100 protein-coding genes, 2 tRNA genes and 3 pseudogenes (2 of these 105 running past the window's edge) are annotated in these 115343 nt (G+C 62.4%); 44 read left to right on the top strand and 61 right to left on the bottom strand.

Annotation, left to right across the window (positions count from 1 at the left end; translation table 11 throughout):
* Positions 1-458, bottom strand: partial view of an ATP-binding protein gene (locus tag BW995_RS06855; protein ID WP_076399416.1) — the start only. Its footprint begins 1288 nt before the window's first position; the window shows 458 of its 1746 coding nt (coding positions 1-458); the start codon lies at positions 456-458; its stop codon lies off the left edge, out of view.
* A 355-nt stretch (positions 459-813) separates the two neighbouring features.
* The gene (locus tag BW995_RS06850) at positions 814-1851 is read right to left on the bottom strand and encodes an AraC family transcriptional regulator (protein WP_217696051.1); all 1038 of its coding nucleotides are present in this window, start codon (positions 1849-1851) and stop codon (positions 814-816) included.
* 211 nt (positions 1852-2062) lie between these two features.
* On the opposite strand from BW995_RS06850, the gene BW995_RS06845 reads away from it, so the two are divergent.
* From BW995_RS06845 to BW995_RS06835, 3 genes are read left to right on the top strand one after another with little or no spacing between them, the layout of a single operon-like run.
* Positions 2063-3730, top strand: a complete 1668-nt coding sequence (locus tag BW995_RS06845) for an AMP-binding protein (protein WP_076399415.1) — start codon at positions 2063-2065, stop codon at positions 3728-3730.
* Positions 3731-3774: 44 nt separating this feature from the next.
* Entirely contained in the window at positions 3775-4557 is a 783-nt protein-coding gene (locus BW995_RS06840) for a 3-hydroxyacyl-CoA dehydrogenase (RefSeq protein WP_076399414.1), read from the top strand.
* Positions 4558-4571: 14 nt separating this feature from the next.
* On the top strand, positions 4572-5699 hold the full coding sequence (locus BW995_RS06835) for an acyl-CoA dehydrogenase family protein (RefSeq protein WP_076399413.1): 1128 nt from the start codon (positions 4572-4574) through the stop codon (positions 5697-5699).
* 197 nt (positions 5700-5896) lie between these two features.
* On the opposite strand, the gene BW995_RS06830 is transcribed toward BW995_RS06835, so the two are convergent.
* From BW995_RS06830 to BW995_RS06780, 11 genes are all read right to left on the bottom strand, one after another.
* Positions 5897-6439, bottom strand: coding sequence for a hypothetical protein (locus BW995_RS06830; RefSeq protein WP_076399412.1), 543 nt, complete (start codon positions 6437-6439; stop codon positions 5897-5899).
* 123 nt (positions 6440-6562) lie between these two features.
* Positions 6563-8554: an ATP-binding protein gene (locus BW995_RS06825; protein WP_076399411.1), complete on the bottom strand. Its 1992-nt coding sequence runs from the start codon at positions 8552-8554 to the stop codon at positions 6563-6565.
* 238 nt (positions 8555-8792) lie between these two features.
* Positions 8793-9254, bottom strand: a complete 462-nt coding sequence (gene ptsN, locus BW995_RS06820) for a PTS IIA-like nitrogen regulatory protein PtsN (protein WP_076399410.1) — start codon at positions 9252-9254, stop codon at positions 8793-8795.
* 829 nt (positions 9255-10083) lie between these two features.
* Positions 10084-11583, bottom strand: a complete 1500-nt coding sequence (rpoN, locus tag BW995_RS06815; protein ID WP_076399409.1) for an RNA polymerase factor sigma-54 — start codon at positions 11581-11583, stop codon at positions 10084-10086.
* A 22-nt stretch (positions 11584-11605) separates the two neighbouring features.
* Complete coding sequence (lptB, locus tag BW995_RS06810) at positions 11606-12412, bottom strand: LPS export ABC transporter ATP-binding protein (RefSeq protein ID WP_076399408.1); 807 nt, start codon at positions 12410-12412, stop codon at positions 11606-11608.
* 89 nt (positions 12413-12501) lie between these two features.
* Complete coding sequence (locus BW995_RS06805; protein ID WP_175617005.1) at positions 12502-13350, bottom strand: LptA/OstA family protein; 849 nt, start codon at positions 13348-13350, stop codon at positions 12502-12504.
* Positions 13351-13385: 35 nt separating this feature from the next.
* Positions 13386-14279 (bottom strand): LPS export ABC transporter periplasmic protein LptC, encoded by an 894-nt coding sequence (gene lptC / locus BW995_RS06800; RefSeq protein ID WP_076399406.1) that lies wholly within the window; start codon positions 14277-14279, stop codon positions 13386-13388.
* A complete protein-coding gene (locus BW995_RS06795; RefSeq protein WP_076399648.1) occupies positions 14276-15274 on the bottom strand; it encodes a KpsF/GutQ family sugar-phosphate isomerase in 999 nt (332 codons plus the stop codon). Before BW995_RS06795 ends, lptC begins: the two co-directional genes overlap by 4 nt.
* Before the next feature lie 207 nt (positions 15275-15481).
* Positions 15482-16096: a ribonuclease D gene (locus BW995_RS06790; protein ID WP_076399405.1), complete on the bottom strand. Its 615-nt coding sequence runs from the start codon at positions 16094-16096 to the stop codon at positions 15482-15484.
* Between the two features lie 121 nt (positions 16097-16217).
* A tRNA-Leu gene (locus BW995_RS06785) sits at positions 16218-16304 on the bottom strand.
* Between the two features lie 173 nt (positions 16305-16477).
* Positions 16478-16564, bottom strand: a tRNA-Leu gene (locus tag BW995_RS06780).
* A gap of 221 nt (positions 16565-16785) precedes the next feature.
* Here BW995_RS06780 and BW995_RS06775 point away from each other — a divergent pair.
* The 3 genes from BW995_RS06775 (at position 16786) to dapB (BW995_RS06765) (ending at position 19588) form a co-directional block, all read left to right on the top strand.
* The gene (locus BW995_RS06775; RefSeq protein WP_076399404.1) at positions 16786-17805 is read left to right on the top strand and encodes a complex I NDUFA9 subunit family protein; all 1020 of its coding nucleotides are present in this window, start codon (positions 16786-16788) and stop codon (positions 17803-17805) included.
* A gap of 122 nt (positions 17806-17927) precedes the next feature.
* Entirely contained in the window at positions 17928-18728 is an 801-nt protein-coding gene (dapB, locus tag BW995_RS06770) for a 4-hydroxy-tetrahydrodipicolinate reductase (RefSeq protein WP_076399403.1), read from the top strand.
* 59 nt (positions 18729-18787) lie between these two features.
* Complete coding sequence (dapB, locus tag BW995_RS06765; RefSeq protein ID WP_076399402.1) at positions 18788-19588, top strand: 4-hydroxy-tetrahydrodipicolinate reductase; 801 nt, start codon at positions 18788-18790, stop codon at positions 19586-19588.
* A gap of 11 nt (positions 19589-19599) precedes the next feature.
* Here the strand turns inward: dapB (BW995_RS06765) and BW995_RS06760 are convergent, their stop codons facing one another.
* Positions 19600-20907: an adenylate/guanylate cyclase domain-containing protein gene (locus BW995_RS06760; protein WP_076399401.1), complete on the bottom strand. Its 1308-nt coding sequence runs from the start codon at positions 20905-20907 to the stop codon at positions 19600-19602.
* 38 nt (positions 20908-20945) lie between these two features.
* Here BW995_RS06760 and nth point away from each other — a divergent pair, with 38 nt between their 5' ends.
* Positions 20946-21578 carry an endonuclease III gene (gene nth / locus BW995_RS06755; protein WP_407656304.1) on the top strand — a complete coding sequence of 211 codons (633 nt, stop codon included), beginning with the start codon at positions 20946-20948 and terminating at the stop codon, positions 21576-21578.
* A 52-nt stretch (positions 21579-21630) separates the two neighbouring features.
* Here the strand turns inward: nth and BW995_RS06750 are convergent, their stop codons facing one another.
* The 8 genes from BW995_RS06750 to BW995_RS06720 form a co-directional block, all read right to left on the bottom strand.
* Entirely contained in the window at positions 21631-22455 is an 825-nt protein-coding gene (locus BW995_RS06750) for an acyl-ACP desaturase (RefSeq protein WP_076399399.1), read from the bottom strand.
* 224 nt (positions 22456-22679) lie between these two features.
* Positions 22680-23000: a hypothetical protein gene (locus tag BW995_RS20410; RefSeq protein WP_139332793.1), complete on the bottom strand. Its 321-nt coding sequence runs from the start codon at positions 22998-23000 to the stop codon at positions 22680-22682.
* A 25-nt stretch (positions 23001-23025) separates the two neighbouring features.
* Positions 23026-23427 carry a F0F1 ATP synthase subunit epsilon gene (locus BW995_RS06745; RefSeq protein WP_076399398.1) on the bottom strand — a complete coding sequence of 134 codons (402 nt, stop codon included), beginning with the start codon at positions 23425-23427 and terminating at the stop codon, positions 23026-23028.
* 82 nt (positions 23428-23509) lie between these two features.
* Positions 23510-24934 (bottom strand): F0F1 ATP synthase subunit beta, encoded by a 1425-nt coding sequence (gene atpD / locus BW995_RS06740; protein WP_076399397.1) that lies wholly within the window; start codon positions 24932-24934, stop codon positions 23510-23512.
* 61 nt (positions 24935-24995) lie between these two features.
* A complete protein-coding gene (locus BW995_RS06735; protein ID WP_076399396.1) occupies positions 24996-25883 on the bottom strand; it encodes a F0F1 ATP synthase subunit gamma in 888 nt (295 codons plus the stop codon).
* A gap of 45 nt (positions 25884-25928) precedes the next feature.
* Complete coding sequence (atpA, locus tag BW995_RS06730; protein WP_076399395.1) at positions 25929-27461, bottom strand: F0F1 ATP synthase subunit alpha; 1533 nt, start codon at positions 27459-27461, stop codon at positions 25929-25931.
* Positions 27461-28021 (bottom strand): F0F1 ATP synthase subunit delta, encoded by a 561-nt coding sequence (locus BW995_RS06725; RefSeq protein ID WP_076399394.1) that lies wholly within the window; start codon positions 28019-28021, stop codon positions 27461-27463. The genes atpA and BW995_RS06725 overlap by 1 nt, the downstream gene beginning before the upstream one ends.
* 383 nt (positions 28022-28404) lie before the next feature.
* On the bottom strand, positions 28405-30642 hold the full coding sequence (locus BW995_RS06720; protein WP_076399393.1) for a primosomal protein N': 2238 nt from the start codon (positions 30640-30642) through the stop codon (positions 28405-28407).
* Between the two features lie 144 nt (positions 30643-30786).
* Here BW995_RS06720 and fsa point away from each other — a divergent pair, with 144 nt between their 5' ends.
* The 4 genes from fsa to BW995_RS06700 all read left to right on the top strand — a co-directional run bounded on the left by fsa (position 30787) and on the right by BW995_RS06700 (position 34877).
* Positions 30787-31449 (top strand): fructose-6-phosphate aldolase, encoded by a 663-nt coding sequence (gene fsa, locus BW995_RS06715; RefSeq protein ID WP_076399392.1) that lies wholly within the window; start codon positions 30787-30789, stop codon positions 31447-31449.
* A 4-nt stretch (positions 31450-31453) separates the two neighbouring features.
* Positions 31454-32185, top strand: coding sequence for a DUF484 family protein (locus BW995_RS06710; protein WP_076399391.1), 732 nt, complete (start codon positions 31454-31456; stop codon positions 32183-32185).
* On the top strand, positions 32170-33117 hold the full coding sequence (locus BW995_RS06705) for a tyrosine recombinase XerC (protein ID WP_076399390.1): 948 nt from the start codon (positions 32170-32172) through the stop codon (positions 33115-33117). Before BW995_RS06710 ends, BW995_RS06705 begins: the two co-directional genes overlap by 16 nt.
* Before the next feature lie 530 nt (positions 33118-33647).
* Positions 33648-34877 (top strand): porin, encoded by a 1230-nt coding sequence (locus tag BW995_RS06700; protein WP_076399389.1) that lies wholly within the window; start codon positions 33648-33650, stop codon positions 34875-34877.
* Between the two features lie 81 nt (positions 34878-34958).
* Here BW995_RS06700 and cobB read toward each other — a convergent pair whose 3' ends face one another.
* Complete coding sequence (cobB, locus tag BW995_RS06695; RefSeq protein ID WP_076399647.1) at positions 34959-35681, bottom strand: Sir2 family NAD+-dependent deacetylase; 723 nt, start codon at positions 35679-35681, stop codon at positions 34959-34961.
* A gap of 227 nt (positions 35682-35908) precedes the next feature.
* Here cobB and BW995_RS06690 point away from each other — a divergent pair, with 227 nt between their 5' ends.
* The 3 genes from BW995_RS06690 to BW995_RS06680 are packed head-to-tail and all read left to right on the top strand — an operon-like array spanning position 35909 to position 38118.
* Positions 35909-36448: a low molecular weight protein-tyrosine-phosphatase gene (locus BW995_RS06690; RefSeq protein WP_076399388.1), complete on the top strand. Its 540-nt coding sequence runs from the start codon at positions 35909-35911 to the stop codon at positions 36446-36448.
* 3 nt (positions 36449-36451) lie between these two features.
* Positions 36452-37180, top strand: a complete 729-nt coding sequence (locus BW995_RS06685; RefSeq protein ID WP_076399387.1) for a class I SAM-dependent methyltransferase — start codon at positions 36452-36454, stop codon at positions 37178-37180.
* A 41-nt stretch (positions 37181-37221) separates the two neighbouring features.
* On the top strand, positions 37222-38118 hold the full coding sequence (locus tag BW995_RS06680) for an EamA family transporter (RefSeq protein WP_076399386.1): 897 nt from the start codon (positions 37222-37224) through the stop codon (positions 38116-38118).
* Between the two features lie 93 nt (positions 38119-38211).
* Here the strand turns inward: BW995_RS06680 and BW995_RS06675 are convergent, their stop codons facing one another.
* Positions 38212-38610 (bottom strand): helix-turn-helix domain-containing protein, encoded by a 399-nt coding sequence (locus tag BW995_RS06675; protein WP_076399385.1) that lies wholly within the window; start codon positions 38608-38610, stop codon positions 38212-38214.
* Positions 38611-39139: 529 nt separating this feature from the next.
* On the bottom strand, positions 39140-39742 hold the full coding sequence (gene phaR, locus BW995_RS06670) for a polyhydroxyalkanoate synthesis repressor PhaR (protein WP_076399384.1): 603 nt from the start codon (positions 39740-39742) through the stop codon (positions 39140-39142).
* Between the two features lie 662 nt (positions 39743-40404).
* Between phaR and BW995_RS06665 the strand changes: the two genes are divergently transcribed.
* From BW995_RS06665 to BW995_RS06635, 6 genes are all read left to right on the top strand, one after another.
* Positions 40405-41706, top strand: a complete 1302-nt coding sequence (locus tag BW995_RS06665; RefSeq protein WP_076399383.1) for an alpha/beta fold hydrolase — start codon at positions 40405-40407, stop codon at positions 41704-41706.
* Positions 41707-41806: 100 nt separating this feature from the next.
* The gene (locus tag BW995_RS06660) at positions 41807-42982 is read left to right on the top strand and encodes an acetyl-CoA C-acetyltransferase (protein WP_076399382.1); all 1176 of its coding nucleotides are present in this window, start codon (positions 41807-41809) and stop codon (positions 42980-42982) included.
* 550 nt (positions 42983-43532) lie between these two features.
* Positions 43533-44261 carry an acetoacetyl-CoA reductase gene (gene phbB / locus BW995_RS06655; RefSeq protein WP_076399381.1) on the top strand — a complete coding sequence of 243 codons (729 nt, stop codon included), beginning with the start codon at positions 43533-43535 and terminating at the stop codon, positions 44259-44261.
* A gap of 230 nt (positions 44262-44491) precedes the next feature.
* Positions 44492-45475 (top strand): hypothetical protein, encoded by a 984-nt coding sequence (locus BW995_RS20405; protein ID WP_139332792.1) that lies wholly within the window; start codon positions 44492-44494, stop codon positions 45473-45475.
* Positions 45476-47644, top strand: coding sequence for a tetratricopeptide repeat protein (locus BW995_RS06640; protein ID WP_076399378.1), 2169 nt, complete (start codon positions 45476-45478; stop codon positions 47642-47644).
* A gap of 49 nt (positions 47645-47693) precedes the next feature.
* Entirely contained in the window at positions 47694-47843 is a 150-nt protein-coding gene (locus BW995_RS06635; protein ID WP_084194641.1) for a helix-turn-helix domain-containing protein, read from the top strand.
* 9 nt (positions 47844-47852) lie between these two features.
* Here BW995_RS06635 and BW995_RS06630 read toward each other — a convergent pair whose 3' ends face one another.
* Entirely contained in the window at positions 47853-48305 is a 453-nt protein-coding gene (locus BW995_RS06630; RefSeq protein WP_076399377.1) for a Crp/Fnr family transcriptional regulator, read from the bottom strand.
* 169 nt (positions 48306-48474) lie between these two features.
* On the opposite strand from BW995_RS06630, the gene queA reads away from it, so the two are divergent.
* Complete coding sequence (gene queA / locus BW995_RS06625; protein WP_076399376.1) at positions 48475-49563, top strand: tRNA preQ1(34) S-adenosylmethionine ribosyltransferase-isomerase QueA; 1089 nt, start codon at positions 48475-48477, stop codon at positions 49561-49563.
* A complete protein-coding gene (tgt, locus tag BW995_RS06620; protein WP_076399375.1) occupies positions 49560-50711 on the top strand; it encodes a tRNA guanosine(34) transglycosylase Tgt in 1152 nt (383 codons plus the stop codon). The genes queA and tgt overlap by 4 nt, the downstream gene beginning before the upstream one ends.
* Before the next feature lie 286 nt (positions 50712-50997).
* On the opposite strand, the gene BW995_RS06615 is transcribed toward tgt, so the two are convergent.
* From BW995_RS06615 to dapD, 3 genes are all read right to left on the bottom strand, one after another.
* Positions 50998-52443 (bottom strand): sensor histidine kinase, encoded by a 1446-nt coding sequence (locus BW995_RS06615; RefSeq protein WP_076399374.1) that lies wholly within the window; start codon positions 52441-52443, stop codon positions 50998-51000.
* A gap of 145 nt (positions 52444-52588) precedes the next feature.
* Positions 52589-53767 (bottom strand): succinyl-diaminopimelate desuccinylase, encoded by a 1179-nt coding sequence (gene dapE / locus BW995_RS06610; protein WP_076399373.1) that lies wholly within the window; start codon positions 53765-53767, stop codon positions 52589-52591.
* A gap of 97 nt (positions 53768-53864) precedes the next feature.
* Complete coding sequence (dapD, locus tag BW995_RS06605) at positions 53865-54707, bottom strand: 2,3,4,5-tetrahydropyridine-2,6-dicarboxylate N-succinyltransferase (protein ID WP_076399372.1); 843 nt, start codon at positions 54705-54707, stop codon at positions 53865-53867.
* Between the two features lie 291 nt (positions 54708-54998).
* On the opposite strand from dapD, the gene BW995_RS06600 reads away from it, so the two are divergent.
* The 3 genes from BW995_RS06600 to BW995_RS06590 are packed head-to-tail and all read left to right on the top strand — an operon-like array spanning position 54999 to position 59295.
* Entirely contained in the window at positions 54999-56834 is a 1836-nt protein-coding gene (locus BW995_RS06600; protein WP_084194640.1) for a sensor domain-containing diguanylate cyclase, read from the top strand.
* Between the two features lie 46 nt (positions 56835-56880).
* A complete protein-coding gene (locus tag BW995_RS06595) occupies positions 56881-58251 on the top strand; it encodes a DUF2336 domain-containing protein (protein WP_076399370.1) in 1371 nt (456 codons plus the stop codon).
* Positions 58252-58254: 3 nt separating this feature from the next.
* Positions 58255-59295 (top strand): SH3 domain-containing protein, encoded by a 1041-nt coding sequence (locus BW995_RS06590; protein ID WP_139332790.1) that lies wholly within the window; start codon positions 58255-58257, stop codon positions 59293-59295.
* Between the two features lie 10 nt (positions 59296-59305).
* On the opposite strand, the gene BW995_RS06585 is transcribed toward BW995_RS06590, so the two are convergent.
* Together BW995_RS06585 and BW995_RS06580 are read right to left on the bottom strand one after the other, a co-directional pair.
* Positions 59306-59554 carry a hypothetical protein gene (locus BW995_RS06585; protein ID WP_076399368.1) on the bottom strand — a complete coding sequence of 83 codons (249 nt, stop codon included), beginning with the start codon at positions 59552-59554 and terminating at the stop codon, positions 59306-59308.
* A 128-nt stretch (positions 59555-59682) separates the two neighbouring features.
* On the bottom strand, positions 59683-60459 hold the full coding sequence (locus BW995_RS06580) for a competence/damage-inducible protein A (protein ID WP_076399367.1): 777 nt from the start codon (positions 60457-60459) through the stop codon (positions 59683-59685).
* Between the two features lie 427 nt (positions 60460-60886).
* On the opposite strand from BW995_RS06580, the gene BW995_RS06575 reads away from it, so the two are divergent.
* Positions 60887-61795 (top strand): bacteriohemerythrin, encoded by a 909-nt coding sequence (locus BW995_RS06575; protein WP_076399366.1) that lies wholly within the window; start codon positions 60887-60889, stop codon positions 61793-61795.
* 247 nt (positions 61796-62042) lie between these two features.
* Here BW995_RS06575 and mutT read toward each other — a convergent pair whose 3' ends face one another.
* The 4 genes and pseudogenes from mutT to BW995_RS06560 form a co-directional block, all read right to left on the bottom strand.
* Positions 62043-62474 carry an 8-oxo-dGTP diphosphatase MutT gene (gene mutT, locus BW995_RS21415; RefSeq protein WP_456152095.1) on the bottom strand — a complete coding sequence of 144 codons (432 nt, stop codon included), beginning with the start codon at positions 62472-62474 and terminating at the stop codon, positions 62043-62045.
* A gap of 87 nt (positions 62475-62561) precedes the next feature.
* A pseudogene (locus BW995_RS21410) lies at positions 62562-63011 on the bottom strand (GNAT family N-acetyltransferase); the annotation flags it as partial.
* Positions 63012-63441: 430 nt separating this feature from the next.
* A complete protein-coding gene (argJ, locus tag BW995_RS06565; protein WP_076399365.1) occupies positions 63442-64683 on the bottom strand; it encodes a bifunctional glutamate N-acetyltransferase/amino-acid acetyltransferase ArgJ in 1242 nt (413 codons plus the stop codon).
* Positions 64684-64867: 184 nt separating this feature from the next.
* Positions 64868-65710 (bottom strand): peptidylprolyl isomerase, encoded by an 843-nt coding sequence (locus BW995_RS06560; RefSeq protein WP_076399364.1) that lies wholly within the window; start codon positions 65708-65710, stop codon positions 64868-64870.
* A 208-nt stretch (positions 65711-65918) separates the two neighbouring features.
* Between BW995_RS06560 and BW995_RS06555 the strand changes: the two genes are divergently transcribed.
* The 3 genes from BW995_RS06555 to secA all read left to right on the top strand — a co-directional run bounded on the left by BW995_RS06555 (position 65919) and on the right by secA (position 71130).
* On the top strand, positions 65919-67304 hold the full coding sequence (locus tag BW995_RS06555) for an MBOAT family O-acyltransferase (RefSeq protein ID WP_076399363.1): 1386 nt from the start codon (positions 65919-65921) through the stop codon (positions 67302-67304).
* Positions 67279-68376, top strand: coding sequence for a hypothetical protein (locus BW995_RS06550; RefSeq protein ID WP_139332789.1), 1098 nt, complete (start codon positions 67279-67281; stop codon positions 68374-68376). The genes BW995_RS06555 and BW995_RS06550 overlap by 26 nt, the downstream gene beginning before the upstream one ends.
* 87 nt (positions 68377-68463) lie before the next feature.
* Positions 68464-71130 carry a preprotein translocase subunit SecA gene (gene secA, locus BW995_RS06545; RefSeq protein WP_076399362.1) on the top strand — a complete coding sequence of 889 codons (2667 nt, stop codon included), beginning with the start codon at positions 68464-68466 and terminating at the stop codon, positions 71128-71130.
* A gap of 349 nt (positions 71131-71479) precedes the next feature.
* Here the strand turns inward: secA and BW995_RS06540 are convergent, their stop codons facing one another.
* From BW995_RS06540 to ftsE, 4 genes are read right to left on the bottom strand one after another with little or no spacing between them, the layout of a single operon-like run.
* On the bottom strand, positions 71480-72235 hold the full coding sequence (locus BW995_RS06540) for a lysophospholipid acyltransferase family protein (RefSeq protein ID WP_245821308.1): 756 nt from the start codon (positions 72233-72235) through the stop codon (positions 71480-71482).
* Complete coding sequence (locus BW995_RS06535; protein WP_076399361.1) at positions 72232-73068, bottom strand: YdcF family protein; 837 nt, start codon at positions 73066-73068, stop codon at positions 72232-72234. The genes BW995_RS06540 and BW995_RS06535 overlap by 4 nt, the downstream gene beginning before the upstream one ends.
* A 2-nt stretch (positions 73069-73070) precedes the next feature.
* Positions 73071-73988 carry a cell division protein FtsX gene (locus BW995_RS06530; RefSeq protein ID WP_139332788.1) on the bottom strand — a complete coding sequence of 306 codons (918 nt, stop codon included), beginning with the start codon at positions 73986-73988 and terminating at the stop codon, positions 73071-73073.
* Complete coding sequence (ftsE, locus tag BW995_RS06525; protein ID WP_076399359.1) at positions 73985-74683, bottom strand: cell division ATP-binding protein FtsE; 699 nt, start codon at positions 74681-74683, stop codon at positions 73985-73987. The genes BW995_RS06530 and ftsE overlap by 4 nt, the downstream gene beginning before the upstream one ends.
* 199 nt (positions 74684-74882) lie before the next feature.
* On the opposite strand from ftsE, the pseudogene BW995_RS21340 reads away from it, so the two are divergent.
* A pseudogene (locus BW995_RS21340) lies at positions 74883-74981 on the top strand (zinc-ribbon domain-containing protein); the annotation flags it as partial.
* Between the two features lie 12 nt (positions 74982-74993).
* Entirely contained in the window at positions 74994-75989 is a 996-nt protein-coding gene (locus tag BW995_RS06520; protein WP_245821306.1) for a DUF3426 domain-containing protein, read from the top strand.
* Positions 75990-76085: 96 nt separating this feature from the next.
* On the opposite strand, the gene BW995_RS06515 is transcribed toward BW995_RS06520, so the two are convergent.
* The 13 genes from BW995_RS06515 to pdxR form a co-directional block, all read right to left on the bottom strand.
* A complete protein-coding gene (locus tag BW995_RS06515) occupies positions 76086-76415 on the bottom strand; it encodes a YbjQ family protein (protein ID WP_076399357.1) in 330 nt (109 codons plus the stop codon).
* Between the two features lie 408 nt (positions 76416-76823).
* Positions 76824-78401, bottom strand: coding sequence for a bifunctional phosphoribosylaminoimidazolecarboxamide formyltransferase/IMP cyclohydrolase (gene purH / locus BW995_RS06510; RefSeq protein ID WP_076399356.1), 1578 nt, complete (start codon positions 78399-78401; stop codon positions 76824-76826).
* A 146-nt stretch (positions 78402-78547) separates the two neighbouring features.
* Positions 78548-79504, bottom strand: coding sequence for an NAD-dependent epimerase/dehydratase family protein (locus BW995_RS06505; protein ID WP_076399355.1), 957 nt, complete (start codon positions 79502-79504; stop codon positions 78548-78550).
* A complete protein-coding gene (locus BW995_RS06500; RefSeq protein ID WP_076399354.1) occupies positions 79501-80646 on the bottom strand; it encodes a glycosyltransferase family 4 protein in 1146 nt (381 codons plus the stop codon). Before BW995_RS06500 ends, BW995_RS06505 begins: the two co-directional genes overlap by 4 nt.
* Before the next feature lie 130 nt (positions 80647-80776).
* Positions 80777-83239: a sensor histidine kinase gene (locus BW995_RS06495; protein WP_076399353.1), complete on the bottom strand. Its 2463-nt coding sequence runs from the start codon at positions 83237-83239 to the stop codon at positions 80777-80779.
* An 18-nt stretch (positions 83240-83257) separates the two neighbouring features.
* Complete coding sequence (locus BW995_RS06490; protein WP_245821304.1) at positions 83258-84592, bottom strand: bifunctional folylpolyglutamate synthase/dihydrofolate synthase; 1335 nt, start codon at positions 84590-84592, stop codon at positions 83258-83260.
* A 108-nt stretch (positions 84593-84700) separates the two neighbouring features.
* Positions 84701-85654: an acetyl-CoA carboxylase, carboxyltransferase subunit beta gene (gene accD, locus BW995_RS06485; RefSeq protein WP_076399352.1), complete on the bottom strand. Its 954-nt coding sequence runs from the start codon at positions 85652-85654 to the stop codon at positions 84701-84703.
* 12 nt (positions 85655-85666) lie between these two features.
* Entirely contained in the window at positions 85667-86509 is an 843-nt protein-coding gene (trpA, locus tag BW995_RS06480) for a tryptophan synthase subunit alpha (protein ID WP_084194637.1), read from the bottom strand.
* Positions 86506-87729, bottom strand: a complete 1224-nt coding sequence (gene trpB / locus BW995_RS06475; RefSeq protein ID WP_076399351.1) for a tryptophan synthase subunit beta — start codon at positions 87727-87729, stop codon at positions 86506-86508. Before trpB ends, trpA begins: the two co-directional genes overlap by 4 nt.
* 375 nt (positions 87730-88104) lie before the next feature.
* Positions 88105-88752 carry a phosphoribosylanthranilate isomerase gene (locus tag BW995_RS06470; protein WP_076399350.1) on the bottom strand — a complete coding sequence of 216 codons (648 nt, stop codon included), beginning with the start codon at positions 88750-88752 and terminating at the stop codon, positions 88105-88107.
* An 11-nt stretch (positions 88753-88763) separates the two neighbouring features.
* Complete coding sequence (gene pyrF, locus BW995_RS06465; protein ID WP_076399349.1) at positions 88764-89486, bottom strand: orotidine-5'-phosphate decarboxylase; 723 nt, start codon at positions 89484-89486, stop codon at positions 88764-88766.
* Between the two features lie 65 nt (positions 89487-89551).
* Positions 89552-90370 carry a hypothetical protein gene (locus BW995_RS06460; protein WP_076399348.1) on the bottom strand — a complete coding sequence of 273 codons (819 nt, stop codon included), beginning with the start codon at positions 90368-90370 and terminating at the stop codon, positions 89552-89554.
* Positions 90371-90403: 33 nt separating this feature from the next.
* Positions 90404-91918, bottom strand: coding sequence for a MocR-like pyridoxine biosynthesis transcription factor PdxR (gene pdxR / locus BW995_RS06455; protein WP_076399347.1), 1515 nt, complete (start codon positions 91916-91918; stop codon positions 90404-90406).
* 116 nt (positions 91919-92034) lie between these two features.
* Here pdxR and BW995_RS06450 point away from each other — a divergent pair, with 116 nt between their 5' ends.
* The gene (locus BW995_RS06450) at positions 92035-92682 is read left to right on the top strand and encodes a pyridoxamine 5'-phosphate oxidase family protein (RefSeq protein WP_076399346.1); all 648 of its coding nucleotides are present in this window, start codon (positions 92035-92037) and stop codon (positions 92680-92682) included.
* A gap of 283 nt (positions 92683-92965) precedes the next feature.
* Here the strand turns inward: BW995_RS06450 and BW995_RS06445 are convergent, their stop codons facing one another.
* The 5 genes and pseudogenes from BW995_RS06445 to BW995_RS06425 form a co-directional block, all read right to left on the bottom strand.
* Positions 92966-93205, bottom strand: coding sequence for a hypothetical protein (locus tag BW995_RS06445; protein ID WP_076399345.1), 240 nt, complete (start codon positions 93203-93205; stop codon positions 92966-92968).
* 232 nt (positions 93206-93437) lie between these two features.
* A complete protein-coding gene (locus BW995_RS06440) occupies positions 93438-93656 on the bottom strand; it encodes a hypothetical protein (RefSeq protein ID WP_139332787.1) in 219 nt (72 codons plus the stop codon).
* A gap of 263 nt (positions 93657-93919) precedes the next feature.
* Positions 93920-94249: a LapA family protein gene (locus tag BW995_RS06435; RefSeq protein WP_076399343.1), complete on the bottom strand. Its 330-nt coding sequence runs from the start codon at positions 94247-94249 to the stop codon at positions 93920-93922.
* A 195-nt stretch (positions 94250-94444) separates the two neighbouring features.
* A pseudogene (gene ihfB, locus BW995_RS06430) lies at positions 94445-94738 on the bottom strand (integration host factor subunit beta); the annotation flags it as partial.
* 397 nt (positions 94739-95135) lie between these two features.
* Complete coding sequence (locus BW995_RS06425) at positions 95136-95612, bottom strand: Dps family protein (RefSeq protein WP_076399341.1); 477 nt, start codon at positions 95610-95612, stop codon at positions 95136-95138.
* A gap of 395 nt (positions 95613-96007) precedes the next feature.
* On the opposite strand from BW995_RS06425, the gene BW995_RS20400 reads away from it, so the two are divergent.
* From BW995_RS20400 to BW995_RS06405, 5 genes are all read left to right on the top strand, one after another.
* Complete coding sequence (locus BW995_RS20400; protein ID WP_139332786.1) at positions 96008-96250, top strand: hypothetical protein; 243 nt, start codon at positions 96008-96010, stop codon at positions 96248-96250.
* A gap of 88 nt (positions 96251-96338) precedes the next feature.
* On the top strand, positions 96339-97706 hold the full coding sequence (locus tag BW995_RS06420; protein WP_076399340.1) for an anthranilate synthase component I family protein: 1368 nt from the start codon (positions 96339-96341) through the stop codon (positions 97704-97706).
* Positions 97706-98548: an aminotransferase class IV gene (locus BW995_RS06415; protein WP_076399339.1), complete on the top strand. Its 843-nt coding sequence runs from the start codon at positions 97706-97708 to the stop codon at positions 98546-98548. Before BW995_RS06420 ends, BW995_RS06415 begins: the two co-directional genes overlap by 1 nt.
* A 270-nt stretch (positions 98549-98818) precedes the next feature.
* The gene (locus tag BW995_RS06410) at positions 98819-100117 is read left to right on the top strand and encodes a nucleoside recognition domain-containing protein (RefSeq protein ID WP_076399338.1); all 1299 of its coding nucleotides are present in this window, start codon (positions 98819-98821) and stop codon (positions 100115-100117) included.
* 97 nt (positions 100118-100214) lie between these two features.
* Positions 100215-100778, top strand: coding sequence for a GNAT family N-acetyltransferase (locus BW995_RS06405; protein ID WP_175617003.1), 564 nt, complete (start codon positions 100215-100217; stop codon positions 100776-100778).
* 48 nt (positions 100779-100826) lie between these two features.
* Here BW995_RS06405 and BW995_RS06400 read toward each other — a convergent pair whose 3' ends face one another.
* Positions 100827-101813 carry a 2-hydroxyacid dehydrogenase gene (locus BW995_RS06400; RefSeq protein ID WP_076399336.1) on the bottom strand — a complete coding sequence of 329 codons (987 nt, stop codon included), beginning with the start codon at positions 101811-101813 and terminating at the stop codon, positions 100827-100829.
* Between the two features lie 426 nt (positions 101814-102239).
* On the opposite strand from BW995_RS06400, the gene BW995_RS06395 reads away from it, so the two are divergent.
* Positions 102240-102857, top strand: a complete 618-nt coding sequence (locus tag BW995_RS06395; RefSeq protein ID WP_245821302.1) for an SH3 domain-containing protein — start codon at positions 102240-102242, stop codon at positions 102855-102857.
* Positions 102858-103025: 168 nt separating this feature from the next.
* On the opposite strand, the gene mtgA is transcribed toward BW995_RS06395, so the two are convergent.
* Positions 103026-103733 (bottom strand): monofunctional biosynthetic peptidoglycan transglycosylase, encoded by a 708-nt coding sequence (gene mtgA, locus BW995_RS06390; RefSeq protein ID WP_076399335.1) that lies wholly within the window; start codon positions 103731-103733, stop codon positions 103026-103028.
* A gap of 166 nt (positions 103734-103899) precedes the next feature.
* Here mtgA and BW995_RS06385 point away from each other — a divergent pair, with 166 nt between their 5' ends.
* The 3 genes from BW995_RS06385 (at position 103900) to BW995_RS06375 (ending at position 108357) form a co-directional block, all read left to right on the top strand.
* Entirely contained in the window at positions 103900-104280 is a 381-nt protein-coding gene (locus BW995_RS06385; protein WP_076399334.1) for a hypothetical protein, read from the top strand.
* A 184-nt stretch (positions 104281-104464) separates the two neighbouring features.
* Positions 104465-106507 (top strand): hypothetical protein, encoded by a 2043-nt coding sequence (locus tag BW995_RS06380; RefSeq protein ID WP_076399333.1) that lies wholly within the window; start codon positions 104465-104467, stop codon positions 106505-106507.
* 17 nt (positions 106508-106524) lie between these two features.
* The gene (locus BW995_RS06375) at positions 106525-108357 is read left to right on the top strand and encodes an ABCB family ABC transporter ATP-binding protein/permease (protein ID WP_076399332.1); all 1833 of its coding nucleotides are present in this window, start codon (positions 106525-106527) and stop codon (positions 108355-108357) included.
* Between the two features lie 72 nt (positions 108358-108429).
* Here the strand turns inward: BW995_RS06375 and BW995_RS06370 are convergent, their stop codons facing one another.
* Together BW995_RS06370 and BW995_RS06365 are read right to left on the bottom strand one after the other, a co-directional pair.
* Positions 108430-110334: a cyclic nucleotide-binding domain-containing protein gene (locus tag BW995_RS06370; protein WP_076399331.1), complete on the bottom strand. Its 1905-nt coding sequence runs from the start codon at positions 110332-110334 to the stop codon at positions 108430-108432.
* A 126-nt stretch (positions 110335-110460) separates the two neighbouring features.
* Entirely contained in the window at positions 110461-110790 is a 330-nt protein-coding gene (locus tag BW995_RS06365; protein ID WP_076399330.1) for a hypothetical protein, read from the bottom strand.
* Positions 110791-111274: 484 nt separating this feature from the next.
* Between BW995_RS06365 and BW995_RS06360 the strand changes: the two genes are divergently transcribed.
* The 3 genes from BW995_RS06360 to BW995_RS06350 all read left to right on the top strand — a co-directional run.
* Positions 111275-112702 (top strand): tetratricopeptide repeat protein, encoded by a 1428-nt coding sequence (locus BW995_RS06360; RefSeq protein ID WP_076399329.1) that lies wholly within the window; start codon positions 111275-111277, stop codon positions 112700-112702.
* 22 nt (positions 112703-112724) lie between these two features.
* Positions 112725-114665, top strand: coding sequence for a gamma-glutamyltransferase (gene ggt / locus BW995_RS06355; protein ID WP_076399328.1), 1941 nt, complete (start codon positions 112725-112727; stop codon positions 114663-114665).
* A gap of 136 nt (positions 114666-114801) precedes the next feature.
* Positions 114802-115343 carry the 5' portion of a class I SAM-dependent methyltransferase gene (locus tag BW995_RS06350; RefSeq protein WP_076399327.1) on the top strand. 1417 nt of this gene lie beyond the right edge of the window, so the window shows 542 of its 1959 coding nt (coding positions 1-542); it begins with the start codon at positions 114802-114804; the stop codon falls past the right edge of the window.

The raw sequence follows: 115343 nt of genomic DNA, 5'->3' as shown, positions 1-115343 counted from the left end.
ACATCACCCGCCGCCGCTGGCGCAAACATCTGCGCTTCGTCGATCACCACCAGCGTCGGAAACCACCAGTCGCGCGGCGCATCAAAGGCCCCGTTCAGAAAGGCCCCCGCCGAGCGCATTTGCCGGTCGATTTCCTGATTTTCCAGATTCAGCACCACCGACACCCGGTGTTGCCGCATGCGGGAGGCAATCTGTTGCAAGCCGGTTTCGGTGTGGTCGGCGGCGTCGATCACCACATGACCGAACAGCTCGGCCAGTGAGACAAAGTCGCCTTCCGGGTCGATCACCAACTGCTGCACCCACGGCGCGCTTTGTTCCAGCAAGCGCCGCAGCAAGTGTGATTTCCCCGACCCCGAGTTGCCTTGCACCAACAGGCGCGTTGCCAGCAATTCCTCGAGATCGAGCAGGACCGGAGTGGACCCACCCGGCAAACATCCCATCTCGACGCCGACCTGCATGGTACTGCCGCCTCCTGATCCGCCTTAGGGTATCGCGCGAACAAGACCACCGGGGTTCGCAAAACCGATACGACACAATAAAAACCCAAAGCCTGCCGCATGAAACCGGTGCGTCACGACGTGCCTTGAAACTGAAGGGGTCCCGGAGTCCATCCGGGGCGCTAACTGTCGTCAGGACAGCCTGCCTGTCAAGCCTTCCCGTCAGCATGGCAGGTCAGAATGGCTCACCGGCATGGCCTGATCACCCGACGCTGCCGCATTCATGACAAACGGTAGAAGCAGCAGCAAGAGAATGCGCGTTCTCTGTATAAGAGGTACATCAGGACGGCGGACAGGTCCAACGCTTTGCCAGCCTTCAAGGCTCCACACCCCGCCCCTGACGGCGATACACACCGGGACGGCTGCCGGTCCATTTGCGAAAGGCGCGATGAAAGGCGCTGGGTTCGGCATAGCCCAGATCAGCCGCCACATCAGCCACCCCCCGGCTGCCCTCGGCCAGCCACAGCAGCGCCAGATGATGCCGCACATCATCCTTGATCTGCTGGTAAGAGGTGCCGTCGCGGTGCAGGTGACGGCGCAGGGTCGAGGCAGGCACCCCCAGATGGGCGGCGATATCCTCAAACCCCGGCCAGTCGGTCGGCGGCAACCGCCGCAGCACCCGGCGGACCCGCCCGGCTTCGCTGGTGATGTTCTTGTACTTCACCAGCATGTTCTCGGGGGCTTCGGCGAGAAACGTTTTCAGCGTCCGCTCGCTCTGCCGCACCGGTAGGGCCAGCAGCGCGGCGTCAAAAGCCAGCGCCGTCACCGGCTGCTGAAAGCGCACCCTTGAACTATACAGAACGGTATATTCACTTGCGTATTCCGGCATCGGATAGCTGAAATCCGCCTGCACAATGGCAATCCGCCGTCGCACCAGCCAGCAGGCCAACCCGTGAATGAAAGTCAACAGCGCCTCGATGCCAAACACATGGCGGGGGCGGCCCGCAAACGGGGTGGCAAATTCCAGACGGGCCAGCCGCTCGCCCCGGCCCGCACCAGCCCCGCGAGCCAGAGTGATCACCACATCATCCAGCACCAGACCAAAGAACCGACAGATCAGGGTCAGCGCCTTTTCCAGCGTCGGCGCGTGAATCACCAGCCGGCACAACATGGCAAAGGAACCCACTTTCATCCGGCGACTGTCCTGACCGAACAGCTCGTCATCCAGAACCTGCGCCACCAGCTTCAGCATCGCACTATAGGCCGATGGCGGTATCCGCGACGTTCCGCTCCGCACGGCGTCGGGGTCAATTCCGGCCTTTTTCAGCAGGGGATCAGGATCAAGCCCCTGATCCACCATCCCCTGAACAGCCGCCCGCACGAAGCAGGGGGCAATGGTGCCTTTTTCGATCATCGCCTGACAGCTCTTCCCCGTTTTTGTGGGGATCAGTCTGCCACAAGCAGCAAAACATGGCAAAAACGATCACTTCATATGACTGCTCCCGTCATCGACAGCCTGCCCGGCGCTTTTTACCCTGAGGACACCAAACACCACGGATGGGCCGCCCCGATCGCGTCACCATCCGGGACCAGCGTCATACCGCTATCAACGAGGAACTGTCCGCATGAGCCTCCCAGTTGCGCCCGGCCTGCAGGCCGACACCCTGCCCTCCTATGATCGCTATCTGGCCGATTTCGACTTTCAGGCGCTGGCCGCCGAGGTGTTGAGCGGCAGCCTGAGCGACGGCCTGAACGCCTGCATCGAATGCTGTGACCGCCATGCCACCGACCCGGCGCGGGTGGCTCTGGAATGGGAAAACAAGGACGGTGCCCGTGAAACCGTCACCTTTGCCGAACTCAGCCGCCGCAGTGCCCGCTTTGCCAACATCCTGACCGCCCACGGCATCAAGCCCGGCGACCGGGTGGCCGGGCTGCTGCCGCGCATCCCCGACCTGCTGACGGTAATCCTTGGTACATGGCGGGCGGGCGCTGTCTATCAGCCGCTGTTCACCGCCTTTGGTCCCAAGGCCATCGAGCACCGCTGTCTCGGCAGTGCCGCCAAGCTGATCGTCACCGACGCCACCAACCGCCCCAAGCTGGATGATGTCCACGACTGCCCGCCGGTTGCCACCCTTGGCGCACCGCGCGATGGCGACATTGATCTGGCGGCAGCGATGGCGGCGGCTCCGGACCAGTTCACCCCGGTTCTGCGCAAGGGCAGCGATGCCTTTTTGATGATGTTCACCTCCGGCACCACCGGCCTGCCCAAGGGTGTGGCGGTGCCGTTACAGGCGCTGGTGGCCTTTTACGAGTACATGCGTTTTTCCGTCGATCTGCGCAGTTCCGACCGCTTCTGGAACATTGCCGATCCGGGTTGGGCCTATGGCCTGTATTACGCCGTCACTGGCCCGCTGCTGATGGGGCACGCCACCACTTTCTACGATGGCCCGTTCACCGTCGAATCGACCTATCGCCTGATCCAGCAGCACGGCATCACCAATCTGGCTGGCGCACCCACCGCCTACCGCCTGCTGATGGGGGCCGGAGCCGAGGCCGCCGCAGCGATCAAGGGCAAGCTGCGGGTGGTCTCTTCGGCAGGCGAGCCGCTGAACCCGGAAGTGATCCGCTGGTTCGATCAGGCGCTTTCCGCGCCGATCCATGACCATTATGGCCAGACCGAAATGGGGATGGCGGTCTGTAACCATCACGCCCTTGCCCACCCGGTCGAAGCCGGATCCGCTGGCCTGCCGTTGCCCGGCTTCACCATCGCGGTGATCGACGAAGACACACTGCAACCGTTGCCGCCGCACCAGCCGGGCATTCTGGCCGTTGTCCGCTCGCAGTCGCCGGGCTTCTGGTTCCAGGGCTATTGGCAGCAGGGCACCAAGGCATTCCGTGACGACTATTATCTGACCGGCGACACGGTGGAATGGAACGAAGACGGCTCGATCAGCTTTGTCGGCCGGTCCGATGACATCATCACCTCGTCCGGCTATCGCATCGGCCCGTTCGATGTCGAAAGTGCCCTGATCGAACACAAATCGGTAGCGGAAACGGCGGTGATCGGCAAGCCCGACCCCGAGCGGACCGAGATCGTCAAAGCCTTTGTGGTGCTGAAAAAGGGCTATGACGGCACCGACGAGCTGGCCGAAGAGCTGCGCCTGTGGGTGCGCAACCGTCTGGCCGCCCACGCCTATCCGCGCGAACTGGTGTTCGTCGACGAGCTGCCCAAGACCCCCAGCGGCAAGATTCAACGCTTCCTGCTGCGCAAGCAGGAAAGCGACAACGCCTAATTCTCCTCCTCCCTGTCTCCCCCCGTCTCACGTGGAACAAACCGATGAACCTTTTGAACTCCGTCTTTTTGATCACCGGTGCCGGGTCCGGATTGGGAGCCATTACCGCCACAGTCTTTGCCAGGGCCGGGGCAAAGGTGGTGCTGATTGACCTGAACGCCGATGCCCTGGCCGCTCAGGTCAATCAGATCACCGCAGAAACGCCCACCGCAGCCCTGTTGCCGGTGACCGCCGACGTCACCAGCGAAGCCGATGCCCAGCGGGTGATCGATACCGCCGTTGCCACCTTTGGCACCATCCACGGGCTGGTCAACTGCGCCGGTATTGCTCCCGGTGAAAAAGTGGTGGGCCGCAAGGGCCCCCATCGTCTGGACAGCTTTGCCCGCGCGGTATCGATCAACCTGATTGGCACCTTCAACATGCTGCGTCTGGCGGCTGCGGTGATGGTCAACAACAGCCCCAACGACGGCGGCGAACGCGGGGTGATCATCAACACCGCGTCGATCGCCGCCTTTGACGGCCAGATCGGGCAGGCCGCCTATGCCGCCTCGAAAGCCGGGGTGGCCGGGATGACCCTGCCGATTGCCCGTGAACTGGCCGGTTCGGGGATTCGCGTGCTGACCATCGCGCCGGGCATTTTCGCTACTCCGATGATGGAAGGCATGCCCGACGAGGTGAAGGACACCCTCAACGCGATGGTGCCATTCCCGCCCCGGATGGGCAAACCGGCGGAATACGCCGCCCTGGCGCAGCACATGGTCGAGAATGGCTATCTGAACGGCGAAGTGATCCGCCTTGATGGTGCCATCCGCATGCCCGCCAAGTAAGGGAGCCTACGGCCATGATCCTGACCGAAGAGCAAATCCTGATTCGTGATACCGCCGCGCAGTTCGCCCGCGATCACCTGAAACCCCACGCCGAACAGTGGAGCCGCGAGCACCGCTTCCCCACCGAGGCTATCGCCGCCATGGGCGAGCTGGGGTTCATGGGGATGGTCGTGCCCGACCAGTGGGGCGGAGCCGGAACCGATTATCTGTCTTACGTGCTGGCACTGGAAGAAATCGCAGCCGGTGACGGCGCGGTATCGACCATCATGAGCGTCCACAACTCGGTGGGCTGCGCACCGATCCTGAAGTACGGCAGCGATGCGCAACGGCACCGCTTTCTGATCCCGCTGGCCAGCGGCCAGATGCTCGGCGGCTTTGCCCTCACCGAACCGCATGTCGGCTCGGACGCCTCGGCGCTGAAGACCCGCGCCCGCCGCGATGGCGACCACTGGGTGCTGAACGGCTCCAAGCAGTTCATCACCTCGGGCAAGTCCGCCAACGTGATCATTGCCTTTGCCGTCACCAACCCGGAGGCAGGCAAAAAGGGCATCTCGGCCTTCATCATCCCCACCGACACCCCCGGCTATCAGGTGGTGCGGATCGAGGACAAGCTGGGGCAACATGCCTCGGACACCTGTCAGATTGCCTTTGAAGACCTGCGTCTGCCCGCAGAGCTGATGCTGGGGGCCGAGGGCGAAGGCTACAAGATCGCGCTGGCCAATCTGGAAGGTGGCCGGATCGGCATCGCCGCGCAAGCGGTCGGCATGGCGCGCGCGGCCTACGAAGCCGCCCTGTCCTATGCCCGCGAGCGGGAGACCTTTGGCAAGCCGATCATCCAGCATCAGGCGATTGCCTTCAAACTGGCCGACATGGCCACCCAACTGCACGCCGCCCGCCAAATGGTCCACTATGCCGCTCGCCTGCGCGATGCCGGACAGCCCTGCCTGACCGAAGCCTCGATGGCCAAGCTGTTCGCCTCGGAAATGGCAGAAAAGGTCTGTTCGGCAGCAATCCAGATTCACGGCGGCTATGGCTATCTGGCCGACTTCCCGGTCGAGCGCATCTATCGTGATGTCCGCGTCTGCCAGATTTACGAGGGCACCAGTGAAATCCAGCGACTGGTGATCAGCCGCGCCCTCTAGAGCATTGTACGAAAAGTGGGAACCGGTTCTCGCAACAACAATGCGACAGAACAAAAGGTTAGAGCAGCGCGCCTGCGTCCGGTTTAACGCACGCTGCTCTAAGGGCTGCGGATGGGACCCCTGCACAAAGAAACAGGCCGCCGTTGATCGCACCCGCGATAGACGGCGGCCTGTTGTCGTTTCAAAGGCGGAACAGCTTATGCGCCGACCTTGGTGCGCAGGTCTTCCAGCCACGCCAGACGCTGTTCAGCGCGGGCGATTTCATCATCCAGCCACGCCGCCATATAACCCGGCTCGCCATCCATGTGACGGCGCAGGTCGACCAGACGGTTGAGGCCGGTTTCCGAGGTATCGATCAGCAGGTCCACCTGATCCATCTGGTCCTGCCGGGACAGCAGATGCAGGAAGCGGAACTTCAGGGCAGTGATCAGCTTTGACAGGTCGCTGGCCGGACGCAACGGCGCAGTCATCAGGTTGCGGAACGCCTCGCTGCCTGCCTCGGTGATCTGCAGCAGGGCGTTGTCTTCCATGCCCAGCCCGTCCACGGCATCCACCAGCCCCTCATAGCGCAGCAACTCGATCGACGACCCCATCAGGTCGAGCGACGGGCCACTGAGGCGGGTGATGAAATGCCGGATCGACGATGCCAGATCGCTATAGCGCAGCGGCCCCTGGGCAATGGTGCCGAGGGCGCACAGGCGCACCGCTTCGCGCGGGGTCAGTGTGTTGTCGGCAAACATGGCGGCTCTCCATCAAAGGACGGCAACGGGGGGAGGAAGAAAATCAAAGTACCCAACAAATATAGTGCGATTCGGGCCACTTGTCCAGAGTTGCATCTTAGAACCAATCAAAACAACTCTCCCTCACAGGGCCTGCGTCTGCCGACCGCTTCCGGGCAAGGTAAAAATGAAGGTTGCACCCTGATCAACCTGAGACTCGACCTGCAATGTCCCGCCGTGATGCTCGACCACCCGCAGGCACAAGGCCAGCCCCATCCCTGTTCCGTGCCCCTCATAGTCATTGCTCAGTCGGCGGAAGATCTTGAAAATCTGTCCGTGGAACAGGGGATCAATGCCGGTGCCGTTATCGGCGACGCGGAATTCCCACAACTGCCCCTGCTTTTCGGCCGCAATCCTGATCTGCAAGGGCCGATTAAAGGCACGATACTGGATCGCATTGCTGATCAGGTGCTGGAACACTGCCGCCAACTGATCCCGCCAGCCAATAACCGGCGGCAAAAACCCTATTTCAAGATCCGCTCCGGCCAGTTCCAGCGCCCCGGCCAAACCAAGGCGAACCTGTTCGACCACCGCCGCTGTATCCACCGTTTCCGGAAGCCCCTGCTCGGCTGTCAGTCGGGTATAGGCCAGCAGGTCAATCAGCAGGTTTTGCAGGCGCTGGGCTCCCTTGGCGGCAAAGTCGATAAAGGCAAGAGCGTCGTCATCAAGACGATCCTGATACCGCCGTTCCAGCAGTTGCAGATAGCTGCCAATCATCCGCAACGGCTCTTGCAGGTGATGCGAGGCGATCCAGGTGAATTGCTCCAGATCCTCATTCGATCGCCGCAGGCGCGTCAGCATCCGCCGCCGCTCCTCGTCCTCACGCTGGCGGACGGTGACATCGGTCAGGGTAGCGAACAACCGGTTTCCCGGCATCCGTTGCAGATTCATCTGCGCCCAGCACAGTTCGCCTTCGGTGGTCCACAGACGCACCGTAATCGAAGCGGTGGAGCCATTCTGCAGCACCTGTTGCAGGGTCGCCGCCAGTGCGTCCTGATCGTCGGCATGAACAGCCCGCCAAAAATCCTCGGTTCGCAAGGGCCCGGATTCCGGCGGCATTCCGAGAATGGCGTACAGTTGTTCCGAACACTGCATTTCCCGACTGGCGGCGGCCCATTCCATATCACCCATCCGCGCCACACTCTGGGCGGTCTTCAGACGGTGTTCCTTGGCGGCAATGTCCCTCAGGGCCAGACGCAACCGCTGGACATGTCCCAGCAGAGCAAAGCTGCCAAACATGATCAACAGGGCAAGGGCTGCCTGAACCACCAACCGCAGGGGATGGAATATCCGCTGGGCTTCCCAGCCACCGCGAGGTACCGCCAGCATCTGCCATTCGGCCCCCAACATGCGGATGGGCAGGATGATCGGCTGTTCGTCCACCAGCCCGGCCCGACCGTAAAAGGTCTCCAGCCCCTGACTGGTGGCCGACAGGGGGATGGCCCGCGCCAGCGCGATATCCATGGTCGGATCTTCGAGCAGGCCGGACAGGCGGAACAGCTCATCAGAATTCAGGACCAGCGAAACCAGCCCCAGAAAACGCTGGTCATCCTGTGCAAAGACCGGCGTCCGTTCGATCAGCCCGTTCCCGCCCTGCACCAGCCGCACCGGCCCGGCCAGAATTGACGAGCGTTCCCGGATTGCCTGTTCGACCTGCGGCCACTGGGTGGGTAAATCCTGATAGCGCACCCCGACAATCGCCTGATTGCCTTCCAGCGGATAGACCTGCCGGATGGTGGTCCCGCTGGTGACCCCCAGATTGCGCATCGCTGGTGCCTGCCGCTGCAAGGCGGCAGCCACCGCCCGGAATTCCTCGTCTCCCAGCTCTCCACGAACGGACATCAGACCGGCAAGGGCTTCGGTGATGCGCAGGTGTTCATTGAGCTGGCTTTCAAGACGGGCACGCAGCGAGCTGGCTTTCCCCAGCATGTCCAGCCGTTCCGACGCCTGCCGCAGCGCACGCTCGGGCATGTCGGCAAGGAGCAGCAGCCCCATGGCCAGCAAACCCGCCACCACAGAGAGGCTGATCTTGTGCCACTCCCGAATCACCCGGCGGTTGCTGTCTGATTGCTGCATTCTGCGTCCCGTGCTTCAATCCTGTTGATTATCGTAGCATAACAGGACAGCAGACCATCATGCCTTAAATCCGCAGCCGGCACGATGATCACACGTCTTACGTTAATGATGTTAGACCAGCGTGCGTTGAATCTGACGCAGGCACACTGGTCTAACCTTTTGGAGTGCCGCATTGTTTTTGCGAAAACCGGAATCACTTTTCGCACAACGCTCTAACGCACTGCGGAGACATACAGGATCAGGCGGCCTGCGCCTCACTGGCAACCAGCAGGGCATACAGGCCATCGGCCGTTGAGGTTGCCCGCAATTTTTCACACATGCTCTTGTCGCGCAGCAGGCGGGACACCCGTGCCAGCGCCTTCAGATGATCAGCCCCGGCACTTTCCGGCGCCAGCAGCAGGAAAATCAGGTCCACCGGCTGATCATCAATCGCCTCGAATTCGATCGGGCGATCCAGACGGGCAAACACCCCGTAAAGGCGGGTCAACTGCGGCAGCTTGCCATGGGGAATGCCGATACCATTGCCGACCCCGGTGCTGCCCAGACGTTCGCGTTCCAGCAGAACGTCAAAGACCGCCCGTTCATGCAACCCGGTCAGCGTCGCGGCATATTTTGCCAGCTCTTGCAGCGCCTGCTTTTTGCTGGTTGCTTTCAGGCTGGGCACCACGCTCTCGGGGCTGATGAGGCTGGTGATATCCATGTCTTAGCCCTCTTTGGCTTTATGTGCGGACAGGTCGCGTCACGGGGCAACCGGTCCGACTCTCATTCTTAACAAGGGCCTTGCGGAACGATCTCGACAAGACCCACCCACCAGCATCCGGCCCGGACAGGGACAGAAACCGGTTTTGTGCAGTTTCTTTTTCAGAAGGTCAACAGCGATAGAACGCCTTAAGCTGTCGTGCGCTCATGGGGGTTTCACCCTCCTACCTTGATCCGTCTGGCGGCAGCGCCCACTGGCGCGCCCTGCCGTTCGAGGCCTGGTGTCTCCCGAGGTTTGCCATGCCTCGGGGTCTCAGGGGTCTGGCGTTTCCTGTGCTGACGCCGCGCAGTCTTTGCAGCGCATTCCCCAAACCCGTGTACGGTTTCGCGCATCCCGTAACGAGGGGCGCACCATATGGGCGACACTGGGGCAAGTCAAGAAACGGTTACCAATCCGACCATTCTACCATGGTCCCAACGCGAAGCAAAAGCCCTCCGAAGGAACCGGTCCGGCCGGTGCATGCTCTCACCCTGGACCAGGGTGCGTTGAGTGTGACGCAGGCACACTGGTTTAATTTTTCTTTGCCGCAGTGATGGTGCGCAAAACCGCTTCCCACTTTTGCGCTCACTGCTCTGGACCAGTGTGCGTTAACTCTGACGCAGGCACACTGGTCTAATTTTTCTTTGCCGCAGTGTATGGTGCGCAAAACCGGTTCCCACTTTTGCGCTCACTGCTCTAACAGATGGGAACAGAAACGCCCGGACTCCACTCCCTGATGTCCAGATTTGTCTTGCTGGAAAAACGGTGGCCCCTTTTGTCCGGGCAGGCGTCACCGCATCAACGACTTTTCGCGCCGCCGTTGAACAGAGGAGGGAATTTTCATCCCTTCGCGATACTTTGCCACCGTCCGCCGGGCAATATCGATTCCATCCTTTTTCAGGATATCGACGATGGCATCATCAGACAGGATTTTGGCTGGCGGCTCGGCGTCGATCAGACTTTTGATCCGGTGCCGGACCGCCTCGGCGGAATGGGCATCAGCCCCATCAGCCCCGGCAATGGCCTGGGTGAAGAAATACTTCAGCTCAAAAATCCCGCGTGGGGTGGCAATGTACTTGTTCGAGGTAACGCGACTGACCGTGCTTTCATGCATTTCAATCGCAGCAGCAATATCGCGTAAAATCAGTGGCCTGAGCCCCTGAATCCCACGCTCGAAAAAGCCATGCTGCTGACGGACCAGTTCGCTCGACACTTTCAGGATGGTGGTTGCCCGCTGATCAAGCGACTTCACCAGCCACGACGCGGTCTGGAAGTTCTCGTTGATGAACGCCTTGTCGTCCTTGCTGCGCGCCGACCGCGACACCTTGGCGTAATAACGATTATTGACCAGCACCCGCGGCAGGGTTTCGGGATTCAGCTCGACGATCCAGCCGCCTTCCGGATTGACGCGCATCAGGACATCAGGCGTCACCGGCTGCGCCGATTGCCCATCAAATTGCTGCGCTGGCTTGGGGTCCAGCGTCCGCAATTCGGCGATCATCTCTTGCAGGTCTTCGTTATCAACCCCGCAGACCTTCAACAGACCGGTGAAGTCCCGCCGCGCCACCATGTCGAGGTTGGCCAGCAGGGCCTCCATCGCCGGATCATAGCGGTTGCGGTCTTTGAGCTGAAGTGCCAGGCATTCCTGTAACGAGCGGGCAAACAGTCCTGCCGGATCAAACCGTTGCAGCTTGACCAACACCCGTTCGACATGATCAGGCGTCGTCCCCAGCCCATCGGCCAGTTCCGCCAGGTCAGCCCGCAGGTATCCGGCATCATCCAGACTGTCAATCAGGGCCAAACCAATCATCCGTTCTGCCGGGGCGGCCAGATCGACCCCCATCTGCGACAACAGGTGATCGCGCAGGCTGGTCTGTTCGGCCAGGGTTTCCTCGAACGAACGATCGTCACTGTCAAATCCGCCGCCGCCACTGTCATTGCGCTGCCAGGCGGTCAGGTCATCGGGATCATAGGACGGCCCTTCCATCGGGCTGCCTTCATCAAAGCTGTTGTTGACCTCGATATCCAGCGGAGCCTCGGCCCGGCTGCCATCGGGGCTGTCGAACAGCAGGCTGTCAGCATCCCGTCGTACTTCCGGCAGGCTCTCAACCGGCGCCACATCCGGCCCGTTCTCGCTGCGCTCCAGCAGCGGGTTCCGCTCCAGTTCCTGTTCGACATAGGCGCTGAGTTCGATGTTCGACAACTGCAACAGCTTGATCGCCTGCTGAAGTTGCGGCGTCATCACCAGAGATTGCGTCTGTCGCAGGTCGAGCCGGGGCTGCATGGCCATGATCGCGGTCTCCGGGTCGGGGCTACAGGCTGAATTTTTCGCCGAGATAAACACGCCGCACGCCTTCGTGGGCGACGATCTCGTCCGGCGTTCCTTCCATCATCACCGTCCCGTCATGCAGGATGTAGGCGCGGTCGATAATGTCGAGGGTTTCCCGCACGTTATGATCAGTGATCAACACCCCCAGCCCCCGGTCTTTCAGGTGGGCCACCAGGTCGCGGATTTCCCCCACCGCAATCGGGTCAATCCCGGCCAGCGGCTCATCAAGCAGAATGAAATGCGGGCTGGAGGCCAACGCGCGGGCGATTTCCACCCGTCGCCGTTCCCCACCGGACAGCGCCAGAGCAGAGGCATGACGCAGGTGACTGATGGAAAATTCGGCCAACAGTTCTTCCAGCAAGGACTCGCGGCGGTCGGCCTGCGGCTCGGCCACCTCCAGCACCGCCATCAGGTTGCCTTCGACGGTCATACCACGGAAAATCGAGGCTTCCTGTGGCAGATAGCCAATGCCCAGGCGGGCACGGCGGTACATCGGCAATTCGGTGATGTTGCTGCCGTCCAGCTCAATACTGCCGGCATCGGGGGTGATAAGGCCGGTCACGCAGTAAAAGCAGGTGGTCTTCCCGGCTCCATTGGGGCCCAGCAGACCAACGGCTTCGCCCCGCCGAACGGACAGGGACACATCACGCAACACTGGACGGCGCTTATAGCGTTTACCGATGTTCTTCACTTTCAACCCGCTGCCTGCATTTTCAAGACCGTCGCGGGGGCTGGCAACAGCCGGGTCGCCGGGTGCAGGCACGGACGTATCGGGTGAAAGAGCACTCATCGGTCTGCTTATACCATTGTTGGGTTACCAACACTGCTGTACCACAGCCGATGGCCCGATGACATTTGCCATTCGGCCTATTGCGCGGCCTATTGTGCGGCAGGAATTTTGTTCGGGGCGATAATCGCCCGTGCCTTGCCGCCTTCGGCCCCGCCGCCAGTCAGAGTGCTGATACCGGTTTTCATGTTCACAGTCGCGACCCCGCCATTCAGGACACTGTCGCCGCGCGTCAGTGTAACCGAACCGGTCAGGGTTGCGATACCTGTTTTGGCATTGTATTTGCCTTGCGATCCGCGTGCCGTTTCCTTATCGGTTGCAATGACAACCCCTCCAGTCGCATCAACGGTTTCAAGCTCGGTTTTTCCGTTGGTTTGCGTCATGTGGGCGGTCAGCAGATCGGCATTCAGGGTGCGGGTTCCCTGCACCATCTGGGCCTTGCCACGGGCAACCGCAATCTGGGTCCGCACATCATATTCCAGCGCATCACGGGCGGTGATCGTTTCCTTGGGCGTCACCAGCGTCACCGGTCCATGGGCGTTGGTCAGCACCATTTTGCCGCTGTCGACATTATAGGTGGCCTGCGAGCCGCTGGCCGTTTCGGTCGCCGAGACGATCCGCACCGACCCGTTGGCTTCGATACGGGTGATGTTGCTGCCCGCCCCCATCGGAGCGTCTGCCCCGGAGGCTGTGGCGGGGGCCGCCGGAGCAGCGTCACCGCCCGAGCGGTAATAGGCGATCAGCTCGTCGGCATAGACCGAAACCCCATTGCGCGATGCCACCGCGTTGCCACGGGCGATAAAGCGTTGCTGACCTTGCTGCCACTCGATGCCGTTATCGGCCAGCACTTCGATCGGCCCGTTGCCGGACTCGCCGCCCATGTCCAGCCCGGCCGCACCACCGCTCACCGACCAGCCGATGACCGCGGCCCCCAGCAGCATCGCTGTGGTCCATGCGAGTCTGGAGTTTTTCCCGCTCATTGTTTCTTCCCTGCCGCCTTGTCATTGCCCTTGTGCCCCGACGAAGACCCTTTTGCCTTGGCAGCGGGGGGGACCGGAGCAACCGGTACAGCCTCGGTTTCCTCGCCACCCCGCAACAACAGGCGGGACTTGCCAGTCACCTGCACGGTGCGCTCTTTCTGATTGACGATAAAGCCTTCGCCATCCAGCGACCCGAACGGTCCTTGTCCGCTGACCTGCCGGGATCCTTGCGCGATGCCGTCGCGCAGCAGGATTTCGGCCCCCTCGGTATGCATTTCATAGCCGCCGTCGTGGTACAGGCTGACGTTTCCGCTCAGGGTCAGAACGTTCTTTTCCTGATAAAACAGTCCGCTATTGGCCCCCAGCATCAGCCATGCACCGTCTTTCAGGGTCATGTCCGCCTGCGGATGCGACAGCTCGACCACCCGCGACCCCGGCGCTGTTTCTTCGGCCAGATCGGCGGTAACGGAATAGGCCTGTCGCTGATCATCGCTGCCGTAATAGCGCGCATTGACCAGCTGCTGGCTTTCCCGCACCTGATCACCAACGTTGGCAAAGGTAATGGCAAAGGCCTCTTCGCCAACCTTTTGCATCTGCGGCCACAGCACCACCGCCGCCGTCAAGACCACCGCCGTCGCCGGAAACACCACCTTGGCCAGCGACACAAAACGACTGTAACGCCCCGACCACGACCGGCCGCCCCCGGCGTCCGCGCCGCTTTTGATGTCGACAGTGATCCGCTGAACACCCGGTGATGTGCGGCCAGCCAGTCCCTCTTCCCGGGCAACCAACAGCTGCGGCTCCGACACCGTTTCCGGGGTCAGGGCAGCAGCGTCAGGCGGCACAGGCCGCGTGACGGTCGGCTCGGAACGGGGGATGTTTTTTTTCATACAAGGCCAGCCCGCAGCAAATCATGAATATGCAGGATACCAACCGGCTTGCCATTCTCAACCACGAACAGGCTGGTTACCTTGGACGCATTCATGATGTGCAGGGCTTCGGCAGCCATCAACGTTGGTGTGACCGATTTCGGCCCGCGCGTCATCACCGCCCCCACCGCCTTTCCCGGCAGGTCCGGGGCCATATGGCGGCGCAAATCGCCATCGGTGATGATCCCGACCAGTTGATCGTTTTCCACCACCCCGACGCAACCGAAACTCTTGCTGGTCATTACCAGCAGGGCTTCGGCCATCGTCACCGTCGGCGCGCACAGGGGCAGAGCCTCGGCCCCATGCATCAGGTCGGCGACCTTTTGCAGGCGCTTGCCCAGCTTGCCACCGGGATGGAACAGGCGGAAATCCGATGCCGAAAAGCCGCGCCGTTCCAGCAACGCCACCGCCAGCGCATCACCCAGAGCCAGCGTTGCCGTGGTCGAGGTGGTCGGGGCCAAACCGTGCGGACAGGCTTCGGCCACCGCCGGCAACACCAGCGCCACATCCGCCGCCTGCGCCAGCGTGCTGCCTGCCCGGCTGGTGATCGCCACCAGCGGAATGGCAAAGCGGCGGGTAAAGGCAATAATGTCCGACAGTTCGCTGGTTTCCCCCGAGTTGGAGATCGCCAGCACCACGTCCTGTGTGGTCACCATCCCCAGATCGCCATGGCTGGCTTCGGCGGGATGGACAAAGAACGACGGCGTCCCGGTCGAGGCCAGCGTTGCCGCAATTTTGGTGCCGATATGACCGGATTTCCCCATCCCGGACACCACCACCCGTCCCTGCGCCCGCTCCATCAGCGCCAGCGCGGCAAGGAACTCCCGCCCCAGTTCAGCGGCCATGGTGGTCAGCGCCGTGGCCTCGAGAGCCAGCGTGTTGCGCGCCGAGGTCAGGATCACATCCCGTTCGGCGGCACTGAACGCATCATCGGGAACCGGTGGAACGGTCGGCAGGCTGTCGGAAAGGCGGGGGGCGTCTGAGGTCACGGTCAAAAGCTCTTCTACAGGATCAGCAAGGAAGACCCCTTTCTATGGGGGTCCGCCACGGGCGACGCAAGATAGCAGTACTCCCGCAGCGGTGCCAACGCCATATGAGCTGGACACAGCCGCCCTGAAACCGGGTTCTGCCAACAGGCAAGACCCCGACACCAAGTGCCACCATCAGTGACTGAAAATGTCCTGACCTTCCCAATCCTGCAAATCGAGCATCGCCCGCGTCGGCAGGAAATCAAAACAGGCCTGCGCCAGTGCCGCCCGCCCTTCGCGCACCAGCAAGCGGTCAAAGACCTCTTTCAGCCGGTGCAGATACAGAACATCCGACGCCGCATAGGCCAGTTGCTGCTCGCTCAGGCTTTCCGCGCCCCAGTCAGAGCTTTGCTGTTCCTTTGACAGCTCCACCCCCAGCAACTGGGAACACAGCACCTTCAGCCCGTGGCTTTCGGTGTTGGTGCGGGTCAGCTTGCTGGCAATCTTGGTGCAATACAGCGGAGTCGCATCAACCCCCAGCCGGTGTTTGATCTGCGCCACGTCGAAACGGGCATAGTGGAAAATCTTCAGCAGGCTCTGGTCGCCCAGCACCCGTTTCAGGTTCGGGCAGTCATAACCGTAAACACCGCCGACCTGCACCACATGGGCATCGCCATCCCCGGCCGACAACTGCACCACGCACAGACGGTCGCGCACCAGTGACAGGCCCATGGTTTCGGTATCAACGGCAATCGCGCCCTGAAAGGTCAGGCCATCGGGCAGGTCGCCCTGATGATAATGAATGGTCATGAAGCCCCCGGTTCTGTTCACGGCAAAGACAGCTCGGGCCATGATGCCCGATCACGGTGGCCATCAGAGCAAAAAAAATCGGCTTGATGAAGAGCCGCTGTGCGGAGCTTTACCAAGCCGATGGTGCCCAGGAGAAGACTCGAACTTCCACGACATTTCTGCCACAGGTACCTGAAACCTGCGCGTCTACCAATTCCGCCACCTGGGCAGGTGGTCGGTCCGTTCCACCGTTGCCGGTGCCGCTGGACTGCGGTGGAGGCGGTTTGTAAGGGATTACCCCAAGGCCGTCAAGCTGTTTTTTTAAAGAAAGATTACGACAGCCGTCAGGCCAAAAAAAATCGGCTTGGTGAAGAGCCGCTGTGCGGAGCTTTACCAAGCCGATGGTGCCCAGGAGAAGACTCGAACTTCCACGACATTTCTGCCACAGGTACCTGAAACCTGCGCGTCTACCAATTCCGCCACCTGGGCAGGTGGTTCGGTCCGTTCCACCGTTGCCGGTGCCGCTGGACTGCGGTGAAGGCGGTTTGTAAGGAACTATTCCTCCCCCGTCAATCTCTTTTTTATCGCCCCATGCAAAAGGCCGAACGGGCACGATTTTCCGCGTCCCCTGCGCCAACGCTTGCACAGTGCCGTTGGTTATGCCAGTTTTCGCCCACCCAAATGCGTAGTGTCAGGGAGTGTGCGGGACCATGGCTGAACGCCTTATTACCGTCTTTGGTGGGTCCGGTTTCGTCGGACGCCATCTTGTCAATCAGCTGGCGGACGAAGGATGGCGCGTGCGCGTGGCCGTGCGCGACCCGGAAGGCGCCAAGTTTCTGAAGCCGCTGGGCGATCTGGGGCAAATCACCCCGGTGCCCGCCAGCCTGCTGAACCCCGAGTCGATCAAGCGCGCCTGCGCCGGGGCCGACGTGGTGATCAATCTGGTCGGTATCCTGCATGAAAGCGGCAAGGCCAGCTTTCAGGCGATTCATGCCGACGGTGCCGCGCTGGTCGCCGAAGCCGCCAAGGCCGCTGGCGTGAAGACCTTTGTGCAGATGAGTGCGCTGGGGGCGTCCAGCTCCAGCCCGTCACGCTATGCCCGCAGCAAGGCCGAAGGCGAACAGCGCGTCCGTGCTGCCTTCCCGTCGGCCACCATCGTTCGCCCGTCGGTGATCTTCGGGCCGGAAGACGGTTTCTATAACCGCTTTGGTGCGATGGCCCGCCTGCTGCCGGTGCTGGTGTACTTCTGCAAGGATGCCCCCGGCCTGAAGACCAGCCCCAACGGCGGCACGGCGGTGGATTTCTACGGTGCCGGTGGCCCGAAGTTCCAGCCGGTCTACGTCGGTGACGTCGCCAAAGCGATCGTCAAGGCCCTGAAGGACCCGGCAATGGCCGGCAAGACCTATGAACTGGGTGGCCCGCGCACCTATTCCCTGCGCGAAGTGATGGAACAGGTGTCGCGCGAAACCCGCCGCAACCGTCTGGTCCTGCCCGCCCCGATGTGGCTGGCGAAAATTCAGGCGATGTTCCTGCAGTTCCTGCCCAACCCGCCGCTGACCCCCGATCAGGTTGCCCTGCTGCAAAGCGACAACATCCTGACCGGGGCCTGCCCGGGCCTGAAGGATCTGGGCATCGAGCCGGAATCCGTTGAAGCGGTCATTCCCAGCTATATCGACCGGTTCCGTCCGCTGCACCGGCAGATTCGCCGTCTGGGCAAAAAACACGCCTGACCGCTTCCCGTCACCGGGGAGTGGTTCGCCGCGGCTCGCAATCCGACGATTGCGGGCCGCAGTGCGTTTTACCTCCCCCCCGCCCCCCTACGTCTGCTTTTCCGTCACCAAGAGGGATCACCATGAAGATTGCCATTGTGGGCTGCGCTGGCCGGATGGGCCGAATGCTGTTAACCGAAGTTCAGGCCGCCGATGGCTGCCAGCTGATCGGCGGAACCGGCCCGAGCGGAGCGCCGGAAATCGGCAGCGACATCGGCCTGTTGATCGGCCCGACTCCGCTGGGAATCACGGTAAGCGACGATGCCGAGGCGGTGTTTGCCGCCGCCGACGCGGTGATTGACTTCACCGCCCCCGACGCCACCGTTGCCCATGCGGCGCTGGCGGCCAAGCACAACACCGCGCTGATCGTCGGCACCACCGGCCTGAGCGCCAGTCACCAGAGCGCCCTCGACGAGGCCGCCAAAAGCGTGCCGGTGGTGTTTGCGCCGAACATGAGTGTCGGCGTCAACCTGCTGTTCGCGCTGACGCAAAAGGTCGCCGCCACCCTCGGCATTGATTACGATATCGAAATCGTTGAAATGCACCACCGTCACAAGGTCGATGCTCCGTCGGGCACTGCGCTGGGTCTGGGCCGTGCCGCAGCGGCGGGCCGGGGTGTGGCGCTGGATGCGGTGAAGGAAACCGTCCGTGACGGTCACACCGGCGCCCGCGAAGCCGGCAAGATCGGCTTTGCCACCCTGCGCGGCGGCGATGTGGTCGGCGACCACACGGTGATCTTTGCCAGCGAAGGCGAACGGGTCGAGCTGACTCACAAGGCCAGCTCGCGCGCGATCTTTGCCCGGGGGGCCGTGCGCGCCGCCCAGTGGTGCAATGGTCGTCCGGCGGGTCTGTACAGCATGCTCGACGTGCTTGGCCTCGCCTGAGCCTTTGTCAGAAGGGGGCCAATACGCCCCCTCCCCTTCTTTTCAGGGATGAAACCCCGATGAGCATCGGCATTCTGGGCTGCACTGGCCGGATGGGGCAGATGATCCTGACCCATCTGGTGCAGCATCACCGCTCGCTGATTGCCGGGGGCAGCGGCTCGCCGAACAGCACCCTTGCCGGACAGGACCTTGGCCGACTGGTTGGAGCTGACCCGCTGGGGCTGACGGTGGACACCGACCCGGCGCGGGTGATGGCACGGGCCAGCGTGGTCATTGACTGCTCATCCCCTGCCGCAACGGCCCACCATGCCGCACTGGCCGCCCGCCATGGAACTGCGCTGGTGGTGGCCACCACCGGCCTGAATGCGCAACAGCAGCAGGCGGTGTTCGATGCGGCGCGCAGCGTCCCGGTGATCTACACCCCGAACCTCAGCCCCGGCGTTTCGGTGCTGATCGCCCTCACCCGGCAGGTTGCCGCCACACTGGGGCCGGATTACGACATCGAAATCGTCGAGATGCATCACCGCCACAAGGTCGATGCGCCTTCCGGCACCGCCCTCGGACTGGGGGAAGCCGCTGCCGCCGGGCGGGGGCAGCCGCTGGATGCCTTGAAGGAAACCGTCCGCGATGGTCACACCGGTGCGCGCAACAGCGGCACCATCGGCTTTGCCACCCTGCGGGGTGGCGATGTCGCCGGGGATCACTCGGTGATTTTTGCCAGCGACGGCGAGCGGCTTGAACTCAGCCACAAGGCCAGTTCACGCGCCCTGTTCGCGCACGGTGCCATCCGCGCCGCCCACTGGTGCGGTGATCGCCCACCGGGTTTGTACAGCATGCTCGATGTGCTCGGCCTCACCTGAGGAGCCTTCCCTCACACCGTCATCCGCCGGATCCGCAACGGCTCGGTGCGGCCCTTGAGCTGGATTCCCTCCACCTCGCCAAAGCCTTCGGGATGACCGGCGCGCGCCAGCGTTGCGGTATCAATTACCACTTGCTGCTCTGCCGCCTCGCTGCACAACCGGGCCGAAACGTTGACCGCATCGCCGATCACCGTAAAGTCCTGTCTGTCGCTGGTGCCGATCGTTCCGGCAATGACATAGCCATCATGCAGGCCAATCCCTACCCGACGGGGCAGGTCCGGGATGGCCTTCAGGTCGGCCTGAATCTGCATCGCACAGGCCACCGCCCGCGCCGCCCGCTCTGACCCCTCAAAGACCGCCAGCAGGGCATCGCCAATCATCTTGTCCACGTCGCCATGGTGCGCCCGTACCGCCTTTACCTGAATCGCCATCACCTGATTCAGCAACGCCACCACCCGTTCCGGCGGATTCGATTCGGCATAACTGGTAAAGGACCGGATATCGGAATAGAGCAGCGTGGCATCCAGAACCCGCGACTGCAACTGGTCACCATCTGCCCTTAGCGCCGCCCCCAAAGCCTGCCCCGAAACCAGCCGTTGCAGCCGCTGGCGCAAGCCCTGCACGTTGGCACTGTGGCGGTTGATATCCCGTTGGGCGCGGGCCACCATCCGCCCCAGCAGGAAGGCCAATCCCCCCAACAGCAGCATCGGGGCCGCCACCTGCGGGATGATATTGCGCAACAGCAGGCTGTTGAGGTCACCAGCCGGTTCATACAACTCAAAGACCAGTTGCAGTTTGCCTTCCTCGTCCGGCAACCAGACATAAATCTCGTACAGGTCTTCGCCACGATCGCTTTGCAGCTCGATCTGCGGCTCCTGTGTTTCCAGTAACCGCCACAACTCTGGCGCCCTGTCGACACCTCCCGCCACCAGATCGGCGGTGCTGAACAGCAGGCGTCCTTGCGGATCATATATCTTGATCCGCGCCATGCCGCGATCGGCCATCGAGACCTGCACCGCATGACGCAGCGGCGAGTCGATGGCAATTTCCGGGACGGCATCCTGCGGTTTGACCGACAACAACTGTTGCCAGGCATCGGGTGCCACCCGCTGGGCGGCGAGGGCAATCTGGTGCGCCCGTTCCTGCGCCACCTTCAGGTAAATGTCTTCGGCCAGCTTGCCACCACGGTACAGACTGAGCAGGGCCGACAGCACCATCAGCCCCGCCAGCAGGGGCAGGATATGGCGGCGAAAGGCCCGTTGTAGTGGATAGGGCTGATCATCCTGTACTTCGTCCGACGGGCGATTACTGCTATCCATATGCCTCTACCGTTTTGCTGTGGTGCCCGATGAAAGCCCTGACCAAGAAAGAAATCACCGCCTTTTACGGAGCCCTGGCGGCTGCCATGCCCGAGCCTAAAGGCGAGTTGCATTACGTCAACCCCTATACACTGCTGGTCGCGGTGGTTTTATCAGCGCAGGCCACCGACAAGGGGGTCAACAAGGCCACCGGCCCGCTGTTTGCCATTGCCGACACCCCGCAGGCGATGGTTGATCTGGGCGAAGAGGTGGTGCGCGAGTACATCAAGACCATCGGCCTGTTCAACACCAAGGCCAAAAACGTCATCGCCCTGTCGCGGCAACTGATCGAACAGTACGGCGGCGAAGTGCCAGAGAATCGTGAGGCGCTGGAGACCCTGCCCGGAGTCGGGCGCAAGACGGCCAACGTGGTGCTGAACATCGCCTTTGGGCATCCGACCATTGCGGTTGACACCCACATCTTTCGCATCGGCAACCGCACCGGGTTGGCGATGGGTAAAACCGTCCGTGCCGTTGAGGACCGACTGGAAAAAATCACCCCGAAAGAATTCACCCTGCACGCCCACCACTGGCTGATCCTGCATGGACGCTATGTCTGCAAGGCCCGCAAGCCGGACTGCGGCCTGTGCGTGGTGCGCGAATGGTGCCATTATCCCGAGAAGACGGCCTGAGGGGCCTCAAGGCCCCGGCGAGGCATGGAGCAGCGCTCCACGCCCCTGTTTTTTACGCTGCCCGTTGCAACTCCTGCGACATCTTGTGCGCCCGTCGCTGGATGAACCGCCACAGCATCCGGCTGATCACGTTGGCAAACCAGCCCTGCGCACTCAGCCCGGCGGCCTTCAGCACCATGTGAGCCGCCCGTTCGACATGACGAGCCCGATAAAAGCTGAACGCTCGTGCGCCATAATTCAGCGCCGCCGTCTCGCGGTCATAGCCCTCGGGGGTGCCGACGTTGGCCGCGTGATAGGCAAAGGCCAGTTCGTCGTCTTCGCTTTCCCTGATTCGGCCTACCGCAACCATGAACCGCTTCCACGCTGGCACGTTCTCACGCTGCTGATAGTCGCGCATGGCGGTCAGAAAGAATTTGTAGTGGCGGAATTCGTCACCGGCAATGCGGTTACAGATATCCTTCAGCACCGGCTCGTCACAGGCATCGCGCAGGGCGGAATAGAACGAGCTGGTGCCGGTTTCAACGATGCAGCGGGCAATCAGCTCGCCGGTCCGCGATCCACGGATGCTTTCGGCGGCATCAGTGGCAATCTTGTAGCCATCGGTAAAGCAGCGAAAGGCATTCATATAGTTGAATGACGGGTCCGCCAGCTCGGCCCACCGGCCCAGAGCATCGCCGTGTTGCTCTTCTTCACGACGCCAATCGGCAGCATAGGCATTGAACGGTGCGTCGTCGTGAAACACATTCCCCAGATAGGTCGTGTAATCCGCCGCATTGCGTTCGACCAGCGCCGCCGCTTTCACCACTTGCAGGATGTGCGGGTTTACCTTGGTCGGATCAAAACGATCCCAGGCGATATCATCCAGGGTCCAGGCCATCACATCCTCTTGGCAGCGAAAAATATTGCCCCGATATAGGGCAAAAAATCAGAATTTCCAGAGCATTCGAACGGTTGGAGTTGTGAGCCTTCACAGGACACGACAGTTTGAAAAAAAAGAGCGGGCTGCCGCCCGAACCTCTCGGGGCCTGAGGCCCCGAACCCCCATTTTTTCTTTGATGATCAAAGGAATGAGGTCTGGGGCCTAGACCAGCGTGCGTTAAATCAGACGCAGGCACGCTGGTCTAACATTTTGTTCTGTCGCATTGTTTTTGCGAAAACCGGTTCCCACTTTTCGCACAACGCAGGTTTTTTCATGTCGCATTGTTTTTGCGAAAACCGGTTCCCACTTTTCGCACAACGCTCTAAAGGCCCCAGCGAGGTGTGGAGCAGCGCTCCATGATCCTGTTTTCTGTTTGTCGTGTACTGTGCCAACAGCGAACCCAAAACAAAGAGCCAGCCTACGATGTCAATCGCAAGCTGGCTTTTTGTGATCGGATCGCACAACAGGAGCCACAACTGCCTTCGGGGCACGGCAGCGATCATCCCTGGAACATGGCGGCAGCCTGTCTTACGACAGGGCAGCCAGCATGGCTTCGGCGACAGCAATCCGGTTCTTGGCCTGAGCCTTTTCCAGCGGCTGGTCAGCTTCCTGCAAAGCTTCGCGGGCCGCGGTCAGACGGGCCTGCACCGCATCACGGGACAGGTCAGCCAGCGGAACGGCTTCTTCAGCCAGAACCGTGCAACGGGTTTCGGTGACTTCGGCAAAACCGCCAGCCACGAAGATCCGGTTGACCACAGCGCCCTTCTGGTAGATGTCGATGACACCCGGACGGACGGTGGACAGCATCGGAGCGTGCTGGGGAAGGGCACCGAAGTTCCCTTCGGAACCGGGCACCACCACCATCTCCACCGGTTGGGAGATCAGCAGCTTGGAAGGCGACACCAGTTCAAATTCGAGCGTTTCCGCCATGGTACAACGGTCTCCGCTTGCGAGAGGACGACGGGGCAAAGGCGCACATCACAAGGACACAACGCCTTCACCCCGGTACGGCTTAGGCGGCGTCAGCAGCCAGCTTCTTCGCCTTTTCAACGGCTTCTTCGATGGTACCCACCATGTAGAAAGCCTGTTCCGGCAGGTGGTCATACTCGCCGGCAACGATACCCTTAAAGCCCTTGATGGTGTCTTCGATCTGCACGAACACACCCGGGGTACCGGTGAACACTTCAGCCACATGGAACGGCTGGGACAGGAAGCGCTGGATCTTGCGGGCGCGAGCCACGGTCAGCTTGTCTTCTTCGCTCAGTTCGTCCATGCCCAGGATGGCGATGATGTCCTGCAGCGACTTGTAGGTCTGCAGAACCGACTGCACCTGGCGGGCGGTCTGGTAGTGTTCTTCACCAACGATGCGCGGGTCCAGAGCGCGCGAGGTCGAGTCCAGCGGGTCAACGGCCGGGAAAATGGCCATTTCAGCGATGGAACGCGACAGCACGGTGGTGGCGTCGAGGTGAGCAAACGAGGTGGCCGGAGCCGGGTCGGTCAAGTCGTCAGCCGGCACGTAAATGGCCTGCACCGAGGTGATCGAACCCTTCTTGGTCGAGGTGATGCGTTCCTGCAGGGCACCCATGTCGGTCGACAGGGTCGGCTGATAGCCCACCGCCGACGGAATACGGCCCAGCAGAGCGGACACTTCGGCACCAGCCTGGGTGAAGCGGAAGATGTTGTCCACGAAGAACAGCACGTCCTGACCTTCTTCGTCGCGGAAGTATTCGGCCTGGGTCAGACCGGACAGGGCGACGCGGGCGCGGGCACCCGGCGGCTCGTTCATCTGACCGTAGACGAGGGCGCACTTGGAATTGCCGCCTTCGAGGTCGATAACGCCCGATTCGATCATTTCGTGGTACAGGTCGTTCCCTTCACGGGTACGTTCACCCACACCAGCGAACACCGAGTAACCACCGTGGCCCTTGGCGACGTTGTTGATCAGTTCCATGATGGTCACGGTCTTGCCGACGCCGGCGCCACCGAACAGACCGATCTTGCCGCCCTTCAGGTACGGAGCCAGCAGGTCAATGACCTTGATGCCGGTGACCAGAATTTCGCTGTCGGTCGACTGATCGACGAAAGCCGGAGCCGGACGGTGGATCGGAGCAACGCCACGGGCGTTCACCGGGCCACGTTCGTCCACCGGCTCGCCGATCACGTTCAGGATACGACCAAGCACTTCCGGACCGACCGGAACCTGGATCGGCGAACCGGTGTCGACCACTTCCTGGCCACGCACCAGACCCTCGCTCGAGTCCATCGCAATGGTACGCACGGTGGATTCACCGAGGTGCTGGGCAACTTCCAAAACCAGGCGGTTGCCACGGTTCTGGGTTTCCAGCGCCGAAAGAATGGCCGGAAGTTCACCCGAGAACTTCACGTCCACGACGGCGCCCATGACCTGAGTAATGGTACCGACGTTGTTCTTAGCCATGGGAATAGCTCCTATCGCCCCGAATTCTGTGTTCCTGAGTAGCGCGTGTCTAAAAGGACCCTTACAGGGCCTCGGCGCCGGAGATGATTTCGATCAGTTCCTTGGTGATCGCAGCCTGACGGGTCCGGTTATAGACCAGCGTCAGCTTGTTGATCATGTCGCCTGCGTTGCGCGTGGCGTTGTCCATGGCGCTCATCCGGGCACCCTGTTCCGAGGCATCGCCTTCCAGCAGGGCAGAGAAGAGCTGCATGGAGACGTTCTTCGGCAGCAGATCCGCGAGGATACCTTCCTCGGACGGCTCATACTCGTAAAGCGCCTTGCCAGCCGCATCGTTGGTGTTGGCCGCCACTGCCGGGACCGGGAACGGCACCAGCTGCTGACGGGTCACAACCTGCGCAATCGCCGATTGGAACTTGTTGTAAACAACCGTGCAGACATCGAATTCGCCAGCGTCGAACATCGACAGCACCTTTTGTGCCACCATGTCGGCGTTTTCGAACGTCGCGCCGCGACGGGTCAGCCCTTCATAGGTCTGCAGGATCAGCGACGCAAAATCGCGCTTCAGCAGGTCGCGGCCCTTACGGCCCACGCACAGCACCTTTACCTGCTTCCCGGCTGCCTGCAGATCCTTGATCAGGTTGCGGGCATTACGGGCCACGTTGGTGTTGAAGCCACCGCACAAGCCACGGTCGGCGGTCATGACCACCAGCAGGTGCACAGCGTCCTTGCCGGTACCGGCAAGGAGCTTTGGTGCACCAGCCTGACCGACCATCGAGCCGGCCAGGTTACCAAGCATGCGTTCCATACGTTCGGCGTACGGCCGACCGGCTTCAGCGGCCTCCTGGGCGCGGCGGAGCTTGGACGCCGCGACCATCTTCATGGCGCTCGTGATCTTGCGGGTGTTTTTCACCGACGAGATACGAGCGCGTAGGTCCTTAAGGCTGGCCATGGAGATTAGGCCCTTCCCTGTTTACCGTTGTCGCCAGTCCGCGTCTTACGCGAAGGTCTTGCCGAAGGCTTCGAGGAAAGCAAACAGCTTGCCTTCGGTGTCCTTCGAGATCGCCTTTTCGGTACGGATGGCGGCCAGGATGTCAGCGCCCTTTTCGCGCAGGGCAGCGAGCATTTCACGCTCGTAGCGGTTGACGTCCTTGATCGCCAGCTTGTCGAGGAAGCCCTTGGTACCGGCGAAGATCGAGGCAACCTGTTCTTCCACCTTCATCGGGGCGAACTGGGGCTGCTTCAGCAGCTCGGTCAGACGGGCACCACGGTTCAGCAGCTTCTGGGTCGCCGGGTCCAGGTCGGAAGCGAACTGCGCGAAGGCAGCCATTTCACGATACTGGGCCAGTTCCATCTTGATGGTACCGGCAACCTGCTTCATCGCCTTGATCTGGGCAGCCGAGCCCACGCGGGACACGGACAGACCCACGTTCACGGCCGGGCGGATGCCCTTGAAGAACAGGTCGGTTTCCAGGAAGATCTGACCGTCGGTGATCGAAATCACGTTGGTCGGAATGTAGGCCGACACGTCGTTGGCCTGGGTTTCGATCACCGGCAGAGCGGTCAGCGAGCCCGAACCATTGGCGTCGTTCAGCTTCGCAGCGCGTTCCAGCAGGCGGCTGTGGAGATAGAACACGTCGCCCGGGTAAGCTTCACGTCCCGGCGGACGGCGCAGCAGCAGCGACATCTGGCGGTACGCGACGGCCTGCTTGGACAGATCGTCATAGAAGATCACGGCGTGCATGCCGTTATCGCGGAAAAATTCGCCCATCGAGCAACCGGTGTACGGCGCCAGGAACTGCAGCGGAGCAGCTTCGGAGGCGGTCGCGGCGACGACGATGGTGTAGTCCAGAGCGCCGTATTCGGCCAGGGTCTTGACGACCTGGGCGACGGTCGAACGCTTCTGACCCACGGCGACGTAGATGCAGAACAGCTTTTCGCTGTCGTTCTTGGCGGCGTCGTTGATCGGCTTCTGGTTCAGGATGGTGTCCAGAATGACGGCGGTCTTGCCGGTCTGGCGGTCACCAATGACCAGTTCGCGCTGACCGCGGCCGATCGGGATCAGGCTGTCGATAGCCTTCAGACCGGTCTGCATCGGCTCGTGCACCGACTTGCGCGGAATGATGCCCGGGGCCTTGACGTCAGCCAGACGACGGCTGACATCGGTCAGCTCGCCCTTGCCGTCGATCGGGTTGCCCAGACCATCAACCACGCGACCCAGCAGGCCCTTGCCGACCGGCACGTCCACGATGGTCTGGGTACGCTTGACGGTGTCGCCTTCCTTGATGTAGCGGTCATCACCGAAAATCACGACACCAACGTTGTCGGGTTCGAGGTTCAGGGCCATCCCGCGAACGCCACCGGGGAACTCGACCATTTCACCAGCCTGAACCTTGTCCAGACCATGGATGCGGGCGATACCGTCACCGACGGACAGCACGGTCCCGACCTCTGCGGCCTCGGACTCGGTACCAAAATTGGCAATCTGATTCTTAAGGATAGCGGAGATTTCCGCGGCGCGGATTTCCATCACCCAACCCCTTTCATGGCGAGCTGAAGACGCTGCAGCTTCGTGCGGACTGAATTATCGACCATACGCGAGCCGATCTTGACGATCAGGCCGCCGAGGATGGTCGGATCGATGAAGATGTTCATCGCGACATCTTTCCCCACCGCTTGCTTGAGCGCGGCGGAAAGGGACGCAACCTGAGCATCCGACAAGTATTTGGCGCTGTGGACCGTAGCGGTCACTTCGCCGCGCGCGCTCGCCAGGCGGGCAAGATAGGCGTCAGCCATACCTCCCAGCGCAAACAGGCGGCGGTTCTGCGCGATCAGCCCCAGAAAATTCCTGACGAGGTCAGACAAAGCGGCACCCTGCGCGATGGCATCGATGCCCTTCTGCTGGTCCTCACGGGACACGATGGGCGACGAGATAAAGCGCCGGAAGTCGGCGCTCTCCGTCAGCATGGCCTTAAGCGACCGGAGATCGGCTGCGACCTGATCGAGCGCATTGCGCTCGTATGCGAGGTCATAAAGCGCCGAAGCGTAGCGGTCGGCAAGGCCGTTTGATCCTGCGGTTTCGGATGACACGTTCTGCTGGCCCCAGAAAATTCGTTGCCGAGTGGCGGAAGTAGTCTCTAACCAACTGTTTTTTCATTAATTTTTGGCGCCGTGTTGACAAGTTCCCCCTGCGGCGCGTGAGGTAGTTAACATAATGGGATGGTCCTTGCAAGCCATAGCGGCCCGATCCCCCTGTGGAAATCACCAGATTTTCGTTTCAGCAACCCGCCGTGAAGGCCGGTAAAGCCTGAATTTGATGCGCCGCGGCAGGCCGTTGGTGCAACGCCAAATGAACTGCCGTTCCCCCACCCGGCCACCCTACCCCGTCGGGCAGGAAACCCACCTGCCCCGCATCCTTGCGAATTCTTCGCAAGGGAAGTCCCGGTAACCTTATCAAATATAAGACTTCCTCCTTACAAGAAACTGTAGGGATCGACATCGACCTGGATACGGACAGAGGATGGACACTGTTGTTGCGACAACCATTGACGCATCAGGGTCTGCACTTTGACGGTCCGCGGAGCCTTCAGCAGCAACCGCCAGCGATGGCGGCCACGCAATACGGCCAGCGGAGCCGCCGCCGGACCCCAGATTTCCACCCCGGACGCCCGCGGAGCCGTCGCCGCCAGCCGGTTTGCCACCGACTCGACAGCCGCCGGCTCAGGACCACTGACCACCACCGCCACCATCCGCCCGAAGGGCGGCATTCCCAACTGTCGCCGGGCTTCGGCTTCGGTCTGCAGGAACAGGGCGGCATCGCTGCTGATCATCGCCTGCAACACCGGATGATCCGGCTGATAGCTTTGCAACAGCACCCGCCCGGGCTGCTCGCCACGCCCGGCACGCCCGGCCACCTGCGACAGCAACTGGAACGTCCGTTCGGCAGCACGCAGGTCACCTCCAGACAATCCCAGGTCGGCATCGACCACCCCGACCAGCGTCAACAAGGGAAAGTGCAACCCCTTGGCCAGCACCTGCGTTCCGATCAGCAGATCAATTTCATGGGCGGTCACCTGTCGCAACAGCTCGGCCACCGCCGCCGGGCCGCCCAGTGTATCCGACGCCACCAGCGCCACCCGCGCCTCGGGGAATCGCGCCCGCGCCTCTTCCGCCACCCGCTCGACTCCGGGACCACAGGCCGCCAACTGCCCTTCCTCGCCGCACGACGGGCAGGCGCGGGGACTCGGGGCCTGATGGCCACAATGATGGCAGACCAACCGCCCCTGCGCCCGATGTTCGACCAGCCAGGCGGTACAGTTCGGACATTGCAACCGATGTCCGCACGCCCGGCAGAGGGTCAGCGGCGCATACCCCCGCCGATTGAGGAACAGCATCGCCTGCTGACCGGCGGCCAGCGTGTCGCGAATGGCCTGCACCAACCCCGGCGCCAGCCAGCCCGGCCCCCAGTCTCCGGCTTCGGGCGGCGTTTTGCGCAGGTCAAGAATCGACATTTCCGGCAGCACCGCCCCCCCGTGGCGGCTGGGCAGGTCAACCTTGCGGTATCGCCCGGCCTCGACATTCAGCACCGTTTCCAGCGATGGCGTGGCCGAGGCCAGAATGGTCGGAATCCCTCCCAGCTGCCCGCGCACCACCGCCATGTCGCGGGCGTGGTAGATCACGCCTTCTTCCTGCTTGAACGCCCCCTCGTGTTCTTCATCAACGATGATCAGCCCCAGATTGGCATAGGGCAGGAACAACGCCGAGCGGGCCCCGACCACCACCTTTGCCCGTCCCTCGGCCACCGCCCGCCAGGTCCGGCGGCGGCGGGCGGGGGTGAGTTCGGAATGCCACTGGCTGGGAGGTGCCCCAAACCGTCCGGCAAAGCGGTGCAGCCACTGGGTGGTCAGGGTGATTTCCGGCACCAGCACCACCACCTGCAATCCTTGCCGCAGGGCGGCGGCGATGGCTTCGAAATAGACCTCGGTTTTCCCCGAGCCGGTCACCCCCTGCAACAGGGTGGTGGAAAACCCCGCCCCCAGCGACTCGACCAGAACCCTGGCGGCGTCTTGCTGCAAATCCGATAACTGCGGGCCGGGATGATCGCCATCGGCCTGCCGCTCGTCATCGCGTGCCGCCAATGATACCGACTGCAACACCCCGGCTTCGGCCAGTCCCTTGATGACGCTGCTACCCACCCCGGCGGCTTGTGCCAGATCGGCGGTGCTGAGGGGAACGCCCGCACTGGTCACCTCCAGCACCCGCTGGCGGGCCGGGGTCAGGCGCAGCAGACCGGCGGCCTCCTCCAGCCCCATCGCGGGCAGCCAGCCGTGTGCCAGCGCCGGAGCCTCCAGCGCCTCGGCCACCGGGATCACCATCCGCAACACGGCGCCCGGTGCCGACAGGGTATAGGACGCCACCCAGTCCACCAGCCGCCGCGACACCTCGGGCAGGCGCGGCGCCCCGGCGATCCGCCCCAGCAGCGCCTTGATGCGGCCAGCCGCCACATCCCCGCGCCCCGGCCCCCAGACCACGCCGTTTTCCTGCCGTTTGCCCAGCGGCACCCGCACCACATCCCCGGCCACCACCTGTTCGCCCTCGGGCACCCGGTAGTCATAGGCCCCGACCAGCGGCAACGGCAGCAGCACCGCCACCACCTCATCGGCCCGAAAGACCTGCTCTGCCGTTTCGACCACCGTCACAGACAACACCATTCCTTTTCGTCACCATGCCGCCCCTGCTGCGTACCGGTTGGCGGGGCCAGCGCGATACGCTACAGTTTCCCCCTGCCCCCCGCTACCCCAAGCCGGTCGGCCCGGCGTTTTCCCGCTCCTTTTTCGCAAAGGTCTTGCAGTGCCATGAAGTTCTTTATCGATACGGCTGATCTGGACGAAATCCGTGACCTCGCGGCCACCGGGCTGGTTGATGGCGTGACCACCAACCCGTCGCTGGCTGCAAAGTCGGGGCGGAAGTTTACCGACCTGATCCGCGATATTTGCGCCGTCGTCCCCGGCCCGGTCAGCGCCGAAGTCACCGCGCTCGACTTCCCGACCATGATGAAGGAAGCCGCCGTCCTGCGCGCCATCGCCCCCAACGTGGCGATCAAGGTGCCGCTGACCCCCGACGGGCTGAAGACCTGCAAGGCGATCAGCGACGACGGCGGCATGGTCAACGTCACCCTGTGCTTCTCGGCCGGACAGGCCCTGCTGGCCGCCAAGGCCGGGGCGACCTTCATTTCGCCGTTCGTCGGCCGACTGGATGACATCTCGCAGGATGGCATGGGCCTGATTGCCGAGATCCTAGAAATTTACCGCAACTATACCGACCTGAAGACGCAGGTGCTGGTGGCCTCGATCCGCCATCCGCTGCATGTGACCGAGGCCGCCCGTCTGGGGGCCGATGTCGCCACTCTGCCGCCCAAGGTTTTGCGCCAGCTTTATGCTCACCCCCTGACCGACAAGGGCCTCGAAGGCTTCATGGCCGACTGGGCCAAAAGCGGTCAGTCGATTCTGGAGTCCTGATCCCGTGGCATCGTCCGATACCCGTTCCACCCCCTCTGCCCCCCTCAATCGCGAACAGGTTGAACGCTATCTGCGTCAACATCCCGACCTGCTGCGCGATGCCCTGCCCGACCTGCTGGCCGACCACCCGGACATCACCTATCATACCCTTGCCGCCACCCTGCCCGAGCGCGAGCTGGGCAGAAACGTGGTCGACTTTCAGGCCCACAGCCTGAAACACCTGCGGCAGGAAAGCGAAGTCCTGCGCGTCGGGCTGGAAGAAATGATGGATACCGCCCGTGCCAACCTGTGGCTGCAATCCTGCACCCATCAGGCAGTGCTGGCGGTGTTGCGGGCTGACAGCTTTACCGATCTGGCCCGCATCATCACCGACGAGGTTCCGACCCTGCTGCGCACCGACATGGCGATGCTGAGCTTTGAGCCCGGTCTGCCAAAGAACGCCGCAGTGGTGGTGCAGGAAGTCCCGCGCAGCTTTATCGATTCGCGTCTGGGGGCTGACGAACGGTTTGCCCTGCGGCCATGGATCGAAAACGAACCGATGCTGTACGGCTCCAACGCCGCTGGCATCTGTTCCGATGCCCTTGCCCGTCTGTCCTTTGGCGAGGACCTGCCGGAAGGATTGCTGGTACTCGGCAGCCGTGCGAGCGAGAATTTCTACCCCGAGCAGGGCGTCGAGCTGTTCGGATTTTTCGCTGATGTCGTCGAGCAGTGTGTGCGGCGATGCCTCTGCCGCTGATCCTGTTTTCCTGCGCCCCGGACCTCGAGGCGCTGATCGGCGACTGGCGCGCATGGATGGCCGCTGAAAAGCGGTCCTCAAAGCATACCCTTGATGCCTACAGCCGCGATCTGGCCGCCTTTCTGCGTTTCCTGACCGACCATCTGGGAGAGCGCCCGACGCTGGCCCGGATGGCCGAACTGGACGCCGCAGACTTCCGCGCCTATCTGGCCGTCCGCACGCAGGAGGGCCTGTCCCGCACCTCGCTGGCCCGGGCGATGAGCACCCTGCGCGGCTTTTTCAAATGGGCCGACCGGGCGGGGACTCTGCACAATCCGGCGATCACCACCGTTCGCACCCCGCGCCCACCCCGCCATGTGCCGCGTCCGCTGGCCGAAGACGAAGCGGTCGAAGCCCTGTCCGCCGCCGCCGAAATTCAGGACGAGCCATGGATGGCTGCCCGCGATGTCGCCCTGTTCGCCCTGCTGTACGGCTGTGGTCTGCGTCTGGGCGAGGCTCTGGAGTTGAATGTCGCCAACCAACCGCTGGGCGACACCATGGTGATCACCGGCAAGGGCAACAAGCAACGCCTGCTGCCGGTGTTGCCGCTGGTGCGCGATGCCATTGCCGCCTATCTGGATCAGCGCCCGTTTCCGCCTCTGCCCGAGTCCCCCCTGTTCATCGGGGCCCGTGGCAAACGCCTGAACCCCGGCGTGGTACAGCGGCAAATGCGGCGCTTGCGGGTTCTGCTGGGCCTGGGGGAAACGGCCACCCCGCACGCCCTGCGCCACAGCTTTGCCACCCACCTGCTGGCCAAGGGCGGCGATTTGCGCACCATTCAGGAGTTGCTGGGGCATTCGTCCCTCAGCACCACCCAGCGCTATACACAGGTTGACAGCGCCAAGCTGATCGCCGTCCACACGGCGTCACACCCGCGCGATCACAAGGAATGAGCAGGCATAAAGGCGGCCATCAGAGAATTTTGCGATTTATTCGCATCTCTGTCATTTTTTAATTGCGAGTGCCTCTTAATTGCGCTAATTATAAGCCCACAGCCCCTCTGGGGGTTGACCGGTTCGACAGGCTTTCTCCGCGACACTCTGCGATGGTCTCCTGTTGGCCACCCTGTTCCAGACTCCCTTGATAGTGATCCGTCTTCCCGGCGGATCACTCTTTTTTTGTGCTCTGCACCAGCATCCCGTGCGCCGGGCTTGTCTGGATTGATCCTGCCTGTCTGCAAAAGCGACGAATCAAGAGTGTCTTTCATGCAACAGGTTTACGGACATTTGCTAGGCAGCCGGTCTGCCGTGCTCAATTCACTTGCATCGCTACCGCAATCGCACAAAAACTTGTCCGTGAAGAATCCATGACGCCAGTCTGCGCCCCATCGTCACCACGCCCGCCAGTGTGGCATGACGATGATGACAGCCACCCTGAACGGGGACACCGACGCGGCTCGGGATAAGAACGAGGAGATAGAGACGTGAAAAAGACTTTTGCTTTCGCCGGCGCCCTGACCGCCGTTGCCACCGTGATGGCCGTTGCTCCGGCTTTCGCTGCTGATCCGATCAAGTTGTCGGTTGGCGGCTATGGTTCCGTGCTGGTTGGCTATGCCTCGCAGGACGACGACTTCACCAAGGCCACCGGCCGTGAAGTGACCGGCGTTGACGTCAAGGGCGACAACGAAATCCACTTCAAGGGGTCGACCACCCTCGACAACGGCCTGACCGTTGCCGTGAAGTACGAAATCGAAGCCGGTGGCCGTTCGGTCAACAATAACGACACCGTCGACTCTGCTGACACCTACAGCATCTCGGTCGGTGGCGCGTTCGGTACTATCGTTGCCGCTGCTGACGGCACCGCCCTGTCCGCCATTGCCAAGGGCGCCCCGGTTGTCGGTGGCCGTCTGTTCAATGCCGGTCTGGACGAAAACGACCTGACCGCTGGCGCATATGTCCTGAAGCCGAACTCCGGCAACTTCTCCGCTGTTGATGCCACCTTCATCAACACCTCGGGCGATTCGGAATCGATCAGCTACATCTCGCCGGCGATCGCGGGCTTCACCTTCGGTGCCTCTTATGTGCCGGACGTGAACGGTGACGACAACCCGGCCCAGCCGAGCAGCCTTCCGGCCGCTGCCGGTTCCAACGAAGGCTATGGCGTTGGCCTGGCCTGGGACGGCGAGCTGAGCGGCGTCACCATCGGCGTCGAAGGTGGTTATCTGTGGGCTGATGCAGGCCCGAACACCACCAGCACCGCCAATGTCAACGGCGCGTACAACGCCGGTCGTGAAGAATGGCAGCTGGGCGCTCAGATCGGCTATGCCGGCTTCAGCTTCGGTGGCGCCTATCGTGACATCAGCCAGGACCGCAAGGCCGCCAACGGCCTGACCCTCGCCGGTCAGGGCCTGCGTGACGAAGTCAACGGTCGCGCCTGGGAAGTGGGCGCTGCCTACAAGACCGGCCCGTACGGTGTCAGCCTGTCGTACCTCGACAGCTCGATGGAAAACAGCGAGCGGAACGTCTCTGACGACAGCATGAAGATCTGGGAACTGGCCGGTGAATACACCATGGGCCCGGGCGTTGCGCTGGTCGCCGGTGTCGGTCACGTCGATTTCGAAAACGGCGTTGCCGCTGGTTCGAACAGCACCGTCGTGAACAGCAACGAAAACAGCGGCTGGGTGGTTGCCACCGGTCTGTCGCTGACCTTCTAATCTTTCCTTACGGAAAGTTTGGCAGGGTTGCCGGGAAAGGGGTCACCAACAGGTGGCCCCTTTTCTTTTGCCCGCGTACAATTACAAACGATACGAACCGCTGAGGATTTCCTCGACAAAGGCCGGAACAATTCGGGTCGCCGGACCATAGCGTTTCTGGTCAAACAGGCTGGCCCCTTCACTGGGCTCCAGATTCAGTTCAATGGTGTCGCCCTGACCGCATCGCTGAACGTGATCAACAAAGCCCGCCGCCGGATAAACATTTCCGGATGTGCCAACCGAGATGAACAGGTCGCACTGCTCCAGCGCATGAAAAATGCGCGGCATTTCCAGCGGCATTTCCCCGAACCACACCACCCGCGGGCGCAGCAGCCCCGCCCCCTGACAGGACGGGCAGACATCGGCTTCGCTGAGGTCGCCGTCCCACGGCAACACCGCACCACAGGCTTCGCACTCGGCTTTCAACAATTCGCCGTGCATGTGGATCAGCGATTGCGAGCCGGCGCGCTCGTGCAGGTCGTCGATGTTCTGCGTCACCAGCAGCACTGTGCCGGGAAACTCCTGCTCCAGCCGGGCCAGTGCCCGATGCGCCTCATTGGGCTGGATCTCGGGTGAACGCAACTGCGCCCGGCGCGCATTGTAAAAGTCATGGACCAGCGCCGGATTCCGCTGGAAGCCCTCGGGCGTTGCCACATCCTCCAGACTGACCTGCTGCCACAGCCCGCCAGCACAGCGAAAGGTGTCCAGACCGGATTCCTTGGAAATACCCGCCCCGGTCAGGATGACGATTGATGGTTTGCTCATGGTCTGTCCTTCAGAAAAACAGGGATCAGGCATCGTGCGAAAAGTGACGTCTGCTTTCCACAAAAACGATTTCGCATTTCCCCCTTTGGCCGAAATCATCATACGATGTGTCCCTGTTCACGGCCCCCCCATGGTAAAACCATCGAAAACAACCGGCTGGAACACGCGGGGCATGCCCCTGCACATCAGGGAAGCGACGCCAGACAAGAACACATACGGGAGACACTATGGCAGACGCCATTTCCACCACCACCGAGCCCCCCCCAGACGGCGAGCCTGCCAAAGTCCGCGTCTTGTTTGTTTGTACCGGCAATATCTGTCGCTCCCCGACAGCAGAAGGCGTTTTCCGTCGGCTGGTGACCCAGGCAGGTCTTGACGCAACAATCCTGACCGACTCCGCCGGAACGGGCGGCTGGCACGTCGGACAACCACCGGACAGCCGGTCACAGGCCACCGCCAAACAGCGGGGCGTTGACCTGTCCGGGCAACGGGCCCGGCGGGTTTCCAGCGAAGATTTTCAGGATTTTGACTATCTGGTTGCGATGGACCGTGGACACCAGCAAGCCCTGTTGCGGCTGGCCCCCGAGGGGCAGGAACAGCAGGTTCACCTGTTGATGAGCTATGCGGGCGACCGCACCCTGCTGGACGTCCCCGATCCCTATTATGGCGGTGTGCATGGTTTTGACCATGTGTTTGACCTGATCGAGCGGGGCTGCAAGGGATTGCTGGCCCACATTCGTCATCAACACCTGCGAAAGCACGCCTGAGCCATGGGAGAACAGCGGTCCGGCCCCTTGCCTCTATCGGTTCCCTCGGCACTGGCCGACATTGCCTGGCGCTTTGATCAGGTGATCGAAAACCGGGGGGCGTCCTCCAGTGGTGTCGGCTGGAGCAGCCCGCAAGCACAAAGCCTGCGCTTTCAGGCATTGCTGCGTATTTTTGATCCGGCCTGCGGTATCCCGGACACCGCCAGCGTCCTTGATCTGGGCTGCGGGTATGGGGCGCTGTGGGCCGAACTGGCAGCCCTGTCCCACCCCCGGATCACCAGCTATGTCGGCTATGACATCTCGGCCTCGATGATCGCCCAGGCCCAACGATGCACCGATGACCCCCGCACCCGCTTTGTCCGCTCTGGCGTCCCGCAGGAAAACGCCGATTACGGCTTTGTCTCCGGGACGTTCAACTACCGGGCCAAGGCCGACCCCGAAGACTGGAAAAGCTATCTGCGCAGCATGTTTGCCCTGCTGGCCCGCCGCTGCCGCTGGGGGCTGGCGATCAATCTGCTGCACAGCCCGCGCCGCCGCCTGTCAGCACAGGGGTCCGCCACCATGTTCTACGCCGACATCGACGAATGGACCCGGGTGGCAAAGTCCGTTTGCAAGGGGGGAAGCGTCGAAGTCCTGACCGACTATCTGGACGATGACTTCACCCTGTTGATCCGCTTTCCCCCTCCCCCCGAAACGGGGAGAGTGCCAGATACGACTCGGCTTCGGGGCTGAAACACGCTTCACTGGAGCGGTCCCCCCTCACGAGGTCGCCGATGAGCCCGCTGCACTGCCTTGCCGCCATAACCGTTGCCCTGATCTGGGGGCTGAACTTCGTGGTCATCAAGGTCGGCCTGCATGATTTCCCTCCCCTGCTGTTTTCTGCCCTGCGCTTTCTGGTCGCCGCCGTGCCCGCGATTCTGTTCGTCGGACGCTGTGGCGTTTCATGGCGCCTGTTGCTGTTTATCGGCGTCGTGCTGGGAGTGGTGAAATTCAGCCTGCTGTTCCTTGGCATCCACCTCGGAATGGGGGCCGGGGTTGCATCGCTGGTGCTACAAAGTCAGGTCTTTTTCACCATCATCCTCGCCGCCCTGATCTACCGCGAGAAAATCGGCCGGTGGGATGCCGCGGGCTTGCTGTGCGGAGCCAGCGGGCTGCTGGTGATCGGCAGCCAGAGCGGGAACACCTCTTTGCCGTTGCATGCGCTGCTGCTGGTTCTGGCAGCGGCTTTGGCGTGGGCTGTTTCCAACATGGCGATGCGCCGCTTGAAAGGCGTCTCTCCGTTCCGCTTCATGGTGTGGGTCAGCGCGGTCCCGGTGGTCCCCTTGCTGATCCTCTCTGCCCTGTTCGAAGGCCCTTCAGCGCAGCAGGCCCTGACGCACCTCAACTGGTCCGGCATTGGGGCCCTCGCTTATGTCGGCTTGCTGTCGACCCTGTTCGGCTATGCCGTATGGGGCAAGTTGCTCAGCCTGTATCCGGCGGCAACGGTGACTCCCTTTGCTTTGCTGGTGCCGGTCTTTGGCTTGCTGGGGGGCTGGGCTTTTCTGGGGGAAACGCTGAGTGCTCCGATTGCTGCCGGGCTGGCTCTGGTGCTGTTCGGCCTCAGTCTGGGGGTCATCCGCCGGACTGTGGGGCGGCTACAGGCCAGACGCGGCACACCTGCTTCCCTGTAAAAAACGGGCGCCGCCCTTCTGCAAGAGCAACGCCCGTTTTCACTCAACAGTGAGGGCGAAAGTAATGCAGCTTTCGCTCACTGCCCTGTTTTCTTATTGCTCGTCATTCGCCAGCGCCCGCGCCAGTTGGCTCAAGGCCTCCTGATGACGTTCGTTGTGAATCTGGGCAAAGTTGCGCGCCAGTTCCAGGCACATGCGCTGACGAGGGTTCATGTCCTGCACGCCCGCATCGTTCAGCCCTTCATAGAAATAGCTGACCGGCACGTTCAGAACCTGCGCAATCTCATACAAGCGACCGGCAGAAATGCGGTTGATCCCACGTTCGTATTTATGGGCCTGTTGATAGGTCACGCCAATCATGTCTGCCATCTGCTGCTGGGACAGGCCCAGCATGATCCGGCGTTCACGAATACGCGTTCCGACATGACGATCGGTGTCTGTTGCCCTGTTGGTCGTCTTTTCCGACTTTGCTGACAACGTATCGGCAGCCATTAACATGGATGATCCTTTCCAAGATCGAATAGGTCCATTCACAAGAGCATCCGGCAGTTCTTCAGGACTGCTCGGACAAGATCCATTGACTCTTCTGGTTTGCTGGATGAGAGCCATTTGGATAAGGGTGCACTCACCGTAATGGGATACGACTTTCCAGTGCCCCCTGCAAGTCATCCACAAGGATGATAGAGGCACAAGAAAGATCATCGCCGCGCGGGCATTCAGCCCTTGATGTATTCTCTGTTATTATACGGACAAGATAATAAAATCCGTTCGTATCATTTTATATAAATTTATCACTGTTCTACGGATTAATACTAATTGTGTCCGTTTTGAATAGAAATATATAGTCGAAAAATTTGTGCAATTCATTTTTATTCAAAATAAATACACGATACCGTCAAAATGTAACCATACAAACATAAAGAAGAAAAGGCCACTGCCCCGGCATATATCAGGACAATGGCCCGGACTTACCTGACGGATAGTATCCCGCCCCCTTGTAAGGTCCAACAGTTGAGGCCGATCAGCTCTTTTTGGTGATCAGTGAATTCAACTGGGTCTGCATATCGTTCAATTTATTCTTTAATTCCCGGATGGTCGGGTCTTCGTTGCCGTCACCTGCTACCGCAGCTCCCTCTGCCGGGCGTCCTGCCCCCTTGGCACCGGCCTCCCCATAAAAGGGGGTGAACATCTTCATCGCATTCTCGAACAGCGCGACGTTCTGCTTGTTCATTTCCTCAAAATTCTGCAACGGAAAAATGCCTTCAAAGGCATTGTGCAGCAGCGACCGCATTTGTTCTTCATTGCGGGCAAAGGACTGCATGCTGTGTTCCAGATAGCGCGGAACCAGCCCGCCCAGACTGTCGCCATAAAACGAAATCAGCTGGCGCAGGAACCCGATCGGCAACAGGTTCTGCCCCTTGTTTTCTTCTTCGACGATGATCTGGGTCAGCACGGAGCGGGTGATGTCATCGCCGCTCTTGGCGTCATACACCACAAAATCCGTCCCGTCCTTCACCATCTGACACAGGTGATCAAGCGTCACATAACTGGAGGTTGCTGTATTGTACAGACGGCGGTTGGCGTATTTTTTAATGGTGATCGGGCCGTCTTTTGTCTCAGCCATTGATCCGTTTCCCCGCGAGAGCACGACCGCCAGAAAACCAGGGGGGCCGGTCCTCTGCGCGAACGTGCGTTAAAAACAAGGCTCCGCTTTTTCTGCATCCTGTTGCCATCCTGACCCGGTGCAGCAAGGCGAAACCGCCGGACAGTCTCTACCGGATCAGCTGTGTCCCAGCCCTGTCCGGCACCCTGTCATGGCACTGTCTGGCAGGGTACATCAAAAAATCGCGGAGGGATACCGCCTTGCAGCATCGCTATGCTGCGGTATAACAGCATTCATGTTGCGCAATATTTTGTGCACTGCACTACAATGGCAAATCATGATGCCTCGCACTCTTGCAACGAACAAGAACAGGACGCCCCCACCCCCCTCAGGCAGCCCCTGAACATTGTTTGTTGCTTTGATGCCGCTCCACCCTTGCCATTGCGTCTCCCCAAATTCCGGTGGTATCGTTGACCGCATGAGCAACACACCCGACCTTGAAACCCTCGCCCGTCGCTATCTTGACCTCTGGCAGGACCAGATGGCCCGCATGGCGCGCGACCCGGCCACCGCCGAGACCATCGAGCGCACCTTTGCCCTGATGACCAAAAGCGCCGAAGCCTTTGCCGCCGCCAAGGTGAACGACGAGCCGCCCGCCACCGCTGACCGGGGAGACGCTGCCCGTGCAGGCCAGCCATCAGCACACACAGAGCACTCCCCTCCCACGGGTCCGGCTGGGGCCGCGCCCGCTGCCCCTGTATCTGGGACTGGCGGGGACGACCTTTCTCGGCTCACTGGCCGCATCGCACGCCTTGAAGAGCGAGTGGTCGAGCTGGAACAGCAGCTCGCCGGATGCACCGCCGCTGCCGCCCCAGCTCCAGCGCCTAAGCGCCGATCTCGACGCCCTGCTGGCGGGAGCCCCGCTACCTGATCTGGCCGATGCCGTTGCCCACGAAGCCTGTCGCCGCTTTGGTGATTTCCTCGAGGGAGTCCAGCGCTATCGCCATCACCCCTATCGCCGCCGCCTGCACGATCCGCCCGCCATCTGGCAGCGGGGGGGTGTCTGTCTGCGCGACTATACGCTGGCGCGATTCAGAACCGACCCGGCGGCGATTCCGCTGGTGGCGGTTCCGTCGCTGATCAATCGTGGCTACATTCTCGACCTGAACGGTCGCCGCAGCCTGATGCGCCATCTGGCCCGCCACGGCCTGCATCCCCTGCTGCTCGACTGGGGCGACCCCGGCCCGGAAGAACAGCCACTCGACCTCAGCGGCTACATCACTGATCGCCTGATTCCGGCGCTGGAGGCTGCCTGCGAGCGGGCGGGCCGGCCAGTTGTGGTTTTGGGCTACTGCATGGGCGGCCTGTTGTCGCTGGCGGCCTGTCTGCGCCGCCCCGATCTGGTGGCGGGATTTGTGGCGCTGGCCACCCCGTGGGATTTCTCCGCCCACGACGGGCCGGGCATGGCGGTGTTCCGCGAGGCCATTCCGTGGATTCTGTCGTCGGTCGATACCATGGGCGCGTTACCGGTCGATATCCTGCAGGTGATGTTCTCGGGTCTGGAGCCCGGCAGCATCACCCGCAAGTTCCAGAGCTTTGCCCACATGGCCCCCGACTCGCCCAAGACCACCCTGTTCGTCGGTATGGAAGACTGGGTGAATGACGGCGTGCCGCTGGTGCGGGCCGTCGCCCGCGAGTGTCTGGGTGACTGGTACTGCGGGAACACCACTGGCCGGGGGTGCTGGCAGGTGGGTGGACTGCCGGTCAGACCGGAAGAGCTGGCCATCCCGTCGCTGTTCCTGATCCCCGAGCGGGACCGCATCGTCCCCCCGGAGTCTGCGCGGGCACTGGCGGCAAAGGTTTCCGGTGCAACAATCTTGCACGTATCGTTAGGACACATAGGAATGATCACCGGCTCCGGGGCGGGCAGACAGGTCTATAGTCCTATGACGCGCTGGTTAAAACGCAATTTCGCGTCGCAATAATGGTTGGACTTCTTGCTAAAGGCCCGTTTAAGGTTTCCTTGCTTCCGCGACCGGGCGGGCCGGGCGTGGTTCACAAGCCTCCAGGGAGGAACACTCTACTATGACTGATATTGTTGTCGTCAGCGCCGCTCGTACTGCCATCGGGAACTTCAGCGGGAGCCTGTCGGGCTTTGCCGCCTCTGATCTTGGCGCCATTGTCATCAAGGAAGTGTTGAACCGTGCGGGTGTCGACGGCAAGGACGTTTCCGAAGTGGTGCTGGGTCAGGTCCTGACCGGTGGCACCGGCCAGAACCCGGCACGTCAGGCGGTGATCAAGGCCGGTCTGCCGGACACCGTTCCTGCTTACCTGCTGAACATGGTGTGTGGCTCGGGCCTGCGCACCGTTGCCCAGGGCGCGATGGCGATTGCCTCGGGCATGGCCGACATCGTGATTGCCGGTGGTCAGGAAAGCATGACCAACGCCCCGCATTGCAGCTATCTGCGCAGCGGCGTCAAGATGGGCTCGACCGAACTGGTTGATACCATGATCAAGGACGGCCTGTGGTGCGCCTTTAACGGCTATCACATGGGGACCACCGCCGAGAACATCGCCCGCAAGTGGGAGTTCACCCGCGAAGCGCAGGACGAGTTCGCCGCCCTGTCGCAGCAAAAGGCCGAAGCCGCCATTGCCGCCGGCAAGTTCAAGGACGAAATCATTCCGGTCACCATCAAGGTGAAGAAGGAAGACAAGCTGTTTGACACCGACGAGTTCCCGCGCGCCGGTGTGACCGCCGAAGCCCTCGGCAAGCTGCGTCCGGCCTTTGCCAAGGACGGTACCGTGACTGCCGGGAACGCCTCGGGCATCAACGACGGCGCCTCTGCCGTGCTGCTGATGAGCGCCGCCGAAGCCGCCCGTCGCGGCCTGACCCCGCTGGCCCGCATCAAGGCCTTTGCCTCGGCAGGTGTTGATCCGGCCTTCATGGGCACCGGCCCGATTCCGGCGTCGCAAAAGGCGCTGGCCAAGGCTGGCTGGACCGTTAACGACCTCGACCTGATCGAAGCCAACGAAGCCTTTGCCGCCCAGGCGATGAGCGTCAACGCCGAAATGGGCTGGGACACCAGCAAGGTCAACGTCAACGGCGGTGCGATCGCCCTCGGCCACCCGATCGGGGCCTCGGGCAACCGCATCTTCGTCAGCCTGCTGCACGAAATGCAGAAGCGCGATGCCAAGAAGGGTCTCGCCACCCTGTGCATCGGCGGCGGCATGGGCGTTGCCCTCTGCGTTGAGCGCGATTAGAGCAAATCCCGAGCAGATGGACACATCTGCGACGACGTATTTGCTTAAATAAAAAGTCATTAGAGCATTTATCGTGATCCTTGGAGACCGAGAAATGCTCTAGCGCGCGGGCGTTGAGCGCGATTAACGCGATTAATCCCGCCTGACCGAGCCTCTGTTACCCGCGCCAGCCCCACAAGGCTGGCGCGGTTTTTTATTGCGCAGTGCAGCACGTTTTTCTTGCCGACAACCGTAAAGTGAACTGTAGCCTTGGTGTCATTCGTTCTTTACTTGCCTTTGGGGAAGGGTTCGTCCGACAATGAAAACGGTTTCCAAATGGGGGGAAACACGACCCTAAGGGGAATTCCGCGACAGAAGTCTGCTGTTTACAGCCTGTTTCCGCTTTTGGTGCCCCGCAAGGAGCGCCAAGGTTTTTTATTGCTTATTGTAATTTTATTGCAAACTTTCCCTGTTTTCATTTGCAAAAATTGCGCTACACTGCTTTCCAAGCTGATTTGCAGCTTTGCGGACAGATTATTTCACTACGTAAGAATCTGAGGGGAGTTCCAGAATGTCCAACGGTCGCGTCGCAGTTGTTACCGGCGGTACCCGTGGTATTGGTCGCGCCATTTCCGAAGGTCTGAAGGCCGCCGGATACAAGGTTGCAGCCAACTACGGCGGTAATGACGAAGCCGCCAAGAAGTTCACCGAAGAAACCGGCATCCCGGCCTACAAGTTTGACGTGGCGTCCTACGAAGACGTCGAACGCGGCTGCGCCCAGATCACCGCTGAACTCGGCCCGATCGAAATCGTGGTCAACAATGCCGGTATCACCCGGGACACCACCCTGCACCGCATGTCGTTTGACAAGTGGGATGCAGTGATCCAGACCAACCTCAGCTCGTGCTTCAACCTGTGCCGCTGCGTGATCGACAGCATGCGCGACCGTGGTTTTGGCCGTATCGTCAACATCGGCTCGATCAACGGTCAGGCCGGCCAGTACGGTCAGGTGAACTACGCCGCTGCCAAGTCCGGCATCCACGGCTTCACCAAGGCGCTGGCTCAGGAAGGCGCTGCCAAGAACATCACCGTCAACGCCATCGCTCCGGGTTATGTCGATACCGACATGGTGCGCGCCGTGCCGCACCATGTGCTGGAAAAGATCATCGCCAAGATCCCGATGGGTCGTCTGGGCCGTGCCGAAGACATCGCCCGTGGCGTGCTGTTCCTGGTCGCTGACGACGCCGATTTCATCACCGGCGCCACCCTGTCGATCAACGGCGGCCAGCATATGTACTAAACGCAAATCCCGAGCAGATGGTCACATCTGCGACGACGTATTTGCGTGACAAACAACCGTCCTGTAGACGCTGCCCCGTCTGCCCCCGCCCGCAACCGCCGGGCGGGGGTTTTGTTTTCTTCAGGCCGCATTTTCTGGGTCATTGACCGTAAATGATCCATTTGAACATGCCGGAACTAAATATTTAGCAGCATAACGGTTAATTTCCTCATTCTGGTAAAATCTACATAGTGCAATTAACCTTGCCGTTAGATACCATAGAATATATTATTTTCCCCGCTATGACCCAACCCAACGAATTGATATCTCGTCTCCCGTCGGATGAGCCTGTCGCCCAGAATTACCGCTGGGATGAGCGGGTGAACGGAGTCCGACGCACCACTTACAGCGCGGCACTGCCGGAGGTTCTGACCGATATCGAGGTATGGAGCGACGCCCACATCAACCAGTGGCTTAAAAATCGCGTAACCCATACACCCTTGCCGGAAACCTTCACCACCGCCAATTCCACCCCAGCTCTGAGCGGTCCGATTCTCTCCCCTGATGGCCAGAAACAGGAACTTGTACGCCTTGAGTGTCTGGACTATGCAATCGAGGAAAACCTCGTCCGCTACCACGACACCCTGATTCATCACGTCGATGTCCTCCGAGGCCGCGAAAATGCTGAGCATTTCACAGTCAAGGAAGCTACCGACAGCGTCGCCGCGATTTGTGATGCCCTCAATCATAGCCCGTTCGCCCGCGCCCCGCGTTTTGCCGCCTTCGCACAAGAGTTGGAAAAGGATATTGAGGAGGCGGACTGGATCATTCGTTTACGTGATCGCCTAGGGCTTGGTCATTACCGCCCAACCGCGCGTTTCCCTACTCGGGTTCTGGCACTGATGCGCTATTCCGTTGAGGACGTGGTCAGGGCGGCAGAGCGGGCAGGCGCTGCCCATGCCCTGACCGTCCCCACCGTACTGGATAGCGAGCTCAACGAATTCTTCTTTCCCTCACCTCGTGATCTGGATTACGGTAGAACGTTGAACCTAGCGGATGACCAGACGAGGCTAGCTGCGGAGGTGCTGCATATGCGTATCGATTATCTACCCAAGCATGTATGGAAGGTGGGAATAGTCACCACCAGTCCGGACAGAGATGTAAAGTGTCTGCGAGAGCACCACTTGATATGCCTGCAGCTCGATAGCGGTCGCGACGATTTCGGACAGGCATAAATGCAACCGACGAAGGCACTTCTCTCTCGTCATCCTTGGTTTGCGGCATTCGACGCTGCCCCGCCCCGAGCGCTGGACGCAGTGCTGAGGGGGGCTGCCTACGTTCCGCCCTATCAGCGAGCCAGTCCTGCACAGAAGATCGAGGGGCTATTCGGCGACCTTCCTGCAGATGCGAGTGAATGGCAGATCCTTGATGACACGCTGTGTGATTGGCTGCAGCAGGTTCGCGCCGATACCGACGCGGCGATGGTCCGTTCAGGTGGGGCTGCCAGCTTTATTGCCGAAACCGGCGACGCCCTGCGACTGGTTTGGCGACTAAAGCTGGAAAAGTCAGCCAAATGGATCTGCGAAAACCTGATGGATCTTCGCGGCTGGGCCGAGCCGTTGTTACTCGACGATGAGGCCTATGATTTGCCCAAGGCTTTGCTGGCAGCTGCCGCCCAGTTGCAGACCTCCCGTGACTGGGTCCATCTGTGGCTGGGTGAATGCCGTCGTGCGGCTACTCCCCGCCTATACCATCGCGTTGACACGGCGCTGACCGGTTTGGCGCGCATGCCGCCGCCGCCCAATACTATTGGCGGCCTCAATCACGAGGTGTTGGTAGGCTTAGCAAGCTGGGGGACAGCGCTACCAACCGACGATTTCAAAGCCAAGAACGCCTTTTTACGACGTTGGCGCACCATTAAGGCCAGTTTTCCCCGCAGCGGGGAGCAATGGCGCCATGACTGGCGTGATTTGCTGGATAACAAGGTCGACCAGCCGTTCACCAAGTGGCTAAAGGATGAAGAACCCGCTCTACGCAGGCCTGCAACTCCGCGCAAGGAGCCTCTGTTGCCGCATTGCGTCAATGTAATACAGGGCTTCGCACGAGAACTCGACGCAGACGGCCTGACCGAACAGCTATGGGGCCGCATGCGCACCCTCATCCGGAAAACCGAACGCTTCGCTGAAATTACGGGGGACTGCTATAATCTAGTTCGGAGTTGCACCAATATTGCCAGCTTGATCCAGGAGGATGCCCCGGGCCATGCGGTGGCGCTTACGCGCTTAGCACTGATATGGAATCGCCATAATGGTCATGCATGGAGCGTACGGGCACGCTCACTGGAAAAGCTCCGTCGTCCCGCCATTGCCGAATCCGCTCTGTGGGAAGGCTTGCGGAATGCACCGGAAAGTACAGCGTTGTATGGGCAATTGGCGATAATGTTGGTCGACCAAGAACGCTTGAGCGAAGCTGAATACCTGTTGAGGGCCGCTACCGCTATCGATTCGGAGGACGCGGTTGTCGCGAACGAACTGGCGCGGCTGCTTTGGCGCAAGGGCAAAGCGGAGGAAGCCATTACCTTGCTGGAGGAGCATGCCGCACGTCCTTCCTCTAACAGCGCCCCTCTCTATTCCTTGGGCAGTCTCTTCTTGGCTGAGGGTCGGTTACCCGAGGCCCAAAGTGCAGTGACGCGTTACCGTCAGCTATTTAGGAACGACACCAGAATCAATGGTCTCGCCGACCGTATCAGGCGCAGCGCCATTGATGAGCAGAAGACTCATCTACATGAACCACGGCCACGCGGCGCGGTGCGGGCCCCGGTGGCATGGGATGAATTCGACCTGAATCCCGAGGAGAGCGAAGCTGCCGCACTTGCCCACATCCGCTCCTTGACCGAGGCCGACCGCCGTTTACGCTCAGGAGACGATGAAACTCGTCGCAGCGCATTGGCAACTGTGGACACGGCGCTGGAGGAAGATTCAGCTGACAGCTATGCCCATGTGATTAAAGCGCTGGCATGTACCTCTTATCGTCCATCCCTTGTCGCCCGACAGGAAACACGGTTTACCAACGACCTAGCAATTCATCTCGCGCTCACCGGCCCCGATACCCCGACCAACACTTGGTGTCACCTCCTCGCACGCTTTCCCCAAGACACAGGACTGATCCTTTTGACACGCCTAGGCCACGGTGGTAGTGACGCGGATGGTGGGTTGGCAGAGTGGGTCGAGACAGAGCCTCCCCGTGACGACCATTGGAAGCCGTTCATCCGGAAGACCCTGCGCCGCCATTTCAATGGGGAAAATCTTCCGTTGGCCATCAGCCCCCCCATGCTTGCCCACGATGCTATCCTGCGCCGGGTCGAAGTGGGTTGGGGGCTGGTAGGGAACCGTGTGTCCATCTAATTGTCTCAGCTTGTGCACCATTGCAGGCGGTGTTTGGTCCGGGCATTTGATGGATCGGATTGAACCTAGAGCAACATACGTTAAGTCTCCGGTATTGACCATTGCGCTGGACCTTGGCTATGGCAGTCCCAGCGCCTTCAGCGCCCTGTTCCGCCGTACCCTTGGCATGGCCCCGCGCGACTATTGCCATGCCAGATAACGCGGGGTCTCAGCTGCCCAGCATCTGCATGCGGGCCGCATGCAGACGATCGCCCATCGACGCGATACACCGGCTGAGGATGTGAAAGCCCATCTCGTGATCCGAGGCCACCGTTGCCCGCAGTTTGTCGGCATCCAGCGCGTACAGGCGGCACGGCGAGCAGGCGCGTGCGCCAAAGGTCCAGCGATAGGGCGGCAACAACCACGACCAGCCCAGACTGTTGCCTTCGTGCAGGGTTTGCAGCACGACGGTCTTCTGGCCGGGCATGGTGACCTCGATCGCCACCGCACCGTGGACAATCAGGTAAAAGGCATCGGCAGTGCCGCCCTCGCGGAACAGCCGATCCCCGGCGGCCAGTGTCAGCGGCCAGGCGCACTGGTCCAGCACGGCCACCACCGCCGACGGCAAGCCATCGCAAAAGGGGTGTTGCCCCAACGGAGCCAGAGACAGGGTGCTGTCCATCGTGATCCTCCGCACAGAAAAACGGCATCAAAATGCCATGAGCAATAATAAGGCTATTATGCCCCAAAACACCACTCCCTCCAACGCCTGCCGCATTGCCTGTTGCCAGCGCGCAGAACACAGGGCATACCCCCCTCTTCACCGTTAACAACAAGGACACCGCTCCCCGATGCGGGTAGACGCCTTTGATTTCGACCTGCCACGCGCCCTGATCGCCGACCGCCCGGCCCGTCCGCGTGATTCCGCCCGCCTGCTGGATGTGACCGGCGCGGCCTTTGCCGACCGGGGGGTGCTGGATTTGCCCGCGCTGCTGCAGCCCGGTGACGTGATGGTGTTCAACGACACCCGCGTCATTCCGGCCCGCCTGTTCGGCACCCGCCGCCTGTCCGATGCTCCAGCTGCCAGTGACGGGCCGGGTAGTGACGGGGTGGCCCGGATCGAGGCCACCTTGCATCAGGCCCTTGGCCTCGACAGCTGGGCGGCGTTTGTCAAAGGGTCGAAAAAGCTGCGTCCCGGCCAGACGGTGGTGTTCAGCGACGACGATGGCTTTGCCGCCGAGGTGACCAGCAAGGGCGAGGCGGGCGAAGTCACCTTCCGCTTTAACCGCAGCGGTGCCGATCTGGTGCTGGCGCTGGAAAAGCATGGCCATCTGCCGCTGCCGCCCTATATGGGGCGCGAGGATGACCCGCAGGACCGCACCGACTACCAGACGGTCTATGCCCGCCACGATGGCGCGGTGGCGGCTCCGACGGCGGGGCTGCACTTTACCGACCGCCTGCTTGAGGCCCTTGACCAGCGCGGCATCCAGCGGGTGCACGTCACCCTGCACGTTGGTGCCGGAACCTTTTTGCCGGTGAAGGTCGATGACACCGACGACCACCGCATGCACAGCGAGTTCGGCATCATTTCCCCCGAGGCCGCCGAGACCATCGCCCACGCCCGCACCAATGGGGGCCGTCTGGTGTGCGTCGGCACCACCTCGCTGCGCCTGATCGAAAGTGCCGCCCTGCCCGATGGCAGTGTTCCGGCATGGTCAGGCAGCACCGACATCTTCATCACCCCCGGCTACCGCTTCAAGGCGGTGGACCTGCTGATGACCAATTTCCACCTGCCGCGCTCGACGTTGTTCATGCTGGTCAGCGCCTTTGCCGGTCACGCCCGCATGCAGGCGGCCTATGCCCATGCCATCGCAGAGGGCTATCGTTTTTACTCGTATGGCGACAGCTCGCTGCTGGCGCGGGAGGATTTGATCCGATGAGCGCATCGTTCTCGTTTACCCTGGAAAAGACCGATGGCGGCGCCCGTCTGGGCAGGATCACCACCGCCCACGGCGAGATTCAGACCCCGGTGTTCATGCCGGTCGGAACGGCGGCCACCGTCAAGGGGATGCACCCGGAAAGCGTCGCCGCCACCGGGGCGAAAATCGTGTTGGGCAACACCTATCACCTGATGCTGCGCCCCGGTGCCGACCGCATCGAGCGGCTGGGCGGCCTGCACCGGTTCATGAACTGGCCCGGCCCGATCCTGACCGACTCCGGCGGCTTTCAGGTGATGTCGCTGGCCAAGCTGCGCAAGCTGACCGAAGACGGCGTGACCTTTCAAAGCCACATTGACGGCAGCCGCCACACCCTGACCCCGGAAAGCTCGACCGAAATTCAGCGCAAGCTGGATGCCACCATCACCATGGCCTTTGACGAATGCACGCCGTTCCCGGTCGACCGCAAGGGTGCCGCCGAGTCGATGCGGCTGTCGATGCGCTGGGCGGTGCGGTCGCGTGAGGCCTTTGTCGCCCGTCCGGGCTATGGTCAGTTCGGTATCGTGCAGGGCAGCGTGTTCCCCGACCTGCGCGCCGAAAGCATCGAGGCCCTGACCAAACTCGACTTTGAAGGCTATGCCGTTGGCGGGCTGGCGGTCGGCGAAGGGCAGGAGCTGATGTTCAAGACCCTCGACACCACCACCCCGCTGATGCCGGTCCACAAGCCGCGCTATCTGATGGGGGTGGGCAAGCCGTCGGATATCGTCGGAGCCGTCCTGCGCGGCATCGACATGTTCGACTGCGTGATGCCGACCCGCTCGGGCCGCACGGCGCAGGCCTTTACCCGCCGGGGTACCGTCAACCTGCGCAATGCCCGCCACATGGACGACCCGCGCCCGCTGGACGAACACTGCACCTGCCCGGCCTGCCGCAACTACAGCCGCGCCTATCTGCACCATCTGGTGCGCGCCGAAGAGATGCTCGGCCCGATGCTGCTGACCTGGCACAACATCCAGTACTATCAGGACCTGACCGCCGGTCTGCGCGATGCCATCGCCAACGGCACCACCCAGCAGTTTGTCGCCGATTTCGAAGCCGGTCAGGCCCTCGGCGATCTGGAGGAAGTCCCGGTCTACGGTCTGGGGAAATAGACCAGCGTGCGTTAAATCCGACGCCACAGTACACGACAGTTGGGAAACAAGTGCGGGAATCTGCTCGGGGCCTGAGGCCCCGAACCCCCATTTTTCTTTTAATATCAAATCAATGGGGTCTGGGGCCTCAAGGCCCCAGCGAGGTTTGGAGCAGCGCTCCATGATCTTTTTGTTTTGGCTCTTCCAACTTTTCGCACAATGCTCGTTTGTTTTGTCGCATTGTTTTTGCGAAAACCGGTTCCCACTTTTCGCACAATGCTCTAGATCCCGACCGTTTCCTTTGACCTTACCCGGCGGGCAGGGTCAAAAAGAACGCCGCCCCACGGCCGCATCCGCTTTCCAGCCAGATGCGGCCACCGTGGCGTTCCACGATCTTGCGACACAATGCCAGCCCGACCCCGGTTCCCGGGGCCACATCATTGGTGTGCAGGCGCTGGAAAATCTGGAAAATCCGGTCGAAATAGCGCGGGTCGATCCCCTGACCATTGTCGATCACCGCCACCATCCACGCATGAGATTCCCGTTCGGCCACCACCGATACCCGGAGCGGCTGATCCGGCTTGCGGTAGGTGATGGCATTATCCAGCAGGTTGGTAAACAGCAGGGTCAGTTCCTGCAAATCCCCCGGCACGGTCGGCAAGGACTCGCAGATCACCTGCCCGCCACAGGCCGCCAGATCGTCCTTGCGCTGGGCGATCAGTGTTGCCATCAACGCCGCCAGATTGACCGGCTGGCGCGGATTGGGCGACCGTCCGATGCTGGCATATTGCAGCAGGTCGCGGGTCAGGGCATCCATCCGCTTGGCACCGGACACGGCAAAATCCATGAAGTCGCGGCCAGTCTGGTCCAGCGAGTCCCCAAGATGGCGTTGCAGCAGGGTGATGTAACTGACCACCGTGCGCAACGGTTCGCGCAGATCGTGCGAGGTGATCCAGGCGAACTGCTCCAGCTCGGTATTCGACCGCGCCAGCCGTTCAACGGTTTCCTGCAAGGATGCCTGATTCTGGACGTGTTCGGTGATGTCCTGTTCCGTCACCAGCACCACACTCTGCCCGCTGTCCGGCGGACCATCGGCCAGACGCGCTTCCAGCGCATGCCAGCGGGCTCCGCGGGACGTTCGCACCCGGATTTCAGCCCGGAACACCCGCCCCATGCGAATGCTGGTCCAGGCCTCGACCGCCTGACCACTGTCGGGAAAGCGGTTGCGGAAGGCCGCCAACCCCTGCTGCTCGTCGCCAAAGGCAATGCGCGAGGCGGGGTTCTGATACAGAACCTGCCCGTCATCGCCAAACAGCGTCACCATCAGCGAGGTATGGGCCAGCGCATCCTGTGCCTGCCAGGACAACCCGCTGTCGGGTACCACCCGCAGGGTTCCTTCGATCAATGCCAGCGGCTGTTCCCCCGGCATCATCCGCAGGCCGGTAATGCGGCAATCAACCACCTGCAGGCCAACCACGGGCCCGCGTGTCACCAGTGTCAGGCTGTCTTGCAGACTCTGGCCGCAGGCCGGAAACACGCTCCGTTGCAGGTCGTGGCCCAGAGCTTCGGGGATCGCGCACAAAGACGCGTCATCATCCCCGCCCCACAGACGGCGCGCCGCAGCATTGGCGTAAAGGATTTGCCCAGTCTGGCACTGGATCACCCATACCGGAGACGCCAGCAGGGCAAACGCCTGAAAATCTGCCGGCCCGGCAACGACATGCGTATCCGCAGCAATGACAGAGTACGGCATACCGACCTCCTGCCCCACGGGTCGGCAGACAAGGACGGGTGCCGTACGCACAGCGGGTCAGGCCAGCATACATCAAACGGTCGACGGAATAATCACCTCTTAGGGGTATTCCCCCCAACCATTCGCCATAATACCCGGCGGGAGATTACGCCTTACAGGCGAAATACCCATCAATGACCCGTTCATAAATTGAGGTCAGGGCTTCAAGATCGGCCACGCTACAGTTCTCGTTGGCTTTGTGCATGGTCTGCCCGACCAGCCCGAATTCCAGCACCGGACAGGCGTTCTTGATGAAGCGGGCATCCGAAGTGCCGCCGGTGGTCGACAGGTCCGGCGACAGCCCGGTCACCGAGCGGATCGCCTGTTCAACCACCCCGGTAAACGGCCCCGGCTGGGTCAGGAACGACTCGCCGGAAACGCTGATCGCCAAATCCCACAGCGCCGGATCGTCACAGACGGCCTGCAACCGCTGGCGCAGATGGGCCTCCAGCGTTTCTCCGCTCCACAGGTCGTTAAAGCGGACGTTGAACCGGGCTTCGGCTTTGGCAGGAATCACGTTGGTAGCCATGTTGCCAACGTCAATCGAGGTGATTTCCAGATTCGATGCCTGAAAATGGCTGCTGCCCTGATCAATCGGCGTACCGATCAGCGCCTGCACCAACGCCACCAGACGCGGGATCGGGTTGTCGGCCAGATGGGGATAGGCGACATGGCCCTGACTGCCCCAGACGGTCAGGCATCCGTTCAGACTGCCCCGCCGACCGATCTTGACCATTTCGCCCAGCGTGCGCGGATTGGTTGGCTCCCCGACCACGCAGGCATCGAGCGTTTCGTTCTGTTCGGCCAGCCAGCCCAGCACCTTGACGGTGCCGTTGATCGCCGGGCCCTCCTCGTCGCCGGTAATCAGCAACGACAACGACCCCGGCAGGCTGCCATCATGGGCCTGCAGACGACGGGCACAGGCGGCCACAAAGGCGGCAATGGCGGCCTTCATGTCATTGGCTCCGCGCCCGTACAGCACACCGTCCACCACCTCGGCGGCAAAGGGGTCGCGGCTCCAGCCATTGCCCGGCGGCACCACGTCGGTATGACCGGCAAAGCACAGATTGCGCCCCTGCTCGCCCCGGCGGGCGTAGAGATTGACGATATCCGGTGTGCCGTCAGCGCTGAAGGTCAGGCGGTGGCAGCGAAAGCCCAACCGGGTCAGGGCGGTTTCCAGCACCGCAATCGCCCCGGCATCATCGGGGGTCACCGACGGGCAGCGGATCAGGGCTTGGGCCAGCAACAGGGGATCGGTCAGGGACAGGTCAGCGGGCAACACCATCGGCCTCATCATTCACGGCAAAAGAAAAACCCGCCGCCCTTCCCCCGCCCGGAAACCATCCGGCACGGCAGAAAGGAACGGCGGGCCACACAGCAGATTAATCGCGCAGCAGTTCGTTGATCGACACCTTCGAGCGGGTCTTTTCATCGACGCGCTTGACGATCACCGCACAGTACAGGCTGGGCCCCGGAGTCCCGTCCGGCAGCGGCTTGCCCGGCAGCGAGCCCGGCACCACCACCGAGTACGCCGGCACGCGGCCAACGAACACTTCGCCGGTGGCGCGGTCGATGATCTTGGTCGAGGCCCCGAGGTAGACACCCATCGACAGCACGGCGCCGGTTTCGACCACCACGCCTTCGGCGACTTCGGCGCGGGCACCGATGAAGCAATTGTCTTCGATGATCACCGGACCGGCCTGCAGCGGCTCGAGCACGCCACCGATCCCGGCACCGCCAGAGATGTGGACGTTCTTGCCGATCTGGGCGCACGAACCGACGGTGGCCCAGGTGTCAACCATGGTGCCGCTGTCAACAAAAGCCCCCAGATTGACGAACGACGGCATCAGCACCACGCCCGGCGCGATGTAGGCCGACCGGCGCACCACGCAATTCGGAACGGCACGGAAACCGGCGGCGGTGAACTCGGCGTCGCTCCAGCCGTCGAACTTGCTCGGCACCTTGTCCCACCAGCTGGAACCACCGGGGCCACCGCTGATGGTGGTCATGGCGTTCAGGCGGAAGCTCAGCAGCACAGCCTTTTTCAGCCACTGATTGACCACCCATTCGCCGGTCGATTTGTCGGCCACACGCAGACGCCCGGCATCCAGTTCCGCCAGAGCGGCCTCGACGGCATCCCGGTGCGGACCAGTGGTTTGCGGGGTCAGGCTGTCGCGGGCATCCCAGGCGGCTTCGATTGCAGCCTTGAGCTGTTCGGTGGTCATCGGAAAAAAGGCTCCTTGGGCCAGAGACAAAAGGAAAGGGCAGAGGATACCGCCCCCTGCCCCCCAGTCAACGAAGCAGTGTGCATTCTGTGCAATCGACATCACGGAACGGCTACAAATACCCTTGGAATTCATGGCATCACGCCACCGATAGGTATAAAAAGGCATAGGGGCCATTCCGTCGGCTCATTGCAGGATGCGCGCAATGTGATATGAGTTGAAGTGCATCACTGCTAAAGTGTTAGTTTAGAAGCCATCGCCATTCCTCACCCATAGCGGAGAAAACGGTCCTTGTCCGCCCGGAGCGAACAGAGCCAGCCCCTACCAGCCACCGTCCTGCTCGGAGCTTTGGAAGCTTTCCCCGGGACGCTGCTGCTGTTTGATGCGCATGGCACGCTCGGTTTTGGCAAGCCTGCCGGATCGGCGCTGGTTCAGGCGGCCCGGAATGCGCCGTTTCCGGCTCTGGACGACCTGCTCGGCCCGGCCCTCAGCAGCGGGCAACCGCGCCTTGGATCGCTGCAGGCCAGTGCCGACGACGGCGTTCATTCCTACGACCTGACCGTCCTGCCGCTGGCCGAAGGCGGTGCCGCCGTTCTGGCTCACGAAGTCACCCTGCACAACAACTTGCGGGCCGCCTTGCTCGAGTCGCGGCAGCGCTACAAGGATTTCGTTGAAATCTCGTCCGATTTTGCCTGGGAAACCGGCCCGGATGGCAGCCTGATCTTCGTCAGCCCGCGCGGCGCGCTGGGGCACCACGCCTCTGCGCTGGTCGGGCGGGACCCAGCCGATCTGGTGATGGAACGCGACCCCGGCATGCCCCTGCCCTTTTCCACCCACGAACCGATCGAAGCACAAGAGTTGTGGCTGCGCCACACCAACGGCACCTCGGCCTGCGTGATCGTGTCGGCCAAACCGGTCTATGACCGGCTGGGGCGCTGGTGTGGGGCCCGTGGCGTGTGCCGGGACATCACTGGCGAACGGGACCGCGACAATGAATTACTGCGCGCCCGCAACCGCGAGCGCATCCTCAATCACGTGGTTCGCACCTTCCGCGACGAGGTTGACCCACAGGACATGCTGCGCGTGGCCGCTGAAACGCTGGCCCGTGGCATGGGGGCGGAAAGCTGCCAGATTTACCGGCGGGAACACAGCCACGAGTCCGAAACCCCGGTCGAAGACGACCTGATGATCCCGGCGGCGCAGACAGGCACCGTCACCACCGATGCCGCATCCCTGATCATGGACCGCCTGCTGGCCGGGGAACCGCTGGTCGAGGAAGAAATCCGCGGCCGGGAAGTGCTGGCCGCTCCCTGCCGCTACCGCCACCAGATGAACGGCGCGGTCATCCTGTGGCGGGCCCCCGGGCGCGGACCGTGGGGACGGGATGACCGGCTGCTGATCAGCGACATTGCCGACCAGATCGGCATCGCCAACGAACAGATCGCCGCCCATGATTACATTGTACGGATTTCGCGCACCGATGGCCTGACCGGCCTGTTCAACCGCCGGGCCTTTTTCGAAGAAGTCGGCCGCCGCTTTACCCGTCTCGGCTTTTCACAGGACTCTGCGGTCCTGATGTACGTTGACCTCGACAACTTCAAAAAGGTCAACGATGTCCGCGGCCATGCCGATGGCGACAAGGTGCTGTGCGCCGTGCGCGACCTGCTGGTATCCCACACCCGCCCCACCGATCTGGTGGCCCGTCTGGGCGGCGACGAGTTCGCCATCTGGCTGGAATGCGGAACCATTCAGGTTGCGGAAAACAAGGCCCGGGCCTTGCTCGACCTGGCCGAAAAGTCCCTCGCCCCGCTGTCGGCCAGCCCCGAGTTCCCCGTCAGCTTTTCGATTGGCGTTGCCGTTTATGACCCTGTGCACCCCGAAGGGCTGGATGACTTGATTGCCCGTGCCGATCACGCCATGTACACGGTAAAGCGTAAAGGGAAAGCCGGGTTTGCCGTCGCGTCCTTTGGCACCATCGGGGCTGATGGCGAAATTCACCCGCCGGAAAAGGCTCTGGCCTCCCTTTCTGACGACCCTTATTTTACCCTTCCTGCCCCCCGTTCTCCACAGGAGCCTGCCGCCACCACTGACGCCCCGCCCCTTTTGGACGCCCCGCAAACCCCATGACCCCGTTCACCCGTTTCCCATCCCCGAGCGCAGGCCGGAGAACACGATGACGCCGGTACCCGAATCGACAGGGCGTCCTCTGGAAAGCGTGCCAGAGGGGCACCTGTCCTATCAGGAAGCAAAACGGTACGCCCGGGACGCCGACCCGGCGGTGCGGCGTGCGCTGGCCGAACGCACCGATGTCCCCCCCGAGATTCTCTATTTCCTGGCCGACGACCCGGAAGACAGCGTCCGGCGCGCCATTGTCCACAATCAGGCGACTCCGGCGCTGGCCCATCTGGTGCTGGTCGATGACAGCAGTGATGACGTGCGCGCCGATCTGGCCGAGCGCATCGTCCGGCTGGCCCCCGGCCTGACCGCCGATGAACGCGACCGCGCCCGCCAGACCGCCTATCGGGTGCTGGAACGTCTGGTGCGGGACCAGCTTCCCCGCATCCGTCAGGTGATCGCCGAGGCGTTGAAAGACGTTGCAGACGCCCCGCCCGAGATCATCCAGCGTCTGGCCCGCGACGTCGAAGAAGCCGTGGCCACCCCGGTGCTGGAATTCTCGCCGGTCCTGCGCGATGAAGACCTGCTCGACATTCTGGGGGAAAAGCCTTCGACCGCCGCCCTGTCGGCCATTTCCCGCCGCCGCCGGGTCGGCCCGAACGTCGTTGATGCCATCGCCGCCACCGAAGACAGCATCGCCATCGCCATTCTGCTGGCCAATGACTCGGCGCAAATCCGCGAGGAAACCCTCGACCTGCTGATCGACCGCGCCGCCGACCATCCCGACTGGCACGAGCCGATGGTCCGCCGCCCCAACCTGCACCCCACCGCCGCCAAACGTCTGGCCGTTCTGGTGGCCGACCGTCTGCTGCAAGTGTTGAGCGAACGCCGCGATCTGGCCGAAACCACCATCGCCGAGGTCAAACGTGTGGTGCACCTGCGCCTGTCTGCCGAAGAGCCGAACACCACACCCCGCCCGCGCAGCAGCCTTGGCGAAGTACCGTCCACCTTTGCCCCGGCCCCCCTCGACCAGCACGAAGCGCACCGCTGGAGCACCAGTCTGCGGGCAGCCTATGAACGGGCGTGCGAGATGGGACGGACCGGCAACCTGACTTCCAGCAGCCTCAGCGAAGCAGTCAAGGCCAACAACACCGATCTGGTGATCGCCGGGCTGGCCATCCGCGCCCACCTGTCGCCCTCGCTGGTGCAGGTCATCCTGCGCGCCGGGTCCGGGCGCGGCATCGCGGCGGTGGTGTGGAAGGGACGACTGGACCCCAGTCTGTCCATTCAGGTCCAGTCCCGTCTGGGGCGCATCCCCCCGCGCGAAGTGATCATGCCCAATGGTGACCTCGCCTATGGCATCACCGAATCTGAAATGGACTGGCAACTGGAGATGTTTTCCAAAGTTGCCCGCGAGCATGGGCCTTAACCGATGAAACGGGGCCTGTTGCTGTCGGCAGTGCTGGTGGTTTTTACCGGACTGGGAGGCTTGGCCCGTTATCTGACGCTTGTCTCACACCCCGAGCCAGCAGAAGTATCAACGGCTGTTGGCGGTGTTCTACCTGCGGTTCCAACTCCCCCGCGACAACAGCCGGCCCCACCGCCACCAGCGCCGGTTCCCGCGCCACCACCGCCGTCCGATCAGGCCATAGTGCCTCCCGCAGCAACAGCACCAGAGGCCCCCCGCTCTCCCGCACCGACGGCCAGCACCACCGCCTTGTTCACCCCTCAGGCAATTTATCCGCTGGCCCGCTGGCATGGCACCGATGATCGTGGCGGAGAGGTGCTCAGCGCCGAAATTGCCGCCGACCTCACCCCCGGCACCCCTCGCCGGGCCAGCCCCCTGACCAGCCGCCCACTCAGCGATCAGGATGATATTCTGCTCGCTGGCTGGGCCGGGGACCCGATTCTGGGCATGCGGTTCCGGGACGTGATCATCAGTCTGTGCGATCAGGTGATCGGCAGTGCTGCGGTCCATGAGAGCAGCCCGGCCATCGCCCGCACGGTCCATCCCAATCTGACCTCTGCCGGATGGCGTGCCCGTCTGCCGGTGGCTTTTTTACCGCGCTGTCCACAGCCGGTTCTGCAGGTCTGGGCCATCTCGGCTGGTGGCTATGCCTATCCGGTGCAGGGCCGCTATGCCCTCGCCCTGCCTCCCAGTGATGCCCGGCTGCTGTTGCCAACCGACCGCCTGCGCTTTGCCGCCCCGATTGTGCCGGAAAGCCAGCCGCCCCTGCACCGCACCACCTTGCACGTCACCGGAACCGGTGCCAACCTGCGCCGCTGCGGGCAGACGAGCTGTGCGGTGACCTCGGTTCTGGTCGGCGGCGACTATCCCGCCGTTGTGCTCGACCGGCGCCATGGCTGGACCCTGGTCCTGATCAGCGACAACAGCGACAGGGGCGGCTGGATCAGCGACGGCACCTATATCCTGCAGGACGGCACGGGGGCCGCCGCAAAGGACGCCCCATAACGCAAGCCGCTCAGTTCTTGTCTTCCCCCATGCCCATGATGCCGATTCCCATGCCGACGCTGCCAAAGGTGATGAACAGGCCAAAAAACAGCAGACCGATGATCAGAACCGTATCATCCGACCGTTGGGCCATGGTGTAGATGCCACCAATATCCCGCCAAAGCAGCAGAATGCCGAACAGGAATCCTCCCAGCGTGCCGTACAGCAAATGCTGCAGCAGGAATCCCAGAACATGGCGTTCATGTTTCTTGAGTGGCATGGTGATAGCCTCGCAATCGGGAGTCAGCAGCCGACAGCATGCCTGACAACAGCGGTGCCGTCATTGAGCACCATCAATCCCTCCCCGGTTCTTTCCAGATGGGGGAGCAGGCACGCAACAACAAGGGATCAGATCGACTGACCACTGCCGGTGGGGTCTTCGGCATCCGGCTCGTGCCCCGCTGCCCGCATCGCTCCTGCAACGCGGGCCATCGCCTCGGCCAGACGGCTGGCGTCGGTGCTGCGTCCGACGATGCTCACCCCCAGACGGTCGGATCGCACAAACGGATAGCTGCCCAGCTCGACGTCGGTAAACTCATCCTGAATTGCTGACAGCGGTGCCGCCAGATCGCCTTCGCGCATATAGGCCGCCACCGACTGCGACACCACCGGCATGCCACCGCGCAGGGAATGCTTGATGCCGTCAAACATGGCCTGGGCAATGCGCGGCACCCCGGCCATCACATAGACGTTTTCCAGACAGAACCCCGGTGCCTGACTCACCGGATTGTCGATCAGGGTGGCGCCTTGCGGGATGTTGGCCATCCGCAAACGGGCTTCGTTCAGGTTTTCATCGCCATAGTGGCTGACCAGCCGCCGCACCGCTTCGGGATGGCGCTCCACCGGCACCCCAAAGCATTGCGCGATGCAGTCGGTGGTAATGTCATCATGAGTCGGCCCGATCCCGCCGGTGGTAAAGACATAATCGTACCGCCTGCGGCATTCGTTGACCGTCGAGATGATCGCCTGCGGATCATCCGCCACCACGCGGGCCTCTTTCAAACGGATGCCCAGCGCGGCCAGTCCGGTGCCAATCATCTGGATGTTGGCATCCCGCGTTCGCCCGGACAGGACTTCGTTGCCGATCACCACCATGCATGCTGTCACGTCCTGAGCGCCGGTCATCCTGTCGTCTCCTGAGCCATCGGGCAAAATCGGGCCCACAGGGTAAGGCTGGCACGACCGTCTGGCAAGCGGGCCTCCCTGCTCCTCCTGTGCCTGCCACAGAGTCACCGCCCACAGAATTAGACCCTTAGTCTTAGGTATCGAGTCCTCAGGTCAAATGTACACCAGTGGATAGAACTTTTAGCAGGATTGATTCACTTATCATTAACCACTAGGAGTAAGCAGAACATCAAAAGAGTGTTCGCACGACACACCACAGGCACCCCATCGGAAAGGACCACGGTCTTTTCTGGTGTTTTATTTATTTTTTCTCAAAAAAATCAGGACCGCCACCAGACTGCCCCCGAAAACAGGGAACCCTGCAGGAAACAAGGACAGGTCCACATCTTGAGCAGGATGCAAGCACGACACCTGGAGATTTTGGATCATGGCCCTTATGGAATGGAATGACTCCCTGTCGATCGGCGTTGACATGATCGACATGGATCACAAGGTTCTGGTTGACCAGATCAACATGCTGCACGATGCCCTGCAGCGCGGTGACGACCAGAAAATCATCGGCAGCGTTCTGAACGTGCTGATCGACTACACCTCCTATCACTTTGACCGTGAGCATCAGCTCATGGACTCCACCGCCTATGTCGAGTCTGACACCCATCTGCGCGAACACCGGATGCTGGTCAAAAAGGTCAAGGAAATCCAGGCCGGGTTTCAGGGCGGCCACGCCCTTGGCCGTGACATGATGAGCTTTCTCAAGGTCTGGTTGACCCAGCACATCCTGAAATCAGACCGGGACTTTGGGGCGCACCTGAAATCCGTCGGTGCCGCGCGCATGATCCCGCCGCCGCGCGTCGATGGCCCGGTCAACTGGCAACGGCTGAACATTCTGGTGGTCGATGACCAGTACAATTTCCGTCAGTTGCTGCGCAACCTGCTGAACTCAATCGGTGTTGTCTCCATCCGCGAGGCCAAGGACGGTGTCGAGGCCTTGGCCATGATGAAGGCCGACACCTTTGATGTCGTCCTGACCGATGACGACATGAGCCCGCTGGACGGACTCGGCCTGACCCGGCAGGTGCGCATGTCGCAGGGCAACCCCGATCCCCGCACCCTGATCATCCTGATGCCATCACAGGAGATCAGCCGTGAATACCTGCAGAATGCAACCCGCGCCGGGGTTCATGACATGATCGTCAAGCCCCTGGCCACCAACTCGGTTCGCGCCCGCATCGAAAAGCACCTGACCGCCCCGTTGCCCTTCCATGAAGTCAACGGACAGCTGATCCCGGTCCGGCAAACCCCAGCCCCGCGCAAACCGGTGCTGGTCAGCCGCTGAGTGGAACATTGTGCGAAAAGCGGGAACCGGTTTTCGCACAATGCGACAGAACAAAAGGTTGGATCAGCGTACCTGCATCAGATCACGGTACACGACAAAAAACAAAAAGATCATGGAGCGCTGCTCCAAACCTCGCTGGGGCCTTGAGGCCCCAGACCCCATTGACTTGATTTTTAAAGAAAAAATGGGGGTTCGGGGCCTCCGGCCCCGAGCAGTTCAGGCAGCAGCCTGCACCACGGTTTATCCCTTATAACCAGTCACGCAGAATCGGGATCAGCGGGATATCGGCAGGCGGCATGGGATAATCGGACAATCGTTCACTTTTGACCCACACCAGCGCCTGCCCTTCCCGGCCCCGCGGCGTACCACGCCACTGGCGGCACAGGTACAGCGGCATCAACAGGTGAAAGTCGCCATAGGCATGGCTGGCAAAGGTCAGCGGTGCCAGACAGCTTTGCCGGATATCGATTCCCAGTTCTTCCTGGAGTTCCCGCACCAGCGCCTGTTCCGGCGTCTCCCCGGCTTCGACCTTGCCACCGGGGAATTCCCACAGCCCGGCCAATTGCTTGCCTTCGGGCCGTTGCTGCAACAGCACGCGGTTATCCTGATCAATCAGCGCCACCGCCGTCACCAGCACCAGACGGCTTTTCCGCCATTCGGCAAAGGCCGACCGTTCCAGCGACCAGCGCTGGCACAGCGTCGGCTGCGGCGACAGGCGAGGAAACGGCGCCTGTACCGGCGATGCATGCTGAGAAAACCCACTCCGTTGCAGCAACGCCTGACTGCGCCCGTTCGCAGGCAGCACATGGGCCAGCAAGCGGGCGGCCCCAAGGTCATCAAAGGCATGCGTCAGCAGCAAGCGCACCGCTTCGGATGCATATCGCTGGCCCCAATGCTCCCGCCCCAGCCAATAGCCGATTTCCAGCGATGCCGGATGGCCATCAACGGCTTCGAGGCTGATGATACCCAGAAACTGGCCGTCCGTCCGCCGCTCGATCGCCAGCCGCAGGGACTCCCCGCGCTGATGGGCTTCGCGCGTTCCGGCCAGAAAAGCCAGACCATCCTCTTGTGTATAAGGATGCGGAATCTGCCCGGTCAGCGCCGCCACCTCGCGGTCATTGGCCAGCGCCACCATCGCCATCAGCACATCGGCTTGCAGGGGACGCAGAACAATGCGCTCGCCACGCAATGGATAGGCCGCCAGACACCCCCCCATCATGTCACTGTCATCCGTCAGGAATGGCAGCCCGGTGACCGTGTTCAGCGTATCCATACGTCGTGTCCTTTTATCCGCAACGGTGACAAAACAGAAAAGACGCCGGGGGACCATCCTGCCCCCCGGCGTGTTAAAGACATGGAGCGCTGCTCCAAACCTCGCCGGGGCCAGCCGGCCCCAGACCCCATTCCTTTGATCATAAAAGAGAAAATGAGGATTCGGGGCCTCAGGCCCCGGGCAGGTTCGGGCAGCAGCCCGCTCTTGTTTTCAAACTGTCGTGTACCATGACCTGACGCAGGTACACTGGTCTAGCCTTTTGTAAGTACCGCATTGTTTATGCGAAAACCGGTTCTCACTTTTCGCACAATGCAGGTTTTTTTCATGCCGCATTGTTTATGCGAAAACCGGTTCCCACTTTTCGCACAATGCTCTAGCTGCGATATGACCCGTTGATGTCGATGTAACCGTGGGTCAGGTCGCAGGTCCACACCGTGGCCTTGCCCTTGCCGACCCCGACGTCAACCTCGAACAGGATTTCCTGTCCCTTCATGTGGGCAACCACCGGTGTTTCATCATAATCGGGCACCGCCAGACCGTTGCTGGCCACTTCGACGCCACCGATACGGATGCACAGACGGTCACGATCGGCCTTTTCCCCCGCCTTACCGACGGCGGCGACGATCCGGCCCCAGTTGGCGTCTTCACCGGCCACCGCGGTTTTCACCAGCGGGCTGTTGCCGATGGTCAGGCCAATCGCCCGCGCCGCGCGGTCGCTGGCGGCACCGGTCACGCGGATTTCCACCAGCTTGGTGGCGCCTTCGCCGTCGCGCACCACCTGATGGGACAGGTCGAGCAACAGGTCGAACAGCTTCTTCTTGAAATCCTTCAGGTCCTTGTCGTCAGCCGACTTCGGTTCCTTGTTCCCCGCCGAGCCAGTGGCGAACAGCAGCAGGGTGTCCGAGGTCGAGGTATCGCCATCGACGGTGATGCTGTTGAACGAGCGGTCAACGCCCTTTTTCAGCAGCGCCTGCAAGACATCGGCCGGAATGTTGGCATCGGTAAAGACATAGGACAGCATGGTCCCCATCGCCGGGGCAATCATCCCCGAGCCCTTGGCGATCCCGTTGAGGGTCACCGTCACTCCGTTGATCACCGCCGTGCGGGTGGCACCCTTGGGATAGGTGTCGGTGGTCATGATCGCCTTGGCCGCCGACAGCCAGTCTTTGCCATCAAGCTTGTCCTTCACCAGCGGCAGGGCATCGGTGATGCGCTCGTCGGGCAGGAACTCGCCGATGGTGCCGGTCGAGGAGACATACACTTCGCTGGCCTTGCAGCCGAACAGGCTGCAGGCAGCATCAACCGTCCGCGCCACCGAGGCTTCGCCGCGCACGCCGGTAAAGGCGTTGGCGTTCCCGGCATTGACCACCAGCACCCGCCCACGGCCCTTTTGCAGCGCCTGCGCACACCAGTCCACCGGTGCCGAGCGGGTTTTCGAGGTGGTCAGCACCCCGGCAGCCTGCGTGCCTGCGGGCATTTCCAGCACCAGCAAGTCCGTTCGGCCCTGATAGCGGATCCCGGCCTGATGGCTGGCAAAGCGCACACCCGGCAGTTCGGGCATGGCGGGAAAACCATCCTTGGGAGCAAGGGGGGACACGGCAGGGGTCTGGGCCATCGCGGCAACTCCGGACAAATCGGAAGACAAACGGGAGAAACGGCAGCGCAGCCCCCGGGGCCGTGCCTGCCGGACATCACTTTAGGGGGTCGCCATCGCCAAAACCAGCGACAGCATTACGACAGTTCATAAAACAGGCGGAACCTGACGGGACGCAAACGCCGCCCCGTCAGGCATCCTCACCTTACTTCGCGTCGGGAGTCTTGGCTTCCGGAGCGGTGATCTCGACCTTGGCGTTCTTGCGCAGTTCGCCAACGATTTCGTCAATCACGCCATCGGCCATCTGGCCGCGCAGCTGTTCCTTGACCTCTTCGAAGGCCGGCGGGGTGCTCTTGCGGCGGTCTTCAACCTTAATGATGTGCCAGCCGAACTGGGTTTTCACCGGCTTGTCCGACACGTCACCCGGCTTCATCGCAAACGCCGCTTCGGCGAATTCCGGCACCATCGCGCTCTTGCTGAAATAGCCCAGATCGCCACCGCGCTTGCCCGAACCATCGTCCTTGCTGTCAGACTTGGCGAGGTCTTCAAACGACGCGCCCTTCTTCAGCTTCTTGATCAGCTCGTTGGCCTTCTTTTCGTTGTCCACCAGAATGTGACGGGCGTGGACTTCGTCTTCCGGCGGATTGTTCTTCAGCAGGTCGTCATAGGCGGTGCGCAGCTTGTCGTCGGTCAGGCGCTTTTCGACTTCGCGGGTCAGGAAGGCGCGCTGCATCAGGCTGTCACGCACCTGATCGAGCTGCTTCTTGAACTCGGCATCATCGGCCACGTTGGCCTTCTTCGCCGCCGACAGCAGCAGGCGCTGGCTGACCGCCTGATCGACGAGGTTGGCAAAGATGCTTTCCAGCGGCATCGCCTGAATCTGCGGCATCTGCTGGGCCATGCGATCCTTCATCGCAACGATTTCGGAGCGGTGAATTTCGCTCCCGTCCACCTTGGCGACCACCGGATCATCCGCTGCGAACGCAGGGGCCGCAGCCATCAGAAACACGGTTGCGGCAGCAGCGGCGCGCAGCGCGGTCTTCAACATGGGGAATGTCCTTCCATCAACGGAAAAGAAGAAATTGGCAGGAGCGCAAATTCAGCACAGCTCCCGGCTGGTGGCAAGGGGCGCTCTGGTAACTTTCCGTTTATCAACCGGCTATTTGGCGAAAATCCTACGCACCGCCATCAGCAGTACGGTATAAGGGCGGTCACCCCTGCCCCCTGTTCCTGTCAGACTGTGTGATTCCCCTCCGATGCTTTTCAACAGCCCGCTGTTCATCCTGCTGTTCCTGCCGCTGACGCTGGCAGGCTATTGGGCACTGGCCCGGCAGACGACAGCCCGCCTGTGGTTCCTGATCGCCGCCTCGATTGCCTTTTATGGCTACTGGAACTGGCTGGATGTACCGCTGTTGCTGGTGTCGGTGATCGCCAACTGGGGTCTGAGCACCGTCTTTGGCCGTTTGCCCGCCACCGCCATCCAGCGCCGCCGCCTGCTGGTGCTGACCGCCGTCTGCGGCAATCTGGCCGTGCTGGGGGCTTACAAGTATCTGGTGTTCTTCGCCAGTACCCTGACGACGCTGACCGGCTGGCCGGAAACCGCACCGTCGGTCTGGTCGTTGCCGTTGGGGATCAGCTTTTTCACCTTTCATCACATCATTTACTGGATGGACCTGAAACGCGGGCTGGCACCGGTCTATCCCTTGCGCGACTACGCGCTGTACATCACCAGCTTTCCGCAGATTCTGGCCGGGCCGCTGGTGCGCAACCGCGAGATCGTGCCGCAGTTTGCCCTGTCGCCCTGCCGCCCCGGCTGGCAGCAACGCTGCATGCAGGGGGTGACGCTGTTCGTGATCGGGCTGGGGAAGAAGGTCTTCCTTGCCGATGCCCTGGCCGCCCTGTCCAACCCGTTGTACGCGCAGGCCGGCAAGGCAGCCCTTGCCACCGCCGAGGCATGGACCGCCGTCCTGGCGTTCAGCCTGCAAATCTATTTCGACTTCTCGGGCTATTCCGACATGGCCATCGGGCTGGCGCTGATGCTGGGGATGGTGCTGCCGCTGAACTTTGATGCTCCCTATCGTGCCACCAGCCTGCAGGACTTCTGGCGGCGCTGGCACATGACCCTGTCGCGCTTTCTGCGCGACTATCTTTATATTGCCTTTGGCGGCAGCCGCCACGGCCTGTGGCGCCAGTGCACCGCGCTGATCGCCACCATGGCCCTTGGCGGGCTGTGGCATGGCGCGGGCTGGACCTTTGTGCTGTGGGGACTGGCGCACGGGGTGGCGCTGGCCGCCGGTGCCCTGTGGCGGCGCTGGCTGCCCGCCGTCCCGGCCCTGCTCGGCTGGCCGCTGACCATGCTGTTTGTCGCCCTCAGCTGGGTGCTGTTCCGTGCCCCTGACCTGACCACCGCCAGCCATATTCTTGGCAGCCTGTGGCCGACCACAGCCCTCACCCCGGCCCCCGGTGGCGGAAGAACCTTGCTGTTGGCGGCATTGGTCGCCATCATCGGTCCGACCAGCTGGCAGGTGGTCAACCGTCTGCGTCCCCGCCTGCTGTGGGCGGTGATCATGGCGGTGGTGCTGGTGCTGGCCCTGTTGAAAATGCGTGATGGAGCGTATGAGTTCATCTACTTCCAGTTCTGAGGCCCGTCGAGACAGCGACGTGCCGACCATCAGCGCCGACCTCAGCCAGTCCGTGGCCTGGGGCCGGTTCCTGCGCGTGTTCGCAGGCTGTGCGCTGGTGCTGGGGCTGGGAGTGGTGGCCGGTCTGGTCGCGCTGGACCCCTATGGTGCCGGGCAACCGGTTTCGTTGGGCCAGAAACAGGCGACTCCGACCCGCCCGCCCAAACTCAACCCCCGCCTTGCCGGAGCCGGTCGCACCCTTGACCCGCAATTCGGTGGGCTGATCGTCGGCAATTCCCACAGCCAGCTCCTCGACCCGGCGCGGATTGGTGCACAGAGCGGCATCCCGTTCGCCTCGCTGTCGATGCCCGGCACCGCCTCGCGCGAGCAACTGGCGGTGCTGGACTGGATCGCCCTGCGGCGCGGACAGGATGATCGTGCCCTGTCGGCGCTGGTGGTGGTGCTGGATGACTGGTGGTGTAACGCCCAGGGGGCCTATGAAACCGGCCACGCCTTTCCCTACTGGCTGTACAGTGCCGATCCGCTGACCTATCTGGAAGGCTTGCTGCGCTGGGAAAGTCTGGAAGCCGCTGGCAGCAAGCTGGGCCTGCTGCTGTCCGGCAAGGCTCCGGCCTCTGGCCGGGCCGATGGCTATATGGATTATGAGCAGGAGATGGTGAACGATCGTTCCGCCATCCTCGCCCGCCTGCAGGCCCCCGGTGATTACCATCACCTTGGGGACGCCCCGCCTCCGGCCGCCGCAGCCCTGAAAGCCACGCTGGCCCGCCTGAACAGCAGCACCGCCGTGGCGCTGGTGATGACCCCGGTCTATGCTCCGATTTTGCCCGCCCCCGGCAGCGTTGAGGCCCGCCGTCTTGATGTCTGCAAGGCGGCCTTTGCCGATCTTGCCAACAGCCGCCCGCGCACCGTCTGGCTGGACCTGATGCGCGAAACCCCGGAAACCCGTGATCCGGGCCTGTTCTGGGATACCAGCCATTACCGGAGCACCTTTGCCCGCCAGATCGAAAACATTCTGGCCGCCCGCCTCCGACTGCTGCACGCCGAAAGCCCCCACCAGGACCCCCCCGCCTGATTGACAGTCCGCTGATGCGGTTCTATCTGTCTGATGGTTTCATCAGGCGCTTTCTTCCTGAGGTTTGGCTTTATTTTCGAGGTATTCATGTTCGGTTCCGTGTTGCGGCGTTTGTTCGGTTCGTCAAACGATCGCTTTGTCAAAACGCTGCGTTCAACCGTTGCCGCAATCAATGCGCTGGAACCCGAGGTGCAGGCCCTGTCCGACGAGCAGTTGCGCGCCCGGACTCCGTGGTTCCGCGAACGGCTGGAAAAGGGCGAAACGCTTGACGACCTGCTGGTCGAAGCCTTTGCCACCGTGCGCGAAGCCTCGCGCCGGGTGCTGGGGATGCGCCACTTTGACACCCAGCTGATGGGTGGTCTGGTTCTGCATCAGGGCAAGATTGCCGAAATGAAGACCGGGGAAGGCAAGACGCTGGTGGGAACCCTGCCAGTCTATCTGAACGCCCTGACCGGCGACGGCGTACATGTGGTGACGGTCAACGACTATCTGGCCAAGCGCGACGCCGAATGGATGAGCCGCCTGTACCGCTTCCTTGGCCTCAGCACCGGCATCATCACCAACGAGCTGCTCGATGACGAGCGCCGGGCGGCCTATGCCTGTGACATCACCTATGGCACCAACAACGAGCTGGGTTTTGACTACCTGCGCGACAACATGAAATTCCGTCTGGAAGACATGGTGCAGCGTGAATTCGCCTATGCCATCGTTGACGAAGTCGACTCGATTCTGGTCGATGAAGCCCGTACCCCGCTGATCATTTCCGGCCCGTCGGAAAGTGCGACCGACCTGTACGTGGCGGTCAACGCGCTGATCCCGCACCTGAAGCCCGAACACTTCGAAAAGGACGAAAAGGCGCGCAGCGTCACCTTTACCGAAGAGGGCACCGAATACATCGAAGCCTTGATGCGCAACGCCGAAATCCTGCAGGAAGGCAACCTGTACGACATCGGCAACGTCTCGCTGGTCCACCACGCCCAGCAGGCCCTGCGCGCCCACGTGCTGTTCACCCGCGATGTCGATTACATCGTCAAGGACAACAAGGTGGTGATCATCGACGAGTTCACCGGCCGCATGATGGAAGGCCGCCGCTACTCCGAAGGTCTGCATCAGGCGCTGGAAGCCAAGGAACAGGTGACCATCCAATCGGAAAACCAGACGCTGGCCTCGATCACCTTCCAGAATTTCTTCCGCCTGTATCCCAAGCTGGCCGGGATGACCGGCACCGCGATGACCGAAGCGTCCGAATTCGGTGAAATCTACGGGCTGGAAGTGGTCGAAATGCCGACCAACCGCCCGTTCGCCCGCGACGATCAGGACGACGAGGTCTATCGTACCGCCGTCGAAAAATACAACGCCATCGCCGAACTGGTCGCCGACTGCGCTTCACGCAACCAGCCCTGTCTGGTCGGTACCACCTCGATTGAAAAGTCGGAATATCTGGCCGAGCTGCTGCGCAAGAAAAAGGGCATCAAGGCTCAGGTGCTGAACGCCCGCTACCACGAACAGGAAGCGTTCATCGTCGCCCAGGCCGGGGTGCCGGGGGCGATCACCATTGCCACCAACATGGCCGGTCGTGGCACTGACATCCAGCTGGGCGGCAACCTCGAAATGCGCCTGTGGCACGAACACGGCATCACCCCGGGCGAAGTGCCGGAAGATGATCCGCGCGTGGTCGCCATCAAGGCCGACATCGCCACCAAAAAGGAACAGGCGCTGGCCGCTGGCGGTCTGTTCGTGATCGGCACCGAACGCCACGAAAGCCGCCGCATTGACAACCAGCTGCGTGGCCGCTCGGGCCGTCAGGGTGATCCGGGGGCCTCGCGCTTCTTCCTGTCGCTGGAAGACGACCTGATGCGCATCTTCGGCTCCGAGCGCATCGACGGCATGTTGCAGAAGTTCGGCCTGAAGGAAGGCGAAGCCATCGTTCACCCGTGGATCAACAAGGCGCTCGCCAAGGCCCAGCAAAAGGTCGAAGCCCGCAACTTTGACATCCGCAAGAACCTGCTGAAGTTTGACGACGTGATGAACGACCAGCGCAAGGTGGTCTATGAACAGCGCCGTGAACTGATGCAGGCCGACGACCTGTCGGAGGACACCAAGGGCATGCGCGAAGAAACGATCGACGATATCGTCGCCCGCTGCATCCCGGCCAAGGCGCTGCCGAACCACTGGAACGTCACCGGCCTGCACGAAGAATGCCTGCGCATCTTCAACCTGAACCTGCCGGTCGCCGAGTGGGCCGAGGAAGAAGGCATTGCCGACGAAGAAATCCGTCAGCGCATTGGCGATGCCGTCGAAGCCAAAATGAACGACAAGATCACCCGTTACAGCCCGGAGGTCTGGCAGAGCATCGAAAAGAGCATTCTGCTGCAACTGCTGGACCAGATCTGGAAAGAGCACCTGCTGCAACTCGACCACCTGCGTCAGGGGATTTCGCTGCGCGCCTATGCCCAGCGTGACCCGCTGAACGAATACAAGTCCGAAGCCTTTGCCCTGTTTGAACAGATGCTGGCCCACCTGCGCGAGCGGGTGACGCAGGTGCTGGCGATGGTCGAAATTCAGGTCACCCCCAGCGAAGACCAATTGTTCCCGCACGAGCAGGGCGAAAACCACCCGCAGGCAGTCGAATCAGCGGCGGCGGCTCCGGCCCCGGCGGCAGGGAGTTCGGTGTGGGGCAATGTCTCGCGCAACGAACCATGCCCGTGTGGTTCGGGCAAGAAGTTCAAGCATTGCCATGGGGCGCTGAAGTAAGAGTACCGCTTTCTCCCATTCGGTCAGTCAAACGGCTGGCCGGATGGGGAAACTCGCATGAAATGCGGAGTACAAAGGCGCCGGCCAATACCCCCTCGCCTCATTTTCCTTTTATTATCAAAGAAATGGGGGCTGGGGTCTTTAGGCCCCAGCGAGGTGTGGAGCAGCGCTCCACGTCCTTGCTTCCTTACTGTCGTGTACGTGATCTGACGCAGGCACGCTGCTCTAACCTTTTCTATTGCCGCATTGTTGTTGCGAAAACCGGTTCCCACTTTTCGCACAATGCTCTAACCTTTTCTATCGCCGCATTGTTGTTGCAAAAACCGGTTCCCACTTTTCGCACAATGCTCTAGCGCCCGGCATTCTCGGCACCCTGCTGATCCCGCGTAATCCCACACAATTCATCGGTGGCAGTTTCGATGGTCTGGCGAACCTGTTCGACAAAGGCCCGCTTGTCGAGGCCGACAGGCATGGGCGGCAGAACCCGCACCACCACTTCCCCCGGTGTCTTGACAAAGCTGTTGCGCGGCCAGACCAGACCACTGTTCAACGCCACCGGCACCACCGGAATCCGGTCGCCAAAACGGCCATACAGTGCCCCGACTCCCGGCTGCCACGGCTTTTGATCACCGGGGATCACACGGGTTCCTTCGGGGAAAATGACGATCTGATGGTTTTCGGCCAGCACGGCATCCGCCTGTTTCAGCATCCCGCGCAGCGCCGAAGCTCCGGCATTGCGGTCAATCGCAATCATGCCGGTCTTGCGCATGTACCAGCCGACCAGCGGGATCGACAGCAGTTCCTTTTTCAACACATACACCGGATCGGCCAGCAGGATGTGAAAGAACAGGGTTTCCCAGGCGGACTGGTGTTTGGACACCACAATGCAGGCGCCTTGCGGCAGGTTTTCCTTGCCTTCGATCCGCCAGCGAATCCCGACCAGCACCCGGGCGCCACCGATCAGCCCGTTGAGCCAGATGCGCACCATCGAGGTAAAGGCGCGTTTGGGCAACACCACCAACAACGGCAGATAGACCACTCCCATCAGCAGGGTCCAGACGATGTAGTAGATGTTGAACAGCACGGAACGAAGGGCGTTGATCACTCGGTCGGTCCTTTCTCGGGCGCAGGCAGGCCGGTGGCGGGCAAGGGTGGTACGGGATGAGCTTCTAGCGGGATTACGGGGGCAGATGCAAGAGGCTGATCCACCGGGCCCGCCGCAGGCGGGGCAATCCGGGCCAGCGGAGGCAGGCTGGTCCCTTGCGACGGTGCAGGTGGATGGCTGTTGTTCAGGGCCTCCTGCGGGCCATCCGGCAGCATCAGACGCAACCGGGCCACCAGATATTTATTGTACTCACTGATGAACAGACCGGCCGTACCGGGATAGGTCCACCAGGAGTCCTGTTTGACGCTGGCCGGAAACACTGGATGGGCAATGATGCGGGCGCGGGGCAAGGCCGCCTGAAATTCCAGCAGACTGCGCGGCATGTGATAGCTGGCCGTCACCAGCCGCAGGGAATCCATGTGATGGGCGCGCAGCCAGACGGCGGTCTCGATGGCATTGCCGACGGTATCCCCGGCGACATGCCCGAGCAAAATGCGATTGCGCAAACCGGCCGGCAACGGAGCTTCTTCCTGCAGCAGGGCGTCCAGCGTGGTTTCGGGATTGACCCCGGACACGAACAACAGCGGTGCCCGGCCGTCTTTCAGCAGGGACAACCCGACCTTCAGCCGCTCGCTGCCGCCGGTCAGGACGACAATCACGTCCGTCGGCGACAATGGGTCTTCGACCACATCCGGCATCGAGGCGGTGTACCACACCAAACCGGGGAACCACAGCGCCACCCCGAACAAAATCAGCAGGATCCCGCGTACCACCAACGCCCACAGACGCTGCAACAAGGATCGCTCGTCAGGGAGAGGGGCCAGGTTTGCCATGGCTACAGCATGCCGGACAGTTGTCGCCGGACGGTGATATGGGCGGTAATCATCGCAATCAGACCGGCAATGACAGGAAAACTGCCCAGCAAGGCCCAGGTCAGCGGAGCAATGGTAATCGCCGGGATCAATCCCCCTTGCAATCCTTCGGACAAACGGACAATGGCCCACAGGGTCGGCACCGCCCCCAGCAAGCCCCCCAACCCACCCAGCAGCCCTAGCGCCAACCCGCGCGAAGCAAACTGGCGGGCAATATAGCTGTCCGTTGCGCCGACGAAATGCAGGACTTCGATGTGGGGACGATGGACTGCCAACGCTGTCCGGGTAGCGTAGATAACGGTGGTGGTGGTGGTAAACGACACCAGAGCAATCACTCCCCACGCCAGCTTCTGCAAGCCTTCGGCCAGACTGATCAGCTTGGACATCCACACCTGATGATCATCAATCGTCGCCCCCTCGACGGCATCCTTCAGGCGGGTTTGCAGGTCCTCCAGACTGGGGCGGGCCTGCGGGTTGAGGGTAACGTCAATCAGGCGCGGCGTTGGCAGCTCGTCAATCAGCTCGCGCGAGCCCAGCCAGGGCTCCAGCAGCGCAGCCAGCTTGTCTGCCGGAATTTCGCTCGCCGACACCACGTTGGGCAACGACTGCAACAGGCGCACGGCCCGCTCGACACGGGCAGCGGTTTCCTCTTTGGCCTTGGCAGTGGTGCCGATCACCGGGGGAATCTGCACCGTCAGCGTTCCGGCCACATCGCGGTTCCAGCGGGCGATCATGTCGGTCAGCCCCACCGAGCCGGTGGTCGCCATTGCCGCAAAAAACACCATCAGCGCAATCAGCCACGGCAGGAAACCGCCACTGGAATCCCGCGCAACCGGCAAGTCACTGCGAAACAGTCCCTTCAGCCCGATCCCGGCCATCATCCTTCCTCCGGCTGCAGGATACTCAGGCGGCCACCTTCCAGATGCAGGCGGGGGTGGCGCATCTGCCGCACCAGTTGCTCGTTGTGGGTGGCGATGACGATGGTGGTTCCCAGCCGGTTCATTTCCCGGAACAAATGCATCAGGCGAATGGCAGTGCGGTCGTCAACGTTGCCGGTCGGTTCGTCAGCCACCAGCAGATCGGGACGGGTGATCACCGCCCGCGCAATGGCCACGCGCTGTTTCTGCCCACCAGACAGCACCGATGGTTTCGCCTGCATGTGGCTGGCCAACCCCACCCACGACAGCAGTTCGGGAACGTGCCGCTGGATTTCGGCCTCGCTGGCCCCGGCCACCCGTAACGGCAAGGCCACATTGTCGAGAGCCGACAAATGGTCCAGCAGACGGAAGTCCTGGAAGACCACCCCCAGACGACGCCGAATGGCTGGCAGGCGGTGGCGGGGAGCCGAGGTGACATCCTGCCCGAACAGCTCCACCGATCCGCGCGACGGGCGACGGGCAAGGTAGAGCAACGACAATAGCGAGGTCTTCCCGGCCCCCGACGGGCCGGTCAGGAAATGAAACGATCCCGGCGTCAGGGTAAGCGAAATGTCCTGCAGGATTTCAGGCCCATTGCCATACCGCAGCCCCACACTCTTGAAGCGGACCGTGTCATACTCGAACTGTTCTTGCTGCACCTGAAGCCTCTTTTTTGGTGGCCGAAGAGTGGCACAGCGCCGCCGTGACGTCCAGAGATGGCGCGCCAGTCCCGGCGATTCTGTTCGTATGACAGGACATCTACGGTGAAAGTCCGCTGACGCTTTGCACCCGCGCTTGTGTTACAGTCAGTGAACATCTATAAAAGACATTCATTTCGGGGCAACTTCTCACAAATCCATGGAACTCAACTGTCCGAACTGCACCACGCACTTCACCGTGCCGGACGATGCAATCGGCCCCAAGGGCCGAAAGCTGAAGTGCGCCATGTGCGGGCATACCTGGAAGCAAATGCCCCTTGGGTATGTGCCAGAGGAAAACACCCCCGCACCAGAGCCAAAGCGCACCGCACCGACACCCCCTCCTCCTCCGGTTGTTGAACCGGAACCGGACTTTGAGCCAGAGCCGGAACCCGATCCCGTCCCCGCGCCGTTGTCGTTCGAGGATGCGCTGGCCGATGCCCGCAACGCGCTGGCCGATGCCCGCAATGCGGAGCCGGACAGTGAGCCGATGCCGATGGAAATGCCGCCAGTGGGCCGCGTTCGCCCGGACCCTCTCGACGGTTACGCCGACGACGATCTGCCGATGGATTCCGACGCCAGGCCCCGGTCGATGTCGGATGATGATCCGTTGGCCGGGCTGAATTTCGGCAATGCCTTTGACGACAACGATGACGATTCCTTTGGGCGATCGACCGGGCCACGCAGCGACCTGGGGCGAACCCCGCTTGACAGCGACCTCGAAGACCTGCTCGCTGCCGAACCCGAGCCGATCCCCGAACTGTTCGGGCGGTCATCAATCGACGATGATGACGAAAGCTCGGATGGCAGCAAAAAGAACGGCGCGATGCTGTTCCTGGTGTTCCTGATTGTGATGATGACCGCGCTGGGGGCTGGAACATGGTTCGGCCGCTCGGCGATCATCACCAGCTTCCCGCAGGCCGAGAGCCTCTACAACATGCTGGGTATCACCGTCGATGCTCCGGGAAGCGGGTTGCAGTTCAAGAATGTCACCTCGGAACGACTGAACCGCAACGGCGTTGATACACTGGTGGTCCGCGGCTTCATTGCCAACGTCTCGTCATCGCCCAAGGCCATCCCGTCCCTAAGCCTGATCCTGTTTGGTCCCACCGACGAGCCCGTCCAGCGGGCCATCGTCGAACCGCCCCAGCCCAATCTGGAATCCGGCATGACTACCGGCTTCCGGGTCCATCTGGAAACACCCGATGCCCGGGCCCGGCGCTTCGAAATGGACTGGGCCAAACCAGCCAGCGACGACAAGAAGTAAGAGCGGAACGCGGCACCCATCAGATGCCGCGTTTTTCTTTCAATATCGAATGAATGGGGTCCGGGGCCGTAAGGTTCACAGCGCCAGACCACCAGCTCAGGCGAGAACCACCGCTGTTCCGTTCACGGCAACCAGTAGCATCGTTTTACTGTCGCCGCCGATCACCTGATAATCCAGATCAATCCCCACCACGGCGGTCGCCCCCATCGCCCGCGCCTGCTCGGCCATTTCGGCCAGAGCGGTATCTTTTGCTTCGCGCAGAGCATTCTCATAGCCACCGCTCCGCCCACCGATGACGTCGCGAATCGACGCAAAGAAATCACGGAACAGGTTGGTTCCCATCACCGATTCACCCGAAACGATGCCCAGATAGCGGGTGATGGTCCGGCCTTCGACGCTATCCGTCGTGGTCAACAAAACAGACATCCCAGATCATTCCTTCCCAAAAGAAAACGGGAACCCCGGCGATGGCGCAGGATTCCCGTTCATCTCGCAAAAGCGCCACCCGCAAGGATGGCACCATTGATATGGTTAGACCAGTGTGCGTTAGGGCATTTTCAAGTTGACCGTCAACGGTCAGCGGTCAACGGCTCGGACAATGCGGCCCTAAAAGGGAAGAGCGTTTTCGCTCGGTGTGAAAACGCTCTAAATCTGATGCCACGGTACGCGACAGTTGGCGGAATCAACGCGGGCTACCGCCCGAACCCGTTTGGTGGCGATGCCCCCAACCCCCCATTTTTATTTAAAAATCAAGTCAATGGGGTCCGGGGCCTCAAGGCCCCGGCGAGGTATGGAGCAGCGCTCCATGATCGTTTTGTCTTTTGGTCTGTCTCATTAATGACGGAAGTGACGCATCCCGGTGAAGACCATCGCCAGACCGGCTTCATCGGCGGCCTTGATCACTTCTTCGTCACGCACACTACCACCCGGCTGGATCACAGCGGTCGCCCCGGCTTCGGCGGCAGCCAGCAGGCCGTCAGCGAAGGGGAAGAAGGCGTCCGACGCCACCACCGAGCCCTTGGCCCAGCTTTCGGCATCGCCAGCGGTCTTGGCCGCCTGTTCGGCACGGAAGGCGGCGATACGCGACGAGTTCACCCGGCTCATCTGCCCGGCACCGACGCCAACGGTCATCCCGTTGCGGACATAGACGATGGCATTGGACTTGACGTGCTTGCCGACGGTGAAGGCAAACATCATGTCCTTCAGTTCCTGTGCGGTCGGCTGGCGCCTGGTCACCACCTTCAGCTCGTCGGCGATCAGGCGGTTGTCGCGGCCCTGCACCAGCAGGCCACCGGCCAGAGTCTTGACCAGCAGACCCGATGACTGCGGGTTGGGCAGACCACCGGTGCGCAGGACGCGCAGGTTCTTTTTGGTGCCGAGGATGGCGCGGGCGTCGTCGGTGATTTCCGGCGCGATGATCACTTCGAGGAACAGCTTGGCCAGTTCTTCGGCGGTTTCACCGGTCAGCGGCTGGTTGAAGGCCACGATGCCGCCAAAGGCGCTTTCGGTGTCACAGGAATAGGCCCGCAGATAGGCTTCCTTCTGCGAACCGCCCAGCGCCACACCACAGGGGTTGGCGTGCTTGACGATCACGCAGGCGGTGTCCTGGAACTCGGCGACCAGCTCGAATGCCGCGTCGGTGTCGTTCAGGTTGTTGTAGGACAATTCCTTGCCCTGCAACTGCTCGGCGCTGGCCACGCCCGGACGGGCTTCGGCATTGGCATAGAACGCCGCCACCTGATGCGGGTTTTCGCCATAACGCATTTCCTGCCGCAGCTCACCGGCAAAGGTGATCCGGCGCGGGAAGGTCTCGCCCAGCTGTTCGGCAAACCAGGTGCTGATCGCCGCATCATAGGCACCGGTACGGGCATAGGCGGTTGCGGCCAGACGACGACGTAGGGCCAGAGTGGTGCCACCGTTGTTGGCTTCCATCTCGGCCTGCACCACCGCGTAGTCTTCGACGTCGACCACCACCGTCACCGCATCGTGGTTTTTGGAGGCGGCGCGGATCATCGCCGGGCCACCGATGTCGATGTTTTCGATACAGTCATCAAAGGCCGCGCCCTTGGCAACGGTTGCTTCGAACGGGTACAGGTTGACCACCAGCAGGTCGATCGGCTGAATCTGGTGCTCGGCCATCGCCGCTTCGTGTACGGCGTTGCCGCGAATCCCCAGCAGGCCACCGTGCACCTTGGGGTGCAGGGTCTTGACGCGACCATCGAGCATTTCCGGGAAGCCGGTGTAATCGGCCACTTCGGTCACCGGGATGCCCGCCGCCGCCATTGCCTTGGCCGAGCCGCCGGTGGACAGGATTTCAACCCCTTTGCTAGCCAGAAAGCGCGCAAATTCGATCAGACCGGTCTTGTCCGACACGGACAGCAGAGCGCGGCGGATGGGCATAACAGACGACATGGGGCGAAAGCTCCTGTACGTTCAAAACGTGAGACGATGGTGGGACGGAAAAGTGCGCGCGTCATAGCATGGACGGCGGGCAATATCCGCAAGAAAATTCGGCAGGGCTGCCATTCCGGCCTGCCCCGGCGGGTTTATCGGCGAGTTTACCCGGCCACCGCCGCCGCCAGCCCCTGCTCGACCGTCTGCGGCGGTACCCAGCCACAGCGCAACCGCAGCGGCGTGCTATCGATCACCAGCGAGCCGAGCAGACGGTCAGCCACCGCCCCCTTGCCCAGCAGACGCAATCCCCAGCGCAGCAAACCGGGCGGCACCGACAGCAGGTGCGGCTGCACTCCCATCGCCCGCGCCAGACGGCGAATCAGCTCGGCGGTAGACAGGTCTTCGCCATCGCTGACCAGAAAGGTCTGACCAGCCGCCGCTGGATGATCGACGGCAACCGCCAGCGCCGACGCCAGATTGGCCAGCGAGACCAGCGACCGGCGGTTCTCCACCGCCCCCAGCGGCAACCATGTTCCCCGGCGCACCGCCGCCATCAGGCTGGCAAAGTTGGCCTTCACCCCCGGCCCGTAAACCAGCGGTGGTCGCACCACCACCCCTTCGAGTCCCGACGTGCGAACCACCGCCCACAGCGCCTGTTCGGCTTCGGCCTTGGAGAGACCATAGGGATCGGCAGGGTGCGGTTGATCATCGGCCTGATAGACCTGCCCCGGTCCGGTGCCGTCACCGTTGACCTTGATCGACGACACCAGCACCAGCCGCTGGGCCCCCGCCTCGACCGCCTGTTCGGCCAGGGCCTGCAAGCTGTCAGCATTGGCATAGCGAAAGGCCGTCAGCGGATCTTCCGCCGTATCGTTCATCATGTGAACCCGTGCTGCCAGATGCAGCACCCGCTGACAGCCAGCCAGCGCCGGCCGCCAGTCACAGGCCAGCCCCCGGTTCAAATCCGGCGCCGGTACGGCAACCACCCCATCGGGCAACGGCCCGGCGGGTGGCTGGCGAACCGCCGCCCGAACCTGCCACCCTGCCGCCAGCAGGGCCGGTATCACCGCCTGTCCGACAAATCCGCTGGCCCCGGTGACCAGTACTGTTCCCTTGATCATCCCCGTTCTCCTTTAAGCAGGCCGCTATACAGCGCCACCACCGCGGCCCCCACCGCCTGCTCGGAATAGATCGTCTCGGCCTGTTGGCGGGCCACGGCTCCCATTTCCCGCCGCAAATCCGGGTCATCGGCCAACCGTTGCAGAGCCTGCGCCAGCGCCCTGGCATCACGCGCAGGCACCAGCAGGCCGTTTTCACCGTCCTGGACCAAAGCCCGGCAGCCGGGCACATTGGTACTGATCAGCGGACGAGCACAGGCGGCAGCCTCCAGCAGGGACTTCGGCATTCCCTCGCGGTAACTGGGCAGCACCGCAATATGCGCCCCCGCCCACAGCGTGGCAATGTCATTACGCCGACCAAGGAATTCCACCACCCCTTCCTCAGCCCATCCGGCCAGAACCGTTTCGGGGATACAGGCCGGGTTGGCCGGATCACGGTCGCCGGCAATCTGCACCCGCAATGGCACACCGCTGTCCCGTACCAGCCGGGCGGCGGCCACCAGCTCCCCCAGCCCCTTGTCCCACAGCAACCGACCAACGAACAGCGCCACCGGCGTTCCCGGCGGCTCGGGCGTCGGGGTAAAGGCGCTGATATCGACCCCCGAGCCGGGAATCAGCGTCACCGCCTGCGCCGGGACCAGCCCGGCATCGAGGAAATGCTGGCGGTCATCCTTGTTCTGCACCAACAGCACCGACCCCTGTCGGCGCAGCAGAAAACGGAAGGCCGCCGAGATCACCGGCTTTAGAATCCGCGCCTTCAGCGAGCGGGCGGTAAAGACAAACCCCAGCCCGGCCATGGCATTGACCACCTTGCCAACCCCGGCCAGCCGGGCCGCCAGCGAGCCGTACAGAACCGGTTTCATCGCCACATGATGCACCAGATCGGGCCGTTCCCGCCGGTACAACGCCCGCAGCTCGGCAATGGCTTTCAGTTCCTGCAGCGGATTTTTGCCCTGCCGGTGCAGCTCCCGCAATGGGAACAGGCGGAACCCTTCGGCTTCGATGGTTGCGCCATGGCGGTTCACCCGTGTTGCCACCGCCACATCAAACCCTGCCGCCCGGGCGGCCCGCGCCATCGGCAGACGATGCGAGCAGAAATACCAGTCTTCGGTCACCACAAACAGCAACAGGGGGCGTTTTGACATACCGCGATGTTCCTTTTTTCCAGAACCGTCAGAGCATTGCGCGAAAAGTGGGAACCGGTTTTCGCAACAACAATGCGACAAAACAAAAGGTTAGAGCAGCGTGCCTGCGTCCGGTTTAACGCACGCTGCTCTAGACCAATGGGGACGGATAGCGGACGGTGACCGTTGTGCCCTGCCCGCTCACCGACACCAGCTCCACCGAGCCACCATGCAGTTCGACAAACCGCTTCACCAGCGCCAGCCCGATTCCGGCCCCGCTGTCCCCCGGTCCTTCCCGGTTGAAGCGGTCGAACAGGCCCTCTTGCAGGGCGTCGGGGATCCCAATGCCGGTATCGGCCACTGTGAACACCAGTTCATCACCATCGCGCATCGCCGCCACGATGATCTGGCCGTTTTCCGGAGTGTACTTGATGGCATTGCTCAGCAGGTTATAGAGCACCTGCTTCACCCGCGCCTCATCGCCCACCATCGCCCCGGTTTCCGGCGGGCAGTCAAAATTGATGGTCAGCCCCTTGCGGCGGACCATTTCCCGCGTCATCCCCAGCACCGCGGCCAATGCGGCATGAACATCAAAGGTGGTGCGCGACAGCACCATCTGCCCGGCTTCCAGCGTCACCAGATCGCTGATGTCATCAATCAGCATCACCAGTTGCCGCGCCGTTTCCGCCATGTTGCGGGCGTAGTCTTTCTGACGCGGGTTCAGGGTCCCGTAATATTCTTCGGCCAGAATCTCGGCAAAGCCTGACAGGGTGGTCAGCGGCGTGCGCAGTTCATAGGACATGTTGGCCATGAACTGGGTCTTCAGGCGGTCGGCTTCGATCAGGGCTTCGGCCCGCTCGCGCAGGGCCTTTTCCACCTGAGCGGTATCGGACATGTCGAGCAGGGTGAACAGAATGCCGCCGTCCGGCAGCGGTGCCCCCACCGTGTCCAGCGTCGGCCCCCCCGGATGGTTCATCCGGGATTGCCGCAGGGTGCGGTCCTGTGGCGGAGCAGCCAACTGGCTGCGGATGTCTTCCCACACCGGCGACGATCGCAACAGCGGCATGGTCTGTTCCATCACCTGCGTCAGTGAGGGATGAGCCGAGGCGACATCGTCGGGTAGGCCCCACAGACGGGCAAAGGCCGGGTTGCACAGCCGCAGGCGGCCATCAGCCCCGAACACCGCCACCGCTTCATGCAGATGGTCGATGGTCTCCCGCTGGACGGCAATCAGCTCGTTGCGGCTGGCTTCCAGCGCCAGACGGTCGGTCACGTCTTCATAGGTTGCCAGCAGGCCACCCAGCGGATGCGGGGTCAGCACCCGCCGCAGGGTTTTGCCATCGGGCAGGTGCAGCAGGTCTTCCACCGCCTCCAGCAGCGATTTGAAGCGCCCCAGTTCGGCGTCCTTGAACGCCGGGTAGTCTGCCACCTCGGGCAACAGGCGGCGGGACCGCTGGGCCTCGAGAATTTCGCCATAGGTCGGGCTGCCTGCCAGCCAGCCTTCTTCCAGATGCCACAGGCGGGCATAGGCGGTGTTGTGGAAATGCAGCTGACCATCGCCACCGAAAATGGCAATCGCCGTTCCCAGCCGGTGCAGCACCATCGCGTGACTGGTCGCTTCCTGTTCCAGCGTCGAGCGCAGGGTTTCCAGCCGGGTCATGTCCTGCGCCAGCCCGACGGTCATCCGCTCCCCCGCCACGCCGTGATCGGGCAACGGTGTTTCGGTGATTTCCAGCAACCGCCGCCGCCCGCCCAACACCACATGTTGGGAGCTTTGCCGCGCTTCGTTCGATGCCCGCGCCGCCGAAGCCAGCACCCGCAGTTCCCGCCCGGCGGTCCCGCCTGCCAGTTCGCGTTCTTCGGCCTGGACCTGTTCCAGCGTTTCAGCCTCGACCGCCACCAGAAAAGCCCGGTTGGCAAAGGTAATGCGCAGGTCGTTGTCGCGCAGCCAGACCGGTGACGGCAAGCGGTCCAACGCATCATGCAGGTGTTGGTGCTCGCGCTCCAGAACGGCTGTCCGTTCGCTCAGCAGGGCATAGGCCGCATCTTCGGCGGTAACATCGCGCATCCACACCAGATCGGCCAGCGGCGTCCCGTCATCGGCCACCGCCCGAATCCCCCAGGCGCGGATGTGACGGGGCTGGGCCAGCAGGGCGGTGCCCCCCTGCCCGGCATCGGCAGACAGGTCCAGAGTCAGTTCAAAGCCGTCACCATCACTGCGCAGGCGGCTGACCACCGCCTGCAAGCGGGCGATGGAGGCCGGAACAAAGGCATCCAGAACTTCGGGAAAAACGGCTCTCTGCCCGCCATACAGACCCAGCAATACCGCCAACCGGCGCGAGCATTGCCCCCCGGTCAGCGGGTCGTCGTCACCGTCGTCTTCGGTCGGCATCGCCGACCGTGGCAGATGGAACCAGCCATACCAGCCATCGGGGGCACATTGCAGGCTTTGTTCCAGCGTCTGCAGACGCAGGTCATACTGCTTTTGCTCGGCGTCAAAGCGCTTGCGCCGGACCATCGACCACCACAGGGCTCCCAGAACCGCAGCCGAGACTCCGATCAGTTCGATCATCGTCCCGGAGTCACTGGAGAAAAACGGCATTGCCCCCGGCATGGTCTGCCCTCGCCCCTGTTACTGGTTGTCCGCCAACACCGTACCCGCCAGATACAACGATCCGCAAATCAAAACCCGCCGCGGGGAGTCGCCTGCCGTTTGCCGCAAGGCCTCCAGCGCCGCGGCCACGCTGTCGCAAACCGCCACGTCGGCAATGCCTGCCTGCTGCCCCGCCGTCGCCACCAGTTCGGGCGACTTGGCGTTTGGTTCCTGTGGGACCGGCACCGCCCGCAGGCGGTCAACCTGCGCGGCCAGCGGGCGGAAAAAGCCTTCGGCGTCCTTGGGGCCCATCATCCCCATGATCATGTCCAGCGGCTGATCGGCCCAGCGCGGCAAAAAGCCCGCCAGCATCGCCCCCGCCTGCGGATTGTGCGCCCCATCGAGCCACAGTTCCCACCCGGCAGGCAGGGCATCAACCAGCGGCCCCCGGGTCAACCGCTGCATGCGCGCGGGCCAGGACACCGTGCGCATGCCGGTGGCCAGAGCCTCCAGCGCCGGGGTCAGGGACGCACCGGTGCGGGGATCGCGGGCCACCTCCAGCGCCGCCAGCGCCACCCCGGCGTTGGCAATCTGGTGATCGCCCAGTAGGGCGGGCAGCGGCAGGCGCCACGGCGCGCCACCGGCAATCGGGCTGTACACCAACTGATCGTCCTCGACGGCCACCCGGAACGCTTCTCCCGCCACCGCCAGCGGCGCCTGCCGCTGCGCGGCCATCGCCCGCAGGAGAGCATCGGCTTCGGGCACCTGCGCGGCGCTGACACAGGGGGTATCGGCCTTGATGATGTGCGCCTTTTCCGTCGCAATCGCCGCCACCGTCGGCCCGAGGAACTGTTCATGATCCAGCCCGATCGGGGTCAGCACCGTCGCCGCCGGACGTGCCACCACGTTGGTCGCATCCAGCCGCCCGCCCAGACCGGTTTCCAGAATCAGCACATCGGCGGGAACCTCGGCAAAGGCGGCAAAGGCGGCGCAGGTGGTGACCTCGAAAAAGGTGATCGGCTGCCCGTCGTTGACCGTCTCGATCCGTTCCAGCAGATCGGCCAGCGCGCCGTCAGAGATCATTTCCCCCGCCAGCGTGATGCGCTCGTTGAACCGCACCAGATGGGGCGAGATATAGCTGTGCACCTGCAACCCGGCCGCCGTCAGGCAGGCACGCAGATAGGCCACCGTCGAGCCTTTGCCGTTGGTTCCGGCGATGTGGATCACCGGCGGCAAACGCTCCTGCGGATTGCCCAGCGCCGCCAGCAGCCGCCAGACCCGATCCAGCGACAGGTCAATCAGTTTGGGATGCAGCAGGCCCAGACGGTCCAGCGCAGCCGCAGCCCGCCGGGCCGCCAGAGACGAAGAAGTCAAAACGGATCACCCCACACGATAAAAAAACACCATGCGCCTGTCTGGATGTCAGCCAGGCGCATGGTGCAGCACGCGACGGTCATGCCGGGAACGGCATGGCGTCAGATGTTATGCATCCGGAGCCGGCGGTGGCAGGATTTCGGCCCCTTTCGACCGTCCTGCGCTGTCGGCTTCGGCACCGCGACGCGGCAGGGTCACCACTTCGCCCACCGGACCCCGGTTGCGCAGCAGGCCCAGCAGACGCCCCAGCGTCTCCTTCAGGTCATGACGCCGCACCACCATGTCGACCATCCCGTGGTCGCGCAGGTATTCGGCGCTCTGGAAGCCTTCGGGCAGCTTTTCACGGATGGTGTTTTCAATCACCCGCGCCCCGGCAAAGCCGATCAGCGCGCCCGGTTCGGCAATCTGGATGTCGCCCAGCATCGCAAAGCTGGCCGTCACCCCGCCAGTGGTGGGGTCGGTCAGCAGCACGATGTACGGCAGACCATGCTCCTTGACCCGTTCGACGGCAACCGTGCTGCGCGCCATCTGCATCAGGGACAGAATGCCTTCCTGCATGCGGGCACCGCCCGAGGCCGGAATGACCAGCAGCGGCGAATCCTGCACCACCGACAGTTCGGCAGCGGCCACCAGGCCTTCGCCGACCGCCATCCCCATCGACCCACCCATGAACGAGAAGTCAAAGGCGGCAACCACCACGTCCTGCCCGTTGATTTGACCGCTGGCAACGATGATGCCATCGGTTTCCCCGGTCTTGCTGCGGGCTTCCTTCAGACGCGACTGATAGGTCTTCAGGTCTTTGAACTTCAGCGGGTCTTCCGCCACCTTCGGCAGCTCGATCCGCTTGTAGGCACCGCCGTCAAACAGCAGTTCCAGACGCGCCTTGAGACCAAGGCGCATGTGATGTCCACAGTGCGGGCAAACGCGCAGGTTCTTTTCCAGTTCACGGTGGAAAATCATGTGCTCGCAGGCCGGACACTTATCCCACAGGTTTTCCGGCACCTCGCGCGGGCGCACGAGCTGCTGGATCTTGGGACGGACAAAGTTGGTCAGCCAGTTCATACACTGGGCTCCCTATTTTTGGACCGCATGGACGGCGTCACCCAGACCACGCACGAAATCAACCACGGCATCAATGGCACCGGGCTTTGCCGACCCGTCGCCGGTCAGTCCATCAGCCAGTTTCTGGACCACCGCCGAGCCAACAACCACCGCATCGGCCACCTGCGCCATTTCGGCGCACTGCGCGGGCGTTTTGATGCCAAAGCCGACGGCAATCGGCAAGTCTGTCTTTTCACGCAGACGCGCAACAGCCTGTTCGACCACCGCGACATTGGCTGACGCCGTGCCGGTGACACCGGTAATCGAGACGTAATACAGGAAGCCGCCCGCTTGTTCCAGCACCGTCGGCAACCGGGTTTCATCGGTGGTCGGCGCGGTGAGGAAAATCAGGTGCAGCCCGTGATCCCGCAAGTGGACGGTCAGTTCCGGCGCTTCTTCCGGTGGCAGATCGACGATGATCAGGCCATCGGCACCGGCCGCAGAGGCCAGCGCGGCAAATTTCGCCACGCCTTTGCTGTAGATCGGATTGTAATAGCCCATCAGCACCACCGGAGTGCTTTTGTCATCCTCGCGGAACGCCCGCAGGGCATCAAGCGTGCGGTCGAGCGAACCGCCCGAGGCCAGCGCCCGCAGCCCGGCGGCCTGAATCGCCGGGCCGTCGGCCATCGGGTCAGAAAACGGCATGCCCAGTTCGATGATGTCCACCCCGGCGGCGGGCAGCGACTTCAGCAGGGCCACCCCGTCCTCGTAGGACGGGTCGTTGGCCATGGTGTAAACCACCAGACCAGCACGCTTTTCAGCCTTCAGCTCGGCAAAGCGAGCGGACAAACGGTTCATGACGGTCACGTCGCTCATAGCTGCTCTCCCATCGCACGGGCAATCGTATTGACATCCTTGTCGCCGCGGCCCGACAGGTTGACCACCATCACGTGGTCGCCCGGCAGGGTCGGGGCCAGCTTCATCGCGTGCGCAATGGCGTGCGAGCTTTCCAGCGCCGGAATGATGCCTTCCAGTTTGGTCATCCGCTGGAACGCCTCGACGGCTTCGTCGTCATTGATCGGCACGTATTCGACACGCTTGATGTCATGCAGCCAGGAATGTTCAGGCCCGATGCCCGGATAGTCGAGACCGGCCGAGATCGAGTGGGCTTCGAGAATCTGCCCGTCGGCGTCCTGCAACAGATAGGTGCGGTTGCCATGCAGAACCCCCGGACGGCCACCGGTCAGGCTGGCGGCATGGGCCGGAGTATCAACGCCGTGACCACCGGCCTCGACGCCGATGATCCGCACACTGGGGTCATCGAGGAACGGATGGAACAGGCCGATGGCGTTCGAGCCGCCCCCGACGCAGGCCACCAGCGAATCCGGCAGGCTGCGGCCTTCCTGTTCCAGCAGCTGCTCCTTGACCTCTTCCCCGATGATGCACTGGAAATCGCGCACCATCGACGGATAGGGGTGCGGACCCGCCGCCGTCCCGATCAGGTAATAGGTGTTGTGAACGTTCGACACCCAGTCACGCAGGGCGTCGTTCATCGCATCCTTCAGGGTTCCGGCACCGCTGGTCACCGGCTTGACCTCGGCACCCAGCAGCTTCATGCGGAACACGTTGGGCATCTGCCGCTCGATGTCGGTCGCCCCCATGTAGATCACGCAGTCCAGCCCCATCAGCGCGCAGACGGTGGCGGTGGCCACCCCGTGCTGACCGGCGCCGGTTTCAGCGATGATGCGGGTCTTGCCCATCCGCTTGGCCAGCAGGATCTGGCCCATGCAATTGTTGATCTTGTGCGCGCCGGTGTGGTTGAGGTCTTCGCGCTTCAGATAAATTTTGGCTCCGCCCAGAACTTTGGTCAGGCGTTCGGCAAAATACAGCGGGCTGGGACGGCCCACGTAATGCTTCAGATAGTGATTGAGTTCGGCATGAAAGGCCGGGTCGGCCTGGGCCGCCAGATACTGCTGTTCCAGATCGAGGATCAGCGGCATCAGCGTTTCAGCAACGAAACGACCGCCATGGATGCCAAAGCGCCCCTGAGCATCAGGACCGGAGCGCAGCGAATTTGCGAGGGTTTGGTCGGGCATGGGTGCCTGCCTGTTTTAGAGCAAATCCCGCGCAGATGACCCCATCTGCGACGATGCATTTGCTTGATCAACAACAACGGAGAGCGTTTGCAGTGACCGCAAGGGAGCAGAAAACGCTCTGGACGGTGAAAACAACCAGAGACGGGGGAAAGGACATCCCCGTCCGCTCAGAGCATCAGACCCCGGTGACACACCAGCGCACCGCCCGCAACACCGCCCGCCGCATCGACCGCATCGGCGGACGGCGGTAGGGGGCTGCCAAATGGCACCGGGGTTGCGAACAGTTGCTCATCATCCTGTCTGGCCTGAACCCATCTTTTCCTGCCGTCTCGAAAGGAGCGGCCCCGCTGGTCATCAAGGCTGCTCCGCCGGGGATCAGCCGTCAACCGCCTTGAAAAAGGCGGCAATCTTTTCCGGGTCCTTGACCCCCGGCGCGCTTTCGACACCGGACGACACATCAACCCCCGGCGCACCGCTGAGCCGAATGGCATCATCGACCGTTTCCGGCGTCAGGCCGCCCGCCAGCAACCACGGAATATCATGCGTCCATTGCTGCATCAAAGTCCAGTCAAAGGCAACACCGTGTCCGCCCGGACGATCGGCATCCTTCGGCGGCTTGGCATCAAACAGCAGATAGTCGGCAACGCTCAGATAGGCTTCGGCAGCCTTCAGGTCTTCGGCTGACGAAACGCCAATCGCCTTGATCGCTTCGACGGCAAAATCCAGCCGAATCGCCTCGATGCGCTCGGGCGTTTCCGAACCGTGGAACTGAATGATGTCGGGCCGCAGAATGCGGAACACCTGTTCCAGATCAGCGTCGGTCGGGTCAACGAACAGTCCGACAATGCGCAGATCATCAAAGATATCCGGCGGCAGGCCATCCAGCAACTCGGCGGCCCGTTCCGGCGTCACGTAACGCGGGCTTTTCGGATAAAACACAAAACCGATCATGTCCGCACCGGACTCGATCGCAGCGTCCAGACCTTCTTCTTCGGTAAGGCCGCAAATTTTGACCATGGTCATGGGAATGCTCCTTACTTCGGCAATTCGGCAAGAATGCGGCGGCAAGCCGCCACCGGGTCTTCGGCACCAGTGATCGGACGTCCGATCACCAGAATGTCGGCCCCGGCGGCGATGGCTTCGGCCGGGGTCATGATGCGTTTCTGGTCATCGGTGGCCGCCCACGCCGGACGCACACCCGGCACGATCAGCTTGAAGTCCGGGCCACAGGCCGCACGGATCATTGCCGCCTCGTGGGCCGAACAGACCACCCCGTCCAGCCCGCTGTCGCGCGTCAGGATCGCCAGCTCCCGCACCTGATCGGCCACCGGACGCACAATACCGCATTCGGCCATGTCGGTTTGATCCATGCTGGTCAGCACCGTCACCGCAATCACCAGCGGACGGGTGACAGCATGGATGCGGGCTCCCTCATCCGCGGCCTGGGCGGCAGCCGTCATCATCGTCCGGCCACCAATGGCATGAACGTTGACAATGCCCGGTGCCGTTTCACAGGCCGCGCGCACGGCCCCGGCAACGGTATTCGGGATGTCATGGAATTTCAGGTCGAGAAAAACCGGCAGGCCACTGGCACTGGCCACCTGATGAACGCCCTTTACCCCGTTGGCGGTAAAGAACTCCAGGCCCAGCTTGATCCCGCCAGCCACGTCGGCCAAAGCCGCCGACAGCGCGGTCGCGCGGTTCAGGTCCGGGGTGTCTACGGCAACATAAATCGGGTTGGGGGCAGGGTCGGCCATCGATTCGGATAGTCCTCTGGTTATGACTCTTCCGGTTATGGCACTAACCCGCCCCGCCCGCAAGCTCAGGCCATCTCGACCTCAACCATGCGGTCGAGCAAATCCACCACCCGCAACGTTGCCCCCAGACCGAACCATGCATCCAGATCGTCGCCTTCACGGGGGGTCTGCAATTGCAGGGTAAATTCCCCGAACATGCCGTCGCACAGGCCCTTGAAATGCGCGTCGGTGGCCTTGAACACATTCGGCCACGCCTTGGAGGTGACACGGCGCACAAAAATCGACCGGGTCAGGCGTAAATCCTGAAAGGCGGTCAGCAGACGAACCAGAACCTTCATCAACAGGACACGACTGGGCGGATGGTTGAACAGGGCGGCGCGCAGATCGCGGTCGGCCACACCGGCAAACCGGCTGAGCAAGCGGCTGCTGTCGGCATTAAGGTCCGCGTAAGGCATGGTTCCCAGCACATCGCGCAGGAACTGCCCCAGTTTGGGCATCGCATAGCGCGGCAAGGCCAGACTGTCCCCCTCGGGTTTGTCGGCCACCACTCCGAACGGATAAAACGCCACCACCAGTCGCAACAGAAAATCCGACCGCCGGTCATTGACCGGACGTTCGATCACGGTTGGCGCCACCGCATCGGCAAAAGCGTCCCGCCGCAGGCGATCGGAACAGCCGGAGCAGGCTTCGGTCAGGCGCAGTTTCTGCCCCTTGAAGAAGGCTGTCGTATCCGACACCAGCTTGTCGTTCCCCCGACCTTCGGCCAGGGTCTTAATCAGCGCCCCCAGCTCCTCGACCAAACGGGTGACTTCGACGCCCGCATGGCCATCAGGACTGTTTGAAATGCGCTCCAGCAGCTCGACAGGCCCGCCCACCTTATTCATGCTGCACCCCCCAGAAGTTGTTCCAGAATGATGCTAACGGACCATAGGAGGCGCTGACAAGAGGCTATTGCAGACTCGTTCTAAATGGCAAACGGCTCCATTCAACTGGGCCTCAGACCAACAGGTGAAGCCAAGTATTATCCCGCTCTCTACTTTGGTTGATTTGTAGTAAGGCGATAGCGCAACAGTCGTAATACCATTCTTTGCCAGCACACGAACCATTTCCCGGTCATCCCACCCCGGCGGCAAAAAGGCATTCAAATGGACTCCGCCTTCAACGGTCGGAACCCGCAACAGCCCTCCCAGATGGCTGGCCAGAGCCTGCTCAAGCGCCTGACAGCGCTCTGCATACAAACGACGCATCGCCCGCAGATGTGCGGTAAAATGCCCGTCCCGCATGAAATCGGCCAGCGCAACCTGCGCCACCACCGACCCGCCACCATCACTCAGCCGACGGACCGCCCGCGCCGTGTCGATCAATCGTTCCGGCACCACCAGATAGCCCAGCCGCAGCCCCGGAAACAGGGCACGGGTAAAGGTGCCGACATACAGAATTCGCCCATCGACATCCAGTCCCTGCAACGCCGTCAACGGGCGCCCCTGAAAGCGGAAATCGCTGTCATAGTCATCCTCGATGATCCACGCCCCCCGCTGGCGGGCCCACCCCAACCATGCCAGACGGCGCGACAGGCTCATGGTCACGCCCAACGGATAGTTGTGCGAAGGGGTTAACAATGCCACCCTGCACCCGTCTGCAACCGGCGACTCCGGCAGACAGACCCCTTCCGCATCCACCGGCAGCGGAATCACCTCGGCCCCCGTCGCCCGCAACAGACCGTCAATCCCGGGATATCCCGGATCTTCGATCGCCACCTGATCTCCGACATCGAGCAGCAATCGTGCGGCCAGATCGAGCGCCTGTTGCGCCCCGCTGACCACGATCACCTGATCGGCATGGCACCGCACCCCGCGCCCTTGCCGTAGAAAGGCAGCAATTTCTTCGCGCAATGGCAGGAATCCGGCGCTGTCTTCGCTACAGGCCAGAGACTGCGGCGCCGCCCGCCAGCGTCGGGTCAGGCAGCGCGTCCAGATCGGCCATGGAAAATGATCCACCGCAGGGATACCCGCCCGGAAAGGAACGATCGTCTGACCATGACGCGATGGCAGGGTGGCCGCAAACCGGCTCATGCCGTCGGCCATCCGCGACACCCGCAACGCCGGTCGCGGAGCCGGTGTCGTCTCGTCGGGCCCTGACGTCCCGACACGGTGAAATTCATCCGGGACATCGGTACTGACAAAGGTGCCACTGCCGTGGCGGGCATAAAGGTACCCCTCGGCCAACAGATGTTCATAAGCCGCCATCACCGAATTCCGCCCGATGCCCAGCGCGACGGCCAGCGTCCGGGTCGAGGGCAATCGGTCTGCCGGTTGCAGGTCACCCCGCCAGATTGCTGCCCGCAAGGCATCGCACAGCCGGAGGATCAACGGCGAGGACACCCCGTCACCCTGCTGCCAGCGCAGTCGGTCCGGCCAGGAAAGTGGCTCCATTATTTTCTCACAAATGGCCCTGTTTATAGAGCCAATAGTCTAGCACCATTTGCAGGTCAGGTGCAGCCCATGGCACCCGGACTCCCTGTTTTCTCTTGCGTTCAAGGACCAGTACCATGTCTTCCCCCTCTGCCCTGCCGCCCTTGTCCAGCACCGACCGGACCCGTCTGGTGCGTCATTCCGAGCGCGCTGAAACGGATCGTGCGGCCCTGCATGCGGTCATTGACGAAGCTCTGGTTGGCCATCTGGCATTGGTGGTTGACGGCGTGCCACGCATTCTGCCGTTCGTTCCCTGGCGGGTCGGTGAGGAAGTGTTCATCCATGGCCATCTGAAAAACAGCCTGATGGTGGCCGCCGCCGAAGGAGCGCAAGCCTGCATGACCATCACCCTGCTCGATGGTCTGGTGATGGCCCGCTCGGCCTTTCACCACTCGGCCAATTTCCGCAGCGCAGTGATTTACGGCACCCCGCGTCTGGTCAGCGATGCCGATGAAAAGGCCGCCCTCCTGCACCAGATGATGATCAAGGTGACCCCGGATCGGGTCAGTGCCATTCGTCCCGCCAATTCCAGGGAATTGAATGCCACTGCCGTGCTGGGCCTGTCGCTGGCCGAAGCATCGCTGAAAGTCAGGACCGGCGGCCCGATCGACGCCGAAGCCGACTATGGGCTGCCGGTGTGGGCCGGTGTCGTGCCGCTGACGCTGACTGCGGGCATCCCGGTGACCGATACCAACACCGCACCTCCGGGGCCGTCGGGCTATTAAAGCAGTGAGCGTGAAATCTGACGCCACAGGACACGACAGTAAGGAAACAAGGATGCGGAGCGCTGCTCCGCACCTCGCCGGGGCCTGAAGGCCCCGGACCCCATTGATTTGATTTTTAAAGAAAAATGGGGGCTTGGGGCATTGCCACCAAACGGGTTCGGGCGGCAGTACAAAACAGCCGGATCATTGTGCGGTTCTTTCATTGACCCGCACAATGATCCGGCTGTTGTCACCTCATCCCGGGGGGGCCACCCTACGGCCAGCCCCGGCTATCGATCGGGCTCTAGCGCCGCCGGGACCGGCTGCGCACGCGAATGGCGGCCAGGCGTTGTTCCTGCATGCGGCGAGCCATCCACAGGCCACTGAACAGAACAACCGCTGCCACGCTCAGCATCACCGCTGCGGTGCCAATCGACGCGATCGCAAGTGTCGCGGTCAACACAGCCACCAGCATCAGCGGCACCACCGCCAGCGATGACGTCAACGAGCGGATATGCCGCCGCAACGACCGTACTGTCTGCATGACCAACCTCCTCTTCCTGGCCTGCCGGCCGATACCAGGGATACCCTGACGAGCCTTGTCCTTGACTCATATAATGCACGTTTCAGGCCAATACCAGCAGGGGGTTTTTTATCTTTTTATGCGATTCCCACCCGCAAAACGCCACCCAGCCTTGCAAAATGCGACACATTCCGCACCGCTGTCGCAAAATGGGAAGAATGCCTGTGTCAGCTTTCCGCCATCCCCTGTCCCGTCAATGCACCACGTCACACGACAGGCTGGCCAATGCCAGCACCGGGATCATTCCCCGGACGGATTTGGTCTGCCGGTCGCGCGACCGCAAGGCTGTCAGATAACGATGGGCAGGAATCGCGTGGTCAAAGGACCTCAGAACCTGTCGTTCTCCGTTGGGATAGACGGCAACCACATCCCACAAGGACGTCAGATGATCGCGATAGAACAGATAGGTCACCATAGGCTCCTGAGCATGTCACGGTCTTGTATCCCGCCACTCTATGCAGAATTCATGCTAACAGACCACTGAACAAGGGGCCAAATGCACCATGATAATGAGTGCATTCGTATAACTCTGCCGGTCATCCGCGACCACAGGGGGGCGACAGGCCAGAGCATTGTACGAAAAGTGGGAACCGGTTTTCGCAACAACAATGCGATAGAACAAAAGGCTAGACCTGCGTGCCTGCGCCGGATTTAACGCACGCTGGTCTAGCCGGATCACGGTTCCATTCGCGGCAGCGCCGTCTGTCGGGCTTTTTGCAGGGCCTCGTTTTCGACCTTCAACTGGTCAAGCTGATAGGCCATCACATTGGCCCGCCGGCTTTCCCGCGTCGCCTTGCCCCGCACCGGGACTCCGGCCAGCCAGGTCAGGATGCTGCCCAGAATCACCCCGAAGGCCAATGCCCCCAGAACCAGCAGGTACAACGGGGCACTGACATCCCATGGCAACGGCCAGATATCGACCGTGACAGCATGACGATTGACCACCGCAAACACGATGGCCAGCAACGCAACCGGCAAACCAAGCAGCCAGGACAGGATTTTCACGGCAGTCTCCCTTGCATCAGACAGGGCCAGCGCACCAGCCCCATGGGAAAAGACACCAGCGGCAGGGAGTGCCCTGGTGTCTTCTGGTTGGTCAGCCGGGGAACATTCGGCAGCATCACCGGCTCCCGGGTCTGCTCCCTTACGGATGCCTTTGGACGGACAATCCACTCGGAGCCTTCCCCGGGCCTGTCCGGCTTATTCGCTGTCTGCGTTCAGCAGGTCGCGCAGCTGCTTGCCGGTCTTGAAGTACGGCACGCACTTTTCCGACACATCGACCGATTCACCGGTCCGGGGGTTGCGCCCCAGACGAGCATCACGCTTCTTGACCGAAAAGGCCCCGAAGCCGCGCAGCTCAACCCGGTCCCCACGAGACAGGGCGGCGGCAATTTCGTCGAAAATCGTTGAGACAATCCGTTCAACATCACGCTGGTAAAGATGCGGGTTACGTTCCGCAATGTGTGCGATCAGCTCTGACTTGGTCATGGCGTGGTCAGCCTCCGCTTGGGGCTACTATGAAAAGGGACGCGATGGATATCGCCACGCTGTCAGGCACTTGCCGGGATCGTGGCACGCTTCCTCAAGAGAACCGTCTTGCTTCTGAAAAAGGTGCCAAAGCAAAGGCGATAGGTCAAGGGTAACCCCCTCTGCTAAAACGCTTTTCATGGATTTTTTCTGCAAAACCGGCTGAATAGGGGCTTTTTTCATCCCTTTAGCCATATAGAGACAATGGTTTTAAGGCAGACAAAGCACCAAAAAGATCATCGCCAGACAGAACAGGCCGGTCGAGCCGTTCCCTTGAAACGGAACAACCCGGAGAAAACTCCGGGTTGCCACCGAGGCGGAAATGGTGGTCTGTGTCGGCCTGTGCTGCAAGCCGCCCTTGCGGTCAGCCCAGCATCGCGCGCAGCATCCAGGCAGTCTTTTCGTGCGTCTGCATCCGCTGGGTCAGCAGGTCGGCGGTCGGTTCATCGTTGGCGGCATCGGCCAGCGGGAAGATTTCACGGGCGGTGCGCACCACCGCTTCCTGATCGGCCACCAGAATGGCCAGCATGGCCTCCGCCTTCGGCACGCCGTCTTCTTCCTTGATGCGGGTCAGGGCGGCGAATTCACGGTAGGTCCCCGGAGCCACCACGCCCAGAGCGCGGATTCGTTCGGCAATCAGGTCCACCGCCAGCGACAGTTCCGTGTACTGCTGCTCGAACATCAGGTGCAGCGTGTTGAACATCGGGCCGGTGACGTTCCAGTGGAAATTGTGGGTCTTCAGGTACAGGGTATAGGTGTCGGCCAACAGACGGGACAGACCGGCGGCAATTTTCTGGCGGTCTTCGTCCGGAATACCGATGTTGATCGCGGGGCTATTCATCGTTCTCTCCTGCGCGTCCTGATTACGCCATGCAGGGCCTGCTCCATCCGGCAGATACCCCCATAGCAACTTTACTTCATATATGGTCTTGGTGGATCATCCACCAGAGCCGTCTTCCCCTTGCTTGGGACAGGTCAGAGTGTATGGCAGAACCGCCGTCGAGCAAAATTGATTATAAGATACATTATAATCGTATTTTACGATTGAATATCCAAAAGGAATAGCCTTTCCGCAAGCCGTCTATCTGTTGGTCAGGTGGTGAAACAGTCACAAGAATGCTAAGGTCTTTCATAACGCCGCCCTGCCGGTAACGGCAAGAAACAAACTGCCGCTAACGGCAACAAAACAAGCGGCGAGCGCATCGACTGTGTTTTCTCACAGACCGGGAGGATCCGATGACCGCTAGCCAGACCGATACCCGTTCCCCCAGCTCCGGCCTTTTACGGCTGCTTCGCGGGCCGGACGCAAAATCCCTGCTGGTTCCGATGCTGGGGTACCCCTATCCGCCGCCGTCCCCGCTTTCTCCTCTTGCTCACCCCCCGTATCAAACCGCAGCCCTGCTCTATGATCATGATGCCCCGGCCCGACCGCTGGAACGCCGTCATGCCGGGCGGAAATACTGTGCCTCCGGCTCCTGATCACGGGCCGGAACAGTAGCCCCTTGACCCCCGGAACCGTTTGCGTTCAAACCTGAGCCCTTGCCAGTCGCCACCACAGGGGCCGTGAATGTCGTGGGTCATGCTGCCGATTCCCTATTGCTCGCCAGTGCGTGCTTTCGCGCCCTTTGCCGGGCAGGAGGGCGCAGTGTTGCTGGAGTCGGCCCTGTCCGCCGGAGGGCGGGGCCGGTGGAGTTACCTGTGTGTGGCCCCGGACCGTCTTGAGGTTGACCCGGACGACCCGTTTGCCACTCTGGCCGACCTGCGCCAGCAGATGCATTCGTGGGGAACGCCGGTTGCCGATCCTGCCGCACCGCCATTTCAGGGCGGCGTGGTCGGCTGGCTGTCCTATGAAGCCGGTCGCCATCTCGAACGTCTGCCCATCCCGCGCCCTGACGAGGTTGATACCCCCGAGGCGGCCTTTGGGCTGTATGACGTGGTGGCCGCCTTTGATACTGTTCAGCGCCGCGCCTGGGTCTGTGCGGCACCGTCGGCCAGAGCCAAGGCACAGGCTTTGGCCGCCACCGTGCGAACAGCGGCAGACACTCCCCTGCCGCTGCTGTCGCCGCTGGCCACCACCCTCAGCGCCGACCAGTCGCGCGCCGAGGCCGAACAGGCGATCGGTCAGGCCATTGCCGCCATCTGGGCCGGCGAGATTTTTCAGGCCAATGTCACCCAACGGTTCAGCGGCCAGATGCCCGACTGCCTGCCGGTGTGGGACCTGTACCGCCGCCTGCGGCTGGCATCCCCGGCGCCATTTGCCGCCATGGCCAGTTTTGGCGGCGCGCACCTTCTTTCGGCCTCGCCCGAGCGATTCGTGGCGGTATCTGCCGACGGGCAGGTCGAGGCCCGGCCAATCAAAGGCACCCGGCCACGGGGCACCACGCCCGAGGACGATCAGGCGCAGGCCGCCGCCTTGCAGGCCAGCGTCAAGGATCGGGCCGAAAACCTGATGATCGTCGATTTGCTGCGCAATGACCTGTCGCGGGTCTGCCGGGTGGGTTCGGTGCGGGTACCGGTGTTGTGCGGGCTGGAAAGTTTTCCCTCGGTCCATCATCTGGTCAGCGTGGTCACCGGCCAGCTCACCGAACAGCACGATGCGCTGTCGCTGCTGCGGGCCAGCTTTCCCGGTGGCTCGATCACCGGTGCGCCAAAGATTCATGCCATGGAACTGTTGCGCGATCTGGAGCCGTGTCGTCGGGGCCTGTATTGCGGCAGCCTGCTGTGGTGGGGGGCCGATGGCGCCTTTGACAGCTCGATCCTGATTCGCTCGCTGGTCGTCGGTCGCTCGGGGCGCATTGCGGCGCAGGCGGGCGGCGGCATTGTCTCGGATTCCGACCCCGCCGCCGAGTGGCAGGAAGCGATGATCAAAATTGCCCCCCTGTTGCGGGCGGTCAGCAACGATCCCCCCCTCTCTGACCGTGAGGAGACCGCCTGATGGCCCCGGTCTGGTTCCAGAATGGCCTGTGCAGCGATGCAGATGCCCGCTTGCCGGTCAGTGAGCGCGGCTTTCTGCTCGGCGATGGCCTGTTTGAAACCATCCGCATCCGGGCAGGACAGCCCTGCCTGTGGTCGGCCCATCGTCAACGGCTGACCCATGGCTGCGATATCCTCGGGCTGCCCCAGCCGCCATGGGACGTCATCGAAGAGCAGGCAATCCCGGCGTTGATCATTGCCACGCAGATGGGCCACGGCTCGATGCGGCTGACCTGGACCCGCGGCAGCGGTGGCCCGCGCGGCTTGCTGCCGTCCGGTCAGGAAACGCCGACGCTGCTGATCACCGTCAGCCCGGCGGCAACCCCCAGCGGATTCGCCCTGCCCGGCCTGAGCCTGATCACCGCCACCAGCACCCGCCGCAACGAATTCTCGCCAATGTCCCAGCTGAAAAGCCTGAACTATGGTGACGGCCTGCTGGCCCGCCGGGAGGCCGCTGCCGCCGGAGCCGATGATGCGGTGCTGCTCAACACGCAAGGGCGGGTGGCGGAGACCTCCATTGCCAGCCTGTTCCTGTATCTCGATGGGCGCTGGCTGACCCCGCCGGTCAGTGACGGCGCCTTGCCCGGTGTGCGCCGCCAGCAGATTCTGGCCGCCGGTCTGGCCGAAGAAGCACCGCTGACCCCCGCCAGCCTCGCCAGCGCCGGGGCGATGGTGGTCAGCAACGCCCTGTCTGTCCGGCAGGTGGCCCGCTGCGATGGCCGCCTGTTGCCGGACCCGCAAGCGACCAGACGATGGGAAGAGCTGGCCCGCGACCGGTTGGGCACAGAAACGCCGTTCGATTGACGAACTTCAATGCACACTTTTTGAAGGGGCTTTCTAATGGGGTCGTTCACCCCATCCTGTGCAGGAGGTCCTCATGTACGACGACATGTTCTTTTACAGCATCGGCGGCTTTGCCCTGATCCTGCTGATCACCTTTGGACTGGGCGGGTTCCTGCTCTACAAGGTGATGCGCAAATAACGCAGACGCCCCACCCCGACAGTTCCCCTTGCCGCCGGTGACGAACAGCGGCACCCTGCGCAACTGCAGTGTGGCAAAGGCGAGGGGCTGTCGTGAATATCCTGTTTTTCATCCTGATCGCCCTGTCATTCGGGGTTGCCGCCTATCACCAGATCGTTGATCCGCTGGCAGCGGGGATGCCGTCGGCGATGGATGCCCTCAGCAAGGCGATGCTCGACAGTGCCGCCGGGGCGGTGACCCTGACCCTCGGGCTGGTCGGGTCAATGACGCTGTTTCTGGGTTTGATGAAAGTGGCCGAGGCGGGCGGGTTGCTGGCGGTCATCGCCCGCCTGCTGCGTCCGGCCCTGATCCGTCTGTTCCCCGATGTTCCGGCCAACCATCCGGCGATGGGGGCAATGATCATGAACATCTCGGCCAATGTGCTGGGACTGGGCAATGCCGCCACCCCGTTCGGCATTCGGGCGATGCAGGAGCTTGACCGGCTGAATCCGGTCAAGGGAACCGCCAGCAATGCGATGGTGCTGTTTCTGGCCATCAACACCTCGTCGGTCACCCTGTTGCCGACCGGGGTGGTGGCCTTGCGCGCCGCCGCCGGTTCGCAGGACCCGGCGGGTATTGTCGCCACCACACTGGTCGCCACCACGCTGTCAACCCTGACCGCCGTCATTACCGCCAAGCTGCTGGCGCGATTTTTCCCGCTGGGTTCGACTCCGATCGATCTGTCCGCCGTTCCTGCCCCCGAGGAAGCCCCAGCCGAACCCTCCGCCCCCCTTCCCGCCACCGAAACCGGGGCCTATCCCGGCTGGGTGTCGGCGGTGGCCCTGCTGGCCTTTTTCTCGATCATCCCGCTGACCATCCTGTGGGGGAAGGCCATTGCGCCGTGGATCATTCCCGGACTGGCGATGCTGTTGCTGGGCTATGGCGCTGTCCGGCGGGTGCGGGTCTATGAAGTGTTTGTGGATGGTGCCCGCGACGGATTCCAGTTGGCGATCCGCATCATTCCCTATCTGGTGGCGATTCTGGTGGCGGTGGCGATGTTCCGCGCCTCGGGGGCAATGGAGGTGATCCTGACGCCACTGGGGGCATTGACCGCGCCATTTGGCCTGCCCGCCGAAGCCCTGTCGATGGCCCTGCTGCGTCCGTTGTCCGGCTCGGGAGCCTTTGCCGTGCTGGCCTCGATCATCAATGATCCGGCCATCGGGCCAGACAGCTATGTCGGCTATCTGGTCAGCACCATTCAGGGGTCAACGGAAACGACGTTTTATGTGTTGGCGGTCTATTTTGGTGCGGTCGGCATCCGCCGGATGCGTCATGCGGTGTGGACCGGCATCATCGCCGATATCGCCGGGGTAGCCGGAGCGGTGATGATTTGCTCGCTGCTCTATGGTTGAGGCGGGGGATGGGTGTGCCGCGTTTGCTTTTGTGGGCAGCGGTCCCCATGTCTCTCCCAGCCCCTCCCCGGAAAACGTGCAGAGCAAGGATGCCAGCATGACGTTGACCCTGCCCCCGGAGCTTCAGACCACCCGCCTGCTGGGGCGTCCGGCCACCGATGGCGACATGGGATATTTGCGCCATATTCTGGGGTCACCACAGACCATGATGTGGCTGTCTGCCGATGGCAAAGCCGCCGACGAGCCGCGCATGCTGGACATCACCCGTAGCCTGAGCGGCCACTGGAAGGCCCACGGCTTTGGTGTGCGGCTGTTTTTCCTGCGCGGCAGCGGGGCCTTTGCCGGGTGGGCCGGCATCCGCTATGTGATGCTGGACGGCGCCCCGGAGCTGGAGTTGCTCTATTCCCTGCGCCACAGCCTGTGGCGGGAAGGTCTGGGCAGTGAAATGGCCCGCGCCTGTCTGGAGGAAGTCCGGGCAACCGGACTGGTGCGCAGCGTGGTGGCCTATACCCAGCCGCACAACGCGGCCTCGCTGGGGGTGATGCGGGCCTGCGGCATGAGCTTTGAGCGCACCACCACCGTTGCCGGTCTGCCGCATGTGGTCCATCGCCTGCGCTGGCCGGTCGAACCGCAGGCCACAGACCAGACGAGCGTACGTTAATCACCCCTAAAACAAAAGGGCCGGAAAACGCTCCGGCCCCTTGCGCAGTTACACCAGATTCGGCAGCACCCGATCCGGCGGCTTGTGGCCATCGACAAAGGTCTTGATGTTGACCAGAACCTTTTCGCCCATGTCCACCCGGCCTTCGATGGTCGCCGAGCCCATGTGCGGCAGCAGGACCACGTTGTCCATTTCCAGCAGCTTGGGATTGACGCTCGGCTCGTGCTCGAACACGTCCAGCGCCGCCCCGGCCAGTTCACCCTGTTGCAGCATGCGCACCAGCGCGCTTTCGTCGATCACTTCCCCACGGGCGGTGTTGACCACATAGGCGTGTTCGCGCAGCAGCTTCAGACGGCGAGCCGACAGCAGGTGATAGGTGGCCGGAGTGTGCGGGCAGTGGACGGTGATCACGTCGGTGCGGGCCAGCATCTGGTCCAGGCTTTCCCAGTAGGTGGCTTCCAGTTCCTGTTCGATTTCCGGGTGCAGGCGCTGGCGGTTGTGGTAGTGGATCGCCATCCCGAAGCCGCGCGCCCGGCGGGCCACCGCCTGACCGATCCGGCCCATGCCGATGATCCCCAGACGCTTGCCCCAGATGCGATGACCCAGCATGTGGGTCGGCGACCAGCCTTCCCACTTGCCCGACCGGATCAGGCGCTCGCCTTCCGACACCCGGCGCGGCACCGACAGGATCATCGCCATGGTCATGTCGGCGGTGTCTTCGGTCAGCACATCGGGGGTGTTGGTGACGGTGATCCCGCGCTGCTGGGCGGTGTTGAGGTCGATGTGGTCCACCCCGTTGCCAAAGTTGGCAATCAGGCGCAACTGCGGCCCGGCCTGCGCCAGCACCCCTTTGTCCAGGCGGTCGGTCACGGTGGGGACCAGAACATCGGCTTCGGCCACGGCAGCGATCAACTCTTCCCGCGTGAAGGCATGGTCATCCATGTTCAGGCGGCAGTCGAACAGCTCCATCATCCGTGTCTCGATGGCATCGGGCAGTCGGCGGGTAACGACGACCAACGGCTTTTGCTTTGCCATGAAAGATTCCCCTGGGACAAGGTTACAGGATCGAATTTGGTTCCCTGTTGGCTTACCAAGCTCCCACCACAATGTCCAGAGGCAGCAAGACGGATTCGTGCGCAAAATCATAAATTATCGGAATAATATTTCTTTCGGATGACACACTTCCCGCATTGCACAGGGCGCAATGCCGCAGCACAGCACGATTCCGCCCCTGTTTCCCGGCCACTCTTTTTGGCGGAAACGCTGATCCTCGGCTGGGGCAGGGTTTGGAGCAGACCCATGCCGTCCGTCCTGCCGCAGCGGTTGCCCCTCCCCGGATGCGAGGGAACCGCTGGTGGGCGCTGGAATTGTGCTTCCGAGTCGGTATAATGCCTCCCGTATCCACCTTTTTATCTATACGCTCTTTGATCAGGTCCCTTGTCTGAAAGTTCGTTCTCCGCAATGCAGCACATGCTTTCCGCCCTTGCGCCCCGAGGCCTGCCATCCCGCCTGTTGTCCCTTCTGATGCTGGCTGCGCTCGCCGCCCTGCTGCTGCACGAGCCAGCGCGGGCCGCCGATCCTGCCGATGGCCCGGTCGGGGAAGGCAGCGAAAGCAGCGGCGAAGGCGACAAGGTTGGCAGCGGCATCAAGGGCAGCGGCCTGCCGGTGCCACGTTTTGTGTCGTTACGGACCAAAGAGGTCAACATGCGCATCGGCCCCGGTGTGCAATATCCGGTGGAATGGGTCTATCACCGGCGTGAACTGCCGGTCGAAGTGATCGCCGAATTCGAAGTCTGGCGCAAAATCCGCGACCCGGAAGGGGCCGAGGGCTGGGTTCACCAGTCGATGCTGGCCGGGAAACGCACCGTCACCATCCGCAAGGACAAGGCGCGGGTGATGCTGCGCCGGACAGACAGCGACGCCTCGACCCCGGTGGCCTGGCTGAGCCCGGGGGTGATCGGCAAGGTGCTGAAATGCCCGCGCAACAGCGTCTATTGTCAGGTGGAAATCGAAGGCTATCACGGCTGGCTGAGCCGCGATGAGGTGTGGGGCGTCTATCGCGCCGAGACGATTGACTGATCACCGATTCGGGGCCGATGGTTGGGAAAAAGGGCAGGCTATCGCCCGCACCCCTTTGGGGGAATTCCCCCAAACCCCCATTTCTTCTTTTAATTTCAATAAAACGGGGTCCGGGGCCTGCCGGCCCCGGCGAGGTGGGGAGCCGCGCCCCACGGTCCTAGTGTTGACTTACGGCCCGCTGCACTCCAGCAGGTCCGGCGATAACTGCGCAACACGGCCCTGAATCATCCCCGCCCGTCGCACCAGACTGCCGGGCGGATGCGCCGCCGACCAGCGCAGCGGATTGGGCAGAACCACCGCCAGCGTTGCCGCCTGCCGGGCCGTCAGGCTTGCCGCCGGGCGGTTGAAATGGGCCTGTGCCGCCGCTTCGGCACCATAAATCCCCGGTCCCCATTCGGCGATGTTCAGATAGACCTCGAGGATTCGCTCCTTGCTCCACAACAGTTCCAGCCAGATGGTGGCATAGGCTTCCAGTGCCTTGCGGAAAACCGTGCGGCTGGGCAACAGTAGCAGGTTCTTGGCGGTTTGCTGGCTGATGGTGCTGCCGCCCCGCCGCCCCTTGCCCTGCCACCAGCCTTCGACCGCCTGCTGAAAGGCCGACAGGTCAAAGCCCCGGTGCTGGCAAAAGAAATTGTCTTCGGACGCGATCACCGAACGGGCCAGCGCCGGAGATATCCTGTCCAGCGGGGTCCAGTCCTTGCGGATCGGCTGGCCTTCGATGCTGCGCAACAGCATCAAGGGGGTAACGGGCGGCGGGACAACGCGATAGACCGCCAGCACCAGCGGCGGCCCGAACGCCAGCAGCGCCACCAGCCCGATCACGCCCCGGCGCACCCAGCCGCCAAACGTGCGGATCATCTCCCGTGGCTTGCCCATCAGACAGCCCCACAGGACGGAACATGCGCCCGGCACGGGGCAAAAGGCGGGGGAAGGTGTGGCAAAATGCGGCTGTTTCTGTAAAAGTGGCGCTCTCTTCCCCATTTGCAGGTGCACAGCGCACTTTGCAAGAGCCGGGACCCATCTGGTTGACAAGTAGCGGGCCATGAAAGCACCAAAGACGCAAATTCTCTTTCTGACGGCGGCGGTCATGTTCGCTGCGGCCGTGCTGCGGCTGACCTGGGTCGAAGACCAGACCTCGGCCGAACTGTGCCGGACGGCGGTCGAAACGCCGGTCTGTGTGGCACGCAGCGTGCTGGTGCAGGCCTTCCACTTCCAGATTTTCGGCTGGGTCGGGCTGGTGCTGGGATTCGTTGGCCTGTTGCGCCCGCACCTGTTGCTGGCGGCGCTCACCCTGATGTCAGCCGGTCTGGCGCTGATTTTTTACACCACCGACCTGGGGGCTGGCGGCTTTGTGCTGGGCCTGATGGGACTGGCGCGGGCTACCGTCGCCCGGTCGGGAAGCAGCTTCCGCTCGCTGGGGTGATCGTCGGCAGGGCTTTTGCCTGCAAATTGAACAGCTTTTTTCTTTTTTGCACGCGCGGGGGCTTGGTTTTTTTGCACTGCATAGTCACAATGGACTATGCGATGCGGGTTATCCCGCTCCCACCCCCTGCCCCGGAATGGGGTAGATTGCTGTTTATTCCCGTGTTCCCCGAACGGAGAAATCCATGCTCGGCCTGATCGTCCTGTTCATCGCTGCCGGTGTCCTGACCTGTGCCTGGTTAGGCGGGGCACTGCTCTATGTCAGCAATTCTGTCGGCTGGGACAACCTGTTGCTGATGATGCCCAATGATCTGGCCCTGTTCGCCTTTGGGGTTTTCGGACCGGTGGCGCTGCTGTGGCTGGTGCTGGGGCTGATCCAGACCACCTTGTCCAATCACCGGCAGGAAAGCGTCCTGCGACAGATGGTGGTACAGGAACGGCGGGCGTCGGACCAGATCGAGGCACAGGTTCGCACCCTGATCCAGATGCAGGGCGAAAGTCGGCGGCGGTCGGTGATCGACGGCATGGATCTGGTGCTGAAGGACCTGAACGGTCAGGCAGCGGTGCTGGCCGAGCGGCTGGGAATGATCAGTCAGGACGAAGCCGATACACTGTGGGGGCGGACGGTGGCCGGGGATGTCTGGGCCTTCTCCTACGCCTTTCTGACCCGCGCCGAAGCCTATGAAGACTTCCCCGACCTGTTGGCCGAGCGGCTGGCCCACGATGAAATCTCGTCGTCGGCGCTGCAGTTGTTCCTGCGCCGCTATGACCTGCTGCTGGAAAGTTTCCGCGAGACCGATGCCGACAAGCTGGCCCGCGCCGTGCTGGAAGACGGCCCGCTGGCCCGCCTGCACAGCCTGTTTGCCACCGTCAACCTGCGCGCCTTGCGCCTGCGACAGGGCTATGAGGAAATCCCCCGCGATTCCTATGCCGATAGCCATGCCCCGGCTGTCGGAACCGTCGCGGGCTATGTGGACGAAGACTTCCAGCTGGACCCTGATCCCGAAATCCGCCCTCGTTTTGGCGTCGAAGACTTCCCCGACGACTTCGGCGTTCCCCATGACGAAGTGCAGGAACGGGAGACGCTGGAGCAACAGGCCCGTCAGCGCAGCGGATTCCATGCCTTGCCGGATGATTACGCCTCGGAGCCGCTGGCGCAGGAAGGCCTGTCGGGCAGCCATGACTTTTCCATCAACCACGACGAAAACCGCCCCGTGGGCTATGGTACCTATCGCCCGCTGATCGCCACCCCCGAAGACAGCAGCCCCCTCAGCGCGTCAGCCTCCACCGTTGGCGGCTATGGCCGTCCAATTCCGGGCGGGCGGAGCACCTGGTCAGGGCAGAGTGCGTCAGGGCAGAGCGGGTTCGGGCAAAGCGGGGCCGGGCGCTATGGGGCCAGGAAAAACGACGCAGGCCAACGCGGGGACAGCGACGACGCCCTGATCGTCGGGGCGGAACGCACGGCCTATGCGCCGAAATCCTTTACCGCACCGCAATTCGTTCGCTCCCACGAACCGCCGCTGGTCACCGTCGGCCAGAATGAGGATTTTGCCTCCGCGGCAGACACCATTCCCGAGCAACCGGTGGTGATCCACGATGTTGCCCCCTCGCCGCCCGCCCTCGCCCCGCTGGTTGACAGCGGCTATACCGACCCGCTGTATGCCGACAGCCCGCTTGGGAGCCATGATGCCCCGCTGGACGATGACGAAGACGAGGAAGCCTTTGTCCTGACCGCCTATGGCGATGATGTGGCCCACGGCTTTGAGCTGGAAGAGCAGGTGGCGGCGCTGGTTGATGACGCCACCCCCGTGGCAGAGGCAGAGGCGGAAGAAGAGTATTTCATTGCCGACGATTTCGACCTGCAAACCCTGAGCGCGGGCCTGTCGCCTGACCAGACCCTGCCGCTGGCCGAAACTCCCGAAGACGCCGCCGCCGTGCAGGACATCGAGGATGCAGAGGAGATGCTGGCAATGGACAGCCATGCCGATGCGGTCACCACCGAAACCGTGGCCCCCGACCTGCCTGCACCAGGCCTGTCCGAGCCGAACCTGCCCTACGCCGCCCTTGCCGCCGATACGGAAACCATGGAAGAATCGATGGCCCGGCTGCACGACGTTTTGCGCCGGATGAACAGTGACGACGACACCCCCGCCCCCGGTAACGCCACCCCCGAACACACTGCATCAGAAGATGTTCCCCATGGAGACCGTCCGCTGCTGCCGTCATAAGGACAGTCTTTTTTCTCATGCGTAGCCGTTATGCCCTGCCGCCGAACGATGGCGCACCGGCGGCCAGTGGCCCCCGCCATGAAGCCCGCACCCTGATTCGCCTGCTTCCCTATCTGTGGCCGCAAGGGCAATGGTCCCTGCGCTGGCGAATGGTCGCCGCGCTGGTCTGCCTGATCGGCGCCAAGGGCGCGACGGCCCTGGTTCCTTTGCTGTACAAGGCCGCGGTAGACCAGTTGTCCCGACCGGTCCAACCCGTTGACGAGTCTGCAACCCTGTGGGCAACCGTGCCACTGGCCATCCTGCTGGGCTATGGTGGTGCCCGTTTCCTGCAACTGGTGTTCAGCGAAGTGCAGGATCTGGTCTTTTCCCGCGTCAGCGAGGGCGCGGTGCGCAGTGTCGGGTTGCACGCCTTTCGCCACCTGCACCGGCTGTCGTTGCGCTTTCACCTTGAACGCCAGACCGGCGGCCTGTCGCGGGTGATCGAACGCGGGACACGCGGCATCGAACTGATGCTGCGGCTGGTGGTGTTCCGCTCGTTCCCCACCGTGCTGGAACTGGCGATTGTCTGCACCATCCTGTGGACCCTGCTCGACTGGCGGTTTGCTCTGGCCACGGCGGTGACCATCGGCCTGTACGGCCTGTTCACCATGCTGGTCACCGAATGGCGGGCCAAATTCCGCCGGGCGATGAACCGCAGTGACGCCGAGGCCGGGGCCAAGGTGGTCGATAGCCTGCTGAACTTTGAAACGGTCAAATACTTCAACAACGAAGACCACGAAGCCCGCCGTTTCGATCAGGCGCTGTCGTCCTTTGAACGGGCCTCGCTGCGGTCAAAAAGTACGCTGGCAGCCCTGAACATCGGACAGGGGGCGATCATCTCGCTGGGGCTGGTGGTAGTGATGACCATGGCCGCGCAAGGGGTGGCCGCCGGGACGATGAGCGTCGGGGACTTCGTGCTGGTCAACAGCTACCTGATCCAGATGGCCCTACCGCTGAACTTCCTCGGGATGCTGTACCGCGAGCTGAAACAGGCCCTGATCGACATGGAAACCCTGTTTACCCTGCTCGACCAGACCCCCGAGGTGGCCGATGCCCCCGATGCCCGCCCCTTGCGCTGCGACAGCCCGCCCGAGGTGGTGTTTGATCAGGTCAGCTTTGCCTATGACCCGGCCCGTCCGGTGCTGCACGATGTCTCGTTCCGCATTCCGGCGGGCCGCAAGGTGGCACTGGTCGGGGCCTCGGGCGGCGGCAAATCAACCCTCTCGCGCCTGCTGTTCCGTTTCTGGGATGTCAGCGGCGGGGCCATCCGGGTGGCCGGAGAAGACCTGCGTGCCGTGCGGCAGGATGACCTGCGCCGCCTGATGGGGGTGGTGCCGCAGGACTGCGTGCTGTTCAATGACACCCTGCGCTACAACATCGCCTACGGTCGGCCCTCGGCCAGCGAGGACGAGATTCAGGCCGTTGTGCAGCAGGCGCAGTTGAGCGATTTCATCGCCTCGCTGCCGCAGGGACTGGACAGCATGGTCGGCGAGCGCGGCCTGAAACTGTCAGGTGGCGAAAAACAGCGGGTGGCCATCGCCCGCACCCTGCTGAAGCAACCGCAAATCCTGATTCTCGACGAAGCCACCAGCGCCCTCGACAGCCACACCGAACGCGACATTCAGGCCGCCCTGCGCCCTGTTGCCGAGCACCGCACCACGCTGGTGATCGCCCATCGCCTGTCAACCATCGTTGATGCTGACGAAATTCTGGTGCTGGAGCAGGGCCGGATCAGCGAACGCGGCCAGCATCAGGACTTGTTGGCGCGGGGTGGTGCCTATGCCGCCTTATGGCATCGGCAACAGGGGTAACGGGAAGAAACCAAAGGATCATGCTTTTCCACTGACCGTCGTCTACTGTGGCGTCACATTTAACGCACCCTGCTAATCCTGCGACGTTTCCGGCAGGTCGCCACCGGCCCAGACCGGCTGCGCCACCCGGCGGTTTTCGATGCGGTTGAGGGCGGTTTCAGCACGGTCGAGGTTTTTCAGGATGGTGCGGGCCAGCGGCCCGCCTGAACCGGTCGAGCGATGCACCGCCAGCGCATCGCGGAACGACAGCGCCGCCAGCCGCATGTATTCCGGGTCGCCGGTATGACGTGCCAGCAGGAACAGCGCCGAACCCATGTTGTTGCGGGTGGCGGCATACAGCAGCGGCGACGCCTCGGCAGAACGGATTTCCAGCGCCGACTGGCAGACATCCACCGCTTTTTGCAGAATATCGGTGTTCTTCAGGTGATCGCCATAGACCTGCAACACCTGACCAATGGCGGTCATCACGTCGGCCCAGCGCCATGGGCTTTCAAAGCGGGGAAAGGCGGTCAGCGCGGTTTGATAATGCGACAGCGCCTCGCGCAGCGCCTGTTCGTCACCGCTGACCATATCAATACGGAACTGTACCGCCCCCAGCCGCACATGCAGGTTGCCCCACGCGCGCGGGTCGTGGTTGCGCTGCATGCCGGACAGGGCGTTGGTAAAGGCATCGGCAGCCCGCCGCAACACCCCTTCGTCATTGGTTTTCTCGGCCCGTTCCAGCAGCAACAGCCCCAGTGCCTTGTTCAGCGAAACCCAGTCTTCGGTGGTTTCATGCGGCATGTCGGGCAAGGCGGCCTGATAGCACTGGATTGCCGCATCAATCAACTGGGTCCGGCCAAAGGCCAGCCCGGCCTGTGCGGCAATGTGCCCGAACATCGCCCGTACGGTCGCCTGTTCAGCAGGGGTCAGACTGGAAGGAGGCTGCAAGGCAATCGCCGCCGCCTGTTCGGCCAGAATCGGCAACAACGGATAATCGGTGCTGGGCTTGCCAGCCGCCGCGGCCATCGCCGCCCCGCGCAACAGGGCGCCCCAGGTTTCATCAAAATCGCCCGGTACCACCAGCAGGGCGTCCTGCGGGAAGAACCCCGGTTCGTCGGTATCCGGCAGGGTCTTGTTGCTGAAGTACATCGAGATCACCCGACCTTCGGCATCTTCACCACCCCACACCAGTACGTCGGCCTTTTCCGCCGCCTGCAACGGACGCGCCTGCAGGCGGGCCTGCCGCAAATCGCGCACCGCAATGCCTTCTGGTGGGGCCGGAAAATCGTTGGTGGTGGCCCGCGTCACCAATCCGTCCAGATTGGACAGCGTTTCCAGCAGGTAGGGGCGCTGGTCGTATTCCGCATCCAGCGACAGCGAGGTAATCGCCACCGTGCGCGGACGACGGCGGGCGGCGGTCCGGCCCCCGCGGAACACGTCAACCAGCCGGTCGAGAAGACCCTGTCGCTGGAACGAGGCATTCAGGTGGTGCATCGGCACCGTCTGCGGGTCGATGGGCATGAACGGCACCAGCGCCCCGCCAGCGACTGGCGGAGCGGGCAACGCCGCCTGCCCACCGGTCTTGAGGGGGGAAGGTGTCGGCGGGGTCGAGGTGGTGACCGGGGCTTTGGGGGATTGCGCGGGCGTCGAGGCCAGCTTTTCGTCACTGTCCCGCAGGCGCTTGGCCATACGGGTCATGATTTTCAGCGCCGCCTGCGGATCCTTTTCGATCATTTTCAGGAAGTCGGCGCGCGGGATCACTTCCAGCTTGGTGGTGGTTTCCGCCCGGGCCGAGGTATTGCGCGGCCCCTGATCGAGAACCCCCATTTCCCCCAGCAGTTCGCCTTTGCTCAGGCCACCGATACGCGCCGGCCCCGAGGGACCGTTCTTGAGCAGCTCTACCCGTCCGGCCTCGATGATATAGGCGCAGTCACTGGCGTCACCTTCCTGATAGATGAACTCGCCGGTCTTGTAGGTACGGGTTTCCTTGCTCACGATTGCCTGCTGACCCTTTGCGCGCTGCTGCCTGTCTCTGGCGAAGAACCAGCTTACGGCCCAGTCCTTACCGAGAGGTTATGGAAAGACGGTTTGTTCCGATCATCTGCCGACAAACCAGAGGGATCAGTGGTGATGCCCACCGCAGCAGGACGACCCGGCCCCACAGCTTTCGCCCTCGTCAGCAGCCACCTCCACAGCGTCTTGATCAGTCCCGGCGGGGGCGGTCGGCGGGGTCACGCCCGGAGCATAGCGGATCACGCCCTGATAAATGCGGGCTTCGACCCCGCTGCGCATGGCCGAGATATAGCGCTCGTCGTTCTCGTCCCGCTCCATGGCCAGCGTGATGATGCCGCTTTCCAGCTCGGTGCTGGCCTGCTTGTCCTCAATACCGTGCGCCTTGGCAATCGAAGCAACCAGCGCATTGATCTCGTCGAAGTGCTCACGCTGTTCCACGTTTCTCATCCTTCCTGTGGTCTGTCGGGCAAAAACTGCGGCCTTCGCCAGCGACAATAAAGGCCCTTGGGACAGCAAGAGCAAGAGAAAGCAAAACGGCCACAACAGAAAAACCCCCTGCACCGGGGGGAGTGGTGCAGGGGGTGCAGTATCGGAAGCCGGCAGCGGGCCTATGACGCGCAGGGGGATGGACGTACACCCAATGCCAACCGGTCAAGGGGGTTAACCGGGGGCTTCCGAACTGATGCAGTCGTCACGGAAGATCGGCGACAGGTCACACGATCAACAGACATCTACGTCGGTGTCGTGGGATCTATCATGGCAAAAACCAATCTAATTGGTCAAGTTATTTTCACACACCCACGCCATTCCCCCCTGCACGGCTGTTGCAATCCGGCCAGCCCTGCTGGATAGTCCCTGCCGGACCAGCCCGTTACCGCTGGTCCGTTCCTTCTGGCCCCGACCCTCTGGCAGCGCCCTCCCGATGAGCCACGATCTTCCGCCGACTTCCCCCGCGCCGTCTCCGTCCGCGCCGGTGTCGCCGCAGGCCGCCGCCGAGGCCTTGTTTCAACAGGGCGTCAGCGCTCATAACACCGGCGATCTGGAACAGGCTGCCCGCCTGTATGGTCTGGTGCTGAAGGAGATGCCCACGCACACCCTGGCGCTGAACAATCTGGCCGTCGCCCTGCGCCGCCTGCACCGCAAGCCCGCTGCCGACGCCCTGTATCTGCGCGCCATGGCCCTGTCGCCCGAGACCCCCAACCTGACCGCGCTGGTCAATCGCGGCAACGTGCTGCGCGATCTGGGCCGGTATCAGGATGCCTGTACCTCGTACTATCAGGCGTTGGCCCATGATTCCGACTGTCGGGGGGCCTGGTACGGGCTGGGGCTGGTGCTGCGCGACATGAAGAAAATCGACGACTCGATTGCGGCACTGGAAAAGACCCTGTCCTTTACCCCCGACGACCCCGAAGTCCAGTGGGACCTGTCGCATTCGCTGCTGTGCAAGGGCGACCTGCTGCGCGGCTTTGCCCTCTACGAGTCCCGCTGGCGGCTGAAGGGCGTCCAGCGTCCCCGCTACCCCTGGCCGGAATGGGACGGCACGGCTGCGCTGACCGGCAAGACCTTGCTGCTGTACGGCGAGCAGGGCTTTGGTGACGTTCTGCAATGCCTGCGCTTCATCCCGCTGGTCGCCGCACGGGGGGCAAAGGTGGTCCTGCACGTCCGCCCCGAGCTGGTCAGCCTGCTGGCCGGGCAATTCCCTGCCGTCACCCAGATCATTGTGCGGGACGCCACCCCGCCCGCCGGGTGCTGTGATCTGGTGGCTCCGCTGATGTCCCTGCCGTGGTTGCTGGGCCTGCGGCGCGAAGACATCCCGCGCGCGCCTTACATCACACCGCCGTCCATCCCGGTCAGGCTGCCGCAACAGGCCGCACAGGCCACCTTGCGGATTGGCCTGTGCTGGCAGGGCAGCCCGACGCACAAGAACGACCACAACCGGTCGATGCCGTTCCAGCATCTGGTATCCCTGCTGCGCTTTCCGCAGGTGGCGCTGTTCAGCCTGCAAAAAGGCAAGGCCGCCAGCGAGCCTGCCGACTGGAACATCGCCAGCATGATCACCATTCTGGACCCGTTGCTGAAAAGTTTCCGCGAGACTGCGGCGGTCATCGCCCACCTTGATCTGGTGATCGCAGTTGACACCTCGGTAATGCATCTGGCCGCCGCGATGGGGAAACCCGTCTGGCTGCTGTTGCCGGTCAGCCATGACTGGCGCGTTGATGCCAATGACAGCCTGCAGACCTGGTACCCCTCGGTGCGGGTTTTCAAACAGCCGTCCCATGGCGACTGGGCCGGGGTGATGGCGCAGGTTGAAACGGCGCTGGAACGCGCCATCCAGCACAAAACATTCTGATCTTCAAGGACACTCACACAGCATGATCGATACGGAACAGGCTCTTTCGGTCCCCTCTCGCCGGTCGCTGCGCGCGGGCTTGTCTCAGGCTGCGGCGGCGCTGGCCCTGCTGGCTCTGGCCGGGTGCGCCTCGGCCCCCGAACAGGCCGCGGCTCCGCAGGCCCCGGCCAAGGCAGCATCGACGGTCCCGGCCCCGGTTGCCCCCGAACCGGCCTCGCGCATTGAAGCCAAGGCCCCGGTCGAGCGCGACCATGCGATGGTGGTTGCCGCCAACCCGCTGGCCGCTCAGGCGGGCCGCGAAATCCTTGAAGCCGGTGGCAATGCCATCGACGCCGCCATTGCCGTGCAGGCCATGCTGGGGCTGGTCGAGCCGCAATCCTCGGGCATTGGCGGCGGTGCTTTCCTGCTGAACTGGAATGCCAGCCAGCGGCAACTGATCACCTGGGATGGCCGTGAAACCGCCCCCGCCGCCGTCACCCCGTCGCTGTTCCTGAAGCCCGACGGCACCCCGATGAGCTTCAGCGACGCGATGATCGGTGGCCGCGCCGTCGGCACCCCCGGCGTGCTGCGCATGCTGGCTGCCGCCCACGCCCGACAGGGTGCCCTGCCGTGGAAGGCGCTGTTCAAACCCGCCATCACTCTGGCCGAGGCCGGTTTCCCGATCAGTGACCGCCTGCACACCTCGATCGAGGCCGATCAGGCGGCGCTGGCACAGAACCCGGTCACCCGCGCCTACTTCCTTGATGCCCAGGGCAAGCCGCTGGCGGCGGGCACCATTCGCCGCAACCCGGCCTATGCCGCCACCCTGCGCGAAATTGCCGACCGTGGGGCCGACGCCTTTTACACCGGCAAGATCGCACAGGACATCGTTGATGCCGTCCGAGGCCAGAAGGCCAACCCCGGCCTGCTGACCCTCGCCGACCTCAAGGGCTATCAGGCACAGGCGCAGGCCCCGGTCTGCACCCCGTGGAAAGGCTATTCGGTCTGCGGCATGGGGCTGCCCAGCTCGGGCGGGGTAACCGTCGGTCAGATGCTGAAGCTGATCGAACGCTTTGATACCTCGAAACTGTCCCCGACCGGCTCCCAGACCGCCCACCTGCTGGCCGAAGCCGGACGTCTGGCCTTTGCCGACCGCAACGCCTATCTCGCCGACGGGGCGTTCTTTGCCGTTCCGGTCGAAGGTCTGCTGGCCCCGAACTACCTGCAACAGCGCTCGGCCCTGATCGACCCCAACAAGGCGATGGCCGACGCCCAGCCGGGCACCCCGGCGATGGCCCCCAAGGTGGTGTCTGCTGAACCCTCGGCCCTGCCGTCGACCTCGCACCTGTCGATTGTCGATACCAAGGGCAACGCGGTGTCGATGACCACCTCGATTGAAAACAGCTTTGGTTCGCGGTTGATGGTCGATGGCTTCATGCTGAACAACCAGTTGACCGATTTCTCGTTTGTCCCGGACATCAACGGCCGTCCGGTGGCCAACAGCGTCCAGCCGAACAAGCGTCCGCTCAGCTCGATGAGCCCGACAATGGTCTTTGACCGCGACGGCAAACTGACGCTGGTGGTTGGCAGCCCCGGCGGCAGCCAGATCATCGGCTATGTCGCCCAGACGCTGGTCGCCATTCTCGACCAGAAACTCGACCCGCAGACCGCCGTCAGCCTGCCGCACGTCCTGAACCGCGACCGGGACGAAACCGAAGTCGAAAGCGATGCCCTGAAAGCCCCGCTGGAAGCCCTCGGCCACAAGGTGAAGGTCGGCCCGATGACCAGCGGCCTGCATGTGATCCAGATCGCCAAGGCCAAGCCGAAGCCGAAGACCGAGGAAGACAGCCAGCCGAAGACCGCCGAAGACAACAAGGAAGCTCCGGCCCCGCTGGTGGCCAAGCCGGTGGTGCAGGCTGCCCCGGCAACCGTGCTGATCGGTGGCGCTGACCCCCGCCGCGAAGGCGTTGCCACCGGCTATTGATCTGGCATTTCGCCTGTTTTCGCCCCCTCTGTCCTGTGGCAGAGGGGGTTTTTTACGCCTTAAAATAGAGAAAAGACCGGTATTCGACAGATCACCCGTATAAGGCAGGAACAGAACTGCTGCGGACTGGTGCCCCATGATTCCCCAACTTGCTTCCATGCTTTTGAAAGCCCATGGCCCGTGCCGTGCCCTGCACGTCGGGGCCAGCGACACCGGCACCCTCGACCTGCTGCTGCTGGATGGCTGCGACGCCTGGATGGAAAGCGGGCTCCTGCCCCACCCGCGCAGTCTGCCTGCCGGGCAACAGCCGCCCTCCGGGCCGGTTGATGCGCTGATCGTCGAAGTGTCCGGTCAGGATCAGCCTCTGACGATTCTCGACCGTCTGCGCGATATGCTGGCCACCCCGTCGGTGCTGGTTCTGGCGGCGGGCGGTCATGCCCGCCCGCCGGTTGAGCAATGGCTGTTCAAGACGGGCTGGCGACGTCACCCGACCTCGGTCACCGTTGCCAGTTACCCGGCGCTGCAAGAGGATCGCCTGCCCGATGTGGTGCTGTATCAGCGGAGTCCCGCCGCAACCCCCTGGCCGGTGGGGGAACAGCCCGCCGACAAACTGCGCGATGGCAGCAGCCGGGCCGATGCCGACCTTGTGCGGTATGCGCTGGCGGCGCAGTCTGTTCG

The organism is Insolitispirillum peregrinum, from assembly GCF_900156605.1.
Lineage (GTDB): Bacteria > Pseudomonadota > Alphaproteobacteria > Rhodospirillales > Rhodospirillaceae > Insolitispirillum > Insolitispirillum peregrinum.
The sequence above is the reverse complement of the archived record's forward strand: the minus strand, read 5'-3'. Positions and strand labels throughout refer to the sequence as shown.

Excerpts from the sequence above, each read along its gene's own strand:
- BW995_RS06850 (WP_217696051.1), bottom strand. The coding sequence starts at position 1,851 with ATGATCGAAAAAGGCACCATTGCCCCCTGCTTCGTGCGGGCGGCTGTT.
- BW995_RS06845 (WP_076399415.1), top strand. The coding sequence starts at position 2,063 with ATGAGCCTCCCAGTTGCGCCCGGCCTGCAGGCCGACACCCTGCCCTCC.
- BW995_RS06840 (WP_076399414.1), top strand. The coding sequence starts at position 3,775 with ATGAACCTTTTGAACTCCGTCTTTTTGATCACCGGTGCCGGGTCCGGA.
- BW995_RS06835 (WP_076399413.1), top strand. The coding sequence starts at position 4,572 with ATGATCCTGACCGAAGAGCAAATCCTGATTCGTGATACCGCCGCGCAG.
- BW995_RS06830 (WP_076399412.1), bottom strand. The coding sequence starts at position 6,439 with ATGTTTGCCGACAACACACTGACCCCGCGCGAAGCGGTGCGCCTGTGC.
- BW995_RS06825 (WP_076399411.1), bottom strand. The coding sequence starts at position 8,554 with ATGCAGCAATCAGACAGCAACCGCCGGGTGATTCGGGAGTGGCACAAG.
- ptsN (WP_076399410.1), bottom strand. The coding sequence starts at position 9,254 with ATGGATATCACCAGCCTCATCAGCCCCGAGAGCGTGGTGCCCAGCCTG.
- rpoN (WP_076399409.1), bottom strand. The coding sequence starts at position 11,583 with ATGGCCATGCAGCCCCGGCTCGACCTGCGACAGACGCAATCTCTGGTG.
- lptB (WP_076399408.1), bottom strand. The coding sequence starts at position 12,412 with ATGAGTGCTCTTTCACCCGATACGTCCGTGCCTGCACCCGGCGACCCG.
- BW995_RS06805 (WP_175617005.1), bottom strand. The coding sequence starts at position 13,350 with ATGCTGCTGGGGGCCGCGGTCATCGGCTGGTCGGTGAGCGGTGGTGCG.
- lptC (WP_076399406.1), bottom strand. The coding sequence starts at position 14,279 with ATGAAAAAAAACATCCCCCGTTCCGAGCCGACCGTCACGCGGCCTGTG.
- BW995_RS06790 (WP_076399405.1), bottom strand. The coding sequence starts at position 16,096 with ATGACCATTCATTATCATCAGGGCGACCTGCCCGATGGCCTGACCTTT.
- BW995_RS06775 (WP_076399404.1), top strand. The coding sequence starts at position 16,786 with ATGGCTGAACGCCTTATTACCGTCTTTGGTGGGTCCGGTTTCGTCGGA.
- dapB (WP_076399403.1), top strand. The coding sequence starts at position 17,928 with ATGAAGATTGCCATTGTGGGCTGCGCTGGCCGGATGGGCCGAATGCTG.
- dapB (WP_076399402.1), top strand. The coding sequence starts at position 18,788 with ATGAGCATCGGCATTCTGGGCTGCACTGGCCGGATGGGGCAGATGATC.
- BW995_RS06760 (WP_076399401.1), bottom strand. The coding sequence starts at position 20,907 with ATGGATAGCAGTAATCGCCCGTCGGACGAAGTACAGGATGATCAGCCC.
- BW995_RS06750 (WP_076399399.1), bottom strand. The coding sequence starts at position 22,455 with ATGGCCTGGACCCTGGATGATATCGCCTGGGATCGTTTTGATCCGACC.
- BW995_RS20410 (WP_139332793.1), bottom strand. The coding sequence starts at position 23,000 with ATGATCGCTGCCGTGCCCCGAAGGCAGTTGTGGCTCCTGTTGTGCGAT.
- BW995_RS06745 (WP_076399398.1), bottom strand. The coding sequence starts at position 23,427 with ATGGCGGAAACGCTCGAATTTGAACTGGTGTCGCCTTCCAAGCTGCTG.
- atpD (WP_076399397.1), bottom strand. The coding sequence starts at position 24,934 with ATGGCTAAGAACAACGTCGGTACCATTACTCAGGTCATGGGCGCCGTC.
- BW995_RS06735 (WP_076399396.1), bottom strand. The coding sequence starts at position 25,883 with ATGGCCAGCCTTAAGGACCTACGCGCTCGTATCTCGTCGGTGAAAAAC.
- atpA (WP_076399395.1), bottom strand. The coding sequence starts at position 27,461 with ATGGAAATCCGCGCCGCGGAAATCTCCGCTATCCTTAAGAATCAGATT.
- BW995_RS06720 (WP_076399393.1), bottom strand. The coding sequence starts at position 30,642 with ATGGTGTTGTCTGTGACGGTGGTCGAAACGGCAGAGCAGGTCTTTCGG.
- fsa (WP_076399392.1), top strand. The coding sequence starts at position 30,787 with ATGAAGTTCTTTATCGATACGGCTGATCTGGACGAAATCCGTGACCTC.
- BW995_RS06705 (WP_076399390.1), top strand. The coding sequence starts at position 32,170 with ATGCCTCTGCCGCTGATCCTGTTTTCCTGCGCCCCGGACCTCGAGGCG.
- cobB (WP_076399647.1), bottom strand. The coding sequence starts at position 35,681 with ATGAGCAAACCATCAATCGTCATCCTGACCGGGGCGGGTATTTCCAAG.
- BW995_RS06690 (WP_076399388.1), top strand. The coding sequence starts at position 35,909 with ATGGCAGACGCCATTTCCACCACCACCGAGCCCCCCCCAGACGGCGAG.
- BW995_RS06685 (WP_076399387.1), top strand. The coding sequence starts at position 36,452 with ATGGGAGAACAGCGGTCCGGCCCCTTGCCTCTATCGGTTCCCTCGGCA.
- BW995_RS06680 (WP_076399386.1), top strand. The coding sequence starts at position 37,222 with ATGAGCCCGCTGCACTGCCTTGCCGCCATAACCGTTGCCCTGATCTGG.
- BW995_RS06675 (WP_076399385.1), bottom strand. The coding sequence starts at position 38,610 with ATGGCTGCCGATACGTTGTCAGCAAAGTCGGAAAAGACGACCAACAGG.
- phaR (WP_076399384.1), bottom strand. The coding sequence starts at position 39,742 with ATGGCTGAGACAAAAGACGGCCCGATCACCATTAAAAAATACGCCAAC.
- BW995_RS06660 (WP_076399382.1), top strand. The coding sequence starts at position 41,807 with ATGACTGATATTGTTGTCGTCAGCGCCGCTCGTACTGCCATCGGGAAC.
- phbB (WP_076399381.1), top strand. The coding sequence starts at position 43,533 with ATGTCCAACGGTCGCGTCGCAGTTGTTACCGGCGGTACCCGTGGTATT.
- BW995_RS06640 (WP_076399378.1), top strand. The coding sequence starts at position 45,476 with ATGCAACCGACGAAGGCACTTCTCTCTCGTCATCCTTGGTTTGCGGCA.
- BW995_RS06635 (WP_084194641.1), top strand. The coding sequence starts at position 47,694 with ATGGATCGGATTGAACCTAGAGCAACATACGTTAAGTCTCCGGTATTG.
- BW995_RS06630 (WP_076399377.1), bottom strand. The coding sequence starts at position 48,305 with ATGGACAGCACCCTGTCTCTGGCTCCGTTGGGGCAACACCCCTTTTGC.
- queA (WP_076399376.1), top strand. The coding sequence starts at position 48,475 with ATGCGGGTAGACGCCTTTGATTTCGACCTGCCACGCGCCCTGATCGCC.
- tgt (WP_076399375.1), top strand. The coding sequence starts at position 49,560 with ATGAGCGCATCGTTCTCGTTTACCCTGGAAAAGACCGATGGCGGCGCC.
- BW995_RS06615 (WP_076399374.1), bottom strand. The coding sequence starts at position 52,443 with ATGCCGTACTCTGTCATTGCTGCGGATACGCATGTCGTTGCCGGGCCG.
- dapE (WP_076399373.1), bottom strand. The coding sequence starts at position 53,767 with ATGGTGTTGCCCGCTGACCTGTCCCTGACCGATCCCCTGTTGCTGGCC.
- dapD (WP_076399372.1), bottom strand. The coding sequence starts at position 54,707 with ATGACCACCGAACAGCTCAAGGCTGCAATCGAAGCCGCCTGGGATGCC.
- BW995_RS06595 (WP_076399370.1), top strand. The coding sequence starts at position 56,881 with ATGACGCCGGTACCCGAATCGACAGGGCGTCCTCTGGAAAGCGTGCCA.
- BW995_RS06590 (WP_139332790.1), top strand. The coding sequence starts at position 58,255 with ATGAAACGGGGCCTGTTGCTGTCGGCAGTGCTGGTGGTTTTTACCGGA.
- BW995_RS06585 (WP_076399368.1), bottom strand. The coding sequence starts at position 59,554 with ATGCCACTCAAGAAACATGAACGCCATGTTCTGGGATTCCTGCTGCAG.
- BW995_RS06580 (WP_076399367.1), bottom strand. The coding sequence starts at position 60,459 with ATGACCGGCGCTCAGGACGTGACAGCATGCATGGTGGTGATCGGCAAC.
- BW995_RS06575 (WP_076399366.1), top strand. The coding sequence starts at position 60,887 with ATGGCCCTTATGGAATGGAATGACTCCCTGTCGATCGGCGTTGACATG.
- argJ (WP_076399365.1), bottom strand. The coding sequence starts at position 64,683 with ATGGCCCAGACCCCTGCCGTGTCCCCCCTTGCTCCCAAGGATGGTTTT.
- BW995_RS06560 (WP_076399364.1), bottom strand. The coding sequence starts at position 65,710 with ATGTTGAAGACCGCGCTGCGCGCCGCTGCTGCCGCAACCGTGTTTCTG.
- BW995_RS06555 (WP_076399363.1), top strand. The coding sequence starts at position 65,919 with ATGCTTTTCAACAGCCCGCTGTTCATCCTGCTGTTCCTGCCGCTGACG.
- BW995_RS06550 (WP_139332789.1), top strand. The coding sequence starts at position 67,279 with ATGAGTTCATCTACTTCCAGTTCTGAGGCCCGTCGAGACAGCGACGTG.
- secA (WP_076399362.1), top strand. The coding sequence starts at position 68,464 with ATGTTCGGTTCCGTGTTGCGGCGTTTGTTCGGTTCGTCAAACGATCGC.
- BW995_RS06535 (WP_076399361.1), bottom strand. The coding sequence starts at position 73,068 with ATGGCAAACCTGGCCCCTCTCCCTGACGAGCGATCCTTGTTGCAGCGT.
- BW995_RS06530 (WP_139332788.1), bottom strand. The coding sequence starts at position 73,988 with ATGATGGCCGGGATCGGGCTGAAGGGACTGTTTCGCAGTGACTTGCCG.
- BW995_RS06520 (WP_245821306.1), top strand. The coding sequence starts at position 74,994 with ATGCCCCTTGGGTATGTGCCAGAGGAAAACACCCCCGCACCAGAGCCA.
- BW995_RS06515 (WP_076399357.1), bottom strand. The coding sequence starts at position 76,415 with ATGTCTGTTTTGTTGACCACGACGGATAGCGTCGAAGGCCGGACCATC.
- purH (WP_076399356.1), bottom strand. The coding sequence starts at position 78,401 with ATGTCGTCTGTTATGCCCATCCGCCGCGCTCTGCTGTCCGTGTCGGAC.
- BW995_RS06505 (WP_076399355.1), bottom strand. The coding sequence starts at position 79,504 with ATGATCAAGGGAACAGTACTGGTCACCGGGGCCAGCGGATTTGTCGGA.
- BW995_RS06500 (WP_076399354.1), bottom strand. The coding sequence starts at position 80,646 with ATGTCAAAACGCCCCCTGTTGCTGTTTGTGGTGACCGAAGACTGGTAT.
- BW995_RS06495 (WP_076399353.1), bottom strand. The coding sequence starts at position 83,239 with ATGCCGGGGGCAATGCCGTTTTTCTCCAGTGACTCCGGGACGATGATC.
- accD (WP_076399352.1), bottom strand. The coding sequence starts at position 85,654 with ATGAACTGGCTGACCAACTTTGTCCGTCCCAAGATCCAGCAGCTCGTG.
- trpA (WP_084194637.1), bottom strand. The coding sequence starts at position 86,509 with ATGAGCGACGTGACCGTCATGAACCGTTTGTCCGCTCGCTTTGCCGAG.
- trpB (WP_076399351.1), bottom strand. The coding sequence starts at position 87,729 with ATGCCCGACCAAACCCTCGCAAATTCGCTGCGCTCCGGTCCTGATGCT.
- BW995_RS06470 (WP_076399350.1), bottom strand. The coding sequence starts at position 88,752 with ATGACCATGGTCAAAATTTGCGGCCTTACCGAAGAAGAAGGTCTGGAC.
- pyrF (WP_076399349.1), bottom strand. The coding sequence starts at position 89,486 with ATGGCCGACCCTGCCCCCAACCCGATTTATGTTGCCGTAGACACCCCG.
- BW995_RS06460 (WP_076399348.1), bottom strand. The coding sequence starts at position 90,370 with ATGAATAAGGTGGGCGGGCCTGTCGAGCTGCTGGAGCGCATTTCAAAC.
- pdxR (WP_076399347.1), bottom strand. The coding sequence starts at position 91,918 with ATGGAGCCACTTTCCTGGCCGGACCGACTGCGCTGGCAGCAGGGTGAC.
- BW995_RS06450 (WP_076399346.1), top strand. The coding sequence starts at position 92,035 with ATGTCTTCCCCCTCTGCCCTGCCGCCCTTGTCCAGCACCGACCGGACC.
- BW995_RS06445 (WP_076399345.1), bottom strand. The coding sequence starts at position 93,205 with ATGCAGACAGTACGGTCGTTGCGGCGGCATATCCGCTCGTTGACGTCA.
- BW995_RS06425 (WP_076399341.1), bottom strand. The coding sequence starts at position 95,612 with ATGAATAGCCCCGCGATCAACATCGGTATTCCGGACGAAGACCGCCAG.
- BW995_RS20400 (WP_139332786.1), top strand. The coding sequence starts at position 96,008 with ATGACCGCTAGCCAGACCGATACCCGTTCCCCCAGCTCCGGCCTTTTA.
- BW995_RS06420 (WP_076399340.1), top strand. The coding sequence starts at position 96,339 with ATGTCGTGGGTCATGCTGCCGATTCCCTATTGCTCGCCAGTGCGTGCT.
- BW995_RS06415 (WP_076399339.1), top strand. The coding sequence starts at position 97,706 with ATGGCCCCGGTCTGGTTCCAGAATGGCCTGTGCAGCGATGCAGATGCC.
- BW995_RS06405 (WP_175617003.1), top strand. The coding sequence starts at position 100,215 with ATGACGTTGACCCTGCCCCCGGAGCTTCAGACCACCCGCCTGCTGGGG.
- BW995_RS06400 (WP_076399336.1), bottom strand. The coding sequence starts at position 101,813 with ATGGCAAAGCAAAAGCCGTTGGTCGTCGTTACCCGCCGACTGCCCGAT.
- BW995_RS06395 (WP_245821302.1), top strand. The coding sequence starts at position 102,240 with ATGCAGCACATGCTTTCCGCCCTTGCGCCCCGAGGCCTGCCATCCCGC.
- mtgA (WP_076399335.1), bottom strand. The coding sequence starts at position 103,733 with ATGGGCAAGCCACGGGAGATGATCCGCACGTTTGGCGGCTGGGTGCGC.
- BW995_RS06385 (WP_076399334.1), top strand. The coding sequence starts at position 103,900 with ATGAAAGCACCAAAGACGCAAATTCTCTTTCTGACGGCGGCGGTCATG.
- BW995_RS06380 (WP_076399333.1), top strand. The coding sequence starts at position 104,465 with ATGCTCGGCCTGATCGTCCTGTTCATCGCTGCCGGTGTCCTGACCTGT.
- BW995_RS06375 (WP_076399332.1), top strand. The coding sequence starts at position 106,525 with ATGCGTAGCCGTTATGCCCTGCCGCCGAACGATGGCGCACCGGCGGCC.
- BW995_RS06360 (WP_076399329.1), top strand. The coding sequence starts at position 111,275 with ATGAGCCACGATCTTCCGCCGACTTCCCCCGCGCCGTCTCCGTCCGCG.
- ggt (WP_076399328.1), top strand. The coding sequence starts at position 112,725 with ATGATCGATACGGAACAGGCTCTTTCGGTCCCCTCTCGCCGGTCGCTG.